This window comes from Candidatus Nitrospira neuquenensis, from assembly GCF_979578155.1.
The window spans coordinates 111,700-195,708 of the sequence record NZ_CEFZDU010000035.1 but is presented as its reverse complement, the minus strand read 5'-3'; the positions used below and the strand labels follow the sequence as shown (position 1 = coordinate 195,708).

General features: G+C 72.3%; 73 protein-coding genes, 1 tRNA gene and 1 pseudogene. 15 read left to right on the top strand and 60 right to left on the bottom strand.

Translation table 11 applies throughout. From position 1 onward, the window contains the following. Nucleotides 1-188: 188 nt before the first annotated feature. The 33 genes from AC1U7O_RS14185 to AC1U7O_RS14025 all read right to left on the bottom strand — a co-directional run bounded on the left by AC1U7O_RS14185 (nt 189) and on the right by AC1U7O_RS14025 (nt 33,769). Nucleotides 189-953 (bottom strand): flagellar hook-basal body protein, encoded by a 765-nt coding sequence (locus AC1U7O_RS14185; protein WP_479895475.1) that lies wholly within the window; start codon nt 951-953, stop codon nt 189-191. A 256-nt stretch (nt 954-1,209) separates the two neighbouring features. After that, on the bottom strand, nt 1,210-3,108 hold the full coding sequence (locus tag AC1U7O_RS14180; protein WP_479895473.1) for a putative bifunctional diguanylate cyclase/phosphodiesterase: 1,899 nt from the start codon (nt 3,106-3,108) through the stop codon (nt 1,210-1,212). 161 nt (nt 3,109-3,269) lie between these two features. Next, nucleotides 3,270-4,013, bottom strand: a complete 744-nt coding sequence (locus tag AC1U7O_RS14175) for a sigma-70 family RNA polymerase sigma factor (protein WP_479895472.1) — start codon at nt 4,011-4,013, stop codon at nt 3,270-3,272. A 10-nt stretch (nt 4,014-4,023) separates the two neighbouring features. Further along, the gene (locus AC1U7O_RS14170; RefSeq protein WP_479895471.1) at nt 4,024-4,866 is read right to left on the bottom strand and encodes a MinD/ParA family protein; all 843 of its coding nucleotides are present in this window, start codon (nt 4,864-4,866) and stop codon (nt 4,024-4,026) included. Then, nucleotides 4,851-6,065 carry a flagellar biosynthesis GTPase FlhF gene (gene flhF / locus AC1U7O_RS14165; protein ID WP_479895470.1) on the bottom strand — a complete coding sequence of 405 codons (1,215 nt, stop codon included), beginning with the start codon at nt 6,063-6,065 and terminating at the stop codon, nt 4,851-4,853. Before flhF ends, AC1U7O_RS14170 begins: the two co-directional genes overlap by 16 nt. After that, nucleotides 6,062-8,164 carry a flagellar biosynthesis protein FlhA gene (flhA, locus tag AC1U7O_RS14160; RefSeq protein WP_479895469.1) on the bottom strand — a complete coding sequence of 701 codons (2,103 nt, stop codon included), beginning with the start codon at nt 8,162-8,164 and terminating at the stop codon, nt 6,062-6,064. The genes flhF and flhA overlap by 4 nt, the downstream gene beginning before the upstream one ends. Before the next feature lie 61 nt (nt 8,165-8,225). Next, nucleotides 8,226-9,308 carry a flagellar biosynthesis protein FlhB gene (gene flhB / locus AC1U7O_RS14155; RefSeq protein ID WP_479895468.1) on the bottom strand — a complete coding sequence of 361 codons (1,083 nt, stop codon included), beginning with the start codon at nt 9,306-9,308 and terminating at the stop codon, nt 8,226-8,228. Next, the gene (gene fliR / locus AC1U7O_RS14150; protein WP_479895467.1) at nt 9,301-10,083 is read right to left on the bottom strand and encodes a flagellar biosynthetic protein FliR; all 783 of its coding nucleotides are present in this window, start codon (nt 10,081-10,083) and stop codon (nt 9,301-9,303) included. Before fliR ends, flhB begins: the two co-directional genes overlap by 8 nt. Then, nucleotides 10,080-10,349: a flagellar biosynthesis protein FliQ gene (gene fliQ / locus AC1U7O_RS14145; protein ID WP_479895466.1), complete on the bottom strand. Its 270-nt coding sequence runs from the start codon at nt 10,347-10,349 to the stop codon at nt 10,080-10,082. The genes fliR and fliQ overlap by 4 nt, the downstream gene beginning before the upstream one ends. A gap of 106 nt (nt 10,350-10,455) precedes the next feature. Continuing rightward, nucleotides 10,456-11,223, bottom strand: coding sequence for a flagellar type III secretion system pore protein FliP (gene fliP / locus AC1U7O_RS14140; RefSeq protein WP_479895465.1), 768 nt, complete (start codon nt 11,221-11,223; stop codon nt 10,456-10,458). Then, entirely contained in the window at nt 11,220-11,540 is a 321-nt protein-coding gene (locus tag AC1U7O_RS14135) for a FliO/MopB family protein (RefSeq protein ID WP_479895464.1), read from the bottom strand. Before AC1U7O_RS14135 ends, fliP begins: the two co-directional genes overlap by 4 nt. 78 nt (nt 11,541-11,618) lie before the next feature. Further along, the gene (gene fliN / locus AC1U7O_RS14130) at nt 11,619-11,930 is read right to left on the bottom strand and encodes a flagellar motor switch protein FliN (protein ID WP_479895480.1); all 312 of its coding nucleotides are present in this window, start codon (nt 11,928-11,930) and stop codon (nt 11,619-11,621) included. Nucleotides 11,931-12,001: 71 nt separating this feature from the next. Further along, nucleotides 12,002-12,970: a flagellar motor switch protein FliM gene (gene fliM / locus AC1U7O_RS14125; protein ID WP_479895463.1), complete on the bottom strand. Its 969-nt coding sequence runs from the start codon at nt 12,968-12,970 to the stop codon at nt 12,002-12,004. Between the two features lie 24 nt (nt 12,971-12,994). After that, nucleotides 12,995-13,522, bottom strand: a complete 528-nt coding sequence (locus AC1U7O_RS14120) for a flagellar basal body-associated FliL family protein (RefSeq protein WP_479895462.1) — start codon at nt 13,520-13,522, stop codon at nt 12,995-12,997. Nucleotides 13,523-13,755: 233 nt separating this feature from the next. After that, a complete protein-coding gene (locus tag AC1U7O_RS14115; protein WP_479895461.1) occupies nt 13,756-14,982 on the bottom strand; it encodes a flagellar hook protein FlgE in 1,227 nt (408 codons plus the stop codon). Between the two features lie 31 nt (nt 14,983-15,013). Next, entirely contained in the window at nt 15,014-15,673 is a 660-nt protein-coding gene (locus AC1U7O_RS14110) for a flagellar hook assembly protein FlgD (protein WP_479895460.1), read from the bottom strand. Between the two features lie 151 nt (nt 15,674-15,824). Beyond that, entirely contained in the window at nt 15,825-16,976 is a 1,152-nt protein-coding gene (locus AC1U7O_RS14105) for a flagellar hook-length control protein FliK (RefSeq protein WP_479895459.1), read from the bottom strand. A gap of 6 nt (nt 16,977-16,982) precedes the next feature. Beyond that, nucleotides 16,983-17,681: a MotE family protein gene (locus AC1U7O_RS14100; RefSeq protein WP_479895458.1), complete on the bottom strand. Its 699-nt coding sequence runs from the start codon at nt 17,679-17,681 to the stop codon at nt 16,983-16,985. After that, the gene (locus AC1U7O_RS14095; RefSeq protein WP_479895457.1) at nt 17,662-18,102 is read right to left on the bottom strand and encodes a flagellar export protein FliJ; all 441 of its coding nucleotides are present in this window, start codon (nt 18,100-18,102) and stop codon (nt 17,662-17,664) included. The genes AC1U7O_RS14100 and AC1U7O_RS14095 overlap by 20 nt, the downstream gene beginning before the upstream one ends. Continuing rightward, complete coding sequence (locus tag AC1U7O_RS14090; protein ID WP_479895456.1) at nt 18,099-19,412, bottom strand: FliI/YscN family ATPase; 1,314 nt, start codon at nt 19,410-19,412, stop codon at nt 18,099-18,101. Before AC1U7O_RS14090 ends, AC1U7O_RS14095 begins: the two co-directional genes overlap by 4 nt. Continuing rightward, nucleotides 19,405-20,022 carry a FliH/SctL family protein gene (locus AC1U7O_RS14085; RefSeq protein ID WP_479895455.1) on the bottom strand — a complete coding sequence of 206 codons (618 nt, stop codon included), beginning with the start codon at nt 20,020-20,022 and terminating at the stop codon, nt 19,405-19,407. Before AC1U7O_RS14085 ends, AC1U7O_RS14090 begins: the two co-directional genes overlap by 8 nt. Next, nucleotides 20,019-21,023 carry a flagellar motor switch protein FliG gene (fliG, locus tag AC1U7O_RS14080; protein WP_479895454.1) on the bottom strand — a complete coding sequence of 335 codons (1,005 nt, stop codon included), beginning with the start codon at nt 21,021-21,023 and terminating at the stop codon, nt 20,019-20,021. The genes AC1U7O_RS14085 and fliG overlap by 4 nt, the downstream gene beginning before the upstream one ends. After that, nucleotides 21,024-22,637, bottom strand: coding sequence for a flagellar basal-body MS-ring/collar protein FliF (gene fliF, locus AC1U7O_RS14075; protein WP_479895453.1), 1,614 nt, complete (start codon nt 22,635-22,637; stop codon nt 21,024-21,026). Between the two features lie 11 nt (nt 22,638-22,648). Next, on the bottom strand, nt 22,649-22,957 hold the full coding sequence (fliE, locus tag AC1U7O_RS14070) for a flagellar hook-basal body complex protein FliE (RefSeq protein ID WP_479895452.1): 309 nt from the start codon (nt 22,955-22,957) through the stop codon (nt 22,649-22,651). A 110-nt stretch (nt 22,958-23,067) separates the two neighbouring features. Next, complete coding sequence (flgC, locus tag AC1U7O_RS14065; protein WP_479895451.1) at nt 23,068-23,499, bottom strand: flagellar basal body rod protein FlgC; 432 nt, start codon at nt 23,497-23,499, stop codon at nt 23,068-23,070. A gap of 17 nt (nt 23,500-23,516) precedes the next feature. Continuing rightward, the gene (gene flgB / locus AC1U7O_RS14060; protein WP_479895450.1) at nt 23,517-23,921 is read right to left on the bottom strand and encodes a flagellar basal body rod protein FlgB; all 405 of its coding nucleotides are present in this window, start codon (nt 23,919-23,921) and stop codon (nt 23,517-23,519) included. Then, complete coding sequence (locus AC1U7O_RS14055; RefSeq protein WP_479895449.1) at nt 23,918-25,345, bottom strand: sigma-54-dependent transcriptional regulator; 1,428 nt, start codon at nt 25,343-25,345, stop codon at nt 23,918-23,920. The genes flgB and AC1U7O_RS14055 overlap by 4 nt, the downstream gene beginning before the upstream one ends. Continuing rightward, the gene (locus tag AC1U7O_RS14050) at nt 25,327-26,592 is read right to left on the bottom strand and encodes a two-component system sensor histidine kinase NtrB (RefSeq protein ID WP_479895448.1); all 1,266 of its coding nucleotides are present in this window, start codon (nt 26,590-26,592) and stop codon (nt 25,327-25,329) included. The genes AC1U7O_RS14055 and AC1U7O_RS14050 overlap by 19 nt, the downstream gene beginning before the upstream one ends. Then, a complete protein-coding gene (locus AC1U7O_RS14045) occupies nt 26,570-28,753 on the bottom strand; it encodes a tetratricopeptide repeat protein (RefSeq protein ID WP_479895447.1) in 2,184 nt (727 codons plus the stop codon). Before AC1U7O_RS14045 ends, AC1U7O_RS14050 begins: the two co-directional genes overlap by 23 nt. Nucleotides 28,754-28,904: 151 nt before the next feature. Then, on the bottom strand, nt 28,905-30,311 hold the full coding sequence (locus tag AC1U7O_RS14040; RefSeq protein ID WP_479895446.1) for a sigma-54-dependent transcriptional regulator: 1,407 nt from the start codon (nt 30,309-30,311) through the stop codon (nt 28,905-28,907). 307 nt (nt 30,312-30,618) lie between these two features. Further along, the gene (locus tag AC1U7O_RS14035; RefSeq protein ID WP_479895445.1) at nt 30,619-32,382 is read right to left on the bottom strand and encodes a CsgG/HfaB family protein; all 1,764 of its coding nucleotides are present in this window, start codon (nt 32,380-32,382) and stop codon (nt 30,619-30,621) included. After that, nucleotides 32,379-32,681 carry an EscU/YscU/HrcU family type III secretion system export apparatus switch protein gene (locus AC1U7O_RS14030; RefSeq protein ID WP_479895444.1) on the bottom strand — a complete coding sequence of 101 codons (303 nt, stop codon included), beginning with the start codon at nt 32,679-32,681 and terminating at the stop codon, nt 32,379-32,381. The genes AC1U7O_RS14035 and AC1U7O_RS14030 overlap by 4 nt, the downstream gene beginning before the upstream one ends. After that, nucleotides 32,678-33,769 (bottom strand): flagellar hook-length control protein FliK, encoded by a 1,092-nt coding sequence (locus AC1U7O_RS14025; RefSeq protein WP_479895443.1) that lies wholly within the window; start codon nt 33,767-33,769, stop codon nt 32,678-32,680. Before AC1U7O_RS14025 ends, AC1U7O_RS14030 begins: the two co-directional genes overlap by 4 nt. Nucleotides 33,770-34,029: 260 nt before the next feature. On the opposite strand from AC1U7O_RS14025, the gene AC1U7O_RS14020 reads away from it, so the two are divergent. Together AC1U7O_RS14020 and AC1U7O_RS14015 are read left to right on the top strand one after the other, a co-directional pair. Beyond that, nucleotides 34,030-34,482 carry a bactofilin family protein gene (locus AC1U7O_RS14020; RefSeq protein WP_479895442.1) on the top strand — a complete coding sequence of 151 codons (453 nt, stop codon included), beginning with the start codon at nt 34,030-34,032 and terminating at the stop codon, nt 34,480-34,482. A gap of 21 nt (nt 34,483-34,503) precedes the next feature. Next, nucleotides 34,504-34,779, top strand: a complete 276-nt coding sequence (locus AC1U7O_RS14015; RefSeq protein ID WP_479895441.1) for a hypothetical protein — start codon at nt 34,504-34,506, stop codon at nt 34,777-34,779. On the opposite strand, the gene AC1U7O_RS14010 is transcribed toward AC1U7O_RS14015, so the two are convergent. Then, a complete protein-coding gene (locus tag AC1U7O_RS14010; RefSeq protein WP_479895440.1) occupies nt 34,754-35,032 on the bottom strand; it encodes a hypothetical protein in 279 nt (92 codons plus the stop codon). The two genes, AC1U7O_RS14015 and AC1U7O_RS14010, sit on opposite strands and share 26 nt — an antisense overlap. 244 nt (nt 35,033-35,276) lie before the next feature. Beyond that, nucleotides 35,277-36,203 (bottom strand): annotated as a pseudogene (locus AC1U7O_RS14005) (IS110 family RNA-guided transposase); the annotation flags it as partial. A gap of 426 nt (nt 36,204-36,629) precedes the next feature. Between AC1U7O_RS14005 and AC1U7O_RS14000 the strand changes: the two are divergent. The 5 genes from AC1U7O_RS14000 (at nt 36,630) to AC1U7O_RS13980 (ending at nt 43,281) form a co-directional block, all read left to right on the top strand. Further along, entirely contained in the window at nt 36,630-38,678 is a 2,049-nt protein-coding gene (locus AC1U7O_RS14000) for a sigma 54-interacting transcriptional regulator (protein WP_479895439.1), read from the top strand. Between the two features lie 196 nt (nt 38,679-38,874). Next, nucleotides 38,875-40,008, top strand: a complete 1,134-nt coding sequence (locus tag AC1U7O_RS13995; RefSeq protein ID WP_479895438.1) for an ABC transporter permease — start codon at nt 38,875-38,877, stop codon at nt 40,006-40,008. Between the two features lie 2 nt (nt 40,009-40,010). After that, nucleotides 40,011-40,793 carry an ABC transporter ATP-binding protein gene (locus AC1U7O_RS13990; protein WP_479895437.1) on the top strand — a complete coding sequence of 261 codons (783 nt, stop codon included), beginning with the start codon at nt 40,011-40,013 and terminating at the stop codon, nt 40,791-40,793. Continuing rightward, on the top strand, nt 40,790-41,743 hold the full coding sequence (locus AC1U7O_RS13985; RefSeq protein WP_479895436.1) for an efflux RND transporter periplasmic adaptor subunit: 954 nt from the start codon (nt 40,790-40,792) through the stop codon (nt 41,741-41,743). Before AC1U7O_RS13990 ends, AC1U7O_RS13985 begins: the two co-directional genes overlap by 4 nt. Next, nucleotides 41,740-43,281 (top strand): efflux transporter outer membrane subunit, encoded by a 1,542-nt coding sequence (locus AC1U7O_RS13980; RefSeq protein WP_479895435.1) that lies wholly within the window; start codon nt 41,740-41,742, stop codon nt 43,279-43,281. The genes AC1U7O_RS13985 and AC1U7O_RS13980 overlap by 4 nt, the downstream gene beginning before the upstream one ends. Here the strand turns inward: AC1U7O_RS13980 and AC1U7O_RS13975 are convergent. Further along, on the bottom strand, nt 43,241-43,834 hold the full coding sequence (locus AC1U7O_RS13975; protein ID WP_479895434.1) for a nucleoside deaminase: 594 nt from the start codon (nt 43,832-43,834) through the stop codon (nt 43,241-43,243). The genes AC1U7O_RS13980 and AC1U7O_RS13975 overlap by 41 nt on opposite strands. Before the next feature lie 162 nt (nt 43,835-43,996). On the opposite strand from AC1U7O_RS13975, the gene AC1U7O_RS13970 reads away from it, so the two are divergent. Genes AC1U7O_RS13970 through msrA form a run of 4 tightly spaced genes read left to right on the top strand, consistent with a single transcriptional unit; the run spans nt 43,997 to nt 49,016 of the window. Beyond that, nucleotides 43,997-45,223: an endonuclease/exonuclease/phosphatase family protein gene (locus tag AC1U7O_RS13970; RefSeq protein ID WP_479895433.1), complete on the top strand. Its 1,227-nt coding sequence runs from the start codon at nt 43,997-43,999 to the stop codon at nt 45,221-45,223. Nucleotides 45,224-45,269: 46 nt separating this feature from the next. Then, on the top strand, nt 45,270-45,785 hold the full coding sequence (locus AC1U7O_RS13965) for a hypothetical protein (protein ID WP_479895432.1): 516 nt from the start codon (nt 45,270-45,272) through the stop codon (nt 45,783-45,785). A 28-nt stretch (nt 45,786-45,813) separates the two neighbouring features. After that, nucleotides 45,814-48,333 (top strand): ATP-dependent helicase HrpB, encoded by a 2,520-nt coding sequence (gene hrpB, locus AC1U7O_RS13960; protein WP_479895431.1) that lies wholly within the window; start codon nt 45,814-45,816, stop codon nt 48,331-48,333. 56 nt (nt 48,334-48,389) lie between these two features. Then, entirely contained in the window at nt 48,390-49,016 is a 627-nt protein-coding gene (msrA, locus tag AC1U7O_RS13955; RefSeq protein ID WP_479895430.1) for a peptide-methionine (S)-S-oxide reductase MsrA, read from the top strand. A 176-nt stretch (nt 49,017-49,192) separates the two neighbouring features. Here the strand turns inward: msrA and AC1U7O_RS13950 are convergent, their stop codons facing one another. The 7 genes from AC1U7O_RS13950 to AC1U7O_RS13920 all read right to left on the bottom strand — a co-directional run bounded on the left by AC1U7O_RS13950 (nt 49,193) and on the right by AC1U7O_RS13920 (nt 56,108). Next, nucleotides 49,193-49,531 (bottom strand): hypothetical protein, encoded by a 339-nt coding sequence (locus AC1U7O_RS13950; protein ID WP_479895429.1) that lies wholly within the window; start codon nt 49,529-49,531, stop codon nt 49,193-49,195. 495 nt (nt 49,532-50,026) lie between these two features. After that, on the bottom strand, nt 50,027-50,245 hold the full coding sequence (locus AC1U7O_RS13945; RefSeq protein ID WP_479895428.1) for a hypothetical protein: 219 nt from the start codon (nt 50,243-50,245) through the stop codon (nt 50,027-50,029). A 154-nt stretch (nt 50,246-50,399) separates the two neighbouring features. After that, on the bottom strand, nt 50,400-50,867 hold the full coding sequence (locus tag AC1U7O_RS13940) for a hypothetical protein (RefSeq protein ID WP_479895427.1): 468 nt from the start codon (nt 50,865-50,867) through the stop codon (nt 50,400-50,402). A gap of 257 nt (nt 50,868-51,124) precedes the next feature. Further along, entirely contained in the window at nt 51,125-52,672 is a 1,548-nt protein-coding gene (locus AC1U7O_RS13935; RefSeq protein ID WP_479895426.1) for a sigma-54-dependent Fis family transcriptional regulator, read from the bottom strand. Nucleotides 52,673-52,789: 117 nt separating this feature from the next. After that, the gene (locus tag AC1U7O_RS13930) at nt 52,790-53,260 is read right to left on the bottom strand and encodes a hypothetical protein (protein ID WP_479895424.1); all 471 of its coding nucleotides are present in this window, start codon (nt 53,258-53,260) and stop codon (nt 52,790-52,792) included. Between the two features lie 305 nt (nt 53,261-53,565). Then, entirely contained in the window at nt 53,566-54,528 is a 963-nt protein-coding gene (locus tag AC1U7O_RS13925; protein WP_479895423.1) for a hypothetical protein, read from the bottom strand. 74 nt (nt 54,529-54,602) lie between these two features. Further along, nucleotides 54,603-56,108, bottom strand: a complete 1,506-nt coding sequence (locus tag AC1U7O_RS13920; RefSeq protein WP_479895422.1) for a DUF6134 family protein — start codon at nt 56,106-56,108, stop codon at nt 54,603-54,605. Between the two features lie 119 nt (nt 56,109-56,227). Between AC1U7O_RS13920 and AC1U7O_RS13915 the strand changes: the two genes are divergently transcribed. After that, nucleotides 56,228-57,931: a glutamine--tRNA ligase/YqeY domain fusion protein gene (locus tag AC1U7O_RS13915; protein ID WP_479895421.1), complete on the top strand. Its 1,704-nt coding sequence runs from the start codon at nt 56,228-56,230 to the stop codon at nt 57,929-57,931. Then, nucleotides 57,928-58,215, top strand: a complete 288-nt coding sequence (locus tag AC1U7O_RS13910) for a hypothetical protein (protein WP_479895419.1) — start codon at nt 57,928-57,930, stop codon at nt 58,213-58,215. The genes AC1U7O_RS13915 and AC1U7O_RS13910 overlap by 4 nt, the downstream gene beginning before the upstream one ends. Before the next feature lie 40 nt (nt 58,216-58,255). Here AC1U7O_RS13910 and AC1U7O_RS13905 read toward each other — a convergent pair whose 3' ends face one another. From AC1U7O_RS13905 to AC1U7O_RS13870, 8 genes are all read right to left on the bottom strand, one after another. Beyond that, the gene (locus AC1U7O_RS13905; protein WP_479895418.1) at nt 58,256-58,813 is read right to left on the bottom strand and encodes a hemerythrin domain-containing protein; all 558 of its coding nucleotides are present in this window, start codon (nt 58,811-58,813) and stop codon (nt 58,256-58,258) included. Between the two features lie 141 nt (nt 58,814-58,954). Then, the gene (locus AC1U7O_RS13900) at nt 58,955-59,665 is read right to left on the bottom strand and encodes a Crp/Fnr family transcriptional regulator (RefSeq protein WP_479895417.1); all 711 of its coding nucleotides are present in this window, start codon (nt 59,663-59,665) and stop codon (nt 58,955-58,957) included. A gap of 255 nt (nt 59,666-59,920) precedes the next feature. After that, complete coding sequence (locus AC1U7O_RS13895) at nt 59,921-60,622, bottom strand: hypothetical protein (protein WP_479895416.1); 702 nt, start codon at nt 60,620-60,622, stop codon at nt 59,921-59,923. Between the two features lie 193 nt (nt 60,623-60,815). Further along, nucleotides 60,816-62,762: an ATP-binding response regulator gene (locus AC1U7O_RS13890; protein WP_479895415.1), complete on the bottom strand. Its 1,947-nt coding sequence runs from the start codon at nt 62,760-62,762 to the stop codon at nt 60,816-60,818. Then, nucleotides 62,749-64,344, bottom strand: coding sequence for a sigma-54-dependent transcriptional regulator (locus AC1U7O_RS13885; protein WP_479895414.1), 1,596 nt, complete (start codon nt 64,342-64,344; stop codon nt 62,749-62,751). The genes AC1U7O_RS13890 and AC1U7O_RS13885 overlap by 14 nt, the downstream gene beginning before the upstream one ends. A 344-nt stretch (nt 64,345-64,688) precedes the next feature. Next, nucleotides 64,689-65,525: a response regulator gene (locus tag AC1U7O_RS13880; RefSeq protein WP_479895413.1), complete on the bottom strand. Its 837-nt coding sequence runs from the start codon at nt 65,523-65,525 to the stop codon at nt 64,689-64,691. Beyond that, complete coding sequence (locus tag AC1U7O_RS13875) at nt 65,513-68,173, bottom strand: hybrid sensor histidine kinase/response regulator (RefSeq protein WP_479895412.1); 2,661 nt, start codon at nt 68,171-68,173, stop codon at nt 65,513-65,515. Before AC1U7O_RS13875 ends, AC1U7O_RS13880 begins: the two co-directional genes overlap by 13 nt. 161 nt (nt 68,174-68,334) lie before the next feature. Further along, nucleotides 68,335-69,171 (bottom strand): response regulator, encoded by an 837-nt coding sequence (locus AC1U7O_RS13870; RefSeq protein WP_479895411.1) that lies wholly within the window; start codon nt 69,169-69,171, stop codon nt 68,335-68,337. Nucleotides 69,172-69,415: 244 nt separating this feature from the next. On the opposite strand from AC1U7O_RS13870, the gene AC1U7O_RS13865 reads away from it, so the two are divergent. After that, nucleotides 69,416-70,183, top strand: coding sequence for a LuxR C-terminal-related transcriptional regulator (locus AC1U7O_RS13865; protein WP_479895409.1), 768 nt, complete (start codon nt 69,416-69,418; stop codon nt 70,181-70,183). Nucleotides 70,184-70,371: 188 nt separating this feature from the next. Here AC1U7O_RS13865 and AC1U7O_RS13860 read toward each other — a convergent pair whose 3' ends face one another. From AC1U7O_RS13860 to AC1U7O_RS13825, 8 genes are all read right to left on the bottom strand, one after another. Continuing rightward, on the bottom strand, nt 70,372-71,379 hold the full coding sequence (locus AC1U7O_RS13860; RefSeq protein WP_479895408.1) for a hypothetical protein: 1,008 nt from the start codon (nt 71,377-71,379) through the stop codon (nt 70,372-70,374). Nucleotides 71,380-71,447: 68 nt separating this feature from the next. After that, entirely contained in the window at nt 71,448-72,422 is a 975-nt protein-coding gene (locus AC1U7O_RS13855; protein WP_479895407.1) for a formylglycine-generating enzyme family protein, read from the bottom strand. Between the two features lie 3 nt (nt 72,423-72,425). Continuing rightward, nucleotides 72,426-73,295 carry a formylglycine-generating enzyme family protein gene (locus tag AC1U7O_RS13850; protein ID WP_479895406.1) on the bottom strand — a complete coding sequence of 290 codons (870 nt, stop codon included), beginning with the start codon at nt 73,293-73,295 and terminating at the stop codon, nt 72,426-72,428. 138 nt (nt 73,296-73,433) lie between these two features. Next, entirely contained in the window at nt 73,434-74,384 is a 951-nt protein-coding gene (locus tag AC1U7O_RS13845; protein ID WP_479895405.1) for a carboxypeptidase-like regulatory domain-containing protein, read from the bottom strand. A gap of 290 nt (nt 74,385-74,674) precedes the next feature. Further along, on the bottom strand, nt 74,675-79,606 hold the full coding sequence (locus tag AC1U7O_RS13840) for a multicopper oxidase domain-containing protein (protein ID WP_479895404.1): 4,932 nt from the start codon (nt 79,604-79,606) through the stop codon (nt 74,675-74,677). A 454-nt stretch (nt 79,607-80,060) separates the two neighbouring features. After that, nucleotides 80,061-82,607, bottom strand: coding sequence for a hybrid sensor histidine kinase/response regulator (locus AC1U7O_RS13835; RefSeq protein ID WP_479895403.1), 2,547 nt, complete (start codon nt 82,605-82,607; stop codon nt 80,061-80,063). A gap of 56 nt (nt 82,608-82,663) precedes the next feature. Continuing rightward, nucleotides 82,664-82,999 carry a hypothetical protein gene (locus AC1U7O_RS13830; RefSeq protein WP_479895402.1) on the bottom strand — a complete coding sequence of 112 codons (336 nt, stop codon included), beginning with the start codon at nt 82,997-82,999 and terminating at the stop codon, nt 82,664-82,666. 87 nt (nt 83,000-83,086) lie between these two features. After that, nucleotides 83,087-83,163: transfer RNA gene (locus AC1U7O_RS13825), tRNA-Met, on the bottom strand. A gap of 216 nt (nt 83,164-83,379) precedes the next feature. On the opposite strand from AC1U7O_RS13825, the gene AC1U7O_RS13820 reads away from it, so the two are divergent. After that, nucleotides 83,380-83,643 carry a Trm112 family protein gene (locus AC1U7O_RS13820; RefSeq protein ID WP_479895401.1) on the top strand — a complete coding sequence of 88 codons (264 nt, stop codon included), beginning with the start codon at nt 83,380-83,382 and terminating at the stop codon, nt 83,641-83,643. A gap of 38 nt (nt 83,644-83,681) precedes the next feature. Here AC1U7O_RS13820 and AC1U7O_RS13815 read toward each other — a convergent pair whose 3' ends face one another. Further along, nucleotides 83,682-83,846: a hypothetical protein gene (locus tag AC1U7O_RS13815; RefSeq protein ID WP_479895400.1), complete on the bottom strand. Its 165-nt coding sequence runs from the start codon at nt 83,844-83,846 to the stop codon at nt 83,682-83,684. Nucleotides 83,847-84,009 lie beyond the last annotated feature (163 nt).

The window sequence follows — 84,009 nt, the reverse complement described above, 5'->3', positions numbered from 1 at the left end:
CCATCTGGATTCCGGCTTCCGCCGGAATGACGGATGAAGAGGAAGGACCGCCGGGGCCCTGTCCGTCGCCCCGGCGCATGCCGGGGCCCTGTCCGTCGCCCCGGCGCATGCCGGGGTCCATCTGGATTCCGGCTTCCGCCGGAATGACGAATCTCGAGATGACGCCGGAATGACGGAGCGACGACCCGTCACGCCACCCTCCCCAGATCCTGGATCGCCGTCTCCGCGACCCGGTCGTAGGTCTGGAGCACCTTCTGGGAGAACTCGTAGGCGCGCATGACCTCGATCAGCTTCGCCATCTCCACGAAGGCGTTCACGTTGGAGTCCTCCAGGTGGCCGGCGGAAACCGTCGGGTCCTTGACCGGCTTCGGATCGGCGCCCGCGAAGAGGCCGTTGCCCAGCCGGACCAGCCGGCGCGGGTCGGGAAAGTCCACGACCTTGACCCGCGCGACCTCCGTCCCGTCCACCAGGATGAGGCCGCCGTCCCGGACGGCGACCTCGCCGGCCTTGAGCGCGATCTCGCCCTTGTCGCCCATGACGGGATCGCCGGACTCGGTGACGAGGCGGCGGGTCCGGTCGAGGTGGAACATGCCGTTGCGCGTGTAGCGGAGGCCCTCCGCCGTCTTGATCTCGAAGAAGCCCGGCCCCTCGATCGCCAAGTCGAAGGGATGCTTGGTCTCGCGCCGCACCCCGCCGCCGTGGTCCACCCGCAGGTCGCGGGGGGCGACGAAGACCTTCTCCCGCAGACCGGCCGGCGCCGCCGGCCCCCCGACCCCGCCCACGGCGACCGGCGGGGGGAGGGACGGCGGCCCGACGACGACGAAGGACTGGAAGGTCGGGTCCACACGCTTGAAGCCGGTGGTCTTGAGGTTCGCGACGTTGTTGCTCAGGACCTCGATGCGATGTTCCTGCGCCAGCGCGCCCGACAGGATGGTATAGATGCCTCGGTCCACGGCGAGCCCCCCGCGGCGGAATCGGTGTCGGCCGCGAGGGTGAGCAACGCGCGTGCCAGGGCCGTGGACCGCGCAAACGGGCTCCGAACCGGCGTGCCGGCCCAGACATGCGCCGCGGCGGCGCCGCCACGGCGGCGCCGCCGGCCGGCCCGTTAGGCACTCTCGGCAGGGCTCGGGAACAATTTGCCGCGTGGGAGGGGGGACAGGGGGAAGAGAAGGGCGGGCGATGGCTCCCGGCGCGCGACCCCCGCCGTGATCAGCGCGCCGCCGCCCCGCGACCGACCGGGATGGCCGCCCCGTCACGGAGCAGCGCCCGGAACGTTTTGGCGTCCACGGGCCGGCTGAAGTAGTACCCCTGCATCTCGTTACACCGCTGCGACCGCAGGAGCGCCGCCTGCCCCTCGGTCTCGACGCCTTCGGCGATCACGTTCAGGTTCAGGCAGTGGGCCAGCGTGATGATGGCCCGCGCGATCGAGGCGTCGCTGCCGCTGGTCGCGATGTCGCGCACGAAGGACTCGTCGATCTTCAGCGTGGTGATCGGGAGCCGTTTCAAGTAGCCCAGCGAGGAATACTCCGAGCCGAAGTCGTCGATCGAGATCCGGATGCCCATCCGGTGCAGCTCCCGGAGCATGGGCACGGCCCGGTCCGCGTCCTGGATCAACTGGCTCTCGGTCAGCTCCAGCTCCAGCGACCGCGGGTCCAGCTCCGCGTCCTCCAGGATGCGGGCGACGGTCTCCACGAGGTTCTTCTGCTGGAGCTGCCGGCGCGAGAGGTTGACCGCCATGCGCAGGCCGGGAAAGCCCTCCCGCTGCCAGGCCCGCGCCTGGGTGCAGGCGGTCCGCAGCACCCACTCGCCGATGGGCAGGATCAGGCCGGTCTCCTCCGCCAGGCCGATGAACCGGTCCGGCGAGAGCAGCCCCCGCTCGGGGTGCCGCCACCGCAGCAGCGCCTCCACGCCCACCACGGCGCCGCTCTCGAAGTCCACCAGCGGCTGGTAGAAGAGCTGGAACTCCCCCCGTGCCAGCGCGTGCCGCAGGCCGGTCTCCAACGTGAGCCGCTCGAAGGCCCGCGCGTTCATGTCCGTCGAGTAGAACTGGAAGGCGCCGCCGTGGCCCTTGGCCGCGTACATGGCCGTATCGGCGCCGTTGATGAGCGCATCGCGGTCCTCGCTGTCCGAGGGGAACATCGCGATCCCGATGCTGCCCGCGGTGAAGACCTCGTGCCCACCGAGCGTGAAGGGCAGGGCGATCGCGTCCAGCAGCTTCTGCGCGATGCGCGCGACGTCTTCGGAGGAGGCCACGTCCTCCAGGATCACCGTGAACTCGTCCCCGCCGAGCCGGCAGACGAGGTCGCTCGCCCGCAGCGCCGCGGTGAGCCGGTTGGCGACGGCCTTCAGGAGCTGGTCGCCGATTCCGTGCCCCAGCGTGTCGTTGATGAGCTTGAACCGGTCCAGGTCCAGGAACAGGAGCGCCACCTGGCGCCCCGTCCGCCGCGCGCGGGCGAGCGACTGCGACAGCAGCTCCGCGAAGAGGCGGCGGTTGGGGAGGCCGGTGAGCGGGTCGTAGTGGGCGAGGCTGTTGAGGCAGTCCTCCGCGCGCCGGCGCTCGTCGATCTCGAGCCGCAGGGCCTCGTTCACCCGTGCCAGCTCCGCCGTCGCGTCCCGCAGCGCCGCAGCGAGGCGCTTGGGCTCGCTCAGGTCGCGCACGACGCCGGTCCAGTAGCGGCGCCCGCCCGTCTCGAACCACGAGAGCGACACCTCGACGGGCCACTCGCGGCCGCTCTTGGTCAGGCCCGCCAGCTCCACGCGCCGCCCGGCCGGGTGGTCCGGCGCGCCCGCCTCCACGCCCCCCGCGAACCCGGCCGGATGGGCCGCCCGCAAGCGCTCGGGCAAGAGCAGGGTGGACGGCCGGCCGAGCACCTCGTGGCGCTGGTAGCCGAACAGGCGGCCCGCCGCCTGGTTGAACTCGACGATGGTCCCGTGCTCGTCCGTGCAGAGGACGCCCTCGGCGAGGGTCTCGACGAGGAGGCGGTACCGCTGGCGGCTCCTCCAGAGGCCGCCCGCCGCCGTCCGGCAGGCAGCCCGATCCGGTTGCGCCGTCCCGCCGCGCGCCCGCCCCGGACGGCTTCCGACCTTCCGCTCCCGTTTTTCCGGCATGCGCGCTCCCCCGGCCCCACGGCCGACGGCGACCGGACGGCATCGCCGAGGGCTGTCCCTCTTGTCGGACCGGGAAGGGCGGCACTTGAGGCGGGGGCGCGGCCGCGCCGCGCCGCGCGCGCAACGGAGCAGAACCGGCGGCAACGGGAGCCGCGCGATCGTCAGCGCAGGTCCCGAACCTTCTCCTTCAGCTTGAGGATCGCCTTGGCGTGGATCTGGCAGACGCGCGACTCGGTCACCTTGAGAATCCCGCCGATCTCCTTCATCGTGAGCTCTTCGTAATAGTAGAGGGTGAGCACCAGCCGCTCCTTCTCGGGCAGCTCGGCGATCGCCCGGGCCAGCGTCCGGCGGATGTCCTCCGAGACGACCATCGCAAGGGGGTCCGGGTGCCGGGTGTCGATCAGCGACCGGATGATGGCGGGAGCGTCGTCCTGGACGCCCAGGTCTTCGATGCTCAGCAGGACCGCGCCCTGCGAGCGGGTGAGGAAATCGAGCAGCTCCTCGACGGAGAGGTGGAGCTCCTGCGCCAGCTCCTCGTCCGTCGGCGGGCGGCCCAGCCGCTTCTCGGCCGCGTGCTGCGCCTTCTGGAGCTGCGCGATGCGCTCGTGGACGGAGCGCGGTACCCAGTCCATGGCGCGGATCTCGTCGAGCATCGCCCCCCGGATCCGGAACTCGGCGTAGGTCTTGAACTTGGCCTCGCGCGCCGGATCGTACTTGGTCAGGGCGTCCATCAGGCCGATGACCCCCGCCGAGATCAGGTCCTGGGCGTCCAGGTGCGCGGGCAGCCGGAAGGCCAGCCGATGCGCCATCGCCTTGATGACGGGTGCGAACTCCCGGATGATCCGCTCGCGTTCGGCCTCGCTCGCCGTCGCCGTGACACCCCGCTCGGACAGCGTGTCGCGCATGGGCTCCCCCCTATTCGTTACCGGCCCGGCCCGCCGCGCGCATCGCCGCGGGCGCCGCCCCCGGCCATCCCGCGACGGCCGCGGCCAGCCGGTCGAACGCGACGCTGGCCGGCGCCTTGGGAAACAGGTCCACGACGGCCTTCTGCCGGGCGACCGCCAGGCGGACGTGGTCGTCGGCGGGCACGGCGCCGACGTACTCGATCGCGATGTCCAGGAACCGGTCGGCGACCAGGCCGAGCCGGCGATGGACCTCCAGGCCTTCACGGGGGCTCGCGGCCAGGTTCACCAGCAGGCGGAAGCGCCGGCCGACCTCCCGCCGGGACAGCACCTTCATCAGCGCGTAGGCGTCGGCCATCGCGGTCGGCTCCGGCGAGGCGACGACCAGGATGTCGCCCGCCAGGCCGGCGAAGAACAGCACGTTGGCGGAGATGCCCGCCCCCGTGTCGATCAGCAGCACGTCGGCTTCCCCGGCCGCCTCGTCCAGCTCGTCGCGCAACGCGAGCCGCTGGTCCTCCCGCAGCGCGGTCAGCTCCTGGAGCCCCGAGCAGGCGGGAAGGATGCGGATGCCGCCGGGCCCCTCCACGAGGATGTCCGCCAGCCGCCGATCGCCGCGCAGCACGTCGGCCAGCGTGGCGCGCGGCACGAGGCCGAGCAGCACGTCGACGTTGCCCAATCCCAGGTCCGCGTCCAGCACGAGCACGCGCCGCCCCCGGCGCGCGAGCGCGAGGGCCAGGTTCGCCGTCACGTTCGTCTTCCCGACCCCGCCCTTCCCGCTGGTGACCGCGATCACCCGCGGACCGCGGAGCGCGAGGGCGCCGGTCGCCGCCCCCGCCGCCGTCATGACCTCTTCCACCGCGTCCCTCCTTCGGCCGGCCTGGGCTCACCGGTCCGCTCGGGCGCCGCCGGCCGCAGCACCCGCGCCCCCTCCCCGAGCAGGAGGCCCGCGACCCGCTCGGGCGTCGCCACCTGCAAGTCGTCGGGCACCTTCTGGCCGGTGCTCAGGTAGGACAGGGGCCAGCCCGTCCGCCGCATGAGCTCGAAGGGCGCGCCGAACCTCGTCGTCTCGTCCAGCTTCGTGAAGAGCAGCCGGTTGATCGGCAGCGCCGCGTAGCGGTCCACCGCTTCCTGCAGGTCCTCGTCGCGCGTGGTCGCCGCGAGCACCAGATGGGTCTCCAGCGGCTGCTCCATCGCCACCGTGCGGCGCAGCTCCTCCATGCCGGCGGCGTCCAGCGGGCTCCGCCCCGGCGTGTCGATCAGGATCAGCTCCGTCCCCGAGCGGCGCCGCAGGAAGGCCAGCAGTTCCTCCCGCGTCAGCGCGACCTGCAGCGGCACGCCGATCGCCTTCGCGTAGAGGCGGAGCTGCTCGACCGCGGCCAGGCGGTAGGTGTCCAGCGTGACCAGGGAAACGGCGCGCTTTTCCCGGCCGTGGTAGTGCGCCGCGAGCTTGGCGATCGTCGTCGTCTTGCCCACGCCGGTCGGGCCGACCAGCATGACGGTCTTCTTCCAGTCGCCGAGCTCCAAGAGCGGTCCGCCGGTCCTCGTCTCCCGCACGAGCAGACGGCGCAGCGCGTCCTCGGCCCCGGTCCGGCCCGCGAGCCCGGCCGGCAGGCGGGCCAGGAGCTCGAGCGCCGTGCCGGCGGCGAGCCCGGCGCGCACGAGCCGGTCCCGCGCCGCCTGGAGCGGCGGCGGGAGCGTGGCGGCGCCCCGGGACGCCCCACCCGACGATTCCAGCAGCTCCCGGATGCGGGACAGCTCCGCTCGGCAGGCCGCCCAGTCGCGATCGGGCCCGGCCGGCGCGGCGGGCGGCGGCGCCGGCCGGGCCGCCGGCGCCGCCGCGGACCGCCAAAGCTCCCGCTCGAACCGCGGCGTCTCGGCCGTCTCCACGTCCACCGCGGCACAGACCTCGACCATCGGCCGTCCGAACAGGCCGAACAGCGAGGCGCCCCCGCGGACCTCCCGCGTGGAGAGGATCACGGCGTCCGGGCCCAGCTCCGCCTTGACGGCCCGGAGCGCCTCCTGGATGGTCAGGGCCTGGAACGTCTTGACCTTCATCGCGCCTCCGCCCGCGCCTCTGCACGCTCGTCGGCGACCCGCACCGTCTCCAACGCCTTGACCTTCGCCGCCGCCTCCACCTCGGTGACGGCGAGCACCGGCAGCGAGGGCAGGAACCGCTCCGTCAGCCGCCGCAGGTGGCGGCGCAGCGCGGGCGAGCAGAGCAGGACCGGCTGCCGGCCCTGCGCGGCCACCCGCTCCACCGCCTGCCGCAGCCCGACGAGCAGCTTCTGCGCGACGGCCGGCTCCGGCGTCCATATCCCGCCGGCGGCCGCCGCCTGCTCGGCCAGCCGACGGTCCAGGCGCGGGTCCAGGTTGATCACGGGGAGCGTGCCGTCCGGCGCCTGGTACTGACGAGTGATCGCCCGGCCGAGCGCCTGGCGGGCCGCCTCGATGAGCAACTCGGGGTCCTTCGTCGCGGCCGCCTGGTCGGCCACCGCCTCCAGGATCGTCCGCAGGTCGCGCACCGGCACCCGCTCCCGCAGCAGGCCGGCCAGCACGCGCACGACGGCGCCGAGCGGCAGCAGCGCGGGGATCAGCTCCTCGACCAGCTTCGGGTGGGTGCGGCCCAACTCATCCAGCAGCGCCTGGACCTCCTGCCGGCCGATCAGCTCGTGGGCGTGGCGCTTGATGAGCTCGCCCAGGTGCGTCGTGATGACCGAGCTCGCGTCCACGACCGTCCAGCCCGCCGCCTGGGCCCGGTCCCGCTCGGCTTCCGGCACCCAGAGGGCGGGCAGGCCGAAGGCCGGCTCCTTGGTCGGGATGCCCGGCACCGACCGGACGTCGGCGGTCCCCGGGTTGATCGCGAGCACGTGGCCGGGCAGGACCTCGCTCTTGACCAGCTCCACGCCCTTGAGCAGGATCGCGTACTCGTTCGGCCGCAACTGCAGGTTGTCGCGGATGTGCACGGGCGGGACCATGAAGCCCATGTCCGCCGCCGTCTGCCGGCGGAGCCCCTTGATCCGCTCCAGCAGCAGTCCGCCCCTCTCGCCGTCCACGAGGCCGATCAAGCCGTAGCCGACCTGGATCTCCATCAGGTCCAGCGGCGCGAGGGCCGGGACCGGCTCCGGGGCCTTGGCCGCCGGGGCCGCGAGCGCCGCCGCGGCCCGCTCGTCCTCCCGCTTCGCCATCTCCCAGGCCGACCAGCCCGCCAGGCCGCCCAGCGCGAGAAAGGCCGCGTGCGGCAGGCCCGGGACGAGGCCCAGGCCCAGCAGCACGCCCGCCACCGTCCAGAGGACCTTCGGGGAGAGGAACACCTGCCGGGCGATGTCCTCGCCCAGGCTCGTGTCCGACGCGGCCCGCGTGACCACCATGCCGGCGGCCGTCGAGACGATCAGCGCCGGCACCTGGGCCGCCAGCCCCTCGCCGACGGTCAGGAGCGTGTAGTTCGCCGCCGCGGCCGCCGCGCTCATCCCCTGCTGGAGGACGCCGATCGTCAGGCCGCCGACGATGTTCACGAGGATGATGACGACCGCCGCCACCGCGTCGCCGCGGACGAACTTGCTCGCGCCGTCCATCGCGCCGTAGAAATCCGCCTCCTGGGCGATCTCGCGTCGGCGGCGACGCGCCTCCGCGTCGTTGATCAGGCCCGCGTTCAGGTCGGCGTCGATGCTCATCTGCTTGCCCGGCATCGCGTCCAGGGTGAAGCGGGCGGCCACCTCCGAGATCCGGCCTGCGCCCTTGGTCACGACGACGAAATTGATGACGACGAGGATCGCGAACACGACGAGCCCGACCGTGAAGTTGCCCCCGACGACGAAGCTCCCGAAGGCGCGGATCACCTCGCCCGCCGCGGCCGGCCCCTCGTTGCCGTGCAGGAGGATCAGCCGGGTGGAGGCGATGTTCAGCGACAGGCGCAGCAGCGTGAGCATGAGCAGGACGGAGGGGAAGACCGAGAACTCCAGCGGCCGCTTGATCTGCATGCCGACCAGCAGGACGAGGAGGGCGAGCGTGATGTTGAAGGCCAGCAGCAGGTCGAGCAGCAGCCGGGGGAGCGGCAGCAGCATGATCATCAGGACGCCCACGACCCCGACCGACATGAGGACGTCGGGCTGGCGCACCCAGGCGGTCCCCGGCCATGTCCGTTGCTGGACGCTCATCGGCTGGTCACTCGCGACTCGTCGCTTGCCACTTGCTACGTGTCACTTGCACTTCCGCCCTTCAGCCCCTGGGCACCCTGCCTTTCGCCCGGTACACCAGCGCGAGGATCTCCGCGACCGCGCGGTAGAGGTCCGCCGGCACCTCGCCGCCGACCTCCACGAGCTGGTAGAGCGAGCGGGCGAGGAGCTTCTCCTCCATGACCGGCACGCCGTGCTCGGCCGCGACCGCCTTGATGCGCTCGGCCAGGAAGCCCGAGCCCTTGGCCACGACCTTGGGCGCCGCCATCGTCCGCTCGTCGTACCGGAGCGCGACCGCCAGGTGGGTCGGGTTCGTGACGACGACGTCCGCCTTGGGCACGGCCGCCATCATCCGCTTGCGGGCCATCTCCCGCTGCACGCCGCGCACCCGCGCGCGGAGCATCGGGTCGCCTTCCATCTCCCGGTGCTCCCGCTTGACCTCCTCCTTCGTCATCCGCAACCCCCGCTCCCACTCGAAGCGCTGGTAGCCGTAGTCCGCGGCCGCGAGCGCCGCCACGGCCAGCCCGATCCAGAGCCCGGCCCGGGCGGCCAGCGCCGCCGTCGCCGCCGGCAGGTCGGCGACGGCGTAGGTCCCCAGCTCGGCCAGGCGCGGGAGGTCCGCCCGGACGGCGGCGTAGGCGACGCCGGCGATCGCGAGCACCTTGAGGACGGACTTGAGCAACTCGACCGCCGCCCGCCAGGAGATGAGGCGGCCGAGGCCGGCGATCGGGTCGAGCCGCGACGGGTCGGGGGTGAGGCCCCTACCGGTCCAGAGCCAGCCGGTCTGGACGAGGAACGAGCCCGCGCCCACCGCCGCCAGCCCCACGAGCAGCGGCAGGGTCAGCGCGAGCGTCTCGCGTCCGACGCCGAGCAGCAGCTCGGAGAGCAAATCCGGCCCGATCTCCGTCCCGGCGCCGACCTCGACGGCCTGGACCAGCCGTCGGCGCATCAGGTCGGCCAGCGCGGCCAGGCCGTCCCCGGCGAAGGCGGTAAGCCCGGCGAGGCCGGCCAGCAGCACGGCGGCCGCCGGCACGTCGCGGCTGACCGCGACCTGCCCGCGCTCCCGCGCCTCCTTCTTCCGGCGGGCCGTCGCCCGCTCGGTGCGCAGCTCCGCCTGCTCAGCCATGACCCAGCACCCGCAGCAGGCCGAGGACCGCCTCGTGGAAGCGGAGGACCTCGGCCTCGAACAGCCCGGCCGCGAAGGGCAGCGCCGCCCCCACGACGAGGAACCCGGCGCCGATCGTGACGGGGAAGCTCAGGAGGAAGACGTTGATCTGGGTCACGGCCCGCCCGATCGCCGCCAGGACCAGGTTGACCAGGAGCAGCGTCGCCATGACCGGCGCGGCGAGCTTGAGCGCCACGAGGAAGAGGCCGGCGGTGACGCGCAGCACGTCCTCCGCCAGAGCGGCGGACATCCGCGCGCCGAAGGGCGGCACCGCCGTGAAGCTCCAGGCGACCGCCTGCACGACGAGCAGGTGCCCGTCGAGCGAGAGGAACACCAGCGAGGCGACGAGCTGGTAGTACTGGCCCACGATCCCCGTCGGTTGGGCGGAGGCCGGGTCGAAAAGCTGCACGACGCCCAGGCCCATCTGCGCGCCCATCATGTCCCCCGCCAGCTCGATGCCCGCGAACAGCGTCCGCGCCGCCAGCCCGATCACCAGCCCCGTCAGGAACTCGGCCACGAGCCCGGCGACCAGCCGCGGCCCCTGCTCCGGGAGCGCCGACGGTCCCACGGAGGGCAGCAGCACGAGGGCCAGGGCCAGCGCCAGGCCCGCCTTGACCCGCGGCGGTACCATCCGTCCGCCCAGGACCGGCCAGGCGGCCATGATGCCGCCGACGCGCGTGAGGACCACGAGCAGGCCCTGGATCTGCGGCAACGGGAGGACCAGCGCGTGGGTCATCGCGCGAGCTCCGGGATGCCGGCCAGCGTGGCGACCGTGAAGCTGACCAGGACCCCCAGCATCCAGGGGAAGAACAGGAGCACCACCGCCACGACGGCGAGGATCTTGGGCACGAAGGTCAACGTCGCCTCGTTGATCTGGGTCATGGCCTGGAACAGGCTGACGGCCAGCCCGACGACCAGGCTCAACCCCAGCATCGGCGCGGACACGAGCAACATCGTCTCCACCGCGCGCCGCCCCATCTCGACCACCAGCTCCGGCGTCATGGTCTCCTCCGCGTCCCTTCGGAGCGTCCCGGGGAAGCCGGGGCCCAGTCCGAACGCTGGATTCCGGCCTTCGCCGGAATGACGGAATGTTCACCGGGCGTCGCTTTCAGTGAAAGCTCCGCACCATCGAGCCGACGACCAGGTACCAGCCGTCCGCGAGCACGAACAGGATCAGCTTGAACGGGAGCGAGATCGCGACGGGCGGCAGCAGCATCATTCCCATGGACATCAGGACGCTCGCGACGACCATGTCCACGACCAGAAAGGGGATGTAGATCAGGAACCCGATCTGGAAGGCGATCCGCAGCTCGCTCAGCACGAAGGCCGGGATGACGACGTGCGTCGGCAGGTCCTCGGGCCGCGCCGGCGCCGGCCGGCCGGACAGCTCCACGAACAGGCCCAGGTCCTTCTCCCGCACCTGGCGGAGCATGAAGGCGCGGACCGGCTCGAGGCCGCGGGTGAGGGCCTCCTCGTGCGTGATCTGCTCGGCCATGTAGGGCTGCAGGGCGCCCTGGTACACCCGGTCCCAGACCGGCGCCATGATGAAGAAGGTCAGGAAGAGGGCCAGGCTGATCAGCACCTGGTTCGGCGGCGCCTGGGGCGTGCCGATCGCCTGCCTGAGGAAGGACAGGACGATGACGATGCGGGTGAACGCCGTGACCATGATGAAGAAGGCGGGGGCCAGGGACAGGACCGTCAGGAGGATCAGGACCTGGACGACCGTCGCGGTCGCGCCGGGCCCGCCGCCCAGGTCCAGCGTGAGCGAGGGGCCGCCCGCCCAGGCGGCGCCCGCGGCGGCGAGCCAGGCCGCCAGGCCCGCCGCGGCCGCGACGCCCCGCCGCCCCGTCCGCTCCGCCGCGCACGCGCGGCTCACGCGACCTCCCCGGGCACCCGGGCGCGCGCCGGCGCCCCCAGCAGGCGCGCGACGCGCTCGGGGTCGCGGATCCGGCCGAGGGGCACGAGGTTCCCCGCCGTCGCGCCCAGCAGGAGCACCTCCCCCGCGACGGCCACGACGATCAGCTCGCGACGGGACCCGAGCGAGCCCGCGCCGAGCACCCGCACCAGCGGCGCGTCGGCCCCCGCCCCGAGCCGCCCGAGCCACCGGCGCCCCGCCGCCGCGCAGAGCGCCATCAGGCCCAGGACCACGGCCAGCGCGGAGGCCATCCGTAAGAGGCTGTCCCAGAGATCCATCGTTCCCAAATCCGTGCGGCGTGAGGCGTCAGGCGCGAGGGGAAGCCCCCTCGCCCCTTACCCCTCACCCCTTCCGGCTCACTTCAACTGCTGCACCCGTTCGGCCGCGCTGACGACGTCGGTGAGGCGCACGCCGAACTTCTCGTTCACGACGACGACCTCGCCGCGCGCCACCAGGCGGTTGTTCACCAGCACCTCCATCGGCTCCCCCGCCTGCTTCTCCAGCTCGATGACCGACCCCTGCCCGAGCTGCAGGAGGTCGCGGATGAGCATCCGCGCCGAGCCGAGCTGCACGGACACCTGCATGGGGATGTCCAGCAGGAGGTCGAGGTTGCCCGGCAGGGCCGGCTGGCCCGCCGGCTCCGGCTCCGGCACGGCGGCGGCCCGCATCTCCGGCAGCTCGCTCTCGGTCGGCACGATATCCGGTTGCGCCACGTCGTCCCTCCTCCTTCGGCCGGCGCCTACGGCACCCGGCGGTCCACGCGAAAGACCCGGCTCCCCTTCATCACCCCGGCGCTGCCCTGGAACTTGGGGATGCCCTCCACGAAGCAAGTCAGCGGATCGCCGGGGCCCTGGTCGAGGAGGAGGACGGCGCCGGGCGCGAACTGCAACACGTCGCGGACGCTGACGGTCGCCGTCCCGAACTGGACCGTCGTATTGACGCGGCAGTCTTGCAGTTCCTCCTTGAACCGGCGGCCCCAGCCGACGTTCTCCTCCATGCGGTCGGAGAAGAAGCCGGAGTAGAGCTTCTCCTTGATGGGCTCCAGCATCGCGTAGGGGTAGGCCAGGAAGAGGTCCCGCCCGGCCTCGCCGATCTGCACGCGCAACGTGACCGCGACCACGATCTCCGAGAGCGAGACGATCATCGCGAATTGCGGGTTGCTCTCCGACCGGGAGAGCTTGATCTGGACGGGGAGGACGGGCTGCCAGGCCTTCTCCAGGTCGCGCAGCGACTGGCCGGCGACGCTCCGGATGATCCGCTGCTGCACGGGCGTGAACTCGCGCCCCTCCGGCTTCACGTGGAAAAGCCCGTTGCCGCCGAAGAAGTGGTCCACCACCAGATAGACGACCATCGCGTCCATCACGAAGAGCCCGTGGCCGCGCAGGGGGTCGATCTGAAAGACCGTGAGCGACGAGGGCACCGGGATCTTCTTCAGGAACTCGCTGAACTTGATCACCTGCGTGCCCACGACGGCGAAGTCGATCATCTTGCGCAGCGTCGCGCCCCAGGAGACGGCCTGCAGCCGGGCGAACCGGTCGTTGATCATCTCCAGGGTCGGCATCCGGCCCCGGAAGATCCGCTCCTGATTGATCAGGTCGTAGGACCGGATGCCCGACGGCTCCTCCGCCGGCGGCGCCGTGTCCACCTCGCCGGACACCACGCCCTTGAGCAGCGCGTCGACCTCGTCCTGAGAGAGAATTTTCTCCATGCCTCGCGCCCGCGGCGCACGCCCCTACTGAACGACGAATTCCGTGAAATAGACCGTCCGCACGCCGCCCTTCGGCAGCGCGGTGTTGACCCGATGCGTGATCTCGTCGCGGAGCTGGAACTTGCCCTGCGTGCTCCGCAGGCTCGTCGAATCCTTGCTGGTGAGCAGGATCAGGACCGCGTCGCGGACCTGCGGCACCCGCGCCGCCAGGTCGGCCGCGACCTCCGGCCGTTCCAGCTCCAGCTTCAGCGTGAGCTTGAGGTAGCGGGCCTCGGGCGTATCCGCCAGGTTGACGATGAAGGAGTCGAGGTCGTAGAGGGTGCCGGCCTCCTTCGCGGCGCCGTGGCCGGCGGCCTCTCCTGCGGCCGCCGCGTGCTCCTCGGCGGCGGGCGCCTCGGCCGGCTTCTCCTTCCCGCCCTTCAGGGCCAGGAAGGCGCCGGCACCCGCCGCGAGCGCGAGCACCGCCGCTCCGGCGATGAGGAGGGTTTTCTTCGACAGCCCCTTCGGGGCGGGGAGCGCGGGCGCCTGGGCGCCTGCTGTGGTGTCGGCCATGGCAAGGCTCCTTCCGCGGGTCGTCGGTGGATCGAAGGCGATGACGGCCAGGCGACTCTGCAACCGATATGCCATGCGCGGCGGCGGGGCCGCCGGCGAAAGCGGAGGAGATTGCGGCGGGTTTCGATCGTGCGGCGGGGGACGGGGGCGGGCATCCGTCAAGCAGCCGACCGACGGGCTACGGAGAAGATTGACGGCGTCAGAATCCTGACGGCGGCCGCGGAGCAGGCGGGCTAGCGCTTGAGCCCCATGATCTCGACGAGCAGCTCGTCGCTCGTCGTGATCACGCGGGAGTTGGCCTGGTACTCCCGCTGGGCCGCGATCATGTCCACGAACTGGTCGCTCAGGTCCACGTTGGACTGCTCCAGCGAGGCCGGGACGATCCGGCCGAGGCCCCCCGAGCCGGGGGCGGCGGTCGTGGCGGTGCCGGCCGCCTCCGTGACCTCGAACAGGTTGTCGTTCAGCCTCGCGAGCCCCTGGGAGTTCACGAAGCCCACGAGCGCCACGCGGCCGAGGGCTCGGGACCGCCCGTTGGAGAACTCGGCGATGAGCGTCCCCTCGCCGTCCACCGCGACCCGCTCGAAGGTCCCGGCCGCCTCCCCGTCCTGGGACTGGGCGGTGATCGCGGAGGCCGAGCCGTACTGGGTCATCCCGCTCAAGTCGAATTCGACGGTCGCGGTCTTCCCCCCCAGCGTCAGCGAGACGCTCCCGGTGGCGGCCCCCGACGGCGTTCCGTCGGATCGGAAGCTCAGGCTGCCGGAGCCGGCGACGGCGCCGCCGGCCACGACGCTGTAGGTCCAGGCATCCGTCCCGGTCTTGGTGAAATAGACGGTGACGGGCGAGCCGGCCCCCTCGTCGTCGTACATCGTCATCGAGGTCGCGAAGTTGGAGGTGCCGGAGGGGTCGCCCCGGTCGAAGCCGCCCGGGATGGCGGCGGCGGTCGCGTCCAGGTTACCGGCGATCGTCGCCTTCTCGGTCGCCTTCGGCGCGAACGAAACCCGACCCGAGCCGGACGGCGCCGCGGTCGTGAGCGTGCCGAGGGTCGCGCCCACGGTCCCGCTCTCGTCCGCGAGGTAGCCCTGGAGAAACTTGCCGTCCGCGGTCACGACGCGCCCCTGCGCATCGAGCGCGAAGCCGCCGGCGCGCGTGTAGAGGCTCCGGCCGGCGCCGTCCTTCACGTGGAAGAAGCCGTTGCCCTCGATGGCGAGGTCCAGGGGCTGGCCCGTCGCGCTGACGGTCCCCTGGACGAAGACACCCTCGACCTGGACGGGTCTGGTCCCGATGCCCGGCACGCCGCGCGCGCCCCCACGCTGATAGGTGGCGCCGACCATCTCGGCGAAGAGGGCCCGGCTCGACTTGAACCCGACGGTCCCCGAGTTGGCGACGTTGTTGCTGATCACCTGGAGCCACTGGCCCGTGGCGTCCAGGCCGCTCAATCCCGCGTACAGCGAGGTCAACATGGCGCGCTCCCCCCGACTGGTCGTTGGCCCTTCAGTAGATGCGCCGGATGTCGGCCGGGTCCAGCGCCCGCTCGCCGGTCAGGACCTTCGGCCGCCCTCCTTCGACCGTGAGGCCGGTCACCCGCGCACGGATCCCCGGCGTGACCGCGACCGGCCGGCCGCCGCTGTCCACCGCGCTCACCGCCACCCCGTACAGCCCCGCGGCGAGGGGCCGGCCCGCCTGGTCTCGTCCGTCCCAGAGGAGCTGGCGCTCGCCCGCCTCCTGCGCACCGGCCCGGATCGCCCGCACCGGACGACCCGAGCCGTCCAAGAAGGTGATGTCCACGGATGCGGCATCGCCCTCCACGGTATAGGAGACGGGCACCGGCCCCTCGCCGAGACGGACCTGGTCGCCGCCGACCTGGACATCACGGCCGATCAGGGAGACCAGCCCGAAGGATTGGGTCGCCTGCGTCCCGGCCACGTTCTGCTCCATCAGCGACACGAGCTTGTTCGTCTGCTCGAGCTGGCTGAACTGCGCGAGCTGGCCGATGAACGACTCGTTGTCCACCGGCTTGAGCGGGTTCTGGTGCTGCAACTGGGTCACCAGGAGCTTGAGAAAGACGTCCTGCCCCATGGGGGAGGCGCCGGCCTGCCCGCCGGCCGGCGGCGCGCCCAGGGTCTGACGGGAAAGTCCGGCGATGCTGTCCATCTCTTGTCTCCCCGTGGACGGAACGATTCGTCGGCCCAGGCTCCTTGCAAGAGCCGTGCGCCGTGCGACAGCCCCGGAAAGGCCGCAGGAGGGAGTCCGTGGGGGGTGGGGCGGGAAACAGGAGCCTCTGGCGGGCAAGGGCTGCCGCGGACTAGGCAAAGAGGTTCAGGCCGTCGGCCCGGAGGGTCGCGGTGGGGTCGGCGGCCGGCTGCTCGTCCCGGGAGGGGCGGTCGGCGCGATCCGGGCGATCCGGCCGCGGCGCTCCCGGCTCGCCGCCCTCCCGCCGATTCGTCGAGACCAGGAAGGACCCGACTTCGAGGCCCTGCTTGCCGAGCTCGGCCTCCAGCCGGTCGCGCTGGGCCTGTAGGTAGTCGCGCAGCCCCTCCTGCTCGGTGACCACCGCGGCGAAGACCCGCTGGTCCGCGAGCGCGACGTGCAGCCGGACCCGGCCGAGGTCTTCCGGCTCCAGGTCCAGGCGGACGGCCGGCAGGCCCCGGTAGCGTTCCGCCTCCGACGCCTCCTCCGCGAGGACCGCGGCTGGCGCGAGGTGATCGCCCGCCGGCGCCCTGGGTCCCGACCCGGCCGCCCGGTCGGGGCCCCGCGACGGGACCGGCGCGACCGCGCCGCCTTCCCCGCCGGCCGACGGCGGCTCCGCCGCCGCGGCCGGCCCCGCCATCTCCGCCGAGGCGGCCGCCGTCGCCGCAAGCGCGCCGGCGACCGGCGCGCCGGATGCTTCCTTCGTCCCGGCGAGGGTGACGGCCTCCTCGGGCGGGGCCTGCGGCTCCCCGTCGGTCCCCGCGCCCTCGCGTCCCCGCGTTCCCGCGTCGCGGCGCCCGAGCGCTTCGGTGTCTGCCCGTGCCCGCGTCCCCGCGTCGGGCTCCCGAGCCGCCGCCTCGTCGGCGGCGCCGGGCTCGCTCCGCCCGCCACCCCCCTCCGACCCCGCCTCGGTCGCGGGCCCGGCGGGGCGACGCGACGGCTCCTCGGGGCGAGCCGCAGGCTGGGCGCGCCGGTCGCGGACGGCGCCGCCGGTCGCCGCCTCGGGAAAGTCGGGCTTCGTCGCGCCCCGTCCCAGCCGCCGGGCAGTCGCCGCCAGCCCGATCATCGGGTCGAGCCCTTGCCCCTCCGGCCAGCGGAATTCCGACGGCTCCGTCTCCGCCTCCGGCGGCGAGCCGACCGCCCGGGCCATCTCGCGGCGGAATTTCGGCCGGCGCCCCTCGGCACGGGGGGCGGCCCGCCCCGTCGCGCGGGGCGGCTCGCCCGCCCCCCGCCCGGCACCCCGCGGTCCCGCTACGTCGTTCGCCATCTTCGTCTACTCGGGCAGCAGTTGCGCGGCCAGCTTCGCGGCCTTCTCCGGCCGCACCTGCGCGAGGATGGCCCCGGCGGTCTTGCCCTTGAGCAGCCGGAGCACGCGGATCGCCTTGTCCCGGGGCAACGTCTCGATCCGCGCCGCGGCCTCTTCCGCCGGCATGGCCTCGTACATCGCCGCCAACTGGGCGAGGTCCCGCTGTCTGGCGGCGGATCGGCTCTCGGCCTGCTTCGCCTCGAAGGCCTTGCGGCGCTCCTCCGCCACCTTCGCCGCTTCCTCGTAGCGGGCCAGGATCGCCTCGATCTCCGCCTTCATCGCCGCGAGCCGCCCCTCCGCCTCCCGCAGCTCCTGCTCGCGACGATCCAGCGCCTGCTTGCGCTGATCCAGCAACGCGAGGATCTCCTTCGGCTCGGCCAGCGCGGGTCCCTGGTGCGACGGGGGCCGCAGCGCCGCCGGCAGGGCCTCCTCGGCGGGGGGCGAGGGCTTGCCAGCAGCCGGAGCCGGTTGCGCGTCCGCCGGCCCGAGGAGGCAGGCCCACAGGCCCGCCGGCAGAAGCCAGCGACGCGCCCAGGGCCCCCCGGCAGACGGAGAGGAGGAGCACCGGCCGCCGCGCGCGGCGCGCGACCCGGGCCGGACCGAGCCGGTCCGCCCGAGGTGGCGGGCGGCGCGCTGCGTCCCGCGCTCACCTCTCCGCCGGTCCACGCCCCTCCCCTCCCCGCGAGGCCGCCTCGTCCGTCTCGCGCTGCGCCGCGGCGGCGACCGACCGGCGGTCGGCGGCCGCGCGACGCCGCTGCAGACTCTCCATCTTCTTGCGCTCCCGCGCCGCCTCGAGCACCTCGGCCATCTTCGTCCGCCACCGCTCGTGCGCCGCGGATACGAGCGCCTGCGCCCGGAGGACGGCCTCGGCGAGCCCCTCCATCAGTTCGTAGCGGCCCGCCGCCTCGGCGGCGGGCAGCCCCGCCCGCGCGGCTTCCAGGTACCGGCGCGCGTCCTCCTCGGCGGAGACGTCGAGCCGCCGCCGCTCGGCTTCCGCCGCGTCGAGCGCCCGTTGCAGCTCGGCCAGCTCGGCACGGAGCGCCTGCTCGAGCTGGGCCCGGTAGGTGCGCAGCACGGTGACGTTCATCGCAGCTCCTCCGCGAGGGCCAGCAGCGCCTCCCGGGACTCGGCCCAGCTCGCCCGCTCGTTCACGTCCTGCCGCAGGTAGGCCGTGATCGCGTCGAGCTTGGCCAGGACCCGGTCCAGCCGGCCGTTGACGCCGGCCTTGTAGGCACCGATGGTGATCAGTTCCTCGGACCGCCGGTAGAGGGCGAGGGCCTCCACGAGGGTCCGCGCGGCGCGCCAGTGCTCCGGGGTGACGAGCTCCCGCATCACGCGGCTCGTGCTCGCCGTCACGTCCACGGCGGGGAAATGGCCCTGCGCCGCCAGCTCGCGCGAGAGCAGGATGTGGCCGTCCAGGATCGAGCGGGCGGCGTCGGCGACCGGATCGGCCATGTCGTCGCCCTCCACGAGCACGGTGTAGAGGCCGGTGACGACGCCGGCCCCTTCGCCCGTGCCGGCCCGCTCCAGCAGCTTCGGCAGCAGCGCGAAGACCGAGGGCGTGTAGCCCTTCGTCGTCGGCGGCTCGCCGACGGCCAGCCCGATCTCCCGCTGGGCCTGCGCCAGGCGGCTGAGCGAATCCATCATCAGGAGCACCTGCTTCCCGGCGTCTCGGAAGTACTCGGCGATCGCCGTCGCGAGGAAGGCCGCCCGCACCCGCACGAGGGGAGGCTGGTCGGCGGTGGCGACCACCACGACCGAGCGCCGGAGCCCCGCCGCCGTGAGGTCGCGATCGAGAAATTCGCCGACCTCGCGGCCGCGCTCGCCGATCAGCCCGATGACGCTCACGTCGGCCTCGGTCTGGCGCGCGATCATCCCGAGCAGCACGCTCTTGCCCACGCCGGAGCCGGCGAAGATCCCGACCTTCTGGCCGCGGCCGCAGGCGAGCAGCCCGTTGATCGCGCGGATGCCCAGGTCCAGCGGCTCCGCGACGCGCCGCCGCTTGATCGGGTTGGGCGGCGCCCCGTACAGCGGCCGCTCCCCGGCGACCACCGGCGCGCCCCTCCCGTCCAGCGGCTCTCCCAGCCCGTCCAGCACGCGGCCGAGCAGGCCGGGGCCGACGCGGGCCGTCGCCCGCCGCCCCAGCATGACCAGCCGACTCGAGGGGCCGATCCCGCGCAACTCGCCCAGCGGCATCAGCAGCACGCGGTCGTCCCGGAACCCGACCGCCTCGGCCGGCACGCGCGCCCCGTCCTCGTCGTGGACGATCTCGCAGACCTCCCCGATCTCCCGCATCGGCGCCCGCCCCTCGATCACGAGCCCCACGGCCCGGCTGATCCGGCCGTACACGGCCACCGGCTCGGCCGCGGCGACCCGCGCGTGCAACGCCTCAACCATGCTGCCGCCGCCCAAGCGCCTCCCCGATCCTCGTCAACTGCACCTCGATCCGCGCGTCCATCAGGCGGGAGGGCGTCTCCAGGAGGAGCCCGCCGGGCGACACCCGCACGTCGCCCCGCACCTCGACCGCGGCCCCGCCCGCCGCCTCGGCCAGGGCGTCGCGGAGCCCCTCCAGCGCCGGCGCGTCCTGCGGGTGGACGAGGATCGCGAGCGGCCCGCCGTCCCGGACGCGGCCGACCAGCTCGCGCGCCCGGAGGACCACGGCCTCGCGCAGCACCTCGCTCCGCTCCCCGAGCACTTTGCGCGCGACCTCCAGCGCCAGGGCGGCGACGGCTTCCTCCGCGTCCGCCGGCAGGAGGGCCCGCTGCGCCCGCACCGCCTCGCCCAGCGCGGCGAGCAGCCGGTTCTGCCGCTCCAGCGGCGCGACCGCCGCCTCGCGCCCGCGCCGCTCCCCTTCCGCGATGCCCCGATCGTAGGCGGCCTGCTCGCGGGCCGCCTGCTCCGCCGCCCGCGCCGCCGCGGCGGCGGCCTCCACCGACTCGATCGCGTAGGGCTGCGCCGCCGGCTCCCCCTTCGGCCGGAGGGCGCGCGCGCCCGTCCCAGCGATCATACGAATTCCTCCCCGGCGCCCCCGATGACGAGCCGCCCCTCTTCCTCCAGCCGGCGGCAGATCTTCAGGAGGTTCTGCTGCGACTTCTCGACCTCGCTCACCCGCACCGGCCCGCGCGCCTCCATGTCTTCCTTGAGCATCTCCGCGGCCCGGCTGGACATGTTCCGGAAGAACTTCTCGCGCACGTCCGGGCTCGCCGCCCGCAGGGACAGGGCGAGGTCGTCCTTCGGGGCCTCCTTGAGCAACTCCTGGATCCCCCGGTCGTCCACCTTCACCAGGTCCTCGAAGACGAACATCAGGGCGCGGATCGCGTCCGCCAGCTCCGCGTCGCGCTCGCCGACCACGGCCATGATGCCGCTCTCCACGCTCTTGTCGAGACGCGCCAGCAGTTCGGCCGCCACCTCCGCCCCGCCCATGCTCTCCCCGCGCCCGGGACCGCTCACCTTGAGCGTCTCCTGGAGCACGTCGCTGAGCTGCCTGAGGACCTCGGGCTGCACGTCCTCGACCTGCGCGACCCGCATCGTCACCTCGGGCCGGAGTCCTTCCGGCAGGGCCGCCAGCACCTGGCTGCCCTGCTCGGGGTCCATCTGCGAGAGGATGACCGCGATCGTCTGCGGGTGCTCGACCTTGATGATCTGCGCCACCGCCCGGGGGTCGAGCCACTTGAGCGACTCCAGCCCGGGGTAGGAGGTCGTCGTGAGGGTCTCCAGGATGCGGGAGGCCTTGTCGGGCCCCAGCGCCTTGTGCAGGATCGCGCGGATGTACTCGCGGCCCTCGAAGCCGACCGAGCCCATCGTGCGCGCGTCCTTGAACTCCCGGATGACTGCCTCCTCCTCCTCGCGGGAGATGTTCGACAGCTCGGCCATGTGCATGCCGATCTTGCGGATGTCCTTCGGCTCCAGGTGTCGCATGACCGCCGCGGCCGCGTCCTCGCCGATGGCCCGCAGCAGGATCGCGGCCTTTTCCTCGCCGGAGAGCTTTCTCGGGGACGCCGTCGCCATCTAGGCTCCTCCCTTCAGCCATTGCCGAACCACCAACGCGGTGGTCTCCGGGTTGCTTTTCGCCTCCTCCAGCAGTTGCGTGCGCGGCCCGGAGGCCAGCGACGCCTCGGCCTCGGCGACCGTCATCGGCAGGCCCTGCGGCAGCGCGAGCGGCGGCGCCGCCGCGGGCGCCGGCGCCGCCGCGAGCGCGGCGACCAGCGGCCGCACGACGAACAGCAGGATGAGCGTGAAGAGCAGGGCCGCGACGCCGTACCGGACGTAAGGCGCGAAGGCGGCCGCCGACGGGCCGGGGGCCTCCGCGGCCGCGCCCTCGCCCTCCTCCGCCTCGACGTCGAAGGGCACGTTGACCACCTCCACCTGGTCGCCCCGCTCGGCCGAGAAGCCCATCGCCCGCTTGACGATCTCCCGGAGGCGCTGCATGTCCTCCTCGGAGCGGGGCACGTAGGTCTTCGCCCCCTCGGGCTTGCCCGCCTCCTTGGGGGCCGGCGCGTAGGTGCCGTCCACGAGCACCGCGACGGAGAGGCGCTTGATCGTGCCGACCGGCTCGACGATGCGGGAGACCGTCCGGCTGATCTCGTAGTTCACCGTCTCCTGCTTGGTCTGGGTCGTCGTGCTGCTGGACTGCTCCGGCGCCCCGGCCGGCGCCGGCGCCTGGGCCGCGGCGCCGGTCGGGACGTTGGAGGCGACGCCGGGCGGGCCGCCCGCCGCGGGCCCCGCCGCCCCTTGGTTGCGGGTCGTCCCGTTGGTCTTCTCCGTCTGCCGCTGCTCACTGCGGGCGACCTGGCCGTTGGGGTCGTACCGCTCCTCCGTCAGCTCGACCTGGCGGAAGTCGAGGACGCCGGAGACGCGCACGACGGCCTTGCCCGCCCCGACGATCCGCTCCAGCATCGTCTGGATCCGCTGCTCGATGTCCTTCTCCAGCGAGCGCTGGTACTCCATCTGCGAGCCGGAGAGCCGTGTCGGGCCGTCCTCCCCCGCCTCGGAGAGCAGCCTCCCGTGCCCGTCCACGACCGTCACCTGGGCCGGCTGCAGCCCCTCCACGCTGCTGGCGACGAGGTGGACGATGCCCTGCGTCTGCGCCCGGCTCAGCGACGCGCCCCGACGCAGCGAGAGGACCACCGAGGCCCGCGGCCGCTCCGGCTCGGTGCCGAACAGGCGCCGCTCCGGCACGGCCAGGTGGACCCGCGCCCGTTCGACCTCCGGGAGCTGGCCGATCGTCCGGGCCAGCTCGCCCTGCAGGGCCCGCCGGTAGTTGAGCTTCTGCACGAACTCGGACATGCCGATCGTGTTCCGGTCGAAGATCTCGAAGCCGACGCCGCCGCCGTGCGGCAGCCCCTGGCCGGCGAGCTGGAGCCGCAGCTCGTGGACCCGCGCCACGTCCACGAGCACCGTGCCGCCGCCCGCGCCGAGCTCGTAGGGCGTCTTGGTCTCCTTGAGCTTCTCCACGATCGCGGCCGCGTCCTCCGGCGACAGGCCCGAGAAGAGGACCGCCTGCTCCGGCTGCTGGGTCCAGAGCGTGAGGGCCACGAGCCCCGCGACAGCCGCGGCGAGCGCGACCAGGAGGGCGAGCCGCCGCCCGATGGGCAAGGCCGTCAACGACGAAAGCCAGGCCACGGTTCACCCCGTCAGATCTGCATCCGCTGGATGTCTTCGTAGGCGCCCACGATCTTGTTGCGGACCTGCATCATGAGCTGGAAGCTCACGTCGGCCCGCTGGAGCGCGATCATCGTCTGGTGGAGGCTCTGGCTCTCCCCGCCCGCCAGGGCGTCCACCGCGCGGGCGGCCTCCAGTTGCGCCGCGTTGACCTCGGCGAGCGCCTCCTTGAGCAGGCCCTGGAAGCCCCCGCCGGCCGCCGCGCCGGCCGCGGGGCCGGTCGGCTGCGCGGCCGCCGCCGGGATCGTCGGCGTGATGGTTCCGATCCTGATCTCGTCCATGGATTCCTCCGGAGCGACTCCCTCTTCATCGCCGGCCTTCGGGGCGCAGCGTTCGGCCCTGCGCCCCGCTCAGCGGTCGACGATCCCTCGATCACCAACCGTCAAGGCGGCTACCGTCCGATCTCCAGCGCACGCAGCCACATCGAGCGGGCCGCCGTGATCGCCTGGACGTTGGCCTCGTAGGCCCGGTGGGCGGCCATGAGGTCCACCATCTCCTCCATCACGTTGACGTTGGGCATCTGGACGAAGCCCTCCTTGTCCGCGTCCGGATGCGTCGGGTCGTGGACCGCCTTGCCGGGACGGGGATCCTCCGTCACCTGCCGCACCGTCACGCCCGTGAGCCCGCCCAGCCCCTTGCCGCCCGCCCCGCCGGCCGGCGCGAGGGAGACCGGCGCGAAGATCACCTGCCGGCGCCGGTAGGGCCCGCCCTCCGGTGTGCTGGTGGACTGGGCGTTGGCGAGGTTGCTCGCGATGACGTTCAGGCGATGCCGCTGGGCGTCCAGCGCGGAGACCGAGATGGCGAGGCTGTCGGTGAGGTCCACGATCCCTCCTTGCGCGCCTACCGGACCTCGCGGATCGCCGCCAGCAACTGCTGGAACCGCATGGCGACGATCGCGGCGACCGCCTGGTAGTGCAGCGCGTTGTCGGCGAGCTTGGCCAGCTCGCGCTCCAGGTTGACGGTGTTGGCGTCGGGGCCGGTCTCGCCCGCCGGCGACTCGACGACGGGCGCGTCGGGCCCGCCCGCGGGCCCGACGGCGGTCAGGTGCCGCGCGTGGGTGACCGCGAGCCGCGACGCCGGCGTCGCCCGCCGCGCCGCGGCGAAGGCCTCGCGGAAGCGCAGGTCCTTCGCCCGGTAGCCGGGCGTCTCCTCGTTGGCGAGGTTGGCGGCGATCACCCGGTGCCGGGCCGCGCGCAAGTCCAGCGCCCGCTCCAGGCGGGCCATGGTCGCGTCGAACAGCGTCATCGGCCCCCTTCGCTCGGCCGCGCGGCGGCCGTCTCCGCGGCCGCCGCGAGTTGCCGGTACTCGCGCAGCTTGTTGCGCAGCGTGCGGACGCTGATACCCAGCCGCTTGGCCGCGTGCGTCCGGTTGCCCTTGAGGTCCTCCAGGGTCCGGACGATCAGGGCCCGCTCCATCTCCCACAGCGACGGGCCGGCCGGCGGCGGCGCGGGAGCGGCGGGGGACGCGGCGGGCGCCGCGCCGACCGACGCCCCCTCCCCCGGCAGGTGCTCGGGGCCGATGGGGCCGCCCCCCGCCAGCAGCACCGCCCGCTCCATCGCGTTCTCCAGCTCGCGGACGTTGCCCCGCCAGGGGCGCGAGGCCAGGTCGAGGAGCGCGGCTTCCGTCAGAACGGGCACGGGCAGGCCGTTCCGCGCCGCGCAGGCGGCGACGAAGTGCCGCGCCAGGACGGGGATGTCGGCCGGCCGCTCCCGGAGCGGCGGCAGGGCGATCGGAAAGACGTTGAGCCGGTAGTAGAGGTCCTCGCGGAAGCGGCCCTCCTCGACCTCCCGGCGCAGGCTGCGGTTCGTCGTCGCGATCACCCGGATGTCCACGCGCACCGGCTCGCGGCCGCCGACGCGGTCCACCGTCCGCTCCTGCAGCACCCGCAGCAGCTTGGCCTGGAGCCCGATGTTCATCTCGCTGATCTCGTCGAGCAGGATGGTGCCGCCGTGGGCCAGCTCGAACTTGCCGGCCTTCCGCCCCAGCGCGCCGGTGAAGGCGCCGCGCTCGTGGCCGAACAGCTCGCTCTCCAGCAGGCCGTCCGGGAGGGCGGCGCAGTTGACCGCGACGAAGGGGCCCCGCGCCCGCGGGCTGCGGGCGTGGATGAAGCGCGCGAGCAGCTCCTTGCCGGTGCCGCTCTCCCCGGAGAGCAGGACGGTCACCGCGCTCGCCGCGACCGTCTCCGCCGCGCCGAGCGCCCGCGCCATGGCCGGGTCCTCGCCGAGCAGGGGACGCGCCCCCTCCCCGCCGGCCGGCGCCGGGTCCGCGGCCTCCAGGCCCGCGAGGATGCGCTCCAGCGCCTCGGCGGCGAAGGGCTTCAGCAGCACGTCGCTCGCCCCCTGCTTCATGGCCTCGACGGCCGTCTCCACCGTCCCGTAGGCGGTCATGACGACGACCGCCGTCCGCGGCGACCGCCGCTTGATCTCGCGGAGCACGTCCAGCCCCCCGAGGTGCGGCATCCGCAGGTCCGTCAGCACGAGCCAGGGACGCTGCTCCCCGAGCCGATCCAGCGCCTCGCGCCCGTCGGCAACGGAGTCGGCGCCGTAGCCGTTGCGCCGCAGAGACTCGGTGAGCGCCGCCCTCATGGTCGGCTCGTCGTCCACCACCAGCACGGAGCGGCTCCCGCGCGCGGAGCCCGTGAGCGGGGACGTCATCGGCTGTGCGTACATAGGGTCTCCTCGATCGGTCGGCCCGTCGGTCGCCCCCCGGCCGTCTTGGCGAGGGACGGACCGCCCGGCAGGAACAGGGTGAAGGTGCTGCCGCGGCCGACGGCGCTGTCCACCTCGACACGCCCGCCGTGGCCCTCGACCACCGTGTGGACGACGGCGAGCCCCAGGCCGGTGCCCGCCTCCCTGGTGGTGAAGAAAGGATCGAAGATCCGCGGCAGCACCTCGGGCGGGATGCCGGCGCCCGTGTCGGCCACGGACAGCCGCAGCCAGCCGCCGTCGCCCTCCGGCCCGGGGGCCGGCGCGGCGGCGATCGTCAGCGTCCCGCCGTCGGGCATCGCCTGCGCCGCGTTGAGGACGAGGTTCACCAGGACCTGCGTGAGCTGCCCCCGATCGCCCCAGAGCCGCTCGGCGCCGGGGGCGATCGCCAGCGAGACGGACAACGGCGGGCGGGAGAGACCGTGCGCCGCGAGCGAGAGGGCGTCGCGCACGAGCGCGGCGGTGTCGTGCCGGCCCGGACGGGGGCGGGCGGGCCTCGTGTAGCCGAGGAGGTTGGCAAGAACCCCCTCCATCGCCTCCACCGCCACCCCGATCTGCTCCGCGTACCGCCGCCGCTCCGGGTCGCGCGCCAGGTCGCGCCGCAGCAGCGAGGTGAAGAGCGCCACGCTCCCGAGCGGGTTACGGATCTCGTGGGCGATGCGGCTCACCATCTCGCCCATCGCCGCCAGCCGGCTCCGCCGCTGACACTGCTCCTCCAACTGGCGCAGGACCGAGATGTCGTGCAGGAGCAGGAGCCCGCCGGTGACCGGGCCGTCCCCGTCCCGGAGCACGGCCCGCCCCAGGGAGAGGGCGGCGCCGTTGGGCGCGGTCAGCGGATAGGCGGCGCCGTCCAGGCCGGCCTCCTCCAGGACCGCCTCGAGGCGGCGCCCCAGGAGGCGGTCGCGGCCGGTCGCCAGCAGCCGTTCGGCCGCCCCGTTGCACCGAAGGATCGTCCCGGCGCCGTCCGTCACGATTACGCCGGTGGTGAGGGATTCCAGCACGGCCTCCAGGTGGGTCCGCATCTCCTCCCGTTCCCGGAGGTTGGCCTGGAGGGCCTCGTTGGTCTCGGCCAGCTCCAGGTCCAGGCGCTCCACCCGCGCGCGCAGCGCCCGGTAGGCCTCCTCCACCGTCCCCGCGGCCCGGTCGAAGCTGCGGAAGGCCCGCTGCAACAGGCGCAGGCTCGGCTGATCAGTCTCGACGCGGTCCGTCATCTCGACCTCCTCCCTCGTGCAGGTCCGCCGCCGCGGCGAGCGCCAGGCGCGCCGTCACGGGGTCGGCCGCCTCGGACAACAAGGCGTCCAGCGCGACCTCGGCGGAGGCGCGGTCGCCCCGCGCGCGATGGATCCGCGCGATCTGCCACCGCGCCCAGTCCGCGCCCGCGCCGGCCGGGTCCGCCTGCAGCGCCCGCCCGTACCGCGCCAACGCCGCCTCGCCCCGTCCCGCCGCGGCCAGCAGGTCCGCGTACCGGAGGAGCGCAGCCGGCTCGACCAACGCTCCCGCCCGCTCGGCCTCGTCGTAGCGCCGGAGGCCCCTCTCCCGCTCCCCGGCCTCGACCAGGGCCCGCGCGGAGAGCGCGAGCACCAGCGGACGCGCGGGGTCGTCCGGGTAGCGCGCCAGCCACCGGTCGCAGGCCGCGGCCGCCGCCGCGGGGTCGCCGGCGTCCAGCGCGGCCTCCGCGAGGAGCCGGAGCACCTCCGGCGTCCGTCGGCCCAGCGGATACTGGATGCGGTACCGGTCGAACACCTGGCGGGCGGCCCGGAAGTCTCCCTGGCCCACGTAGGCCGTGCCGAGCCCGAGCAGCGCCTCCTCGCGCCAGGTCTGGGCCCCGCGATCCTTCAACGTCGCCTGGTAGAGCCGCACCGCCTCCGACAGCCATCCCACGCGGCGGGAGGCGTCCGCGAGCCGCAGCAGCAGGTCGCCGCCGGCGAAGACCCGCTCCGCGAAGACGCCGAGGCGGCGGGCGAGCGTGAGCGCGGCCAAGTCCTCGCCGCGCGCCAGGGCGAGCCGGATCTCCGGCTCGAGCAGGGCCGCGAACCGCCGGCTGCCGCGCTCGGGCCAGGGGTCGTCCGGCACGCGGCCCGCGCGTTCCAGCAGTTCCTCGTAGGTCCGGCCCGCGGCCTCGCGGTCTCCCTCCACTTGCTGTTGTGCGGCGAGGTGGAAGAGGGCTTCGCTGCCGAGCACGAGATCGCGATGGGCGTCGGCCGTCTCCCGGAGCAGGCGTCGCTGCCGCACCGGGTCGAGGTCCGGCACCGGCCCCGCGCCCACCAGCGCCCGCACGGAGCGGCGCAGCGCCTGCTCGGGGTCGGCCGCGAGGAGGTCCTGGCCCAGCTCCGCGAGCCGCAGGCGGGCCAGCGCCTCGCCGAGGGTGCCGGGGTGCCGGGCGGCGGCCAGGTCGTAGAACCGGGCGGCGCGGACCGGGTCCCCTCCGCGGCGGAAGCTGTCGCCGATCGAGACGAGCATCTCCGGGGCCGCGCCGCTCCGCGGCCGCAGGTTGTAGGCGAGGAGGTAGAGGCGCCGGCCCCGCTCGTCCAGCCCCAGCTCCATGGCCAGCCCCGCGTAGCGCAGCAGGGAGCCCGGACGCCGCTTGAGGAAGTCCGGCCAGCGGTCCAGGACCGTCCGATAGAGCGCTTCCGCCTCGACGGGCCGCCGCGCCGCCGCGAGCACGTCGGCCAGCCAGAGGGTGGCGTAGGAGAGCAGCGTCTCGTCCTGCGTCCGCCGGCGGAGCTGTGCGAGGGCGCGCTCGGCCTCGGGGAGCTTCCCCCCCTCGACGGCGTTCACCGCGAGGCCCAAGAGCGCCCGATCGGCGTCGGGCCCCTCCGGCAGCTCGGCCAGCGCCCGCTCGTAGGTGCCCTGCGCCTCGACCCGCAGGCCGAGCGCCGCGTAGAGGTCGCCGATCCGCCAGCGGGCGCGCCGGCCGTTGGGGGTGTCGGGCAGCTCTTGGGCCAGCGCGCGGTAGGCGTCGATGGCCGTCGTCAGCCCGGTCGGCCCGGGCCGCTCCGCGACCTGGATCTCGGCGAGGAAGGCCCGGGCCGCGCTGGCCGTCGGCCCGCTCGGTTGCCCCTTGAGCACCTGCGCGAAGGCGGCGCGTGCTAAGGGGAGGCGGCCGCGGCGGTACGACTCCACGCCCTGCGCGAAGCGCTCCGCGTCGGGACCGTCGAGGGGCGACTCGTCGCGCGGCCCCCCGTCGGGAAGGTCGGGAAGGGTGTAGCCGTCCGGCGCGGTCTCCCCGGGGGGCCGCTGGGCTGGCGCGGGCGAACCGCCGGCCGGGGACGGCGCCGGGACCGCGACGCAGGGCGCCGCCGCCAGCAGGGTCACGGTCAGGCTGGTGAGCAAGGTTTGCCGCATCACGGCAAGGTGGGCAGCAACTTCCATGCCCCTCGCATTCCGGCGGCGCGCGGCGGAAGCGGCCGGGATTCCGGCCGGTTGAACGTGGGGCGGACGGGACGGAGCAGGACGAACGCCCGGCGGTGATGGACGGCTTGACGCCCCGGTCAATCGCTTGACGGCCGGAGCGCGCGCGGGGTCAATTCAGGTGCTGATCGGCGAGCCGCGCGTCGAGCCCCTTGCGCTTGAGCTTCTCGACGAGGGTCGTGCGGTTCAGGTGCAGGAGCTGCGCGGCCCGGCTCGTGACGCCCTTGGCCCGCCGCAGGGCCTCGATGATGAGCCGGTTTTCGAACTCTTCGATCTCGCGCATGAGGTGGACGCCCTCCTCGCCGATCGCGGTAGGCGCGGCGGCGGCGCGGGGGGCGGGGGCGCAGCGGCGGATCGCCTCCGGCAGGTCGTCGGGGGTGATGGTCCCGCTCCGCTTGAGGATGACGATCCGCTCCATCAGGTTTTCCAGCTCGCGGACGTTGCCCGGCCAGGTATAGCGGGTCAGGAGATCCAGCGTCCCGGGCTCCAGGCCGCCGACGGTCGTGCCCTTGGTGTCGTTGAACCGGCGGATGAAGTGGTCCGCCAGGACGGGCACGTCGCTCAACCGCTCGCGGAGCGGCGGGATCGTCACGGGGATGACGTTGAGGCGGTAGAACAGGTCCTTCCGGAACCGGCGCTCCGCCACCGCCTGCTCCAGGTCCTGGTTCGTCGCGGCGATGATCCGCACGTCCACCCGGATGGTGCGGCTCCCGCCCACGCGCTCGAAGGCCCGCTCCTGCAACACCCGCAGCAGCTTGACCTGGAGCGGCAGGCTCATCTCGCTCACCTCGTCGAGGAACAGCGTGCCGCCGTGCGCCAGCTCGAAGCGCCCCAGCCTGGTCGTCTGCGCGCCGGTGAAGGCGCCCTTCTCGTGGCCGAACAGCTCGGACTCCAGGAGCTGCTCGGGGATGGCGCCGCAGTTCACGGAGACCAGCGGCCGGTCGCGGCGGAGGCTGTTGACGTGGAGCATGCGCGCCACCAGCTCCTTGCCCGTCCCGCTCTCGCCCTGGATCAGCACCGTGCTGTCGCTGTCGGCGACCTTGCCGACGAAGGCCGCCACCTCGCGGATCGCCTCGCTCGTCCCCACGAACGAGTCGGCCCCGTACCGCTCCCGCACGGTCTGCCGGAGGAGCAGGTTCTCCCGCTTGAGCACCTGGAACTCGATCGCCTTCTTGAGCGTGAGCGCGACGGCCTCGACCTTTAGGGGCTTGGTGAGAAAGTCGAACGCGCCGGCCTTGAGCGCCTGCACCGCGCCCTCGATCGTCCCGTAGCCGGTCATGACGATGCAGGCCAGGTGCGCGTTGAGCCGGAGCGCCCGGTCGAGCACCTCCATCCCGTCCATGTCGGGCAGCCGGAGATCGGTCAGCATCGCCTGGACCGGCTCGTTGCGGACCGCCTTGATCGCCTCCCGGCCGTCCCCCACCGCCGTGACCAGGTAGCCTTCCTCCTCGCAGAGATCGCTCAACAGTTCCCGGATGCCCTCGTCATCGTCCACGACCACGACATGGGGTTGGCTCATGGGCTTTCCTCTCCGACAGGCTGACGCCCGGTCCGATAGGTGAGGTGCAGCGTCCCGATACCAACGGTCAAAGACGAGCTATATCGGACAGGTGATCCCCTGACAAGCGGGGATTTCTTGTCAGGGTTCTTGGGACAGCCGGCGGCTCAGGCAACTTCGACGCCAGACCGCTTGGCCGCTCGGACCATCGCGGGCGCGGTCGCGGACCCTGCCGAACACTCCCCCCGAAGTGGACTAGGGACTTTCACTCCACCCGCCCTCCCGGGCATATTTCCCTACGTGCAGCCCTCCCACTACGTATTGGGGTTCAGGGTTCCGCGGGACCGAGGGGCGTGATCAGGTTGAGCGCCGGCACGTCCTTGAGCAGGCGAAGCTGGGCCCGCACGCGCCAGACGCCCTCCGCCGGCCGGGGAGCGGGCCGGGCGGCCGCGCTCCAGCGGCGCACGGCCGCGGCGACCGCCTCCAGCGCCGCTTCGTCGAAGTCGCGGTCGCCGGAGCCGCCGAGCAGGCGCGGCGCCTCCGTGACGGAGCGGGCGCCCGGCTCCAGCGCCATCGTGACCGTCGCCGTCCGCTCGTTGCCCGGCCGGTAGCCGCGGCTCCACGGCCGCTCGACGACGGGCGGGTCCCAGGCTTCCTGAAGGAGCGACCGCAGCGCTTCGAAGTCCGTCGGTGGCTCGCCCCCCCGCCCGACCGATCCTCCCGCCGCCTGGCGCAACCGCGCGAGCGGGTCGTCGTCCGCCGCGTCGAGCCGCACCGTCGCCCGCTCCTTCGGCGTCGCGTGCACGAGGAGGACGGCCCGCGCGAGCGCGGCCGACTGTTCGGGGGCGAGGCCGGGCACCACCGCCTCCGCCTCGAGCACCCGCGCGACGTCCAGCCGCAGCCGGAGGTCGTCGAGCGGCCGCACCCACGCATCGAGCCGCCAGTCGCGCAGCCGCGAGTACAGCGCCAGCGTCCGGCCGTCCGCGGCCTGGAGCCGCAGGTAGAGCCGGCGCGGCGCGGCCATCGCCCGGACGAAGATGCGGCTCGTCTCCGGATCGGCCGAGAGCGACAGGGCCAGCCCGCCGGGCGCGTCGGGTGCCGGCTCGACCCGCCCGCCCAGCGCGCGCGCGGCCGCCGTCACCGCCTCCACGGCGGCGGGGTCGAGCCGGACCCGCACCGGCACGCGCAGCGTCACGGAGCCGTCCCGGCCCGGCTCCGTCCGCGCGGGCGACAGCTCCGCCGCCAGGCCGGCCCCGGCCAGCCGCTCGACCAGCCGCACGGCGACGCGCGCCCCGTCCGCGTCGCCGTCCGTCCGCACGAGGTCCTCGCCGCCCAGCCCGCGCAGGACCGCGACGTAGTTGTCCTTGGCTCGGGAAAACCCCGGATGGACGGCCAGGGCGCGCTCGTAGGATTCCATCGCCTGAAAGAGCTTGCCCTCCCGGGTCAGCGCCTCGCCGGTCTCGTTGGCCTTGGCGGCCGGCGCGAGGGCCTTGACCTGCTCCACGACGGTCTCGGTGCGGCGGTCCCCCGCGCCGGGGAAGAGCGTCGCGACCCGCGCTGCGAGCTCGGAGGCGGCGGCCGCCGCCTCGGCCTGAGGCGCTTCGGCCTCCGCCGTCCCGAGGACGGCTCCGCTTTCCACGCCGACGAGCTGCGCGTCGAGCCGCACACGCCCGTCGGCCGCGCTCACGCTGCCCGTGACGAGCACCGTCGCGCCGGCGAGCCGCCCGACGCGCACGGCCTGCTCGTCCGCCACACGGCCGGAGAGCTGCAGCGCCTGTTCGCGAACCACCTCTTCCAGCCTCCGGCGCTGGACCACCAGCAGCGAGGGATTGCGCGCCAGCGCCGCCACCAGCATGTCGGGCAGGCCGCCGCGCAGCCAGGCCAGATCCGGCAGACGCGCTCGGTCTTCGAAGGGCAGGACGGAGACGACGAGCGGCGACGGCAGGGCGGAGACCCCGGCGAGGGCCGCCTGGGCCCGGACGGACGCGGCGGGGGCGGGCCCGGCCGGGCCCGCCCCGGAGGGCGCGCAGGCCGCGGCGCAGAGCAGGGCGACGGCGGCGAGCCGGCGGGCGCGGCCGGGGGGCGGCGTCATGGATGCGGACCGCCCCGGCCGAGGCCGTGCGCGGCCTTCCATTCCCGGTTGCAGCGGTAGAGAAAGGCCAGGATCTCCGCCACCGCGCGGTAGAGCTCGGGAGGAATCCGCTCGTTCAGGTCGAGCTGGAGCAGGAGCTCGACCAGCGCGGGGTCCTCCCGGATGGGGACGCCGGCGGCGCGCGCGGCCGCGATGATCCGCTCGGCCGTGGCACCGCGACCGAGGGCGGTGACGCGGGGCGCCTCGTCCTCCCCGGCCCGGTACTCCAGCGCCGCGGCGCTCGGCCCCCGGTCCGTCATGCGCGTAGGCTCACCAGGCCCAGGTCGGGCAAGGGCACCGCCGGCAGGTCCGCGCCGGCGACCGTCGCCCGGTCCGCGACGGCGGCCGCGAGGCCGGCCACCGCGAACCCCTGCGCCTCCAGGCCGGCCCGGAGAGCGGGCAGCCGTTGCGCCAGCAACCGTTCGACCCGCGCCTCTTCCACGAACACCCGCACCCCGACGCGGGAGCCGGCGAGCTCCGCGGCGATCCGCACCGGCCCGAGACCGTCGAGGGCCAGCAGCAGCGTCAGCCCGAGGCGCCGGGCCCGTGTTCCCGCCCCGCCTCCCGCCTCCCGCGCCTCGACCCGCAGACGCGCGCTCGACGCCCCCGGCCAGTCCAGGAGCCACTCCAGGCAGAGGGGACCGCCCTCTTGGCCGCTCAGGGCGTTGAGGACCTGCGCCCGCTCGACGGAGTCGATCACGGCGTCGATCGCGGCCGACGGGCCGGCGGCGCCCCGGTCGGCCGGAGACAGACGCGACAGCAGGTCGAGCAGCCAGGCCTTGAGGGTCGGCTCGCCGTCCCCGTGCGGCGTCCCGCCCGCGGCCGTCAGGCTGCCGGCCAACTCCGCTTCGTGCTGTAAGCCGAGCGCACGGAGGGCGGCCCTGAGGTCCTCCGCGGTCGGCTCGCGGTCCGGCAGCCGCACCCTGGCGCGCAGCGCGGTCAGTTCGGCGGCGAGCCCGGCCGGCCCCGCGCCCGGCGCGGCGAGGAGCGCGGCCAGCAGACGATCCAGCGGCGGTCCGACGGACGCCTCCGCGGGCAGGAGGAGCCGGAGGAGCCGGGCGATCGCCTCGTCCGCCGGCGGCGCCGTGCCCGGCGCGGCCTCGGCCCCTCGCTCCACGCTCAACGCCGGCACCCCGTCAAGGAGGATCACGCGCGCCCGGAGCACCGCGCCCTCGGGCAGCGGCCCGACCTCCGATCGGGCGGTCAACGGCACTCCCTTGACGAGCAGGAGCACGCGGCCGTCTTCGCCGGTCGAGAGCACGAGGGCGCGCACGGACTCGCCGGGCGTGAGCGGGGGGCCGGCGGCCGGTCGGGCCGGCGACGAGAGGCCGGACAGGGCGGGTAGCATGCGATCCTCGACAGCAAGAGCTTCGCTCCTTATCGGACGGGCGCCCCAGGGACTTGAGTGTTACCGGTGCGGCGACCTCCTCCGGACCGTCAAGGTTCCGACGCGCGCCGGCCCGGCCGGTCAATCCCATGACAGCGCGGCGCGACGCCGGCGGCCATACGCGCTGGTTTTGAAGGCCCGGGCGGGGCCGGCGCCCGGCACGGCGGGCACGGTTCCTGCTGGGCCCGCAGGCAGCGGTTCACGCGTCGAGGGAGGAATCGATGAACCAGGGCGGACAGAGGCTGAGCCCAAGGCTGCTGCGGCCGGTCGGCGAGGAGGGCGGCGAGGCCCGCCGCCCGGCGCCGCCGCCGGAAGCCGGGCACCGCCCGCTCGTCGTCGGCAAGGGCGTGGCCTGTAGGGGCACGCTCCGGTGCAGGGGAACGATCCGCGTGGACGGCTCGGTCGAGGGCGAGATCCACGCCGGCGGCGCACTGCTCGTCGGGGAGGGCGCCGTGATCACGGCCCGCATCCACGCGGCCCTCGTGGTCAGCCGCGGCACGATCCACGGCGACATCACGGCACAGGAGAAGGTGGTGCTGCACGCGCCGGCCCGCCTGCTCGGGTCGGTCGAGGCACCGGTGCTCGCGATCGAGGAGGGGGCGGTCTTCACGGGACGCCTGATCATGGGAACGGTGACGGCCGGAGCGGAGGCTCAGGTTCGGCAGGCCCTGTGATCGAGCGGGAGGGGCACGGCCATGAAAGAGGACCCGCCGGTCTATTTCGACGTGCTGCAGGAGGTGGAGCGCCGGTCGCCCTGCACGCTGGATGAGCTCGTGCTGGCGCTCCCGCACTGTACGTGGAACCGCGTCTTTGCCGCCGTCGACTCCCTCAGCCGGGAGGGCTCCCTCTCGATCTGGCGCGGGCCGCGCGATCAATACCTCATCGCGCTCGCCAAGAGCCGCACCGTCGGCGCCTCAAGACACGCCCCCCGGCACAAGCGGCGGCTCAGCGGGCGACCGCCGTCCGCTTGACCGCCGACTTCACCGCCACGGGCGGCCGGCTCACCGCCGGCCGAACCGGCGCCGCCGCTCCCCCCGTTCGCTGCCGAGTCGCCTCGCCAATCCCCTGCCAGGCCAACACCAGCCCCTGCCGGCGGATCTCATCGATCGGGGTGACCGGCTTGTCCTTTGACGTCACGGCCAAGGGCGCCTTCATCTCCTGGGACTTCCCCTTTGCCTTCCGGCTCTTCTGCTTGAGCGACTGCTTGCCTCCCTGACCACCCATGCGCGCCTCCCATGAATAGGGCCTCTGTCAACAGTCAACACGAGGCCCTGGTGATATATAGATGGACCGTTAACCTCCCATGCGGGCTCTGGTCGCCTGTCTGCCGACAGGCAGGCCCAACCTTCCGGTGCAAAGACAGCCGCCCAATCTCCAGAACGAGGTGCGTGCCTCAAGGCATATGCGGACTCACTGCCTGTGCCTGTCCATCCGGGTGAGACAACCTGGCCCGACCGTCGTTCGCCCGCTACGCCGTCGCGGGCTCGAGCTTGCGCGGGTCATAGGGTTGGCCCGACTTCAGCACGCCATAGGCTGTGGGCAGCAGCTTCCGCGCGAGGGCCACCACCGCGATCTTCTTCCCGCGTCGCCGCATGACCTGGGTAAAGAACTGCTGGAGCGGTTTCGCCCCCTGGCTCTTCATCCGGACCACGGTGTGGGCACACTGCAGCAAGACGCGCCGGACCTCCCCCCGCCCATCGCGATTGATCCGTCCGAGTTGCCGAACCGCCCCGCTTTGATAAATGGTGGGGGCCAGCGCCCCATAGTTGGCCACCGCCTTCTGGTCATCAAACCGCCGGGCCTCATCGAGCGCGCTCACCAGGACGCGGGAGGCCACCGGCCCGATGGCCGGGACGCTCTCGAGGAGGGAACAGCGCGGCTCCTCGATCGCCACCAGCCGCTGGGTGAGTTGCTGCTCGGCCGCCACCAGCGCCGCGATGCTCGTCATGAACGTCTCAAGGATCAGCCGTAGCGGGGCGCTCACCGGGAGCCGCGCCACCTGCTCCCGCCAGGCGGCCCCCGCAAAGAACTGCTCCGGCAACCGATGCCCTTCTTGGTACACGTAGCCCCGGATCGTATTGATCAACGCGATCCGCTTGCGCTGCAGTTGCTGCCTGGCACTGACGAGTTCGCGCAGCTCGCGCACCGGCCCCTCCACGACATGCACAGCCCGCGGCAGCAGCCCCGCTCGCGCCAATTCCGCCAGCTTCTTCGCGTCCACCCGATCGGTCTTGCCCCGACTCTCGGTGATCCACTTCACCTCGTTCGGGTGCACCACATGGACCTGGACCCCGTCCAGCTTCTTCAACGTCTCCGCGATCCACTTCAGCTGATTCCCGGCCTCGAAGGCGACCAGCTTGGGGCCGGCGCCCACCTGTCGCAGCAACGTCCGGAGGCCCGCCCGAGTGGCCGGCTATTCTCCCGCATAGACCCGCTGCTTCCGTTCATTGACCGCATAGGCCACCAGGCTCTTGCCACTGACATCCAATCCGACATACACCATTGGTTGCCCCCTTTCGTTGGTGGTGATGGTTCACCCCTGACAGTCGGGCCTTCGTACCTCGACTGTCGACCAACGTAAAGGGGGCCCTATTCATAGAATCTCCTATAGCACGACGTCACGTTCCGGCGGACCCACCATCAAGAAAGTTGCGTATTCTACACGTCCGCCCATCCCGAGGTCAAACCGGCGAGGCCGACCGGGCCTCCCCGTCCCGCCCCGTTGCGGCGATGGTTCCGCAACCAACGGATATGCATGGATTCTCGACCCTGAAACTTCTTGGTTTCATAGGCCAGACCTCCTGTGCTACAGTGCCCAAATATGGGCATTTCCAGCGACGACGCGGTCTTGCTTGAAGTCCTGTCGGCCTTGATCGGCTCGCGGGGGCTCCGCGAGTTCGACCGGCGGCTGGCGCAGGAGCTGACCCACCGACTCGGGAACGATGTCACGGCGCTCTATCTCTACAGCCGCGAGCCGCACGTCTTCAGTCCGGTCTCCGAGTCCCTGCGCGATCCCGCCTCCCCGGGCTACCGGATCGCCCAGCTCCCCGCCGCCGGGACCCTGAAGGAAGCGGCGGTCCTGGCGGGCCGGGCGCTTCGTTGCGCCGATCCCGCGACGGCCCCCTGGACCGAATGCCGCGCCGCGCGGGAGGCCGGCATCGCCGTGTCGTCGCTCCTCGTCGCCCCCCTGGTCCTGCGCGGCGAGCAGCCGGACGACGCCCCGCGCACGATCGGCACCCTCGTCGTCCTGACGCTTAAGCCGCGCGCGCCGCTCGGCGAGGAGGCCCGGACCTTCCTCGATGCGCTCGCGGAGCGGCTGGCTCCCCTGCTAAAGACCGTCATGGCCTCGGAGGAGCGGGACGCGCTGACGGCCCTGGCGAGCCGCGTGGTCGTCGGCCGGGTCACGCTGGGCAGCCTGATGCCGACCGTCGAGGACCTGCTGCAACGGATCATCCCCCACGAGATGAAGGGCCTGGTCCGCTTCATCGCCGACGCGCGGGGGCCGTGGTTCGAGCCGATCCACATCGACGGTTTTCATCTCGACCTGGAGCCCCTGCGGCAGTACCCCTTCGAGCGCATGGCGCCGGCCGAGATGCTGGCGACGGGCCGGCCCGTCCTGATCACCGGGGGTGCCCAGGAGCGGTTTCCGGAGGGGCCGCACTTCGAATCCCTCGGCGTCCTCTCCGCCATGCTCTGCCCGCTGTCGGTCCAGGGGCGGCCCTACGGGTTTCTCGCGCTGGGCAGCCGACGGCGCAACGCCTTCTCCGAGCGCGACCTCGCGATCGCCGAGCAGGTGGGCCACCACCTGTCGCAGGCGATCGCCAACCTGGAGGCCTACGAGGAGATCCGCTCGCTGAAGGACCAGCTCGAGCGCGAGAACGTCTACCTGCGGGAGGAGATCGGGGCGACGCTGGACTTCAAGGAGCTGGTGGGGGAGAGCCCCTCCCTGCGCCGGACGCTCAGGGCCATCGAGCAGGTCGCGCCGACGGACTCCACGGTGCTGATCACCGGCGAGACGGGGACGGGCAAGGGCCTGGTCGCGCAGGCCATCCACCGGCTGTCGCCGCGGCGCGACCGCCCCTTCATCAACGTCAACTGCGCCGCGCTGCCGCCCTCGCTGATCGAGACCGAGCTGTTCGGCCACGAGAAGGGAGCCTTCACGAGCGCGGTGAGCCGGAAGATCGGCCGCTTCGAGCTCGCGGACGGCGGCACGATCTTCCTGGACGAGGTCGGCGAGCTGCCGCTCGACGCCCAGGCCAAGCTGCTGCGGGTCCTCGAATCCCAGGAGATGGAGCGGCTCGGCGGCACCCAGACCATCCGGCTGAACGTCCGCGTGCTCGCCGCGACGAACCTGGACCTGGACCGGGCGGTGCGCGCGGGAGCCGTCCGGCCGGACCTCTTCTACCGGCTCAAGGTCTTTCCCATCCACGTCCCGCCGCTCCGGGAACGCCCGGAGGACATCCCGGCCCTCGCCCGCCACTTCGTCCGCAAGTACGCGGCCCGCCATCGCAAGACGATCACGCGCCTCACGACCGGCGCGCTGCGCGCCCTGACCGCCTACGGCTGGCCCGGCAACGTCCGCGAGCTCGAGCACCTGATCGAGCGGGCGGTCATCCTCGCCCCGGGTCCCGAGATCGGCCTCGACGCGCTCGAGGGCGAGCTGGTCCAGCCCGGCGCGGGGCCGGACCGTCCGGCCGGGGCCGGTCAGCCGGCGACGCTGGCCGACGTCGAGCGGGCCCACATCCTCGCGGTGCTCGCCCAGACCAACTGGGTCGTCGCAGGCCGCCACGGCGCCGCCGCGCGGCTCGGCCTCAAGCGGTCCACGCTCCAGCATCGGATGAAGAAGCTCGGCATCGCGCGGCGCGGCTGAGACGATCCCGCCAGACCGCCCCCGGTGCCGACATGCAGGCGGGCGCGCCCGTGGGCGGGCACGCCCTGGAGCCGCCGCCGCGCCTCCACCCGAACGTCGCTCGATTTTTTCAGCCTTTCCGAACGGTTGCCTCGCGGCGACGCCGAGGGGGCCCGGCACCGGACCTGCTTGTGCTGGACGCAGCGGAGGGGTCCCCATGGCCTACGTGGCCCTCAAGATGTTGTTCGGCGACCGGGCGAAGTACCTGATGCTGCTCTGCGGCCTGTCGTTCGCCGTCATGCTGATCGTGCAGCAGGGCTCGATTTTCTGGGGCCTGATGATCTGGTCGCAGTCCGGCATCACCAACCTGAACGTTCCCATCTGGGTCGCGGACCCCAACATCAGCCAGGTCGAGGAGGTCAAGCCGATCGCGGACACGAGCGTCGAGCGCGTCCGGAGCGTGCCGGGCGTCGAGTGGGCGGTGCCCCTGTACAAGGGCGTGCTGCGGGCGCGGCTCGCCAGCGGGGAGTACCACCGCATCTCGCTCGTCGGGCTGGACGCGGCCACGCTCATCGGCCGGCCCGCCCGGCTCCTTCAGGGCGACATCGAGGAGCTGCGCACGCCCGACGCGGTCGTCGTGGACCAGTGGGCCGTGGAGCGGATGGGCGGGCCGGGGGTCATCACGGTCGGCTCGGTCTTCGAGATCAACGACAAGAAGGCGCGCGTCGTCGGCATCGCCAGGACGCAGAAGGACTTCCAGAACATCCCGGCCGTGTACACGACCTTCGAGCGGGCCGTGGCCTACGCCCCGCCGGAGCGGCGGACGCTCTCCTACGTCCTGGCCAAGCCGCGCGACGGCGAGCCGATCGAGGCGGTGACCCGGCGCATCGCGGAGCAGACCGGGCTCGGCGCCTTCACCGCCGAGGAGTTCGGGGAGAAGACCATCCTCTGGGTGCTCAGGAACACGGGCATCGGGATCAACTTCGGCACGACGATCGTGCTGGGCTTCATCGTCGGCATGGCCATCGCCGGCCAGACCTTCTACCTGTTCACGGTCGAGAACCTGCGGCAGTTCGGCGCGCTCAAGGCCATGGGCGCCCGGACGCGCACGCTCGCGCGCATGATCCTGCTCCAGGCCTTCACGGTCGGGCTGATCGGCTACGGCGTCGGCGTGGGGCTCGCCACGCTCTTCGGCGTGCTCACGGCGAGCAAGGGCCAACTGCCCTTCGTGGAGACCTGGCCGCTCCTCGCCCTGGTCTTCATCGCGCTGCTGGGCATCTGCGCCGTCTCCGCAGGCATCAGCATCATCAAGCTGGCCCGGCTGGAGCCGGCCATCGTGTTCCGGGGGTGAGCGTGGCCGAGGAGCTCCAGACCGACCAAGCCGCCGCGCCGCCCCCCGCCGTCCGCGTGCGGGGCCTCATCAAGTCCTTCCCAGCCGGCGACCAGCGGATCGTCGTGCTCAAGGGCATCGACCTGGACGTGTACCTGGGCGAATTGCTGCTGCTCGTCGGCGAGTCGGGCGGGGGCAAGACCACGTTGCTCTCGGCGATCGCCGGCATCCTGGACATCGACGAGGGCGAGCTGGACGTGCTCGGCGTGCCGCTCCCCACGCTCTCCGGCGACCGGCGGACGCGGTTCCGGGGACAGACGATGGGCTTCGTGTTCCAGCAGTTCCACCTCCTGCCCGCGCTGACCGCGGCCGAGAACGTCGCGGTGCCGCTCTTGATCCAGGGGCTGTCGCGGGCCGAGGCCCTGAAGCGGGCGCGGGCCCTGCTGGAGCAGGTGGGGCTCGGCGACCGGACGGAGTTTGTGCCTTCCGGCCTCTCGGGGGGCCAGCAGCAGCGGGTGGCGATCGCGCGGGCGCTCGTCTCCGAGCCGCGCCTGCTCATCTGCGACGAGCCGACGGCGGCGCTCGACGGCGAGAACGGCCAGAAGGTCATGGCGATCCTCCGGGAGGTCGGCCGCTCGCCGGACCGCGCGGTCATCGTCGTCACGCACGACAGCCGGGTGTTCCACTACGGCGACCGGATCGCCGAGCTGACCGACGGCCGGATCGTCGGCATCCGCGACGCGCCCCAAACGCCGCTGCACCCGACGTGGGGAGCCGCAGCCCCAGGGAGGACGGATTCTCGATGATCCTGCTGAAACGCCTCAGCCTCTGGCTCGCGCTGGCGGGGCTGGCCTTCACCATCACCGTCCTGGCCGCCTCCCGCCAGAAGGAGCCGATGCCCCCGCTCCTGGAGCCGCCCCCCCGGAGCCCCTACGCCTACACGGTCGCCGCCGCCGGCATCATCGAGGCGGTGAACGAGAACGTCCGCATCGCGCCGCCCGTCCCCGGCCTCGTCACGAAGGTCTTCGTCGCGGTGGGCGACCGGAAGACGGCGGGCGACCCGTTGTTCCAGCTCGACGACCGGGAGCTCCGCGCCCAGCTCGGCTCGCGGCAGGCGGCGCTCCCGCCGGCTCGGGCGCGGATCGAGGAGCAGCGGCACCGGGTGGAGGACCTGGAGGTGCAGTACAAGCGGCTCAAGGCCGTCCACGACCGCCGCGCGGTCAGCGAGGACGACCTCAAGAAGACCTGGTACGCGCTGGAGATGGCCCGGCGGGCGCTCACACGCGCGGAGGCGGACCTGGAGCTGGCGGTCGCGCAGCGGGACGAAACGAAGGCGGTGCTCGACCGGCTGACCGTCCGTGCGCCCCGCGACGGCGCGGTGCTCCAGGTCAACGTGCGCGCGGGCGAGTACGCGCAGCCGGGCGCCGCCGAGCCTCTGATGATCCTGGGCGAGACGGCCCGGTTCCAGGTCCGCGCCGACGTGGACGAGGTCAACGCGCCGCTCGTCGTGCCGGGCAGCCGCGCGACCGCCTACCTCAAGGGCTCCGCCTCGCGCGCGATCCCCCTGACCTTCGTCCGCATCGAGCCCTTCATCGTGCCCAAGAAGTCGCTCACGGGCGACAACACGGAGCGGGTGGACACGCGCGTGCTCCAGATCATCTACCGCTTCGAGCCGCCCGCCTTTCCCGTCTACGCGGGCCAGCAGGTGGACGTGTTCCTCGAGCGCCCCGCGCCGGAGCCGGAGGGCCGGCCATGAGCCGCCGACGCGCGGGACGGCTCGGCCTCCTCGCCGTCCTGCCGGCCGCCCTCTCCGCCTGCTTGCAGGGCCCCGACTACCGCAAGCCGGAGCTGCCGGTCCCGCCCTCCTGGGACGCGGTGACCGCCGAGGCGGGCTCGCCCGGCACGACGGCCGCGCGGCTGCCCGAGGCCGATTGGTGGCGCGAGTTCCAGAACGAGGAGCTGACCGGGTTGATCGAGCGGGCGCTCGTCGCGAACCACGACGTCCGCCGGGCGGCCGCCCGCGTCATCGAGGGCCGCGCGACGACGGCCGCGGCCGGCGCGGGGCTCTACCCGCAGGTCAACCTCTCGGCCAGCTACCAGCACCTGGAGATTTCCAAGAACACGCTCGCCGGGCTCGGGCTCGCGTCCCCCCAGCGCATCGGCCCTCAGGTCTTCGCGACGCCGGGCGAGGGGTTCGACCTCTGGAACACCGCGGCCGACCTCCGCTGGGAGCTGGACCTCTGGGGCCGCATCCGGCGCGGGATGGAGGCGGCCTCCGCGGAGGCCGAGGGGCTGGAGCAGGACCATCGCGCGGTGGCCCTCGCGCTGATCGCCGACCTCGGGCAGGCCTACTTCCGGCTCCGCGAGCTGGATGAGCAGATCGCGATCGCGGAGCGAAACCTGGCGCTCCGCAAGGACCAGCTCGACATCATGCGCAGCCGCGCCTCGGTCGGGCTGGCCTCCGACCTGGACGTCACGCGCGCGGAGGTGCTGGTCTCGGAGAGCGCCGCGCAGATCCCCGACTTCCGCCGTCTCCGGGCGGTGGAGCTGCACCGGATCCAAGTGCTCTGCGGCGCCTCGCCCGGGACACTCACCCTGGAACCGAAGCCGCTGCGGGCGGTCGTCGTCCAACCGGAGATCCCGGTCGGGCTGCCTTCGCAGCTCCTGGAGCGCCGCCCGGACATCCTGCAGGCCGAGCGCTCGCTGATCGCCGCGAACGCCCGGATCGGCGAGGCCCGCGCCTACTTCTTCCCCGCCGTCTCGATCACGGGGCAGGGCGGCTTGCAGAGCGTCGAGTTCGCCGACTGGTTCAACGGGAACAGCCGGACCTTCACGATCGGCCCCTCGATCACGCTGCCGATCTTCCTCGGCGGGACGAACGTGGCACGGCTGGGCGCGGCCGAGTCGCGGTACGCGCAGATGCTAGAGCGCTACCAGCAGACGATCCTCGTCGCGTTCCGGGAAGTGGCCGACCTGCTCGTCGCGGTCCAGCGGCGGACGGAGCAGCGCGACCGCCAGCGCGAGCAGGTCGCCGCCGCGCAGACGGCCCTCTCGCTCGCCCAGACCCGCTACCGCGAGGGGCTGGTGAACTACCTCGACGTGCTGGAGGCGGAGCGGACGGTGCTGAACGCCGAGCTGGGCCTCGTGCAGACCGAGCGGGCCCGGCTGGCCGACATGGTGGGGCTGTTCAAGGCGCTGGGGGGAGGGTGGAGCCCGGCGACGGCCGGCGCGGAGCCGTCCACCACGGTCAGCCTCAGTACGGCACCCGGTGCGGCCGCGCCGCGTACTCCGTGAAGACTTTCCGCGCCTCTTCCGCCAGCAGCCGCGCCTCGGGCACCTTTCGTTGCGCGAAGGGCAGGCGGAGCTGCTCGTAGATGAACCGGTCGTCGAACCCGATCGCCGCCGCGTCGTCCACGCTGTTCGCGTAGTAGAGCCGATCCAGCCTCGCCCAGTAGACCGCGCCGAAGCACATGGGGCAGGGCTGCGCGCTCGCGAACAGCTCGCAGCCGGCGAGCGTGAAGCGGTCGAGCCGCCGGCAGGCGGCGCGGATCGCCTCCAGCTCGGCGTGGGCCGTCGGGTCCTTGCCCGCGATGACGCGGTTCCATCCCTCTCCGACGATCTCGTTCCCCCGGACGATGACCGCGCCGAAGGGCCCGCCGTCGCCCGCCTCCATGCCGCGACGGCTCAGCTCGATCGCGCGGCGCATGAAGCGCGCGGCGCGCGCGGGGTCGGCGGGCGCGCCGACCGCGGCCCCGAAACCCGGCCGCACCGGCTCCAGCATCCACACCAGGCCCGCGGCGAGCCCGGCCGTGAGCAGCCTCCGCCTGGTCGGTTCCGGTCGGTCCATGGGATCACCTCGCTGGACATTGAAGGAGTGGAAGATTGGGGAGCTTGAAGATAGGGGAAGAGTGAAGGACTGATCCCCAGGGATGGCATCCCTTTACTTCCAGGGGGGCTTTGCCTATCATCCGGCAGCACCCCGCGAGGGGAGGGCTCACGGAAGGACCCGATGGTTGCACGTTCAGGCTCCCGCCGGCGCTCGGCGCCGGCCCTGCTGCTCGTGCTGGCGGCGCTGGCCGCCGGCTGCGCGGCACCCACGCCCCCGCCCACCCCGCGGATTCCCTCGACGCCCGAGCCGGAGAGCTTCAAGGTCCTCACCTATAATACGCTCCATGGGCTCAACGTGGGCCGCTTGTGGGTGAAGCCCGGCGAGGCGCCCGAGCAGCGCGAGGCCCGGTTTCGCCTCCAGGTCAAGGAAATCGCCAGGGTCAAGCCGGCGGTCATCCTCCTGCAGGAGGTCAACCCGCTGCCCGACCGCGCCGAGGACTACGTCAAGGCGCTGGGCGAGGCCGGCCTGGCCTACACGCAGGTGCATCAGGTGGATGCCTGCGGGATCCGGCTCGCGCCGCAGGTGGCGCTGATCCCCGCCCTGAACAACGGGCTCGCCATCCTCGCCCTGGCCGAGCTCACGCTCGAAAAGGTCGAGGGGCTCAAGCTGAGCGGGCCGGGCTTCTGCGGCGACCGCGTCGGCTTCCAGCTCGGGGAGCTGCGCTACGCCCTGATCGCCTCGGTCACGAGTCCCAAGACCGGCAACCGGTACCTGATCGCCGACGTGCACCTGCATTCCGGGATCGAGGGGGACGGCTACCTGCTGCGGCGCCTCAACCAAGCCAAGGCCGACGGACGCCTGAAGCACGTGGACGACCTGGAGCGCGAGCTCGTCCAGGACCAGCGGGCCCGCATCGAGGAGCTGGACGTCCTGCTCGCGGAGCTGCGCCGGCTGAACGCCAACGGCGCCTACGCGACGGTCCTGATCGGCGGGGACTTCAACTTCGAGCCGGGCGACCCCGAGTACCGGGAGCTGGTCCGGCTGGGGCTGACCGACAGCTACACCCGCGCGGTCCACGACGGCGAGCTCGCCTCCTATGACCCGCGGTACGACGCGCTCACGGAGGAGGACGCCACGACGGTCCCCGAGGACCTCAAGCGGAAGCTGGTTCCCCTCTACGAAGAGGAGCGGGCGGCCATCGAGGCCGCCTACTTGGCCGACGTCCGCCGCCCGCGCCGCATCGACTTCCTGTTCACCCTGTCCACCCTGCCGCCGAGCTGCATCACGCAGGAGTTGTTCGGCGTCGAGCCGATCCCCGGGGGGGTACCCGGCTCGGACCACTACGGCGTGCTCAACACCTACACCTATCGGGGCGGCGTCTGCCCGGACCGGGCGACGCGGGAATGAGCGTCACGGGACCGGCGGCGGGCCGCGGGCGGAATGGAGGCGCACGATGAAGGAGGGACCTGGGCTCGCGGGACGCCCGGTCGCGGGCGTCGTCGCGGCGGGCGTCGTCGCGGCGGTGATCGCCGGCTGCGCCTGGTCCCAGCGCTACGAGGCCGAGCGGATGGACGAGGCCATCGCCGGCTACCGCCAAGCGGCCGCCAAGATCCAGGTGGGGGATTCCCGGGCCAAGGTCCTGGCCCTGATGGAGCCGATGCAGTTCAAGCTGCTGAGCAACGAGACGCGGCCGCCCCTGTCCTTTCCCATCCAGAGCGCCGGGGGCGAGACGACCTACGTGGACGTGTTTTTCTTCCGATCGGGACGGCAGCCGGGCGAGGCGGTGGACAGCGACGCGCCGCCGCCGGACGAAGACTTCACGCCCTACATCTTCGAGCACGACGTGCTCACGGGCATCGGCTGGGACGCCTTCATCGCGCTCCGCAACCGGGAAGCGCCCAACCCGAAGTTCAAGCCGGACAAGGCGCCCTGCCCGTCCATCGCGGGCCCCCTCTCGGGCTGCTTCTGACGGCCGACCGCGGGTCCGACGGCGCGCCATGCGGGAGTTCACGGACCGGCTTCCCATCCACGAGACGCTCCCGGCGCTCCGCCGCGCGCTCGCGACCGGCCGGAGCGCCGTCCTCGCCGCGCCGCCCGGCGCCGGCAAGACCACCCGCGTCCCGCTCGCCCTGCTGGAGGAGCCCTGGCTGGCCGGCCGCCGCCTCGTCATGCTGGAGCCGCGGCGGCTCGCGGCGCGCGCCGCCGCCCGGCACATGGCGCGGCTGCTGGGCGAGGAACCCGGGGGCACGGTCGGCTACCGGACGCGCCTCGACTCCCGCATCGGCCCGGCCACGCGTCTCGAGGTCGTGACCGACGGCGTGCTGACGCGCCTCCTCCAGCAGGACCCCTCGCTCGCCGCCTACGGGGCGGTGCTCTTCGACGAGTTCCACGAGCGCAGCCTGCAGGCCGACCTCGGCCTGGCCCTCTGCCTGGAGACGCGCGCCCTCTTCCGCGAGGACCTCCGGCTGCTCGTCATGTCGGCCACGCTCGACGGAGGCGCGGTCGCCGCGTTGCTCGGGAACGCGCCGATCCTGGCGAGCGAAGGCCGGGCGCACCCCGTCGAGACGCGCTACCTGGACCGGCCGCGCGAGGGGCCGGTCGAGCCCTTCGTCGCGCAGACCGTCCTCCGCACGCTCGCCGCGGAGCCGGGCGGCCTGCTCGTCTTCCTGCCCGGCGCGCCGGAGGTCCGCCGCGTGGAGCGCCGGCTGCTCGATGCCGGCCTCCCGAGCGACGTGCGCCTCGCGCCGCTGTACGGCGACCTGCCGGCGGAGGCGCAGGACCGGGCGATCGAGCCGCCGCCGCCCGGCGCACGGAAGGTCGTGCTCGCCACCGACGTCGCGGAGACCAGCCTCACGATCGAAGGCGTGCGCGTCGTCGTGGACGCGGGCCTGATGCGGATTCCGCGGTTCGATCCCCGCAGCGGGCTCACGCGGCTCGCCACGGTCAAGGTCTCGCGGGATGCGGCGGAGCAGCGGCGCGGCCGGGCGGGCCGCCTGGGCCCGGGCCTCTGCCTGCGACTCTGGACCGAGGCGGAGCAGCGGTTGCTCGCCGAGCGCCGGCCGCCGGCGATCCTGGAGGCCGACCTCGCCGGCCTAGTCCTGGAGCTGGCCCGCTGGGGCGCGGACGAGCCCCGAAGCCTCCGCTGGCTCGACCCGCCGCCGGCCGGCGCCGCCGCCCAGGCCGCGGCGCTGCTCCGCCGGCTCGGCGCACTGGACGAAAACGGCCGGATCACCGAGCATGGCCGCCGGATAGCGGACCTCCCCCTGCACCCGCGCCTCGCCCACATGGTCCTCTGGGCGATCCCCCTGAAGCTTGGCGGCCTCGCCTGCGACCTCGCCGCGCTGCTCGGCGAGCGGGACCCGCTGCGGGCCGCGCCGGGACGACGCGACGCCGACCTCCGGCGCCGGCTGGAGCTGCTGCGCGGCGGGATCCGAGCGGAGCCCGATCGCGACGCGGACCGCCAGGCGCTCCGTCGCATCGCCGCGATCGCCGAGCAGTGGCGGCGACGGCTGGGGCTCCCGGCGCCGTCCGGCGGCGTGGAGGCGGCGGGGCTGCTCCTGGCCTTCGCCTATCCGGACCGGATCGCGCAGCGCCAGCCTGGCCCCGAGCCCCGCTACAAGCTCGCCAACGGCCGGGGCGCCGCCTTCACCGAGCCGGAGCCCCTCTCCTCGGAGGAGTTCCTCGTCCTCGCCGACCTCGACGCGAGCGGCGACCGCGGCCGCATCTTCCTGGCCGCGCCGATCAGCCGCGACGACTTGGAGACCCATTGCGCCGGGCTGATCCGCACGCTCGACCTCGTCGCGTGGGACGACCGCGCCGGCGCGGTCGCGGCGCAGCGCGAGCGGCGGCTCGGCGAGCTGGTGCTGGAGCGCGGCGACCTGCCGCACCCCGATCCCACGGCGGTGACGGCGGCCCTGCTGGAGGGCATCCGGCGGCGCGGGCTCGGCTGCCTCCCCTGGACGCCGGCCCTGCGGAGCTGGCGGGCGCGGGTCCTGTTCCTGCGCCGCCTCGATGGGCCGGAGGCGGGCTGGCCGGATGTCTCGGACGCGGCCTTGCTGGCGACGCTGGACGACTGGCTCGCGCCCTGGATCGCGGGCCTCTCGCGGCTGGAGCACCTGCGCCGGCTGGACCTCCCCGGTGCGCTGCACGGGCTCCTGCCCCCTACGCTGCGCGCCGCGATGGAGAAGAAGGCGCCGACGCACGTCACGGTGCCGACCGGCTCGCGCGCGCCGATCGATTACGAGTCCGGCGAGCAGCCGATCCTCGCGGTCCGGCTCCAGGAAGTCTTCGGCCTGCGCGAGACGCCGCGGATCGCGGAGGGGCGCGTGCCGCTGCTCCTCCACCTGCTCTCGCCGGCCCGGCGGCCGGTGCAGGTCACGCAGGACCTCGCCGGCTTCTGGGCCGGGAGCTACGCGGAGGTCCGCAAGGAGTTGCGCGGCCGCTACCCCAAGCACGACTGGCCGGAGGACCCGCTTCAGGCCAAACCGAGCCGGGGCGCCGGACGGAGCCGGCCGTAAGGGCGGCGGGTGTCAGGACGACAGGGTGGACAGGACCCCTACGGAAGGAGGACGGCATGGGTATCGCAGGGATCGTCCGAAAGGGCGCGCTGATCCTGGTATCACTCCTGGCGACGGCCGCGGTGGCCCCTGGCGGGGAGCGCGGGCCCGGGGCCGGTCACGCGACGGCGATCTTCGCGGGCGGCTGCTTCTGGTGCATGGAAGAGGCCTTCGAGGCCGTGCCCGGCGTGCTCTCGGTGACGTCCGGCTATGCGGGCGGCCAGAAGGCGAACCCGAGCTACGAGGACGTCTCGGCGGGCGGGACCGGCCATGCGGAATCGGTGGAGGTGCGCTACGATCCGGCCAAGGTGGGCTACGCCCAACTGCTCGATCATTTCTGGCGCAACATCGACCCGACGACGCCGGACCGCCAGTTCTGCGACCAGGGCACCCAGTACCGGCCGGCCATCTTCTATCTGACCGAGGAGCAGAAGCGGCTGGCCGAGGACTCCAAGCGCCGGGTGGAGCGCACGAAGCCCTTCACGGGTCCGGTGGTGACCGAGATTTCACCCGCGACGGCCTTCTACCCGGCCGAGGAGTACCACCAGGACTTCTACAAGAAGAACCCGATCCGCTACAAGTTCTACAAGCACAACTGCGGCCGCGCCCGGCGGCTCGCGGAATTGTGGGGGGAGAAGAGGTGAGCGGGTGGATCGGGTCGCCGGCGATGGGGAATCCCGTCAAGGCCTCTTCGCCGCCACCTTGCCGTTCTCCCAGACATCGATGGGCGTATTGTAGGCGCGCGGTCTTGCGGGCCGCCTGAGCGCCCGGCCAACGCCCTGCGCGAAGACCTTCGTTGCCGTCTTACACTTCGTGGATTTCATGGCCCTCTCTCCAACAGCCGCGGCGTGTCACCGGAATTGTCATAGACCTTCCAGGCATCCGCCAGCGGACGATGGAGCACGCGGAATTTGCGCCAACTCACGTCAAAGCGCCGGACCACATGGACCCGCGGCACGTCGTGACCTCCCTGCCGAACTCGCGCGGCAATACGCGGGAGCGCAAGCTCGACCGAGGGCAGCGCCAGAAACACGATCTCGACCCCAGAGCCCTGCTGCGTCCACCGCCGAAGCAGCCGAAGGTACGTCCGCCCGCTGAACGTGCTTTCGAAGGCGAAGTCCTCGCGCGCCTTCACGAGGCGGTTGAGCTCCACCAGCACCAGCCGCCCCGCACGCCGCAGCGAGCGTCGTCTTGCCCGCCCCGTTCGGCCCGGCGATCACGATGCAACGCGGGGGCTTGACCCTGCGCCTCGTCACCTGCGTCTCGGGTGAACCAAACCCCACCCCCGTTCCTCGTCTCCCCGCAGCATGGCGTTCCCCTCGACGCGCCGGACCGCCTCCCGTTCAGAGGCGGATTGCAGGATAGAGACTCCCCCTCACCTTGGCAAGCCGAAGGGTGCGTGGGATCTCCAGGGAGCCACGGACGAGAGCACGGATCAGGGCGTTCGCTGGCCGCCCATCCCCGGCAGCACGTTGCCCCGCAGCTCTGGCCCGGTCGGGAGGAAGGGGCGGGCGGCTCGCCCGGGGACGGGCCCGGATGGATCTGGCCGATCCCCAGCGAGCCGTCCGTGCCGGTGGACTGGTACGTTGCGGCTCCCGTCCCGCCCCGGCTGGCTCACGGAGCCGCTGGACGGCGCCTGGCCGTAGGGACCGGATCACTGGTAGGACTGACTCCCGTCCGGCAGGGTCACGCGGGAGCCCGTCTCCACCCTGCCGGTCATGGGATCGACGGTGGTCCAGGTGTCGATCTCCGCGAGGGCCACGGGGCCCTGGGCGGCGAGCAGCGACACCAACAGGACCATCCGGAGGGACCGCCGGCCGCCGGCCCGCAGGAGGATGACGAGCGGGATCAACGCGACGAGCACCCTGGCCATGGCACACTTCCTTCGCTCGGGTGAGCGGCCGCGCCGCGGCGCGCCGCCGTGACGCCAAGGAGTCTACCACCGGACCGTGACATCCGAGGTCACGGCGGCCGAGCGTGGCGGCGGGGCGCTGGCCCGTCCCGCCGCCCCCACCGCCGCGGTCAATCTACCACTGGGGCCGCTCGTACATGCGCTTGACGAACTCCTCGTACCGGCGCAGCTCCTCGGCCCCGTGGGCCCGCACGTGCCGCTCGCGGGCATGGTAGCGGGCCGGCGTCACCCGGTAGCACTGGGTCCAGAGCGCCTCGGCCGCGGGCGGATCGATGCCGCCCACCCGGGTCTCCAACATCACCATGTATTCGTTGACGAGGCGGTAGGTCCCCTCGTGGTCGCCGGACCGGTAGGCCTCGCGGGCCTTCACGAGCTGGCCCAGGTAGGGCCGGAAGTCGCCCGTCAAGGCGCCCTTCTCCGCGAGGGTCTGGTAGCCGACGACTCCGGTCATCAGCTCCTCGATCCAGTTCTCGGACTTCCTGGTCTCCGGTCCGTAGGTCACCCCCGGGGTGCCCAGGTCCCCGGCCAGGGCCCGCTCGCCGGCCGGCGGTCCCGCCAGCAGGAATCCCGTGACCGCCAACACCGATAGCCTCGTCCGCCAATGCCGCACGTGCACCTCCCTGTTGATGTGGTCCGTCGCCGGATCGGCCGGCGTCGCCTTGCGGGAAAGCAACGGCCGTGCCCCGCCGAAGATCGGCCGGCGGCGGTGCAAGTGGGCCTGAGATGAGGAGGGTATCGCGGTCGGACGGCGGGCGACCGGGACGGCCGTTCCGCCCGTCGTGAAATGTCACCGTGAGCCGTGCGCGAACACGGCGCGGGAGGGCGTCGCCGCAGACGGGCTCAGCCGACGTCTTCGGCGTCGGCCCGGCCGCCGGCCCGGCGCCGGATGCCGAGCTTGCGGAGGCGGCTGCGCAGGGTCTCGGGGTTCATGCCGAGCACCCGCGCGGCGCCGTGCGGCCCGTAGATGCGCCAGCCGGTCTGCTCCAGGACCTGGACGATGTGGTTGCGCTCGACGACGACGAGGTTCGCCGGGGACTCGGCGCCGGTCGGCGCGACGGTCGGCGGCAGGAACCGCTCGTCGATCGTGACGGTGGACGAAGGCGCCAGGATGACCGCGCGCTCGATCACGTTCTGCAGCTCCCGGACGTTGCCCGGCCAGTGGTACCGGGCCAGGCGCTCCATCGAATCGGGGTCCAGCCGGAGGCCGGAGCGTTTGAATCGCGCCCCGCAGAGGGCGAGGAAGTGCTCGGCGAGCAACCGGATGTCCTCCACCCGCTGGCGGAGCGGCGGCACCGGGATGGGAAACACCTGCAGGCGGTAATAGAGGTCCGGGCGGAACGTCCCCTTCGCGATCGCGGCGCCCAGGTCCGCGTTGGTCGCCGCGACGACCCGGACGTCCACCGCGATCGGCTTGGTCGAGCCGACGCGGTCCACGACCCCGTCCTGCAGCACGCGCAGGAGCTTGGCCTGCGCCTCCAGGGGCATCTCGCCGATCTCATCCAGGAAGAGCGTGCCGCCGTCGGCCAGCTCGAACCGGCCGGCGCGCCGCTGATCCGCGCCGGTGAACGCCCCCTTCTCGTGCCCGAAGAGCTCGCTTTCCACGAGGCCGGGGGGCAGCGCCGCGCAGTTGACGCGCACGAACGGCTTCGCCCGCCGCGGGCTGAGCTCGTGGATCGCGTGGGCGAGGACCTCCTTGCCCGTGCCCGTCTCGCCGAGGATGAGCACGCTGGTGTCGGTGGGCGCGACGGCGCGGACGAGCGACTGCACCTGCCGGAAGGCGGGAGACGCGCCGACCATCCGGCCGAGGTTCCGGCTCTCCCGGACTTCCTCGGCGAGGTACTCGTTCTCCCGGCTGAGCTGCTCGCTCAGCCGCTGGATCCGCTCGTAGGCCTGGACATGGTCGATCGCGAAGGCGATCTGGGTGGCGACCTGCTGGAGGAACTTGACGTCCTCCGGGTCCGGCTGCCCGGTCTGGATACTCCCGATGTTGAGCGTGCCCAGACACGCCCCGCGCGCGAGCAGGGGCAGGTTGATCATCCTCCCCAACCCCTCCTGGTGGTAGTACTCGTCCTCCAGGAACAGCCGCTCCTCCCGCAGGTTCGGCCGCACATGGACCCGGCGATGCTCGAACACCCATCCGACGGCGCTGCCCTCCCGGGGGATGACCGTCGTGGGCTTGAGCGCGGGGCGCTCCATGCTCGTCACGACGGCGTAGAAGCGGAACCCGTCCACCGCCTCGTCGTAGATCGTGACGCCGGCTCGGTCCCAGGAGATGACCTTGTGGATCTCCCACGCGATGACGCGCCAGAGCCCGTCCATGTCCCGCTGGGAGTTCAGCATGTTGGTGACCTCCAGCAGGATCTCGTAGTTCAGCTCTGCACGACTCACGCTCGGTGCGCCCTCCCTTCGACAGCCTTCATTCTGTACCACGGGAGGAGGCGGGAAGGCGACCGGACCTTCGGCCCGCCGCCTTCCCGTCCCCCCCCTCCCCGGCCCCCCGGGGATTCAGAACGACATCCCGGCCCGCTCCTCCATCTGCCGGATGAACTCTTCGTACTTCCTCAGCTCCTCGGCCCCGTGGGCCCGCACGTGGCGGTCCCGGGCGTGGTAGCGGTCGGGCGTCACCTGATAGCAGTGATCCCACAGGGCCTCGGCGACGTGGGGATCGATCTCGCCCACCCGCGTTTCCAGCATCACCATGTATTCGTTGATCCGGTGATAGGTGCCCTGGTGGTCGCCGGACCGGTAGGCCTCGCGGGCCTTCACGAGCTGGCCCAGGTAGGGCCGGAAGTCGCCGGCGACGGCCCCCTGCTCCGCCAGCGTCTGGTACGTCACGACCCGGCTCATGAGCTGCTCCAGCCAGGTCGCCGGCTTGGTCGTCTCCGGCCCGAGGACCGCCGCCGGCGACCGCGGCAGCTCGGCCGCCGCCGGTCCCCCGGCGGCCAGCCCCGCCAGCATCAGGCCCGACAACGTCATGACCGCTGTGCCTCTCCGCAAAACCCGCATGGTGAACCTCCTCCTCGTTGCAGCGTGAACCGCCCGCCGCTTCCGATTGGAAGCCCGGCGTGCACCGTGCCGGAGCTCCGGCCTCGCCGGGCGGTACAGCAACGACCATGCCGAAGGCCCCTTCGACCGAGATGACCGTAACCCTGCGGGATGGCTGGAGTTCAGCGGCGAGGGGCGGCGCGCGGCGAGAAAGGGAGCGCGCCGGCCGTGATATATCACGATTCCACCGTGAGGCGTCACGCGCGCGACGTCCGGCTCGGCGCCGGCGCGGCCGGTCACGGGCCGGAGGCCTGCAGCTCCTTGAGCCTGGCCCGATTGCCGTCGGGGTCGATGCCGGCCTCGATCAAGACCCGCAGCACCCGGAGCAGGTCGTCTTTGACCTGCTCGCGGACGTCGGCCCGGCCCGTTTCGGCGAAGACCCGCAGGGCCTCGTCATAGGCCTCGCGGGCGGCCAGGAGGTGGGCCGCCGGCTCGACGCCCGCCTCCGCGAGCAGCCGGTGGGCCGCGGCGAGGTTGGCCTGGGCCCGCGCGTAGCCGAGCCAGGCCTGCTGCTTCCGGCGCTGGGCCACGGCCTCCTGCAGGTAGAGGACCGAGCGGCGCAGGTTGTGCTCCGCGTGGATGCCGCGCCGGGCCAGGACCTGGTAGGTGAGGCCGAGGTTGTTGAGCGTGCCCGCATAGGCGTCCCAGGCGCCGAGGCTGCGCCAGTTCTTCGCGGCCAACTGCAGGGCGTCCTCGGACCGGCTCAGCGGCTCCGCCGGCTCCTCGGCGGTCTCACCGATGAGCCGGTAGGTGAGCCCGAGGCTGTTCTGGGAGGCGGCAAGACCGGCGCGGTTGCCCAGCGCCTCCTGGCGGCTCCACGATTCCTTGAGGAAGCTGCTCGAATAGGCGAGGTTGATCGCCGGCTCGACGCCGGCCTCCGCGAGCAGCCGGTGGGCCACGCCGAGGCTGGTCAGGAGCTCGGCGTAAAGGGGCGAGTCCCGGTCGTCGCCCAGGAGCGCAAGAGCCTCCCGGTAGGCGGCGATCGCCTGCGCGAGGAGCGGCGCCGGCTCCGCGGCCTGCTCGGCCTGCCGTTGCCACGCCAGCGCCGCCGCCTGCTTCGCCTCCGCCGCCCGGCGCGTGTCCGCCTCCGCCGCCGCCGGGGCCGGCGGCGCGGCGGCGGCCGGGACGACGGGCGCCGCGAGCAGGCCGCAGACCGCGACGGCCGCCGCCAACCGGCCCGCTGTCATCCGTCGCGCCATCGTGAGCCCCCAGCATAGGCCGCCGGCGGCCGGGCCGCCATCCCCCCTCGGCGGGAGTCGCGATGCGCCCGACGTCACGAGGCCGGCTCGACCGCCTCGATCCGCAGCCGGAGGCGGCCGACGACATCCACGAGCGGCAGGAGGTCGGACGGCTGCTCCCCGTCGAGCAGCTTGAGGTGCGTCGCGTCCGCCCCGACCTGGCCGAAGGTCGGATCCACCGGCAGCCAGCCCGCGCCGACGTAGCTCTCCGCCCAGGTGTGGTAGAGGAACCCCTCCGGCTCGGCGGAGTAGACGAGCCCGTTGGTCACGCGCGTGGGGATGCCGAGGCTGCGCGCGAAGGCGGCGTAGAGCAGCGCGAGGCCCTGGCACTCGGCCTTCCGCTCCGTGAGGACATCCACGGAGGAGAAGACATCGAGCGGCTCCTGCGCGATGTGCGCGCCGATCCACTCGACGAGCCGCCTGATCCTCGCGAGCGGCTCGGTCGCGTCGCCCGCGATCTCGCGCGCGAGCGCGACGGTCGCCGGCTCGTCGCTCCGGATGGCGAGGGTCGCGGCCAGGTGCCGGGCGAGCGCCACATCGAGCGCCGGCCCCGCGCCGGGCCCCGCGAGCCGCTCCGCGTCGGCGACCCGGATCGCGCAGGCGGTCCCCGCCCCGCGCCGCTCGCAGCGCTGCCGGTCGTCGGAAGGCACGGCGAACGACTCGGGCAGCCCTTCCAGCACGACGCGCAGCGCCCGCACGCCGCGCGGGTTCGGCAGCGGGAGGTTCGCCCGGATGCGGCTGTACTCGACCAGCGCCTCGTTCTTGTTGACGCTGGCGAGCGCCAGGTACGCCTTGGCCCGCCGCTCCGGCTCCAGCGCGGAGAACAGCAGCCCATGCCAGGCCCGCTCCAGCACCGGCTCGGCCCGCTCGTTGAGCCAGAGCTCCGTGTCCTGCCCGTCCATCGAGGTCTCCACCCGGAAGGCGCGGCCGTCGTAGAGGTCGCTCTCCTGGAAATCCGTGACCGTCTGGGTCACGCGCGCGATCCGGTGGAGCTGCCCGTCGTACACCGGATAGACGTAGGTCCGGCCGACCGCGAGCCCCTCCCTCGACGGGTAGAGCGCAATCGCGCTCGTCGGATAGAGCGGACCGTCGAGCGGGAAGGCGTCGCGGTCGGTCCGGCCGCCGGTCTCGCGCTCGACCGTCAGCCGGCCCGGCTCGACCCGGCCGGCGACGGTCATCTTCCGGCCGTCCAGGTCGTAGTCGTAGGCGAAGCGGATGAGGCGCAGGTCCTCGCCGACCCAGTCCCGGGCGCGCAGCGTGACGCGCTTGGTGAGGCCCAGGAAGCGGACGGCCAGGAGCGCCTCCGATCGGACCTCGTAGCCGCCCTCCGCGGGGGAGAGCGCCAGGTGCGTGAGCCCGATCTTCTCGCCGTTGAAGACGAGGCCGGTCCAGTAGTCGCGGTAGGGCCAGGCGTCGAGCGCGTAGCGGACCGGCGCGGGGGGCTCCGGCGCCTCGCGGAAGTAGAGGCCCGCGCAGCCGCCCAGGCACAGCGGCAGCAGGAGCAGCCAGCGGAGCGACCCGGCGTGGAGGCGGAGCCGCATCGTCGTTTCTCCCGGTTCGGGGCCCTGCGGGCGGATTATACGGCCTTTCGCCGCGGGCCGTCATCGGCCGGCCCCACGGCCATTCCGTCGGCGGCCCCGACTGTGATAGATATGGACCCATGACGACGCCGGACACCACCGGCCCCTGCGACTTCATCCGCGCCATCGTGGCCCAGGACGTGCGCGCGGGCAAGCACGGGGGCCGCGTCGCGACCCGCTTCCCCCCCGAGCCCAACGGCTACCTGCACATCGGCCACGCCAAGTCCATCTGCCTGAACTTCGGCATCGCCGCGGAGTACGGCGGCGTCTGCCACCTCCGGTTCGACGACACGAACCCGACGACGGAGGACCCCGAGTACGTCGAGGCGATCCAGGAGGACGTCCGCTGGCTGGGCTTCGATTGGCGCGACAAGCTGTTCTACGCCTCGGACTACTTCGAGCAGCTCTACGAGTTCGCGGTGACGCTGATCCGCAAGGGCAAGGCCTACGTGGACAGCCTGAGCGCCGACGAGATCCGCGCCCACCGGGGCACCCTGACCGAGCCGGGGAAGGACAGCCCCTACCGCACGCGGCCGGTCGAGGAGAACCTGGCCCTCTTCGCGCGGATGCGCGCCGGGGACTTTCCGGACGGCGCCCACGTCCTGCGGGCGAAGATCGACATGGCCTCGCCCAACCTGAACCTGCGCGACCCCGTCCTCTACCGCATCCGGCGGGCGTCGCATTACCGGACCGGCACCGCCTGGTGCCTCTACCCGACCTACGACTACGCCCACCCGCTCTCCGACGCGATCGAGGGCATCACCCATTCCATCTGCACGCTGGAGTTCGAGGACCATCGGCCGCTCTACGACTGGGTGCTGGAGCAGGCGGACGCGCCCTGCCGGCCCCGGCAGATCGAGTTCGCGCGGCTGAACCTCACGCACACGGTGATGAGCAAGCGCAAGCTGCTGGACCTGGTCCAGAAGGGCCTCGTCCGCGGCTGGGACGACCCCCGCCTGCCGACGCTCAAGGGGCTGCGCCGGCGCGGCTACACCCCGGAGGCGATCCGCGCCTTCTGCGAGCAGATCGGCGTGGCCAAGCGCGACGCGGTCGTGGAGATGGCGCTGCTGGAGCACATCCTGCGGGAGGACCTCAACAAGCGCGCCCCGCGCGTGATGGCCGTCCTGCGGCCGCTCAAGCTCGTGATCGAGAACTATCCGGAGGGGAAGGTGGAGGAGCTGGAGGCGGTCAACAACCCGGAGGACCCGGCCGCGGGCACCCGCACGGTGCCCTTCTCGCGCGTGCTCTACGTCGAGCAGGAGGACTTCCGCGAGGTGCCACCCAAGAAATTCTTCCGCCTCTCGCCGGGCCGGGAGGTACGGCTGCGCTACGCCTACATCGTCAAGTGCGTCGGGGTGGTGAAGGACGAGGCCGGGCGGGTCGTCGAGCTGCGCTGCCGCTACGACCCGGAAACCAGGAGCCGGTCGGCCGGCGAGGGCCGCAAGGTCCCGGGCACGCTGCACTGGGTGTCGGCGGCCCACGCGCGCCCCGCCGAGGTCCGCCTCTACGAGCCGCTGTTCCTGAAGGCCGACCCGGACGACGCGGCCGAGGGGCGGGACTACACGGCCTCGCTGAACCCCGCCTCGCTGGAGCGGCTCACCGGCTGCCTGGTCGAGCCGGGTCTCGCCGGCGCCGCGCCGGGCAGCCGCTTTCAGTTCGAGCGGCAGGGCTACTTCTGCGTGGACCCGGATTCGACGAAGGACCGCCTCGTCTTCAACCGGACCGTGCCGCTGCGGGATTCCTGGGCGAAGATCGAGAAGGGGCGGCCGGAGGGAGGATCATGACGCGCGGCCTGCTCGTCCTGGCGCTGCTGCTCGCCGGCTGCGCGACGCCCAAGATGCTGCACGACTTGGAGACGGCCAGGGACCGGGCCACGCAGGAGGAGGTCAAGAGCCGCTACGGCTCGCCGCTCACCGACACGCCGCAGCCCGGCGGCGGCGCGGTCTGGACCTACCGCCACCTCGCCTACGAGCCGGACCCGCCCTTCGCCCCCTCCTCCTGCACGGAGTACCGGCTCACTTTCGACGCCGGCCATGTGCTCCGCGCCTGGAGCGAGCATCCCTGCTGAAACCGCCGGGCGTCGCGGCGGCCCGCGCTCCGGCCGCCCCTCACACCGCCAGCATCCGGTCGCCGATCCTCGCCCGCTGCTCGTCCGTGAGCCGCACCCGCGCGAGGAGGAAGAGGATCCGCTCCTCCCAGGCGATGTGGGTCCGGTAATGCCGCACGAAGGCCCGGAGGCGGGCCAGGTCCGCCGCCTCGGCGCCGGCGGCCCGGCTCCGCCCCGCCTCCAGCCGCCCGGCGAGCCGCAGCGCCTCGGCTTTCAAGGCCCGGTGCTCCGCGAGGAGGCTTTCAAACCCCGCCCGCCCGTGCCCGCTGCCGCTGAGGGCGCGGCTCAGGGCGCTGATCAGCACCGCCTCCCGCTCGAAATGGACGCTCACCCGATCGGTGAAGAAGTCGAGCAGCTCGCGGAGGGTGGCGCGGTCCAGGGTCCGCGCCCCACGCGCATCCGGCCGCGGCGCGACGGCGAGCTCGATGAGGTGGAGGCGCTCGAGGATGACCTGGTGTTCGCGGGCCAGGAGGGCGACGGGGTCCACCTCGTGGCCCGGAAGCGGACGGCGACCCGGCGGACGGGGCAGCGCGACGCCGGACGAGCGGGAAGCGCGCATAGGCTGGTCCCTCCTGGGCAACGAGGCACCATACCGTGGGCGCCGGCGCCCGCGCGCTGTCATGGCCCAGGCGGTTTGTTGATGGATGTCAGGGTTTGGCCTGGGCCCTTCGGCCCAGGCGACGGAGCGGACGCAAGGACGCTAGGCCCTGGCGATGCGGGCCAGGCGGTCCCGGTTCAGCACGGTGATGGAGCGGCCCTCGACCTTGACGAGCCCCTCCTCGCGGAAGCTCCCGAGCAGCCGGATCACCGTCTCCACGGTCACGCCGGCCATCTCGGCGATCTCCTCCCGCTTCAGCACGAGGCCGAGGACGACCTGGTCCCCGACCGCCTTGCCGAAGCGCTCGGCCAGGTCGAGCAGGAGGGCGGCGAGCCGTTCGCGGGCGGTCTTGAAGGTGAAGCGGTCGAGCTGGTCCATGTTCACGCCCAGCTCGCTGGAGAGCAATTGGATCAGCTTGATCGCCAGGTCTCCGTTGTGGCGCAGGAGCGCGAGGTAGGGCTCCTTCTCGATGAGGCAGATCTGCGAGGGCTCCATCGTCTCGCAGGTCGCCTCGTGGACCGCCCGCTCCCGGAAGGCGTGCTTCTCGATCAGCTCGCTGCCCTCCAGGATGCCGAGGATCTGGCGCTGGCCGCGCGAGGAGGAGCGGGTGAGCTTCACCTTCCCGCGACAGAGGAGGTAGAAACCCAGGCAGGCGTGGCCTTCGTAGAAGACGGTCTGGTGCGGTTCGTAGCTGAGCGTGCGTTTGATGCGCTGGAACGCCGCGAGGTCCTCCCCGGATACGTCGCAGAGCACCGAGAGCCCGCGGTGCGGACAGGTCCCGCAATCCTCGATGAGGTTGAGTTTTCGCTTCATAGCGGCTGTCCGGGATGGGTACCGGCCTCCCAGGAAGCGGCCCGCGAACATACCGTCAAACGGGCGTTCCATGCAAGGGCGACACCAACCCATCCCGGAGCCGACCCGAGAGGCCCCCCGTCGGCGAAGCCTTGGGTTTTCCAGTGCTTCGACCGGCTGCCCGACCCCGATTCTTCAGGCCGACGGAGGCATCCCGCCCCGGACCGGGCGCCGGTCTGTCGCAAAACTCCCCAGACGGGTTCGACCGCCCGTCATTCAGTACATCACGCCGACATATCCGCCCGCCGTATAGAAGCTGTTCGTTGTCTGGGTCATGTTGAACGCGTAGTGGTAGCGCGCGTCGAACCCGAGGTTCACGGGCCCCCAGACGTTGTATTCCACGCCGGCGCCCCACTGCACGCCCATGTCCAGGTAGGTCGTCGCGTTCGAGGGCGGGCTGATCACGTGGAAATCCACGCCGATCGGGATGATCCAGGGGCGGAGTTTCTCGCCCTCGCGGAACTTGAGCTTCGGCGCCACGTCCACGGTCAACATCGTGAGCGGCACCTTGGCGTTTCGGACCGAACAGCCGGGCGCCGCCCCGCCGAGCGCGCCCGCGCAGGTGGAGGGCACCGCCTCCGTGACGACCTGCGAGCTGAAGCGCTTGTACTCGATCCCGATCTCGCCCATCAGCGACATGCCCTGGACGCCGAGGAAGTTTTTGTGCATCCCCTGGTCCAGGCCGGCGCCGAAGTACCAGCCCAGCGTCCCGTCGTTCAACATGTTGTTGCGACCGAAGACGTCGGTGAACACCTCGTTGGCCCGGTTGCTCGTCAGCCCGGCGAAGCCGCCCCGGAAGAACACCTGATTTTCGCCCGCGACGGCGGGCGAGGCCGGCCAGAGGCCGACGGCCGCGACGGCGAACGCCAGGAGCGACGCCCACCGCCTCGACCGGCCGCGAACCCGTCCCCCTCTCATCGTGCCACCTCCCTGCTCGGTCGGCCTCCCTCGACCCCGACCATGCGGATGATCGCGAGGGGCACCCTAGCGGGAAGCGGCGACGCCGACGCTGACCGGCTTCAGGTCGGCCTATGATGGAGGTCAGGCGGGCAACTAGGGCCTTCGCCCTATGGGCGGACGGCCGGAGCGGCGGGACGCGGCCACGGGACGGTCATGCGGTTCTTTTTCTCCGGTCCAGCAGGGATCGGATGCGCTTGGCCAGCTCCTCGCTGGCAAAGGGCTTGCGGACGATCTCCTCCCCCTCCTCGCCCTGATCGCGCTCCACTCCCTCCAGGGAGGGATAGCCGGAGATGAGCAGGACGGGGAGCGCCGCCCGGCGCCGCCGTAACGTCCTGACCAGTTCCCAGCCGCTCATCCGGGGCATCACGACGTCGGACAGGAGGAGATCGAGCGGACCCTGGTGGTGCTCGGTCAGCCGGACGGCCTCCTCGCCGTCGGCCGCCTCCAGGACCGTATAGCCCAGGGACCGGAGGGCCTTGGCGAGGAAGGTGCGGACCCCCCGGTTGTCGTCCACGAGGAGGATGGTTTCCGTGCCGCGGTACCGGCCGGTCTGCCCCCCGTCCTCGCCCTCGTCCGGCCGCGCCGGTTCCTCGGTGGCGGGCAAGAACACCTGGACCGTGGTCCCCCGGCCGACGAGGCTGCGCACTTCGACGAAGCCTCCGGCCTGTGTGACGATCCTGTCCACGATCGCGAGGCCCAGCCCGGTCCCCTGGCCCGGCGCCTTCGTCGTGTAGAACGGCTCGAAGATCCGCGACAGGACCTCTTCCGACATCCCCTCGCCCGTGTCCTCGACGCTCAGCCGCACGTACCGGCCGCGCGTGACGAGGGGATGCGACGTCATGTCCTCGGTCGCGTTGTCGCTCCTGAGGCTCAGCGTCCCGCCCTGCGGCATCGCATCGCGGGCGTTGAGGGCCAGGTTCAGGATGACCTGGTCGAGCTGGCCGGGGTCCATGACGACGCGCCGCAGGTCCCGTCCGGGCAGGACCTCGAGCGCGATGCGCTCCCCGATCGCCGACCGCAACAGGCTTTCCATCGCCCGAAGCTGACGATTCACGTCCAGGACCCTGGGCGAGCCGATCTGATGCCGGCTGAACGCGAGCAACTGCCCGGTGAGCTCCGCCGCGCGCGCCGCCGCGCGGACGATCAGGTCGGCCTCCCTCGCCGCGTCGCCACTCTCCGGCAGCCGCCTGGCCAGGCGCTTGGCGTAGCCGAGGATCGGCGTGAGCAGGTTGTTGAAATCGTGCGCGATCCCGCCGGCCAGCCGGCCGACCGCCTCCAGCTTCTGGGCCTGCCGGAGCTGCGCCTCGGCGGCGCGCAGCGCCTCCTCCGCCCGCTTCCGCTGCGTGACGTCCCGCGCCAGGCCGGCCGTGGCCTGGAAGCGCCGGGCCTCGTCGTACACGCCCGCGGCGCTCACCTCGAACTCCTTGGCCTCGCCGGCCTTGGTGATCAGCCGCACCGCCAGGTGTCTGGTCGCGCGGGCCCCGGTGCGCCGCTCGTGAAACTGCCGGCCGCACGAGGCCAGGTCGTCCGGGTGCAGGAACCGGCGGTAGGGCTGGCCGACCATCTCCTCGGGGGCATAGCCGAGCGTCTCGTGGGCGGCCGCGCTGACGTACTGGAAGCGCCCCTCCGCATCCAGGTCGTACACGATGTCCGTGACGCTCTCGATCAGGCGGCGGTAGCGGCCTTCCGCCCGCGCGAGGGCGGACCGGAGGCGGCACTTCTCCAGCACTTCCCGCGCGACCAGGGGGAGGGCGGCCAGGAAGCCGCTGGATTTGGGCTGGTAATAGTCGGCGCCGCTGCGCATGGCCTCGACGGCCACCCGCTCGTCCCCGTGCGCCGTCAGCATGACGATGCCCGCCTCCGGCGCCCGCCGTCGCAGGGCGGGGAGGATCTCCAGCCCGTCCTTGTGGGGGAGGTGGTGGTCCAGGAGGATCAGCGCCCATCCCGCCTGGTCGGCCTTGCGCAGCCCCTCCTCGGCCGAGCGCGCGACCTCGACGACCCAGTCCGGGTGGCACTCCAGCAGCGCCGCCGTGGCCAGCTCGATGTCGTCCTGTTGATCGTCGATGATCAGGACGCGCTGGACGTCACGGTCGGGCATGCTCGTTCCCCGGTCCGGGTGACGGCTCCGACGGACTCCGGAGGATGCCCTTGCGTTTGAGCTTCTCGACGAGGGTGGTGCGATTGACGCTCAACAGCCGGGCGGCCCGGCTCGTCACCCCGCCGGCGCGCCTGAGGGCCTCCTGGATGAGCTGCGTCTCGTAGCGCTCGATCTCGGCCACCAGGTCGAGGCTGGCCAGACCGGCCACGTCGGGGGGCGCCGGGCCGGTCGCCGGCGCCGCCGCGCCGTCGGCCGTCCGGGGCGACGTCTCGTCGAGGAGCGTGCGGGGCAGGTCGGCCTCGCCGGCCAGACCGGTCCGCTTGAGGGTCACGATCCATTCGACCGCGTTCTCCAGCTCGCGGACGTTGCCCGGCCAGGCATGGGCGCAGAGCCGGGCCATGGCCGCGGGCTCCACGCCCTGCACCGCGGTCCCCTTGAGCTTGTTGAAGCGGCTCAGGAAATGGTCCACCAGCAGGGGAATGTCCTCGACCCGCTCGCGCAGGGGCGGCATGGTCATAGGGATGACGCTGAGCCGGTAGTAGAGGTCCCGGCGGAACCGGCCGTCGCGCACCATCCGCTCGAGGTCCTGGTTCGTGGCCGCGATGATGCGGACGTCCACGTGGATGGTCCTGGACCCACCGACCCGCTCCAGGCACCGCTCCTGCAACACCCGCAACAGCCGGACCTGCGTGCCCGGGCTCATCTCCCCGACCTCGTCGAGGAACAGCGTGCCGCCGTGCGCCAGCTCGAACCGCCCCTGCCTGGTCTGCACCGCCCCCGTGAACGCCCCCTTCTCGTGGCCGAACAGCTCGGCTTCGACCAACGGCTCCGGGAGCGCGGCGCAGTTCATGGCCACCCAGGGCCCTTCGCGACGGGCGCTGTTGAAGTGCAGCATCCTCGCCAGCAGCTCCTTGCCCGTCCCGCTCTCTCCCTGGATGAGCACCGTGCTGTCGCAGTCCGCGACCCGTTCCGCGAACGCATAGACGTCCTGCATCGCCCGGCTCGTCCCGATGAGGTACTTGAGCTGATGGGTCGCCTGCACGGTGGCCTTGAGCAGGCGGTGCTCCCGGCGGAGGCGCTGCACGTCCAGCGTCTTCCTGACCATGAGCACGACCGCGTCGAGGTCGAAGGGCTTGGTGACGAACTCGGCGGCGCCGGCCTTGATCGCCTCGACCGCCTGGTCGATGGTGCCGTAGGCGGTCATCACGATCACCGGCAGGCCCGCCTCCCGCCGCCGCACCCGCTGGAGCAGCTCGATGCCGTCCATGCCGGGCATCTTGAGGTCGGTGAGCAGGAGCTGGACGGGGGTGCGGTCCACGACCTCGATCGCCTCGCGGGGGTCGGCGACGGCGGTCACGTGGAACCCCTCCCCTCGCAGAACGTCGGCGAGCAGGTGCCGGACGGTCTCCTCGTCGTCCACGACCAGAAGATGGGCCGACGCCGCGTCCGGCGCCGCCTCGCGCGCGCGACGTCCCCGGTCCTCGCGGTCCTCGATATCGTGGAGGGTTTCCCTGGGGGTCATCCCGGCCGCTTCCCCCTGCACCGCGTCGCGGCCGGCCGGATGGGCCGGTCGGCACGACACCCTGGGGCTTCCGCCGGGACGGCGCCGGGCACGCCGGGATGGGGGGGCCACCGAGGCGATGTCTTCATCATCATCCAGAGCGGCCGGCGGGGGAGGGAAGCCGGCCATCGTGACGCTCCCCACCGCCATCCGTAGGGCTGCGGTATGGATGGGCTCGGACTGGACCTGAGCGGGACTGGCCGGACACCGCCCCGACACACTGGAATGGGCGCCTGTCAGCGCATGGCTGTCAGCGGGGGGGGATTGTAGGACCGGCGGCCGACCCTGTCAAGGCGAGTTTGTCCCCGATTCGTCGGGTGGTCGCACGCATCTCTCGGGCCCGGCGGCCCGGGCGAGCCGCCGGCTCACATCGGGCCCCGGCCGAGCCAGTCCCGCCGGCGCTCGTCGGCGAGCTTGAGATGCCCCGTCTCCTCGGTCTCGGCGGCCGGCGCCGGGCCGGCCGCCGAGACCGGCCGGTGCGGCCGCTTGCCGTGGTTCGCGCCCTCGTCCTTGGCGGCCTTCAGGGCCGGGGTCAACTCCTGGAACGCCTTGAGGACGGCCGCGCATTGCGACCGGACCAGCCGGCCGCCCCTCTTGAGGCGCTCGTAGAGCCGCAGGAATTTCTCCGCGCCGATCAGGGCGGCGCTTTCCGCGAGCTCCCGGAGCAGGCGCTTCAGGCCGTCGGACATTTCCTCCTCGGACTCGCCCTGTTCCGCCTCGAGAAGCGGCACGGCGGCGGCCACCTGGACCGCGAAGACGGTGGCCAGGTGATGGTATTCCGCCGCCCGGATGCCCAGCTTGCTCTTGACGGCCTCGCAGTCGCGAAGGGTCACCGGGGCGCACCGCAACAGCCGCTCGACCCGGTCCAGCAACTGCCGCCGGTCCACGGGCTTGACCAGGAACTCCCGGCAGCCCAACCGACTCGCCTTGTTGACGGTCTCCTCGTCGGCGTGGGCCGAGGTCAGGAGAATCGGGATGTCCTCGCCGAACGGCAGGGTCTTGAGCCGGGCCACGAACTCCAGGCCGTCCATCTCGGGCATCATCACGTCGGTGATGATGAGCTGCACGCCGCCGTCCGTCGCGAGCTTGTCCAGCGCCTCCCGTCCGTGCTGCGCCAGCAGCGTCCGGTACCCGCTGCCCCTGAGCATGAGCGTCAGCAGCTTGGCGTTGACCGCGTTGTCCTCGACGATCAGGATGGACATGGGCGGGTCTCCTTGTCGTGCTTCGCGGGCGCGCCGACCCAGCGCGCCAGCGTCGCGGCCAGCACCGCGGGCTGGACGGGCTTGGGAATGAAGTCGTCCATGCCGGCGGCCAGACAGGCGTCCCGATCCTCCGGCATGGCGTTCGCGGTCATGGCGATGATCGGGAGGCGGGCGCCGCCCGCCTCCCGCCGACGGACCTCGGCGGTGGCCTTCAGCCCGTCCATCTCGGGCATGTGGCAGTCCATCAGGACCGCGTCGTAGCGCGTATGCGAGATGGCCTCCACCGCCTGGACGCCGCTGGTCACCAGGTCCACGCGGTACCCGAGCTTGTCGAGCATGCGGAGGATGACCTTCTGGCTGATGACGTGGTCTTCGGCCAGGAGCAGCCGGGCGCCGGTCCGGCTCCGGGCTTCGGCGAGGCTGTGCCGGGTCACGAGCGGGCGGGCGGCCGTGTCCCCGGCCGCCGCGGCGCCCGCGGGAGCCGGCGGCGATTGGCTCACCGCCACGAGACACTCGTAGAGCTGGGTGCCCCGCACCGGCTTGGTGAGGTAGGCCGCGTACCCGGCCTCCTGCGCCGCCCGGGCGTCGCCCCGCCGGCCCAGCGACGTCATGAGGATCAGCTTGGTGGCCGCCAGCGCCGGATCGGCCTTGATCGCCCGGCCCAGCTCCAGGCCGTCCATCCCCGGCATCTGCATGTCCACGATCGCCACGTCGCAGGCGCAGCCGCGGGCCGCCGCCTCCCGCAGGAGTTCGAGCGCCTGGTAGCCGTGCTCCGCCGAGAGGCAGCGGATCCCCCACCGCGCGGCCTGGAGCTCCAGGAGGCGGCGGTTGGTCGGCTCGTCGTCCACGAGGCAGACCCGCAGCCCCTGCAGGCGCGCCGCGGGCGCCTCCGCCGCCGACGCGGCCGCCGGCTGCCGGTCGAACCGGGCCGTGAACCAAAAGGTGCTGCCCGCGCCGGGCCGGCTGTCCACGCCGATCCGGCCCCCCATGAGTTCGGTGAGCTGCTTGCAGATGGCCAGCCCCAGGCCCGTGCCCCCGTACCGGCGCGTCGTCGAGCTGTCGGCCTGGGTGAAGGGCTGGAAGAGGCGCCGCTGCGCCTCCGGCGTCAGGCCGATCCCCGTGTCCTGGACCTCGAAGCGGATCGTGACCCGGTCCACGGCCTGCTCGGCCGGCTTGACGTGCACGACCACCTCGCCCTGCTCCGTGAACCGGACGGCGTTCCCCACCAGGTTGAGCAGGATCTGACGGACCCGGCCGGGGTCGCCGCGGAGGGCCGTCGGGACGTCCGCGTGGAACAGGCAGGCGAGGTTCAGCCCCTTGCTGAAGGCCCGCTCGGCCATCATGTCCACCACGCCGTCCACGGTCGCGCGCAGGTCGAAGTCGATGATGTCCAGGGTCATCCGGCCCGCTTCGATCTTGGAGTAGTCGAGGATGTCGTTGATGACCGTGAGCAAGTGCTCGCCGCTGGTGCGGATGGTCTCGGCGAACTCCCGCTGCTCCGGCGTCAAGTCCTCCTCGAGGAGCAGGCTGGTCATGCCCAGCACGCCGTTCATGGGCGTCCGAATCTCGTGGCTCATCATGGCCAGGAAGGCCGACTTGAGCCGGACCGCCTCCAGCGCCTGGTCGCGGGCGGCGGCCAGCTCCCGGTTGTTCGCGTCCAGCTCTTTCATGGTCTTCGCCAGCCGGCCGCCGGCCCAGACCAGGACGCCGATGAGGGGCAAGAGCAGGCAGGCGCCCGCCGCGCCGATCGTCCAGACGACCGTCCGGATCGGCCTCAGGAGGTCGCTCCGGTCCACCCGCACCAGCACCCCCCACTGCAGGGTGCCGAGGTCCTCGATGCCCTTCGTCCTCGCGTACCCCGTCACCACCTCCACGTCGCGCCGCGCGTGCCGCTCCTCCACGAAGCCCGGCGGAGCCGAATCGAACAGGAGGGCCGAGGCCACGCGCATGCCCTTGAGGTTGACCCGCCCCTCCTCCCGCAGGAAGGAATCCACGATCACTCGGCCGTCGCGGTCCAGGAACTGGTACTCGATCCGCGCCGCCGTGCCCCACTGGGCCTGCAGCGCGTTCACCGTGCGGGCGAACACGTCCTCCAGCACGGGGAGGCCCACCTGGGCCTCCACCGCGCCGAGAAACTCCCCGCGCGGGCCGGCGAGGCGGCCCGCCAGCGCCACCGCGGGCATCCCGTCCTCGTCCCGGACGGCCTCCTGAACGTCCACGCGCCGGCCGGCCTTGGCCGCCCGGAAGCCCGGGGTGCCGCTCCAATCCGCCCCCACGTGCTCGGGCTCGGTGGAGGCCAGGACCCGTCCCGTGGCGTCGGTGACGTCCAGCGCCGTGTACAGGGGATAGGCCTCCTGCACGGCGAGCAGGTACCGCGTGAGGGCCTCCGGATCGCCCCGCCGCATGACGGGCACGCGGGTCAGGAGCTGGATGTCGCCATACCGCTCGGCGAGCAGCATGTCGAGCTTGCCCGCGATGTCCACCGCGGCCAGGGCGAGGCTCTCCCCCGCGGACGCCACGAGTCTGGACTCGACGTACCGGAGGATGAGTCCCCCGACGAGGAGGGCCAGCGCCGCGACGACGAGCACGAGGACCGGCAACCGGTCGCAGGAGAGGATCCGCAGGAACGCGGCGCGTCGTCGGCGCATGCGCGGCCCCTTGCTCATCGCACCTCACCCCCCGGGGCCCGTCGGCAAGGCGCCGGCGGCGTCCGTTCCGACACCCGAACGCGCCTCCGCCGGGCGGGGTCCCGCGCCCCGCCCGCCGAGACGATCGCCCGCGCACGCGGCGGGCCGAGGCGCGGCCGAGATCAGGCACCGGCGTCAGGCCCGAGCGTCTCCACCAGCGCCCGCCGCAACTCGCCCAGATCCCGGGACTTGAACGTGGTCTTGGTTTTCGCGAGGACGTCGACCGCCCGTTGCAGGGCCCCCTCATAGCGGATCCTCCGGGGGCAGTGGATCGCCAGGCAGAGGTCCGTCGGTCGGTGCCCGAGCCCCGCCCGTCGGCTGCCCTCCAGCGCAGCCCTGAGGCTCTCCGCCACCAGGCCGAGCAGTTGCGTCGTCTGGGCCCGAAGGTGCTCGACCATCGCCGCCGCCGCCGCGCCTCCCGAGAGCCCCTCGCCGCTCAGCAGCGAACGCTCCAGCCGGTCCATCGCCGCCCCCCACGCGTGCATGTCCTCGCGGACGCGACGCAGGACCCGCAGGAGCCTGCCCTTGCCGATCGCCGTGCCGACGGCCTCGACCAACAGGCGCTCGTCCAGCGGCTTGACGAGATAGTCCTCCACGGACAGGCGGACCGCCTCGATCGCGGTCTCGAGGGACGGATAGCCCGTGATGACGATGACGGGCACGGAGGGCTCCCGACTCCGATGGACCTCTAGGTACGCCAGGGTCGCGCTGTCCGGCAGGTTGATGTCGGTGAGGAGCAGGTCGTAGGCATGGGACGCCAGGGCTTCCGTGGCCTCGGCGGCCGTCCCGACGCCATCGCACAGGTATCCCGCCCTCCTGAGACAGTCGCAGAGAAACCGGCGGACGGGCTCATCGTCTTCGGCGATGAGCACGCGCCCCCACTTGCCGACCGAAGACTCCAGGGCGGCGACGGCGGACCGAACGCCGTGTCCCTCGGAACCCGCGCCATCCCTCGCCATCGTGATCGGGCCTCCACTCATCCGCGCCCCCTTCGCTGCGCCCGCGATGTCCAAGGCGTTATCGGTCGCCGAGGGAGAAACCTGACGGGAAGAACCACGCGCCGAAGCCGCGCGACACCACGCGATCACGGCGGCGCGGCAAACCCGCGGCGCCGTCGGGCTTGCATTGAACCGGACTCTCATGTACCTTGCGGCCACCCCGGCCTTCCGGTAGCGACCGGCCGGCGGACCACGACGGTGGCCCATGTCTCGCCCCCCCAAGCCCCGGTCTCGGGAATCCACGCTGCTGGCGTTCCTACAGGCGTCTCTCGATCACGCGCTGGGGTCGGCCCGGGAAGTGCTGCACCCCTCCGTCTACCAGCGGTTCCTCCGCCAGATCGGCGAGCGGATCGGCCGCGAGGCGTACCGGGCGCTGCCCGGGGAGGAGCGGCCCGCCCTGCCCGTCTCGTCGAAGGACTACCTCCGGTTCGTCTCCTGTCTCACGCAACAGGCGGGCTGGGACTGCGCGGTCCGGGAGGCGACCGAGGAGGCCGTCACGCTCAGCGTGCCCGTCTGTCCGTTCGGGCAGCTCCCGCACGCGGACCCGTCCATCTGCCACCTGGAGGCCGGAATGCTCGGCGGCGTGGCCGCCGACCTGTTCGGCCAGAGCAAGGTGTCTATCCAGCGCGACGAGGGCGAGACGCCGACCCACTGCCGGCTCACGGTCTATCTGGGCGAGACTCAGGCGAGCCGAGCGGCGGAGGGCCTGCTCTATCCGGCCGATGAGGCTCGGCCGAACGCGCAGGCGCTCCCCCCGCGGCTCGAAGCCCGGCTGGCGGAGCTCAGCCGCCGGGAGCGGGAGGTGTTTCGCCTGCTCGGGGAGGGGTTGTCCAACCAGGACATCGCCGACGCGCTGCGCCTCAGCGTGCGGACCGTCGAGGGACACATCAATCGGCTGCGCGGCAAGCTCAAGGTCCGCGGCCGGGCCAACCTGACCTATCTCGCCGTCCGCCACCGGCTGCGCTCATCCTAGCCCGCATGATTCATGAACGCTTGTACGGCAACCGCGGATTCGCGGCTGCGACAAGCCGGCAGGCGACTGCCATGCATGCTGGCGGGCGGGCTCGCCGCTTCGTTCGCACTCCCGGCCGTGCCGCGTCCGCGCGCGGCCGTCGCCGCGCGCGGGCGGGTCCGCCCGATCGGCTCGCGATGACGGGGGCTTCAGCGGAAGGGGGTGTCGGGCGCCGGCGGATCGCCGGCGGCGCAACCGCCCGGCGTCATGTAGAGGAGGTAGTTGCCCATGCCGTGGTTGACGCGGGCGTCCTGCAGTGGCCGGTGATGGACCATGAGGATGTCGTACTCGTGGCTCGTCGTCACATCGAAGCCCCGCGCGTCCCGGAAGATCTGGTGCGGGGGGAAGGCGCGGAAGGCGCCGTCGGGGTCCACGTCCGGGACGGTGCGCAGCAGGGTCCGGCGGGCGGTCTTGTCCTCCAGCGCGATGAGCAGGACCTGGTCGTGGCCGTGCGGGTAGGCGAACCGCACGCAGCCGTCCATCGTGAAGCGGAGCGGCGCCCGGTCCACCTGGACGCCCGGGCGGACCTCGATGCCCTCGTCGGTCTCGTCGCTCCGGCGCTTCGAGAACTGGCTGTAGCAGACGACGTTGACGCCGACCTGGTAGACCTCCATCGGCCGGACCGCCGTCCCCTTGGGCGCCATCTCCATCGTGAAGCCGGCCATGACGTCCTTGGTCGGCGGGGCGCCGTGGTAGAAGGCGACGATCGCCATCACCTTCTGGCCCTTGGCCAGGGGCACGCCGTACCCCTCCGGGAACCGCGCCTCCGCCATCTCCATGCCGGCGCCGGCGAAGAAGAGGGGCTCGCCCGGACAGGAGCGGCTCTCCCGGCTGAGGTTGATGAGCAGGATGTGGTGGAGGTATTGACGGGGGAGCGGCGTCCCGTCCTTCGTGAAGACGGCGGCCTTGAAGGCGACCAGCGCCATGTCCTCCGGCACCTCGAAGACGTGCTTCGGCAGGCTGGCCGCGAGTTCGCCCTCGTGCGCCGAGGGGAGGTCCACCGGCCCGAAGGTCACGGTCAGGCGGTTGTCGGCGTAGGTCACGACCGTGGTCGGCCGGCCCTCGAGCTGCGGCACCGCCGGCGCGCCGCGCCCCTCGTGCTCGCCGTGCGCCCGGGCCGGCCCGGCGGAGAGGAGGACCAGGGCCGCCGCGATCATCGCCGCCGCGGCCCCGGCTTTCGATCCGCCCGCCCGCGGTCGCTGGTGCCCGGTCTCCACGCGCCCCGTCACGGCCGCCCGCCGGGCCGGGCCTCGGAGACCTGTTGCGGCGCGGCCGGTACGTCGCGCGCGCAGCGGAAGCCCAGCCAGTTCATCTTCGTGTTCGGGTCGGTCCCGTTGCGCATCGCCGCCCGCATCGTCGTCGTGCTGTCGATCCAGCCGCCGCCGCGGAAGGCCTTCTGGGTGCCCCGCTCGGGGCCCTTGGGGTTCCGGTCCGGCCCGGTCTTGTAATAGTCCTTGTCGTACCAGTCGGCGACCCACTCCGCGACGTTGCCCAGCATCTGGTGGACGCCGTAGGGGCTCACGCTGTTCTCGTACTTGTCCACGGCGATGATCGGCGGATAGAGCATGAGCCGCTCCGGGCGGTCGCGCACCGGCCCGGAGAGGCCGGAGCGGCCGAAGTTGGCGCGGCTGAGCCCGGCCGGCTGGTCGCCCCAGGGGTTGATCCGCCCGTCCTGGCCGCGCGCGGCCTTCTCCCACTCCGCCTCGGTCGGCAGCCGCTTGCCCGCCCAGCGGCAGTAGGCGTCGGCGGCGGCCCAGGTCACGTGCATGACCGGATGGTGGGCCATGGCCTCCTGGAAATTGCCGCCGTCGTAGCGCCAGTCCACCTGGGGCTTGCGGTCGGTCGCGAGCACAAACCGCAGGTACTGGAGCGCGCTGACCTCGTACTTGTCGATCTCGTAGGCGTCGAGCCAGACGCGACGCTGGGGGAGCTCGGAGGGGTAGGCGTTGCGGTCCACCTTCCGGTCGCTGCCCATGAGGAACCAGCCGGCGGGGACGAGCACCATCTCATCCTTGACCGGCCAGGCGGCGGCCCGCTCCCGCGCGAGCTTCTTGCCCTCCGGCGTCCACTCGGCCGTGATGACGTCCGCCACGTCCAGCCCCCAGGCCAGGCTCGCCACCGCGAGGGCCACGGCGCCGGCCAACAGGACGTTGACCAGCCGGTTGATCGTCGAGCGATGTTGCCGGTCCTGTACGGGCATGACTCACCTCTCCTGTGACTTCGCACACCGAAACCCGATGAGGTAGCTCCGATGGTCGGGCGCGGCGGCGTTGCGGCCGGCCGAGCGCGCCACCTCGGGGTCCTCGTTCCACGAGCCGCCGCGGAAGACCCGGTCTTCGCCCCGGGCGGGACCCGGCGGGTTCACGGCCGGTCCGCGCCGGTAGTACTCGGGGTCGAACCAGTCGGCCACCCACTCGGCGACGTTCCCGGCCATCTGGTAGACGCCGTAGGGGCTGACCCCGCGGTCGTACCGGTTCACGTTGGCGAGCGGCGGATACTTCGTCCCCCGCTTGGAGCCGGGATGGGCGATGTTGCTCTTGAGCCACCCGGCGGGCTCGTCGCCCCAGGGGAAGATACGGCCGTCGGTCCCCCTCGCCGCCTTCTCCCACTCGGCCTCGGTCGGCAGGCGCTTGCCCGCCCAGCGGCAGTAGGCGTCGGCCTCACGCCAGCTCACGCCGATCACCGGATGCCAGGCCATCTTCTCCGGGAAGGGATCGGCCCGCCAGTAGGGCGGCCAGGGCACCCCCGTCGCCAGGACGAACCGGAGATAGTGGACGTTGCTGACCTCGTAGCGGTCCAGTGCGAAGGCGTCCAGGTAGACCCACCGCTGGGGCCGCTCCTGCGGGCCGGCGTCCGGGTCCCGGCGCGGGTCGCTCCCCATCAGGAACCGGCCGGCCGGGATCGTCACCATCCCCTCGGGCGCCTCCATGACGGCCAGCCGCTCGGCTTCGAGCAGCGGCGCCCAGGGTTCGCGGAGGACCTTCTCGTGATCGGCCAGGGCGAGGCCAGCAGCCGCGATGCACCCCACCAGGACGAACGCCGGCCCGAGCTTCTGTAACCCTCGGCCTCCCATTGCCGCGTAGGCTTCAGCCGTCAGCCTCGGGCCCTCCTCCGTCACCCCGGCGAACGCCGGGGTCCAGTCCCGGTTCTGGATTCCGGCGTTCGCCGCGATGACAGGGCCGACGGTTGAGTGCTAACGGCTTCCCCAGCCTCACCGCTCCTGCTTCTCGACCATCGGCTCGATCTCCTTCTTCGTTTCCTCCGTCACGTTGTAGCGGACGTAGTCATGTTCGAGCACCTCGTTGGCGTAGAGGCGCCCGGTCGGGGCCGGGACCGCGATGTCGGCCTCCACGGTGCCCTTCGGGCCGACCGTGACCGTCCGCTCGACCCTGGTGCGGACGTAGGGATGCCAGACGACGAGCTGGTAGGTGCCCGGTGGCACGTCGGTGATCGTGAACCGGCCCTGCTCGTCCGTCTTGGCGAAGTAGGGGTTGTACACCGCCACGCCCCAGCTCTCCATGTAGGCGTGGAAGCCGCATTGCATGACGAAGACCCGGCGCCCCTTGCTGAGGTTGACCAGTTGCTTCATCGGCGCGCCGGCCATATGCCGGTGGTACAGCGCGGCCTCGCTGCGGTCCTTGAAGTTGCGCGGGTGTTGCGGGTTCATCGGCAGCGGCACGTTGAACAGCACGCGCGCGCCCAGATGCGACGTTTCATAGGCCTGGATGTCGTGCATGACGGGGTCCATGTTGACCACCGTCACCGATTGATCGTCCCGCACGACGGTCGTGAAGGGAAGGAACAGGCAGTCTCTCGCCTCGATCTGCGGCACGCCCCCCTCCGGGAAGGGCTTCCCCCGGTCGATGCCCTCCAGGAAGACCACGACCTCGCGGAACTCGCCGGCCGGGCCGACGTTGAACGGCTGCAGGATGCGCCAGCCCCGCCCGTCGGAGATGCGCCCGCAATAGAAGGGGTCCGGCAGTGTGGTCAGGTTGTAGCCCTTGGGCTTGGGCACCTCGCCCGACAGGGTCACGCGCCCGGTCACGGTGCCGCCGTCCGGGACAGCGACTTCCTCGTAGGCCACCGCAGGCCCCGCGCCCGGCCCGGTCAGCGACCAGGCCGTGATGAGTCCACAGATGAACGATGCTTTGCGAATACGCATGCCGGCCTCCACGGTAAAAAGTGATCGGTGATCGGCCCTCCGGCCCTCGGCCGTCGGCCTCCAGTCCTCCCATTGTAAGGGTTGACGACCGGCGCTTGCTAGCCCGCCTCATGCATGAGCGCTTCTGCTGCAACCGCGGATTCGCGGTTCCATGTGCCCCTCTCGCGACGCGACCCCACGGTTTCGCGACGAACCGTCATGGATCATGCGGGCTGGAGGGTTGAGACGAAACGGGGGAGCCGCGTTGTTCTGCGGCTCCCCCGTCCCGTCGTCACGCGGTCACGACGCCCTTACTTCATCGCGGTCGGGATCGCCCGGCCGTCCTGCGACGGGGCCTCGGCGCTCTTGACCCCCGCCGCGCCGCCGGTCAGCGGCAGGATCCGCTGATCGCCGGGAGGCAGCACCCGGAAGTACCCCCACTGCCCGGACTGCGTGTAGGGCAGCCGCTGGTTGGACCAGACGTAGTCGCCGACCAACCGGGCCGGGCCGCCCGCGCCACCGCGCAGGAAGACGTCCAGCGTCTCGGAGCCGGAGTACTCGACCACGCTGATCATGTCGGCGCCCGGCATGTAGGGCTCGATCGGCCACTCGTGGCCCTCGACCGAGAACATGCCGTTCTGCTCGTTGTTGGCGCCGATCACGTGGATCCGGACCGCGTCGCCCGCGTGCGCTTCGATCAGCGGCGTGATCGGATCCTCCGGCGCGTCCACCTTGCAGGGCATGAACACCTTGTCCAGGTTACAGCCCTGTTCCTCGCGGAACTTGTAGGGCTCCGACCGGTAGTTGACCGCCGTCAGGCCCGCCACGTTCTGCACGTAGGGCATGAAGGCCGTCCCGATGATGTTGTCCTCGTCCTGGAAGAAGAGGGCGACGTCCCGGTAGTTGGCCTTGCCCGCGTTCTCCGGCAGGCTCCGGTCCACGATCACGTCCGCGCGCCAGGCGTTCTTCTGGGACAGATCCTCGCCGGTCACCGGGTCCCGGTACTGGGAGCCCCGCGGCCCGACGATCACCGCCCCGAACAAGCCGTTGCGCGGGTTGGTCACGATGTTCCCGCCGTCCCACACCAACGACGTCGTCTCCTTGTTGTCCGGATGCGCGTAGAAGGTGTAGGTGCGGCTGCCGCCCGGCGCCACGGTCTGATCGCCGGGATTGTTGCCGACGTTCAGGCCCTGGCTGTCCTTCGGGTTGAAGGCCAGGCCCGGCGCGAAGAAGGACGCCTTGCTCTTGGCCATCTTGTTCTTCAGGTTGACCTTGATACAGTCGCCCAGGTTGACGCGGAGCGTCAGCGGACTGGGCATCACGCCGCCGGCCACCTTCGTGGCCTCCTCCTCGAGGGCGAAGATCTTGCCCTCGGGGACCGTCATCTCGATCTTCCGCTCGAAGTCCACCTCGATCGCATCCGGCGCCTTCGGGTTCAGCTTCAGCGGGCGGTCCATCGCCACCACGTTGAAGGTCTTCACCGGCGCATCGGCCGGACAGACCGAGGACGGCACGGGCGGGATCCCCGCCGGTTTGGTGCCGGTCGGGAGCGGCTGCAGATCCGGGACTTCCTTGTCCAGCACGCGGACGATCCCCCACCCTCCCTCGGCGAAGTGCGAGCTCCGGCCGTTGAAGTGGATGTAGTCGCCCGGCATGCCCTGGAAGCCGCCCGCCTTGGTCACCAGGTCATACCGCTCGGCGATCCCGACGTGGATCGAGTACTTCCGATTGGCGTCCCCGGCGAACCGCTCGGTCAAGAAGGTATGCCCGGCGATCGTCCAGACGTGCGACTCGTTCATCAACTGATGCAGCAGACGGAACACCATCGTGTCGCCCACGTACGCCCGCAGCATCGGCGTGTCCGGGTCCCCGTGGATCGCGCTGCTGAAGAGCACCGAGGTGTCCGGGTTGTTCGCCAGCCGCTGCGCGAAGGGCTCGGCGCGGAAGTTGAAGCCGCTGCCCGTCGTGTGCGTGCCCCCGTTGATGTAGGGGTTCGGCGCGTTGAGGATCTTCTCCGGCATCTGGAAGGACACGGTCTTGCCGGCCTCCAGCGCCACTTCGATCGGCTGCCCGGGCGGGTTGCCCGCCTGGATGACGTTCACGGTGTGCGGGACGGTGTCGTGGATGGACACCATCAGCTCGCGGAAGCTCCCGCTCACGCCGTGGCCGATCGGCTCGGTGCCGTGGATGTCCGCGATCGGGCCGCTGTACACCAGCTTCCCGTTCTTGGGGTCATGGTAGGTGCTGCCGAACGGCTCCACGATCGTCACGCCGAACCCGCCGTGCGGCCAGGTCGTCGCGCCGAACGCGTGGTCGTGCCAGAACACGGTGCCGTAGTCCGCGTCCACCCAGTAGCGGTACCGGACGAACTCCGGCGACACGAGGTCGCCCGCCGGGTGGTTGTGCTTCAACGGCTTGAAGAAGGTGACCGTGTCCCCCTTGATCTCCTTGATCCGGGCGACTTCCGAGCAGCTCCGGTCCCGCGGCAGCGAGGCCGTGGGATCGTTGCCCTTCTCCAGGCAGTCCATGCCCACCATCACTTCGGTGTTCACGTGGAACTTGGTCGCGCCCGGCGCCATCTCGATCTTGACCGACGTGGCGCCGGCCCGGGCTCCGCCGACGAGCTTGGCCACCATCGGAGCCGGCAGTCCGTGCTTCGTCTTCTTGCCCCACATGGTGAAGGGGCGCACCGACATCTCGTACTCGAACCCCGAGATCACGCCGTCCGAGTTCCCCGTGTCGAACTGGAAGAAGTGGGGGTGGATGTTGATCTTGGACGACTGGAAGTTGGTGAAGTCGTCGTCGTCCCACTCGCTGGTGAGGATCGTATCCACGCAGTCATACACGTTGGCGCGCAGGACCGCGGGGTACTTCAGGTCGTCGTTGGCCCGGACCAGCCGCTCCTCCTCGTGGTGCACGTAGATCAACCCGTCCTTGTCCGTGATCGCCGGCTCGTTGCCCTGCTTCTTGGACAGGGTGATCGGCAACCGGATGAAGTGCAGGTTGTTCACCTTGGGAACGTTGGCGTTGTTCGGGCACAGGCTCCACGGACCGTTCTCGCCGGGCTTGGCCGGCTCGCTCGTCCGCTCGCCGTTCTCGTCCTGGTGGATCGGCTCCAGCCACGGCGCGCCGCTGTGGTTCGCGGAGAAGGGCACGCGCTTGCCGAAGTGCGGCTTGAAGAGCGGCCAGGCCATCTTGCCCGTCACCGGGTCGAACAGGATCGGCGGCCTCGTGCTGTCGTCCCACTTCGCGGCGGCCGGGTACTTCGGGTTCTTGGCCGTGCTCTCGCGCTCGCCCTTGGCGACATCGCCGTCCCACTTCCAGTCCCAGACGGTGGCGTCGTAGGCCATGATCTGGCCGCGCTCGTCGTCCGTGTGGCCGGGCTTGCCCTGGGCCGGGACGAACATCTCGACCCAGTCCTTGATGTTGACGATCGCCGGCTCCGCCTTCCAGTTGCTCTTCTGCTTGCGGTCCACGATCTTGAACTTCTTGCCGAACCAGTCCACGGTCGTCCCGATCAGCTTGTCGGACGTCACGCCGACCTTCACCCGGCCCTGGCGGTCCGGCAGCTCCCGCATGTCCGGCATCGTGTCGGTGTGGGCCGCGCCGACCTGCAGCGTGTTGTAGAACCGGGCGTAGCCCCACATCCCGGCCACGTAGTGGTGCGCCACGTGGCAGTGGAAGAGAAACTCGCCGGCCAGGTGCTGACAGCCGCCGCCGCCGCACTCGGGCTCCAGGTCCAGCGCCTCGGAGGGCCCGATCACCTCGACGTCCACGCGGTCGGACTTGGTCCGGACCACCGGGTACTTCACCGGGCCGTCCTGGCCCAGGTACCAGTGCTCCGTCTGGTCCGCGCGCGGGCTCCGCTGCCAGCGGATGGACCCGCTGTGGGGATGGTGGGAGTGGAACACCTCGGACCCGCCGTGCACGAGCCGCCACTTGACCGGGTCGCCCAGGTAGCCGCGGGGAATGGTCGTCGGCGCATCGCCGAACGTATAGGCGCTGTAGGCCAGCGACTCGTCCTCGAAGCCGTAGTACTCGTGCTGCAGGTGCATCTGGTCGATGCCGAAGGGCTCGCTGCGGTAGTTCAGCGCGCGGCCGCCCGGGCGGTAGGCGTCGGTGAGCGGATCGCGCTGCGGCAGGAAGTCGCCCTTCTTGTTCAACGGGCGAAACGCCTCGTCGCCGACCTCGTGGTAGAACAGCACGAACTCGCGGAAGTCGGGACCGGAGGCGTTGTCGATCATGACCTGCCAGCCGCTGTCGGTCTCCGGCGCCGCCCCCGTGCCGAGCGGGTCGAGGTACTTGGCGCCCTTCGGCTCGACGACGAAGGCCCCGAACAGGCCCAGCACCGTGAGCTCGCGGTCATGGCTGTAGGAGTGGAACTGGCGGACGCCCTCCTGGGTGTCGGGGCCGATGTACCACTCCAGCTCGACCGACTTGCCCGGCTCGACGACCGAATCCGGGTTCGTCGTCGTCGCCGCCTTCCCGGTGGCGCTCACGATCATGCCGGCCGACTGGATGTGCAGGCTGCCCGACTCGCCCTCCATCTGGTTACGCAGGGTGATCTTCACGCAATCGCCCTGGTTGGCCCGGATGACGAGGGGCTGGATCATGTCGCCCTGGAGGCCCGTGCTGACCGCGCCGGGGTCGAACCCTTCCTTCTCGCGGGCGGCCTTGTTCTTCGCCTCCTCCGCGCGGACCTTGTCCACGTTCTTGGTCAGGACGTACATGTAGCCGGGGTAGAAGTCGAGCCACCGGTTCAGGGTGATCTCGACGTTGATCATCGAGATGTCGTAGTGCTTCAACGGCGCGGCGGCGGGGCAGCGCCCGCCCTTCGCCGACACCGGCTCGATCTTGCCGTCCGACATGAGCAGGAAGCTGGAGCCGTCCTGGCCCATGTACTGGTGCATCATCGACATGCCGTTGAACGCGCCGGAGGTCTGCTGCGCCCGGGCGTCCTGCGCCATCTGCTCCTCCATGCGGCGCATGATCCGGTGGTGCTGCAGCTCCAGCGTCTCGGACCGCCCGGCCCGCCCTTCCAGCGCATCCTCGACGCGCGTTTGGGCCTTGAGCGCCTCGGCCCAGTTCGGACCGGAGACGGGCGTCGCCTGATGCCGATGCTGGCCCTCCCCCTCCGCAAACACCAACGGCGCCGCGACCAGCATGCCGGCCAGCGCCGCCGCCTGCAGGCCGCCCACCAGTCGCCCGGCGTGCCGTCTGCGCCACTGCTCCAACCAACTCATGGCAAGGCCTCCTTTCTGATGATCAGAAACCGCGCGCGCGGCGAGGGGTGAGCGGGGAGCCGACTCCGGCCTGTGTGCTCCTCGCCCCTTGCCTCGTGCCGCCCGCCTGCGTCGTTAAGGGCTGGTGGAGGGCCCCCCTCACGGAGGGTTCGGGGTCGTCGGAGGCCGGTCCTAACTTCCCTTCCCTCCACCAGCGTCTTTCCGCGTCTGTGGTCCATCGCCTCTCGTGTGAAACGGAGTCCAAGACGTATGCCCGCCACCCTACCGCGCGCGCCTTGATCCCGCCTTGACCGGCGCTTGACGCCGGTATGATTGTTGTCATGGGCGGGCCTAGGCCTTTCGGTCCAGAAAGGGCGGCCGACGAGCGGATAGGAATTCGGAGAAACTCGAAGCGGTTGGGGTGGCAGTCGTCCCACCCCCTACGGCGTGGGGGGTGGGGGGGCGGCCGTGCGGTTCAGCGGTCCGTGGGTTCGGCCGAGTCGCGCTCGACCAGTCGGGCGAAACAGGCGGGACAGAGGCGGCGGCCCGCGGCCTTGGAGGCAGAGACCACGTCGAGCGGCCCGCCGCCGCAGACGGAACAGATCGCCGTGCGCGGCGGCGCCTCGAGCACCTCCCGCACCGTCCGCAAGAGCTCCTCGGGCTCGAAGGGCTTGGGGAGAAAGTCGGCGTCCATCGGCAGACCCATCGCCTGGAGCGTCGGCACGTCGGTGGTGCCGGAGATGTAGAGCACCCGCAGGGCCGGATGGGCGGCGCGGAGCACACGCGCCAGCTCCAGGCCGCCCATGCCCGACATGACGAGGTCCGTGACGAGCAGATGCAGCGGCGCTCCATGCCGCTCTGCCGCCTCCAGGGCCTCCTTGGCCGAGGCGGCCTCGATCACGGTGTAGCCCTGCGCGGTGAACACCTGCCAGAGCAGGCCCCGAACCGGCTGATCGTCTTCCACCAGCAGGACCGTTTCCGTCCCCTGCGGCAATTCCCTGGCAGCCTGGACCCTCCGGCGCTCCTCCGGCGTCTCGGCGGCCCGCGGCAGGTGGACCTTGACCACCGTGCCCCGGCCGGGCTCGCTGTCCACGGCGATCCGCCCCTCGTGCCGCGTCACGATGCCGTACACGGTCGACAGGCCGAGGCCGCTCGCCCGGCCGTTCGTTTTGGTCGTGAAGAAGGGCTCAAGGCAGTGGGTCTTCACGAAGTCGTCCATCCCGACGCCCTCGTCGGCGACCTCGAGGAGGACGCAGGCACCGGGGTTGAGGCGGAGGTGCCGCTCGACGGCGGGGGCGGCCAGCTCTACGGCGGAGGTCCGGATGGTCAGCGTCCCGCCGTCGGGCATGGCCTCGCCGGCGTTGAGGCAAAGGTTGATGAGCACCTGCTCGAGCTGTGTCGCGTCGGCCATGACCGTCATCGGCGCGGGCGCGAGGTCGAGCACCAGGGTGACCCGATCGCCCACGAGCGCACGCAGCGTGGGCGCCTGTGCGGCGATCAGCCCGTTGAGGTCGAGCGGGACCGGCCGGTGCGGCTGCTTGCGGCTGAAGGCCAGCAACTGCTGGGCGAGGCCGGCCGCCCGCCGGGCGGCCTGCACCAGCTCCTCCATCCGGCGGTAGGACCCCGTCGCAGGATCCAGCGCCTCCTGGAACAGGCGGGCCTGGCCCAGAATGACGGTGAGCAGGTTGTTGAACTCGTGGCCGATCCCACCGGCCAGCCGACCGATCGCCTCCAGCCGGTGGAGCTGCCGCACTTGTTCCTGGCTCGCCTCAAGCTCCGCCTCGACCTGCGACCGGATGGTCGCCTCGGTTGTCAGCTCTTCCTGCGCCTGCGCCAGCTCCCGGCCGCGCTCCTCGACGCGCTGATCGAGCCGAGCCTGTGCCTGCGTGAGGGCCTCTTCCACGCGGATGCGGTCGGTGATGTCCACGGCGAAGACGATGACGCCGGCCACCTGGCCCCGCTCGTCGCGGAAGGGAAGTCTGTCCGTACGGAGCCAGCGCTTCTCGCCGTCGGTGCCCTGGTAGGGCTCGACGATCCCGAGCTTGGGTTTGCCGGTGCGGATGACCTCCAGGTCGTCCTCGTGGTACTTTGCCGCCTCCTCCGGGTACAGCTCGTCGGCAGACTTGCCTTCCAGTTCTTTGACGCTCAGGCCGACCGATTGGGCGGCCGGCTCATTGGCGCGCAGGATCCGGTTCTCCGCGTCCTTGTACCAGATCATCGCCGGCACGGAGTCGAAGATTATCCGCTGCTCGCGCTGGTGGCGCCGCAGGTCCTCCTCGGCCTGGTGGCGGTCGGTGACGTCCAGGATGAACCCGACGGCGCGACCCTCGACGCCCCGGAGCCGGGCGGCTCCGACCAGCACCGGCAGCCGGCTTCCGTCCTTGCGGATCAGCGCCTTCTCGACGGGCTTGGCCGTGCCGTGGGACGTGAGCTCGTCGAGGATCATGGCGTCGAGCGGGCGGAACTCCGCCGGCGTCAGCTCGTCCCACCGCAACCGCCCCTCCGCCAGATCGGCGCGGTCGTAGCCGAGCAGCTTGAGGAAGGTGTCGTTGGCGCTCGTGATCCGCCCCCCGAGCTCGAAGCCGAAGAGCCCCACCAGGTTCGACTCCGCCAGCGCCCGGTGACAGGCCTCGCTCTCCGCCTCCGCCCCGGCTTCCACCGACCGCCCCTCCTCCCCCAGCTCGTCCGCGCCGCCGCGCGCCGACTTCCGGAGCAGGAGCGCTGCCGCCCAGACGACGAGGAGGCCGATCAGCCGGTTGAAGCCGGTCGTGGCGGGCGAGGCCCCCGGGGCGGTGAACGCGGGAGCGAGCAAGACCAGGCCGCTGATCGCCGCGGCCGTCCACACCGGAGCCCGGCGGTCCGCGCTCCGGATCGTCAACAGCAACGGGATCAGATAGAAGGCCCAGACCGCCGTCCCCGCGGGCGCGGCCAAGTCCAGCAGGAAGACGCCGGCCAGGAGCACTGCCGGGGTCGGCAGGGCCCGCTTGCGGGTCATGGTCTTGAAGACGTCACCCAGGGCCATTGGATGGCGGCCTCACGGACGGGACGGACGGCGCACCGTGCTATCGGAACACGCCATCAATTGATGGCGCGGGCGGGGGTGCAGCAGGCCTGCTGCACCCACCGGCGCAGCACACGCTCCTCGTCGAACCGGAGGACAGACTCCGAGCAGCTCGCGGTCCCCACCGCCAGGCTCCCCGCCGCGCCCGTGGGCGTGACGTACATCGACGGGGCACCGAATCGGTAGACCCACAGCTCGCCCTTGTCCTGCGTGATCCGGGCCGTGGGAGGCCCCGGGCGCCGCTCGATCTCGGGCTGGGCCTCCCGATCGAGGAGACCGTCGAGGTACTCGGCCCGCCAGGGCGTGCACGCGGACAGCAGCAGACAGACCCCCGGCAGGACGACGCGCATCACGCCCTCTCCTCCTCCATCGGCCTGAAAATGCCAGGGGCCCTGACTTCGGTTAGTCAGGGCCCCTGTACGTCACCGGACCTTCGGAGTTGGTTGCGGGGGAAGGATTTGAACCTTCGACCTTTGGGTTATGAGCCCAACGAGCTACCAGACTGCTCCACCCCGCGGGCGGATAGTAGCAGAGAGGCGCTCGGGCCGTCAAGGTCGCCTCCGGCCCCCACGAGAACAGGTATGACACCCTAGTCAGTCGCCCCAGGACTTGGACGGCATGGCGGGGTCCCTTGATCTTGGGCGCCGATTCCGTTAGGCTCGGGCTCGCGTGGAACCGCCCCGGTCGGTCGGGCCGGACGGTCGGTCGTCCCGCGAAGGAGGGACTCGCCGCGATGGTGAACGTGGATCAGGAACTGCTCGCGATCCTGTGCTGCCCGGACACGAAACAGGACGTCGCCCTGGCGGACGACGCGCTGGTCGCCCGCTTGAACGAACGCATCGCGAAGGGAGAGCTCAAGAACAAGGCGGGGCAGCCCGTCACGGAGAAGCTCGACGGGGGGCTGATCCGGGCGGACCGGAAGGTGCTCTACCCGATCCGCGAGGACATTCCCGTCATGCTGATCGAGGAAGGCATCCCCCTCGAAGGCCTGGCCTGAGCCAAGGGCCTCGCCGCCCCCGCCCAGCCCCGTTGCCCTCACGGCAGGAACAGCCGCACCTCCGGCCGGTCCCGCTCCGTCTTCGAGCCGGTCGACGTCCCGCACTGCGCGCAGCGGTATTCGTAGAGGTTGCCGGTGGGCAGCACCAGCAGCAGCCGCTCGCGGGTCGGCGTGGCCTGCCGGCAGGTGGGACAATAGAGCAACGAGGCCTGAAACGACCCGAATTGGTCGGCCCGGGTCGGCCGTCCCTCGGGACCCGGGGTGAAGCTCCGACGGGCGGACGAGGCGGGGGGGACCGGGAATTTGCCTCTCCACGGCGGTTGCGAGGTCATCGGCGACGCTCCGTGCTCCGAATCACGCGGTGAC

What these genes read in the sequence shown, in the direction of transcription:
- AC1U7O_RS14180 (WP_479895473.1), bottom strand. Translation starts at nt 3,108, where the DNA reads ATGCCGGAAAAACGGGAGCGGAAGGTCGGAAGCCGTCCGGGGCGGGCG.
- AC1U7O_RS14175 (WP_479895472.1), bottom strand. Translation starts at nt 4,013, where the DNA reads ATGCGCGACACGCTGTCCGAGCGGGGTGTCACGGCGACGGCGAGCGAG.
- flhF (WP_479895470.1), bottom strand. Translation starts at nt 6,065, where the DNA reads ATGAAGGTCAAGACGTTCCAGGCCCTGACCATCCAGGAGGCGCTCCGG.
- flhA (WP_479895469.1), bottom strand. Translation starts at nt 8,164, where the DNA reads ATGAGCGTCCAGCAACGGACATGGCCGGGGACCGCCTGGGTGCGCCAG.
- flhB (WP_479895468.1), bottom strand. Translation starts at nt 9,308, where the DNA reads ATGGCTGAGCAGGCGGAGCTGCGCACCGAGCGGGCGACGGCCCGCCGG.
- fliR (WP_479895467.1), bottom strand. Translation starts at nt 10,083, where the DNA reads ATGACCCACGCGCTGGTCCTCCCGTTGCCGCAGATCCAGGGCCTGCTC.
- fliQ (WP_479895466.1), bottom strand. Translation starts at nt 10,349, where the DNA reads ATGACGCCGGAGCTGGTGGTCGAGATGGGGCGGCGCGCGGTGGAGACG.
- AC1U7O_RS14135 (WP_479895464.1), bottom strand. Translation starts at nt 11,540, where the DNA reads ATGGATCTCTGGGACAGCCTCTTACGGATGGCCTCCGCGCTGGCCGTG.
- fliN (WP_479895480.1), bottom strand. Translation starts at nt 11,930, where the DNA reads ATGCGGGCCGCCGCCGTGCCGGAGCCGGAGCCGGCGGGCCAGCCGGCC.
- fliM (WP_479895463.1), bottom strand. Translation starts at nt 12,970, where the DNA reads ATGGAGAAAATTCTCTCTCAGGACGAGGTCGACGCGCTGCTCAAGGGC.
- AC1U7O_RS14120 (WP_479895462.1), bottom strand. Translation starts at nt 13,522, where the DNA reads ATGGCCGACACCACAGCAGGCGCCCAGGCGCCCGCGCTCCCCGCCCCG.
- AC1U7O_RS14115 (WP_479895461.1), bottom strand. Translation starts at nt 14,982, where the DNA reads ATGTTGACCTCGCTGTACGCGGGATTGAGCGGCCTGGACGCCACGGGC.
- AC1U7O_RS14110 (WP_479895460.1), bottom strand. Translation starts at nt 15,673, where the DNA reads ATGGACAGCATCGCCGGACTTTCCCGTCAGACCCTGGGCGCGCCGCCG.
- AC1U7O_RS14105 (WP_479895459.1), bottom strand. Translation starts at nt 16,976, where the DNA reads ATGGCGAACGACGTAGCGGGACCGCGGGGTGCCGGGCGGGGGGCGGGC.
- AC1U7O_RS14095 (WP_479895457.1), bottom strand. Translation starts at nt 18,102, where the DNA reads ATGAACGTCACCGTGCTGCGCACCTACCGGGCCCAGCTCGAGCAGGCG.
- AC1U7O_RS14090 (WP_479895456.1), bottom strand. Translation starts at nt 19,412, where the DNA reads ATGGTTGAGGCGTTGCACGCGCGGGTCGCCGCGGCCGAGCCGGTGGCC.
- AC1U7O_RS14085 (WP_479895455.1), bottom strand. Translation starts at nt 20,022, where the DNA reads ATGATCGCTGGGACGGGCGCGCGCGCCCTCCGGCCGAAGGGGGAGCCG.
- fliG (WP_479895454.1), bottom strand. Translation starts at nt 21,023, where the DNA reads ATGGCGACGGCGTCCCCGAGAAAGCTCTCCGGCGAGGAAAAGGCCGCG.
- fliE (WP_479895452.1), bottom strand. Translation starts at nt 22,957, where the DNA reads ATGGACGAGATCAGGATCGGAACCATCACGCCGACGATCCCGGCGGCG.
- flgB (WP_479895450.1), bottom strand. Translation starts at nt 23,921, where the DNA reads ATGACGCTGTTCGACGCGACCATGGCCCGCCTGGAGCGGGCGCTGGAC.
- AC1U7O_RS14055 (WP_479895449.1), bottom strand. Translation starts at nt 25,345, where the DNA reads ATGTACGCACAGCCGATGACGTCCCCGCTCACGGGCTCCGCGCGCGGG.
- AC1U7O_RS14050 (WP_479895448.1), bottom strand. Translation starts at nt 26,592, where the DNA reads ATGACGGACCGCGTCGAGACTGATCAGCCGAGCCTGCGCCTGTTGCAG.
- AC1U7O_RS14045 (WP_479895447.1), bottom strand. Translation starts at nt 28,753, where the DNA reads ATGGAAGTTGCTGCCCACCTTGCCGTGATGCGGCAAACCTTGCTCACC.
- AC1U7O_RS14040 (WP_479895446.1), bottom strand. Translation starts at nt 30,311, where the DNA reads ATGAGCCAACCCCATGTCGTGGTCGTGGACGATGACGAGGGCATCCGG.
- AC1U7O_RS14035 (WP_479895445.1), bottom strand. Translation starts at nt 32,382, where the DNA reads ATGACGCCGCCCCCCGGCCGCGCCCGCCGGCTCGCCGCCGTCGCCCTG.
- AC1U7O_RS14030 (WP_479895444.1), bottom strand. Translation starts at nt 32,681, where the DNA reads ATGACGGACCGGGGGCCGAGCGCCGCGGCGCTGGAGTACCGGGCCGGG.
- AC1U7O_RS14025 (WP_479895443.1), bottom strand. Translation starts at nt 33,769, where the DNA reads ATGCTACCCGCCCTGTCCGGCCTCTCGTCGCCGGCCCGACCGGCCGCC.
- AC1U7O_RS14020 (WP_479895442.1), top strand. Translation starts at nt 34,030, where the DNA reads ATGAACCAGGGCGGACAGAGGCTGAGCCCAAGGCTGCTGCGGCCGGTC.
- AC1U7O_RS14015 (WP_479895441.1), top strand. Translation starts at nt 34,504, where the DNA reads ATGAAAGAGGACCCGCCGGTCTATTTCGACGTGCTGCAGGAGGTGGAG.
- AC1U7O_RS14010 (WP_479895440.1), bottom strand. Translation starts at nt 35,032, where the DNA reads ATGGGTGGTCAGGGAGGCAAGCAGTCGCTCAAGCAGAAGAGCCGGAAG.
- AC1U7O_RS14000 (WP_479895439.1), top strand. Translation starts at nt 36,630, where the DNA reads ATGGGCATTTCCAGCGACGACGCGGTCTTGCTTGAAGTCCTGTCGGCC.
- AC1U7O_RS13995 (WP_479895438.1), top strand. Translation starts at nt 38,875, where the DNA reads ATGGCCTACGTGGCCCTCAAGATGTTGTTCGGCGACCGGGCGAAGTAC.
- AC1U7O_RS13985 (WP_479895436.1), top strand. Translation starts at nt 40,790, where the DNA reads ATGATCCTGCTGAAACGCCTCAGCCTCTGGCTCGCGCTGGCGGGGCTG.
- AC1U7O_RS13980 (WP_479895435.1), top strand. Translation starts at nt 41,740, where the DNA reads ATGAGCCGCCGACGCGCGGGACGGCTCGGCCTCCTCGCCGTCCTGCCG.
- AC1U7O_RS13975 (WP_479895434.1), bottom strand. Translation starts at nt 43,834, where the DNA reads ATGGACCGACCGGAACCGACCAGGCGGAGGCTGCTCACGGCCGGGCTC.
- AC1U7O_RS13970 (WP_479895433.1), top strand. Translation starts at nt 43,997, where the DNA reads ATGGTTGCACGTTCAGGCTCCCGCCGGCGCTCGGCGCCGGCCCTGCTG.
- AC1U7O_RS13965 (WP_479895432.1), top strand. Translation starts at nt 45,270, where the DNA reads ATGAAGGAGGGACCTGGGCTCGCGGGACGCCCGGTCGCGGGCGTCGTC.
- hrpB (WP_479895431.1), top strand. Translation starts at nt 45,814, where the DNA reads ATGCGGGAGTTCACGGACCGGCTTCCCATCCACGAGACGCTCCCGGCG.
- msrA (WP_479895430.1), top strand. Translation starts at nt 48,390, where the DNA reads ATGGGTATCGCAGGGATCGTCCGAAAGGGCGCGCTGATCCTGGTATCA.
- AC1U7O_RS13945 (WP_479895428.1), bottom strand. Translation starts at nt 50,245, where the DNA reads ATGGCCAGGGTGCTCGTCGCGTTGATCCCGCTCGTCATCCTCCTGCGG.
- AC1U7O_RS13930 (WP_479895424.1), bottom strand. Translation starts at nt 53,260, where the DNA reads ATGACGTTGTCGGGCCTGATGCTGGCGGGGCTGGCCGCCGGGGGACCG.
- AC1U7O_RS13925 (WP_479895423.1), bottom strand. Translation starts at nt 54,528, where the DNA reads ATGGCGCGACGGATGACAGCGGGCCGGTTGGCGGCGGCCGTCGCGGTC.
- AC1U7O_RS13920 (WP_479895422.1), bottom strand. Translation starts at nt 56,108, where the DNA reads ATGCGGCTCCGCCTCCACGCCGGGTCGCTCCGCTGGCTGCTCCTGCTG.
- AC1U7O_RS13915 (WP_479895421.1), top strand. Translation starts at nt 56,228, where the DNA reads ATGACGACGCCGGACACCACCGGCCCCTGCGACTTCATCCGCGCCATC.
- AC1U7O_RS13910 (WP_479895419.1), top strand. Translation starts at nt 57,928, where the DNA reads ATGACGCGCGGCCTGCTCGTCCTGGCGCTGCTGCTCGCCGGCTGCGCG.
- AC1U7O_RS13905 (WP_479895418.1), bottom strand. Translation starts at nt 58,813, where the DNA reads ATGCGCGCTTCCCGCTCGTCCGGCGTCGCGCTGCCCCGTCCGCCGGGT.
- AC1U7O_RS13900 (WP_479895417.1), bottom strand. Translation starts at nt 59,665, where the DNA reads ATGAAGCGAAAACTCAACCTCATCGAGGATTGCGGGACCTGTCCGCAC.
- AC1U7O_RS13895 (WP_479895416.1), bottom strand. Translation starts at nt 60,622, where the DNA reads ATGAGAGGGGGACGGGTTCGCGGCCGGTCGAGGCGGTGGGCGTCGCTC.
- AC1U7O_RS13890 (WP_479895415.1), bottom strand. Translation starts at nt 62,762, where the DNA reads ATGCCCGACCGTGACGTCCAGCGCGTCCTGATCATCGACGATCAACAG.
- AC1U7O_RS13880 (WP_479895413.1), bottom strand. Translation starts at nt 65,525, where the DNA reads ATGTCCATCCTGATCGTCGAGGACAACGCGGTCAACGCCAAGCTGCTG.
- AC1U7O_RS13875 (WP_479895412.1), bottom strand. Translation starts at nt 68,173, where the DNA reads ATGCGCCGACGACGCGCCGCGTTCCTGCGGATCCTCTCCTGCGACCGG.
- AC1U7O_RS13870 (WP_479895411.1), bottom strand. Translation starts at nt 69,171, where the DNA reads ATGGCGAGGGATGGCGCGGGTTCCGAGGGACACGGCGTTCGGTCCGCC.
- AC1U7O_RS13865 (WP_479895409.1), top strand. Translation starts at nt 69,416, where the DNA reads ATGTCTCGCCCCCCCAAGCCCCGGTCTCGGGAATCCACGCTGCTGGCG.
- AC1U7O_RS13860 (WP_479895408.1), bottom strand. Translation starts at nt 71,379, where the DNA reads ATGATCGCGGCGGCCCTGGTCCTCCTCTCCGCCGGGCCGGCCCGGGCG.
- AC1U7O_RS13855 (WP_479895407.1), bottom strand. Translation starts at nt 72,422, where the DNA reads ATGCCCGTACAGGACCGGCAACATCGCTCGACGATCAACCGGCTGGTC.
- AC1U7O_RS13850 (WP_479895406.1), bottom strand. Translation starts at nt 73,295, where the DNA reads ATGGGAGGCCGAGGGTTACAGAAGCTCGGGCCGGCGTTCGTCCTGGTG.
- AC1U7O_RS13845 (WP_479895405.1), bottom strand. Translation starts at nt 74,384, where the DNA reads ATGCGTATTCGCAAAGCATCGTTCATCTGTGGACTCATCACGGCCTGG.
- AC1U7O_RS13840 (WP_479895404.1), bottom strand. Translation starts at nt 79,606, where the DNA reads ATGAGTTGGTTGGAGCAGTGGCGCAGACGGCACGCCGGGCGACTGGTG.
- AC1U7O_RS13835 (WP_479895403.1), bottom strand. Translation starts at nt 82,607, where the DNA reads ATGGCCCTGGGTGACGTCTTCAAGACCATGACCCGCAAGCGGGCCCTG.
- AC1U7O_RS13820 (WP_479895401.1), top strand. Translation starts at nt 83,380, where the DNA reads ATGGTGAACGTGGATCAGGAACTGCTCGCGATCCTGTGCTGCCCGGAC.